Genomic DNA, 94,217 nt, shown 5'->3' with positions numbered 1-94,217 from the left:
CATGGACATGACGGGGTTGTGCATCATGCACTGGCTTTTAACACACTGTTGAGTTCTCAAGAAACGGACGCGTACTCCCCAACCTGCGAGAGGCGTTCATTTCGTTGTGTCCTAAGCTTATCCAGCTTGTCAGCTTCGCGTCAAATCGGAGACTTGCTGGAAGCTGCGCAAACCGTCTAAGATTGTGCACCCTGTCTCCAGGGCAACCCTCATAACTTACCGTGCCATCCTGGGCTTGTCGAATCAACCGATTTTCCGGTGATCTGAGCGCACCCGAGACGACTCGTGCCAGCGAGCGCATGGAAGCGCCTGGCCGAGTGGCTCGTTTCTCAAGGGGTTCGCCCTGGGGGCCCGTCCGCCTGATCGGCGTCCGGCTCACTCCCGGGGCGAAGAGAAGATTAGGTCGCCGTTCGCCCCACGTCAAATCGGCGTTCACGCCCGCTCTCTAGGTGTCCACGGGACCTCCAGCAAGGCCGGTTCTGATCTGCGCAAACGCCGAGCAGATCGGAGACACGAAGCGTCCAAGCCGCGGCAACTAGCGACATGGCGGGACATATCCCCAGTTTCCTGGAGGGAGATGGCGGGACATGACGAGGCTCGGAACCCATTGCCGATATGCGGATGAGCAAGATGAGCAAGATGAGCTTTGGGGCGGGGCGGGCAACCCTGAGTCCGGTGCACCGTCCGGACCGACAGCGGTCCGGACCGACAGCGGACCGGATAGAGGGCGGGCCGAGCAAAGCTCGCACCGGACAGAACGCGGACCAGATAGAGGGCGAGCTGAGCAGAGGGCGAGCCGGACCGACCACGAAGCGGGCAGAAGGCAGAGAGCGCGGACCGGGAGAGCGGGCGGGGCCTAACGGAGGTGATGTCCCACCCAGGGGTGGATCAACGATCTCGCCGTGCGTTTCCTACGCGGAGCCACAGGGCTGAGCGGGTGAGAAACGACGCCGCTCTGCGGGACGTCATCCGAACGGCTCGCGGGACAGGCCTCGTGCATGGCTGGGGTGAACAAGTAGACACCCATCAGCGTCAGGTCGCTCTTGCGTGCTGCGATTTCTCCTCCACGAACGGATCCAGGACCGGACGGACCCAGGACCGGACGGACCCAGGACCGGACGGACCCAGGACCGGACGGACCCAGGACCAGAGGGATGGCGACCGGACGGCGGCCGGACGGATCGCGACTGGACGGACCGGACGGACCGGACGGATCGGACGGATGGCGAGCCGAACAGGAGCGCGGACCGAACAGGTGAACGTGGTACCGCGGGGATGACATCCCACTAAGTGATGATCCACGATCTCGTTACATGGCTTCTACCAGGGATGATCGGGGTCGAGCGGCCGAGAATCCACACCGCGGGACGTCATCACTGCGGAACGCCCGGTGTAGGCGCCGAGGGCAAACCTTCACAGTTGCGAGGATGCCCGGTCGATCGCCGTTCCGCAGCGTCGGAGGAGGGAGCGCAGGGTGTCACGCTCCTCTGCGGTGAGTTCGTCCGCTATCGCCTGCTCTATCCGCACCGCCCGCTCGTCCGCCTCCTCCAGCGCAAGGCGGCCGGCGTCCGTGAGTCGGGTCTCCAGGACATTGCCATGCCATGGGTGCGGCGTACGTTCGACCAGGCCACGTGCCTCGAGGTTTTTCAGCACCACGGTCATCGCCTGCGGGGTCACCAAGCAGGCTCGGGCGAGAGCGGCGGCCGAGATGCCGGGGTTGGCCGCTAATACGTAGAGCGTCGCGTACTGCGGCACTGTCAGCCCCGCGGGCCTGACCGCGACCTGCTTGGCGGCGATCAGTTCCTGCTCGGCTCGCTTGATGTCGAGGCCGAGGCGCTCCTCCGCGGGCATGCCCATGACACGAGATGCTACAAGAAATCTAGCATTGACGACTATCAAAGCTTTGATAATGTGCAGAGCCGTACACACGAATGAGGAGGCGTCACGTGATTCCTGAGAGCCATCTGGACCTGTTGACCAGGCCGCTGTTCGCGCATCTGGCCACCATCGCGCCAGACGGGAAGCCACATGTGAACCCGGTCTGGACAGTGTGGGACGGCGAGTTCCTGCGCTTCACGACTACCACGGACCGCCAGAAATACCGAAATGTCGCGGCAAATGGGAACCTGGCGGTCTCCATCAACGACCCCGACAAGCCGTATCGGTACCTGGAGATCCGGGCCGTGGTGGACCGGATCGACCCCGACCTGTCGGGCGACTTCTTCGACGTGCTCGCCACCCGCTACGGCCTGCAGTACGACCGGCCGGTGGGCGACGCGGAGCGGCGGGTGGTCATCGTCGCCCGGCCGACACGTACGACCAGCCAGTGACGACACGTACGACCAACCAGTGACGACAACACGTACGACCAACCAGTGAAACGATCAGCGACCAGCCCGTGAAGACCGGGGGCGGCCACCATGGCCCGAGCCGCCGCCGCCCGAGCGGGCCTGGAAGCGCGAGACCGCTGCGGGGAGACAAGACCGCCGCGAGTGAGTGGCGAGAGCTGCGGGGGTGCAAGACGGCTGCGGATGGGCGAGAACCGCGAGTGGGCGAGATGGCCGAGGGTGGGCGAGATGGCCGAAGCTGGGCGAAACCTGCGAGTGGGCGAGACCGCTGCGGGTGAGCGGCGCTGGTCAGGCTCGCCCACGACCGCCCAGGGTGGGTGACGGCTTGGCCAAGGCCCACGCGAGCGGCAAGCCCGGCGTCCCGCAGGCCGGCGCCGCGGCTGTTACTACGCGAACGACGCCGCTCGAACGAATCAAGTGATGTCCCCCCAGCGGTGGATCAACGATCTTGTTGTTCGTTTCCTACGTGGACGCACAGGGCTGACCGGGTGAGAAACTACACCGCTCTGCGGGACGTCACGCTCAGCGCCGACGGATCGAGACCCACCCGAAGACCCCGGTGGACGGTCAAGACCCACCGGAAAGCGTGAGCGCGCGTACCTGCGCCGGCGAGACGAACAGTTCCGCCGCCATCCCCGCCTCCCGAGCCGCGACCACATTGACCTCGTTGTCGTCGAAGAACAGCGCCTCCCCCGGCTCCACTCCCAACCGCTGCGCGCAGATCTCGTACGCGCGCCGGTCCGGCTTCGCCACCCCGATCCGGCACGAGTACGTCAGCGACGCGAACCGGCCCAGCCAGTCACCGTGCCGCGCCTCCCACAGCGGCACCAGGTCCGGAACGATGTTCGACAGCAGCCCGAGCGTCCGTCCCTGATCGGCCAGTTCGTGCACCACTGCGACCATCTCGTCGTCCACGTGGCACCAGCTCTCCAGGTCGGCCGCCATCAGCGCGTCCACGTCGGCGAACCGCGTGCCCAGCCGTCCGGCGACCGCCGCCCAGTAGGCCACGGCGTCCTGACCGGCGTCATAGTCGGGCCGGCACCCCCAGTACGCCTCCCAGAAGCTCTCCCCCGGCACTCCGGCGAGGTCGACGAGGCCCTGTTTGGCGTCAGCGGTCTGAACGCGGGCGATAACTCCGTAAAGGTCAAACACGATCACTTCAGGCATAAATCTGAGCCTATGCGCGTATTCTGCCCCGGTGACCACCGCCTCCACCCTCGCCCCTCCAGCCCGGCCAGTCATACGTTCGCGCAGGTCAAGCCCGTGGTGGGTGGCCGGAATCGCCGGAGTCGTGGCGTTCAGCGGCTCGGGATCCGCCTCTCTCAACGGTGACGAGCTGGCCACGATCAGCGCCGCGTCCCGGTCGCTGCCGGGGTTGTGGGAGCTGGCGAGGCACATCGACGGTCATTTCCTGCCGTACTACCTGTTCATGCAGCTCTGGGCGAAGGCCGGGACCGCGGAGCTGTGGCTGCGGCTGCCATCGGCGCTGGCCATCGGGGTCGCCGCGTGGTTCCTGGTGGACCTGGGGCGGCGGGTGCACAGTACGTGGGCGGGGGTGACGGCCGGCCTGCTGTTCGCGGCGCTGCCGTCGGTGTCGTACTACGGCGCCTTCGCCCGCTCGTACGCACCCGCGGCCGCCGCGGTGGTCTTCTCGTTCTGGGCCGTTCACCGCGCCACGCGAGCCCAGGAGCAGGCCGAGCGCGCGCCCTGGGTGGTCTATGCGGCGGCGGTGGCGTTGGTGTGCTGCACACACCTGTTCGCGGTGCTCGTGCTGCCCGCTCAATTGGTCGCCGCCGTAGCGCTGCTCCCCCGCCGCACCGTGCTCCTGAGGTGGGCGCCCGCGGTCGCCGTCGGCTGCCTGCCCGCGCTCGTTCTCGGTCTGGTCGGGTACGGCGAGCGGCATGCGATCAGCTGGATCCCACAGCGCGGGCCGGAGGTACTGCTGAAGTTCCCGAAGATGGCGGCGGGGAGCACCGAGGTGGGGGTGGTGCTGTTCGTGGTGGCGCTGGCCGGTGTGGTGCTGCTGCGCAACAGGGCGTGGGCGGGGACGCTGTTGGGCTGGCTGGTGCTGCCGCCCGTCCTGCTGCTGGCCGTGTCGCATCTGGTGACGCCGGTCTATGTGGATCGGTACCTGTTCGTCGCCGCGCCCGCTCTGGCGTTGCTGGCGGGGATCGCGGTGGCGAGTGTTCCGCGGGGAGGGGTGGTGGCCTGCTGCGGGCTGGTGGTGGTCGCCGTGGCGGTGGGCGTACCGCAGCAGGTGGAGGTACGGGAGGCCAACGGGCGCTTCGAGGACTTTCCGTGGGCCGTGCGGAAGGTGGAGGCGCGGCCGGGGGACGCGGTCGTGTTCGGGCAGAGCTCGGTGCGTGCGGGGTTCGACTACTACCGTAACGGGTCGATGCCGGACGACGTGCTGCGATTGGGGGCCGCTCCGGAGGCGGAGGGGTTCGGCTTTCCTGAGCGCGATGACGTCGCCGCCGCGCTGGCCGATCGAGAGCGGGTCTGGGTCGTGTGGCGCGGGGTCAAGTCCGCCGGGCAGAAGCTGCCGCGGGTTAAGGCCGTACTGGAGGCGGGTTACGAGCAGACCGGGGCCTGGCACTCGGCGGAGACGCCCGGCCTCACCGTGGCCGTGTTCGCCCACAAATAGGCCAGCAAATAGGCCCACAGATAGACCGGGCCCTTCCCACACAACCTGGGAAGGGCCCGCACAACTCACGCGAAAAGCGAAAGGCGAAAAGCGAAAGGCGCGGTCAGCCGACCTCGACGCCGCCGACCGCCTTCTTGCCGCGCCGGAGCACCATGAACCGCCCGTGGAGCAGGTCCGAAGCCTCAGGCACGTACGACTCGTCGGTGATCTTGACGTTGTTGAGGTACGCGCCGCCCTCCTTCACCGCCCGCCTGGCCGCCGACTTCGACTCCACCAGCCCGCTGTCCGCCAGCAGGTCCACGAACGGCGCCCCGAGAGCCGGAACCGTCGCCTTCGGCACCTCGGCCAGCGCCGCGGCCAGCGTCGAGCCCGGCAGCTCCTCGAGCGACCCCTGACCGAACAGCGCCTTGGACGCCGCCACGACCGCCGCCAGTTCGTCGGCGCCGTGGACGAGCGTGGTCAGGTCCTCGGCCAGCGTCCGCTGCGCCTCGCGGGCGAACGGGCGGTCGGCCACCGCCTTCTCCAGCGCCTCGATCTCCTCGCGCTCGCGGAAGGTGAACACCTTCAGGAAGCGCACCACGTCGCGGTCGTCGGCGTTGAGGAAGTACTGGTAGAAGGCGTAGGGCGAGGTCAGCGCGCCGTCGAGCCAGACCGACCCGCCCGCGGTCTTGCCGAACTTGGTGCCGTCGGCCTTGGTGATCAGCTTGCCGGTCAGGGCGTGCACGTGGCCGCCCTCGACGCGCCTGACCAGGTCGACGCCGGCCGTGATGTTGCCCCACTGGTCGCTGCCGCCGACCTGGAGCGTGCAGCCGTTGCGCCGGTAGAGCTCCAGGTAGTCGTTGGCCTGCAGGATCTGGTAGCTGAACTCGGTGTAGCTGAGGCCCTCACCGCCGAGCCGGGCCGCCACCGACTCGCGGGCGAGCATCCGGTTGACGGGGAAGTGCTTGCCGATGTCGCGCAGGAAGCCGATGGCCGACATCTCGGCGGTCCAGTCCAGGTTGCTGACCAGCGCGGCCGAGGTGGGGCTGTCGTCGAAGGTCAGGAACTTCTCCACCTGCACCCGAATCCGGGAGACCCATTCCTCCACGACCTCGGTGGTGTTGAGTACGCGTTCGGTGCTGCGGCCGCTGGGGTCGCCGATCAGGCCGGTGGCGCCGCCGACCAGGCCGATCGGCTTGTGGCCCGCCCGCTGGAACCGGGTCAGGATCAGCAGCGTGGCCAGGTTGCCCATGTGCAGGGACGGCGCGGTCGGGTCGAAGCCCGCATAGACCGTGATCGGACCTTTCGACAGCGCCGCGCGCAGGGCGTCGATGTCGGTGGTCTGCGCGAGGACGTCGCGCCATTCGAGCTCATCGAGAATGTCGGTCACGGTGCTGGCTTTCCAGGAGACGTCGAGTGGTTACAGAGTGCCCGATCGCGCCGGATGACCGCCACTTGGATAATCTCGGTCGCCATGTGGAAGGTCCGTCGCGAGCTGGCCGTTTTCAAGATCCTAGGGGCTGTGGCGTGTGCCGGTCTCGCCCTGTTCTGGTATGTCCAGGGTGATGTACGCGGGGTGGTGCTGGCGGTGCCGGCCGCCCTGCTGGTGGGGGCCATGGGGCTGCGTGACGTCCTGGTCCCGGTACGGCTGGCGGCCGACGAGAGCGGCGTCACCGTGGTGCACGGCTTCGCCGGGCGGCGGCACGTCCCGTGGGAGGCGATCGAGAACATCCAGGTGGACGTACGCAGGAGGTACGGCCTGCGCAGCGAGATGCTGGAGATCGACACCGGCGACCAGCTGCACATCTTCAGCGCTCACGAGCTGGGTGCCTCCCCGACCGAGGTGGCCGCGGTGTTGCGGCGGCGCGGCGTGTGAGGCCGGAAGGGTGAGACGGTCGGGTCACCGTCGATCCAGAACCGCCACGGGGTGTCCTTGGCGGTCGAGATCCCGGTGCGCGGCCCCGACCTGATCCTGTCCGCCTCTGCGGGCCGCCCGCCGAGCATGGCCACGGTCCCCTTGGGCAGCCCGGTGAGCCACGCCGCGTGTTCGGGCTCATCGCCGCGAGAAGCGTCATGGAAGTGCGGCAGCACAGCCGGTGAGCCCTCCCATACGGCGTCGAGCCCATTGTGCTCGCGCGCCAGCCCGAGGGCGACCGCCAACCGGGCGGGGCCGCGAGCGAGGTCCCGGTCCGCGATCGGCTTGCGCCCGGAGACGGGCGGTCCGTCGCCGTCTCCTGAGCGGCGCGAGCGGGCCAGGTCGGCCCGCGCCACCACCTCACCGGCCCGCAGCAGCACCGCCGACCCGTGGTCCTCGGGCAGGCACACCAGGTTCGCGCAGAAGTGCATGCCGTAGGTGAAGTACACGTACAGATGCCCAGGTGGCCCGAACATGACCGCGTTCCTGGCGGTCCGTCCCCGGTAGGTGTGGGCCGCCGGATCCTCGCCGGGGCCGCCGTACGCCTCGACCTCGGTGAGCCGGACCGCGACCGGGCCGTGCACGAGCACGCGCCCGAGCAGGTCGGGCGCGACCTCGTGCGACGGCCGGTCGAAGAAGCTGCGAGGCAGGGGTGCCGAATCCAGGGTCCCGGAGTCCATGCCGGAGGCTAGGCCCCCGCGGCCCACGCCGCCTGGGCGTCGACCGTCTCGCGCAGCGCGGCGAGCTGGTCGCGGACCCGGTCGGGCGCCGTGCCGCCGTGGGCCTTGCGGGCGGCGAGGGCGCCGGGGACGTTGAGCACGTCGCGGACGTCGGGGGTGAGGTGCGGCGAGACCTTGCCCAGCTCGTCGTCGGTCAGGTCGCCCAGGTCCTTGTCGTTGACCTGGCACCACACCACCAGGTGGCCGACCGCCTCGTGCGCGTCGCGGAACGGCACGCCGCGGCGTACGAGCAGCTCGGCGAGGTCGGTGGCCAGCGCGAAGCCGTCGGGAGCCGACGCCTCCAGGCGCGCGGTGTTGACCCGCATGGTGGCGATCAGGCCGGCCATCGCGGGCAGGACGAGCAGCAGCGTGTCGACCGAGTCGAACACCGGCTCCTTGTCCTCCTGCAGGTCGCGGTTGTAGGTGAGCGGCAGGCCCTTGAGGGTCGTGAGCATCGCCATGAGGTTGCCGATGAGCCGCCCGGACTTGCCGCGGGCCAGCTCGGCGACGTCGGGGTTCTTCTTCTGCGGCATGATCGACGAGCCGGTGGAGTAGGCGTCGTCCATCTCGATCCAGCGGAACTCCTGCGAGGCCCAGAGCACGATCTCCTCGCCGAGCCGCGACAGGTGCACGCCGATCAGGGCCGCGGTGAACAGGAACTCCGCCGCGAAGTCACGGTCGGACACCGCGTCCATGGAGTTGAGCGAGGCGAAGGAGAAGCCCAGCTCTACGGCCACGGCTTCCGGGTCCAGCGGCAGCGACGAGCCGGCCAGCGCGCCGGCGCCGAGCGGCGAGACGGCCGCGCGGCGGTCCCAGTCGGTGACCCGGTCGATGTCGCGGGCGAAGGCGTGCACGTGCGCGAGCAGCTGGTGTCCGAAGGAGACCGGCTGCGCGTGCTGCAGGTGGGTCATGCCGGGCGCGGCCGTGTCGGCGTGCTGCTCGGCCTGGGCCATCAGCGCCGTCTCCAGCTCGACCAGCCGGGAGACGATCGTGCGGGCGTGGTCACGCAGATAGAGGCGCAGATCGGTGGCGATCTGGTCGTTGCGGCTGCGGCCGGCGCGCAGCTTGCCGCCGAGCGAGCCGAGCCGCTCCAGCAGGCCGCGTTCGAGCGCGGTGTGCACGTCCTCGTCGGCGACCGTCGGCCGGAACTCGCCCGCCTTGCAGGCTCGCTCCAGGTCATCGATCGCGCCGATCATGCGTTCGAGCTCGTCGTCGCTCAGCAACCCCGCCTTGTGCAGCACCCGGGCGTGCGCCCTGGACGCCGCCAGGTCGTACGGCACCAGCCGCCAGTCGAAGTGCACGCTCACCGACAGCCGGGTCAGCGCGTCGGCGGGACCCCCTTCGAATCGCCCGCCCCACAGCCGCATCGGCTTGCCATCACTCAACGTCATCTCCTTCTCGTCCCCCGCGACCATAGTGCACATCATCCTTTCTTCGCGTCGCGCGCGGCGGCGATCTTGGAGGGCAGACTGAACAGCTGGACGAAGCCCTTGGCCAGCGACTGGTCGAAAGTGTCGCCGGTGTCGTAGGTGGCCAGCGAGAAGTCGTACAGCGACTGCTCGGAGCGGCGGCCGCTGACGGTGGCCTTGCCGCCGTGCAGAGTCATCCGGATGTCGCCGGTGACGTGCTTCTGGGCCTCGGCGATGAGCGCGTCGAGGGCGTCCTTGAGCGGCGAGAACCACAGGCCGTCGTAGACGAGCTCGCTCCAGCGCTGGTCGACGCCGCGCTTGAAGCGGGCCAGGTCCCGTTCGACGGTGACGTTCTCCAGCTCCATGTGCGCGGTGATCAGTGCGATCGCGCCGGGCGCCTCGTACACCTCGCGCGACTTGATGCCGACGAGCCGGTCCTCGACCATGTCGATCCGGCCGACGCCCTGCGCGCCCGCGCGGGTGTTCAGCTCGTCGATCACCTGGTACGGCGTGAGCGGACGCCCGTCGAGCTTGACCGGGACGCCCTGCTCGAAGGTGATGACCACCTCGTCGGCGTCGCGGGGGACGGCCGGGTCGGCGGTGTAGGCGTAGACGTCCTCGGTGGGGCCGTTCCAGATGTCCTCGAGGAAGCCGGTCTCGACGGCCCTGCCCCACAGGTTCTGGTCGATGGAGAACGGGTTCTTCTTGGAGGTCTCGATCGGCAGGCCCCGCTGCTCGGCGTACTCGATCGCCTTGTCGCGGGTCCAGGCGAAGTCGCGGGCCGGGGCGACAACCTGCAGGTCGGGGGCGAGCGCGGCCAGGCCGGCCTCGAACCGTACCTGGTCGTTGCCCTTGCCGGTGCAGCCGTGGGAGACGATCGTGCCGCCGAACTGCTTGGCCGCGCTCACCAGGTGCTTGACGATGAGCGGGCGCGACAGCGACGACAGGAGCGGATAGCGGTCCATGTAGAGGGCGTTGGCCTGCAGCGCGGGCACGCAGAAGTCGGCCGCGAACTCCTCCTTGGCGTCCACGACGACGGATTCGACCGCGCCGCAGTCCATGGCCCGCTTCTGGATCACCTCCATGTCCTCGCCGCCTTGTCCGAGGTCCACGGCGACGGCGATCACCTCGGCGTCCATCTTCTCGGCCAGGAACGGGATCGCGACGGAGGTGTCCAGACCTCCGGAGAAGGCGAGTACCACTCTCTGAGTCATCGGTACCTCCAAAATCTTGGTAAAACGGGCTATGTACGCCGGGCGGCGACCCTCAGCAAGGCCTCTGCCACGACGCTCCCGCCCTGGGGATCGCGGCTGATCACGAGGATCGTGTCGTCGCCCGCCACCGTGCCGAGGATGGACTCCCAGTCGGCGTGGTCGATGGCCGAGGCCATGAACTGGGCGGCGCCCGGCGGAGTCCTGACGATGACCAGGTTGGCCGACGCCTCGGCGGAGACCAGCAGTTCCTCGGCGATCCGGTGCAGCCGGGCGGCCGGGGACTCGCCGGTGCCCAGCCTGGCCACCCGGATGCGGCCGCCGCCCTCACCGGGCAGCGCGTAGACCAGCGAGCCGTCCTCGGCGCGCAGCTTGAGCGCGCCGAGTTCGTCCAGATCGCGCGAGAGCGTGGCCTGGGTGACCTCCACGCCGCTCTCGGCCAGCAGCTTGGCCAGCTCGGGCTGGGAGCGGACGGCCTGCCGCTGCAGCAGGTCGGTGATCTTCGCCTGCCGCGCGACCTTGGTCATCGGAATGGTCATGCTGGGCTCACCAGCCAGTGGAGCAGCGCCTTCTGGGCGTGCAGGCGGTTCTCGGCCTGGTCCCACACGGCGCTGCGCGGGCCGTCGATCACTTCGGAGGTGATCTCGTAGCCGCGGTAGGCGGGCAGGCAGTGCAGCACGATCGCGTCGTGCGCGGCGTGCTCCATGAGCTCGGAGTTGACCTGGTACGGCATGAGCGCGCGCACCCGCTCGTCCTTGCCGTCCTGGCCCATCGACACCCAGGTGTCGGTGGCGACGACGTGCGAGCCCTGGATCGCGGCGGCCGGATCGGTCAGCGAGATCACCGAGCCGCCGGTCGTCGCGGCGATGGCGGCGGCCTGGTCGAGGATGACGGCGTCCGGCTGGTAGCCGACGGGGGCGCCGATCCGTACGTGCATCCCGGCCGTGGCGCCGCCCAGCAGGTAGGAGTGGGCCATGTTGTTGGCGCCGTCGCCCAGGTAGGTCAGGGTCAGCCCGGCCGTCCTGCCGAACCGTTCGCGGACGGTCAGCAGGTCGGCGAGGATCTGGCAGGGGTGGAACTCGTCGGTCAGCGCGTTGACCACCGGCACGGCGGTGCCCGCGGCCATGCCGTCGAGACCCGCCTGGGCGCCGGTGCGCCAGACGATCGCGGCGACCTGCCGTTCGAGCACCCTGGCGGTGTCCTCGATCGGCTCGCCCCGGCCCATCTGGGAGCTGCCGCCGTCGATGACCAGCGGGAGCCCGCCCAGCTCGCCGATACCGACGGCGAAGGAGACGCGGGTCCTGGTCGAGGGCTTGTCGAACAGGACGGCGACGGTCTGCGGCCCTTCGAAGGGGCGGTATCCGTAGCGGTCCTTCTTCATCGCGGCGGCCAGGTCGAGAACGTCGGCCTGCTCGGCGGGCGACAGGTCATCGTCCCTCAGGAAATGCCGGACACGCGCCGCGGCCGCGCCCTGCTCGATCGGCCCCGAGCCCGCACGCGCCGTCATTTCGCCGCCTCGGCGAGGATCCCGGGGAACGCGGCGACGAGCGCGTCGACCTGCTCGGCCGTCACGACCAGCGGCGGCGCGATCCGTACGGCGTCCGGCTGCAGCGCGTTGACCAGGAAGCCCGCCTCCGCCGCCGCCTGCTGCACCTTGCCGGAGACCGGCTCGGCCAGCACGGCGGCCAGCCACAGCCCGCGTCCGCGCACGCCTTTCAGCAGCGGATGAGCGACCGCTTCGAGCCCGGCCCGCAGCCGGGCTCCGGTCGTCCGCACGTGGTCGAGGTCGAGGTTGTCGAGCACGGCCAGCGCCGCGGCGCACGAGACCGGGTTGCCGCCGAAGGTGGAGCCGTGGTCGCCCTTGTCGAACAGCCGGCCCGAGTCGCCGAAGCCGACACACGCCCCGATGGGCAGGCCGCCGCCCAGGCCCTTGGCCAGGGTCAGGATGTCGGGGGTGACGCCGTCGGCCTGGTGGGCGAACCAGTGCCCGGTGCGGCCGATCGCGGACTGGATCTCGTCGGCGACCAGCAGCGCGCCGGTCGAGTCGCAGATCTCACGGGCCGCCGCGAAGTAGCCGTCGGGCGGCGGGACCACGCCTGCCTCGCCCTGAGTGGGCTCCAGGAACACCGCGATGCAGTCGCCCGTCACGGCCTCCTTGAGGGCGGTGGCGTCGCCGTACGGGACGAACTGGACCTCTACCGGGAACGGGCCGAACTGGTCGCGGATCGACTTCTTGCCCGTCAGCGAGAGGGCGCCGATCGTGCGGCCGTGGAAACCGTTCTCGGCGGCGACGAAGTAGGTGCGGCCGTCGCGCCTGCCGTACTTGAGCGCGAGCTTGTAGGCGGCCTCGTTGGCCTCGGTGCCGGAGTTGGCGAAGAAGACGCGGCCGGGGGCGTTCAGCAGGCCGAGGAGCCGCTCGGCGAGCAGCACCTCCGGCTCGTGCAGGTAGAGGTTGCTGGTGTGCGCGAGCGTCGCGACCTGCTTGGAGACCGCCTCGACCAGGGCCGGGTGGGCGTGGCCGAGCGAGCTGACGGCGATGCCGCCGACGAAGTCGAGGTATTCCCTGCCGTCGACGTCCCACACGCGGGTGCCCTCGCCTCGTGCCAGGGCGATCGGCGGGACGCCGTAGTTGGGCATGAAGGCTTGTTCGAACCTGTCGCGAAGGTTCATCAGGGCATCACCATGGTTCCGATTCCTTGGTCGGTGAAGATCTCCAGCAGCAGCGAGTGGGAGACCCGGCCGTCGAGAATGTGCGCTTGGGGGACGCCGCCCTGGACCGCCGTCAGGCAGGCCTCCATCTTCGGCTTCATGCCGCTGGACAGTGAGGGCAGCATGGCCTCCAGCTCGGCGCCGTCGAGCTTGTCGATCACGTCGGTGTCGTCGGGCCAGCCGGCGTACAGGCCCTCGACGTCGGTCAGGACGATGAGCTTCTGCGCCTGGAGGGAGACGGCCAGCGCGGCGGCGGCGGTGTCGGCGTTGACGTTGTAGATCTCGCCGTCCTCGCCGCGGGCGACGCTGGAGACGACGGGGACGCGGCCGTTGTCGATCATGGCCTGGACGGCGCCCGGGTCGACCTTGACGATCTCGCCCACCTGGCCGATGTCGACGTGCTCGCCGTCGACGAGCGCGTGCTTGCGCTCGGCGGTGAACAGGTGGGCGTCCTCGCCCGACATGCCGACCGCGAGCGGGCCGTGCCTGTTGATCAGGCCGACGACGTCGCGGTTGACCTGGCCGACCAGGACCATCCTGACCACCTGCATGGCCTCGGGCGTGGTGACCCGCAGCCCGGCCGTGAACGTCGACTCGATGCCGAGCCGGTCGAGGTGCTTGCTGATCTGCGGGCCGCCGCCGTGCACCACGACCGGCCGCAGACCGGCGTAGTGCAGGAAGCCGATGTCCTCGGCGAAGCCCTCCATGAGCGATTCCTCGATCATCGCGTTGCCGCCGTACTTGATGACGACGGTCGCGCCGTGGAAGCGGGCCAGCCAGGGCAGGGCCTCGATGAGGGTGTCCGCCTTGGTGTGGGCGGTGATGGTCCTCATGAGGAGTACGCCGAGTTCTCGTGGACGTAGTCCGCGGTCAGGTCGGTGGTGTGGACGGTGGCCGAGTGGGTGCCGGCCGACAGGTCGATGGTGATCGTCACGTCGCGCGGGCGCATGTCCACCTTGTTCCGATCGTCGCCGACGGCGCCGCCGCGGCAGATCCAGATGCCGTTGATGGCCACGTTCAGCCGGTCGGGCTCGAAGACGGCGTCGGTGGTGCCGACGGCGGCCAGCACGCGGCCCCAGTTGGGGTCCTCGCCGTGGATGGCGCACTTGAGCAGGTTCGAGCGGGAGACGGTGCGGCCGACCTTGACCGCGTCGTCCTCCGACGCCGCGCCGACCACCTCGATGGCGATGGCCTTGGACGCGCCTTCGGCGTCGACCAGCAGCTGCCTGGCCAGGTCGGCGCAGACCTCGGTGACCTTCTGCCCGAACTCCGCCAGGTCCGGCTTGACCCCGGCGGCACCGCTGGCCAGCAGCAGGACGGTGTCGTTGGTGGACATGCAGCCGTCGGCGTCGAGGCGGTCGAAGGTCTTGGAGGTGGCCTCGCGGAGCACGGCGTCGAGCTCTTCCGCGGTCAGGTCGGCGTCGGTGGTGATCACGCAGAGCATGGTGGCCAGGGCCGGGGCGAGCATGCCCGCGCCCTTGGCCATGCCCCCCACCATGTAGCCGTCGGCGCGCTTGAAGGAGATCTTGGAGACGGTGTCGGTGGTGCGGATGGCGTCGGCCGCGGCCAGCCCGCCGTCGCGCGACAGCTGAGCGGCGGCGCGCTCCACCCCGGCCAGCAGCGCGTCCATGGGCAGCCGCTCACCGATCAGGCCGGTGGAGCAGACCGCGATCTCGCCCGCCGAGTCCTGGAGCACCTCGGCCGCCTTCTCGGCGGTGGCGTGCGTGTCCTGGAAGCCCTCGGGGCCGGTGCAGGCGTTGGCGCCGCCCGAGTTGAGGACGACCGCACGGACCCGGCCGCCGCGCAGGACCTGCTGCGACCACAGGACCGGGGCCGCCTTGACGCGGTTGGCGGTGAAGACACCGGCCGCGGCGTGGTTGGGTCCGTCGTTGATGACCAGGGCCAGGTCACGGGCGTCGCCGGACTTGATGCCCGCGGCGACGCCCGCGGCTCTGAAACCGAGGGGAGCGGTCACGCTCATGCGTTCTCCTCTGCCGGCCGCTGGACTGCTGTGTCGGTTGGTACGCTGCGCTCTCTCACGGAGCAACTCCTGTCAGGGGGAGGCCGAGCTCTTCCGGCAGGCCGAGTGCGAGGTTGACGCTCTGGATCGCGCCTCCGGCCGTGCCCTTGGTGAGGTTGTCGATGGCGATGACGGCGACCACGCGGCCCGCGCGCTCGTCGAGCGTCACCTGCAGGGCGGCGGTGTTGGCGCCGTAGGTCATCGCGGTGGCGGGCCAGGTGCCCTCGGGCAGCAGGTTGACGAACGGCTCCTTGGCCAGCGCGTTCTCGTACGCCTCGCGCACAGCGGCCTTGGTCAGCCCGGGCGCGGCGGGGGCGGAGCAGGTGGCCAGGATGCCGCGGCTCATCGGGGCCAGTGTGGGGGTGAATGACACCCGGACCGGCGTGCCCGCGACGGCGCCGAGCGCCTGCTCCATCTCCGGCGTGTGCCGGTGGACGCCGCCCACGCCGTAGGCGCTGACCGAGCCCATGACCTCGCTGCCGAGCAGGCTGGGCTTGAGCGACCTGCCCGCGCCGCTGGTGCCGCTGGCCGCGACGACGACCACGTCGGGCTCGGCCAGGCCGGCGGCGAAGGCGGGCAGCAGGGCGAGGATGACGGAGGTCGGGTAGCAGCCGGGCACCGCGATGCGCTTGGCGCTCTTGAGCACCTCGCGCTGGCCGGGCAGCTCGGGCAGGCCGTAGGGCCAGGTGCCGGCGTGCTCGCCGCCGTAGAACTCCTGCCAGGCGGCCGGGTCGGCGAGCCGGTGGTCGGCGCCGCAGTCGACGACGACCGTGCTCTCGGGGAGCTGGGCGGCGACGGCGGCGGAGTGGCCGTGCGGCAGGGCCAGGAAGACCACGTCGTGCCCGGCCAGCGTTTCCGGGGTGGTGTCCTCGATGATCCGGTCGGCCAGTTGCGGGAGGTGTGGCTGGTGGGCACCGAGCGCGCTGCCCGCGCTGGCGGCCGCGGTGAGCGTGCCGATCTCGAGCTCCGGATGCCCGAGCAGCAGGCGCAGAAGCTCACCGCCCGCGTAGCCGCTGGCTCCCGCGATCGCCGCTCTCATTCCCAACCCCCTGCATAATCATGCACCTAAACTCATGTCCTTACTATGACGATGATGCACTCCAGGGCATGAACACGCAAGCTGGGCGCGCCATTGCGCTCACATAGCGAGACGGTTAACCCCCCGTTTCAGCCGGATTTCGCGCTCTAGCGCGACGTACCTACCGGTCGGTACTGTGATTTATCCGATAGCGCCGTCCACCGCGGGAGTACTTCGCATGACTCTTTCTCATGCCCAGGTCCAAGCCCAGCTCACCGGTCCTGGCCAGCTTTTCGAGATGGAGGAGATCGGCGATACGGGGGTGCGGACCTGGAAACACGCTCCGGCCCACTTCCGCGCTCTGCTGGAGATGAGCAGATACCACGGCGAGAAGGAGTTCCTCGTCTACGAGGACGAGCACATCACCTTCGAGGAGCACTTCAGGCGGGCGGCGACGCTGGCCAACCGCCTGGTGACCGACTACGGCGTGGCCAAGGGCGACCGGGTGGTCGTGGCCATGCGCAACTATCCGGAGTGGGCGGTGGCCTTCTCCGCCGCTCTCGCCGCCGGGGCCATCGCCGTGCCGCTCAACGCCTGGTGGACCGAGTCGGAGCTGGCGTACGGCGTACGTGACTGCGACGCCAAGGTGCTGATCGTGGACGGTGAGCGGGCCGTCCGGCTCGCCGGCACGGGCGTGCCGATGATCTTGGCCAGAGGCGAGGTGCCCGAGGGCGCGCGCTCGTTCGCCGAGGTGCTGGGCGAGGTCAGCGGGGATGTGACGCTGCCGGACGTCCAGCTCTCCCCCGAGGATCCGGCCACGATCTTCTACACCTCCGGTACGACCGGGCAGCCCAAGGGGGCGCTGGGCAGCCACCGCAACCTGGGCCAGTCGCCGATGACCCTCGCCTACGGGCTGATCCGGGGGGTCGCGCTGGCGGGCAAGGACGTCGCCGCGGCGACGGGCACGCGCCGGGTGACGCTGCTGACCGTGCCGCTGTTCCACGTCACCGGCTGCTTCTCCGCGCTGACCACCACCATGTTCGCGGGCGGCGGGCTGGTCCTGATGTACAAGTGGGACCCCGGGCAGGCGCTGCGGCTCATCGAGCGGGAGCGGATCACCGCGATGATCGGCGTGCCGACCAACGCGTGGCAGCTGATGTCGCATCCCGACTTCGTCAAGTACGACCTGTCGTCGCTGACCACCCTCGGCTACGGCGGGGCACCGGCTCCGCCGAAGCTGCTGGAGCGCATCGGCGAGAACCTGCCCGACCGCGCCGCCTCCAACGGCTACGGCATGACGGAGACGACCGGCCTGGCCATCGGCAACGCCGGCCCCGACTACCTGGCCAGGCCCGACAGCATCGGCCTGCCCACGGCCGTGGTCGACGTCCGGGTGTCCGGCCCGCTGGGCGAGGAGCTGCCGCCCGGCGAGGTGGGCGAGCTGTGCGTACGCGGCGCGAACGTCATCATGGGCTACTGGAACAAGCCGGAGGCGACGGCGCAGACCTTCGTCGACGGCTGGCTGCACACCGGTGACCTGGCCAGGATCGACGAGGACGGCTTCGTCTACATCGTGGACCGGGCCAAGGACATGGTCATCAGGGCCGGCGAGAACGTCTACTGCGCCGAGGTGGAGGCGGCCCTGTTCGAGCACCCGGCGGTGGACGACGCCGCGGTGATCGGCGTCCCGCACGACGAGCTGGGCGAGGAGGTGGGCGCGGTGATCCGGCTCAAGCCGGGCACCTCGACCACCGCCGAGGAGCTCCAGTCCTTCCTGGCGGAACGCATCGCCAAGTTCAAGATCCCCGCGCACATCTGGTTCAGGGACGCGGAGCTGCCGCGCAACCCGGGCGGCAAGATCCTCAAGACCCACCTGCGCCGCGAGGTGCTGGGCGCCTAGAAGGCGCGAGGTGCGGGGCGGCTAGGGGCCGTGAAGTGCTGGGCGGCTAGAGATCGTTTCCCGCGTAGGACAGGTTGAAGCTCTTGTTGACCAGCGGGAAGTCGGGCACGATCGCCCCGCCCAGCGCGACCGGCAGGGCGGGCCAGTTGAAGAACGACGGATCGGCGATCTTCACTCTGGCCAGCCGGCCGTCCGCGCCCAGCTCGACGCGGTGGACGATCGTGCCCCGCCAGCCCTCGACGATGCCCACGCCCGAGCCGCGCCGGCCGTCCGGCAGGCTCCAGTCACCCGAGGTGTGCGCCAGCCTCTCGATCAGCCCGATCGAGGCGGCGATCTCGTCGGCCCTGACCTGGAAGCGGGCCAGCACGTCTCCCCCGGCCCGCACCGCCACCGGGAACGACCCCAGGTCGATGAACGGATGGTCGCGGCGGGCGTCGACGTCCAGCCCGCTGGCCCTGGCCACGTAGCCGAGCGTGCCCAGGTCCGCGGCGGCCCGCTCGGTGAGCACGGCGGTGCCGGTGAAGCGGTCCGACACCACGCCGTGGCCGAGCGCGAGCCCGACGATCTCGGCCACCTCGGCGCCGAGCGCCGCGAGCCTGGCGGTGTCGGGCAGGGCCAGCGGTTCGGCGCCGCCGAGCCGGATCGCGCCGCGCAGCAGGCGGTGGCCGGTGACCTCGGCGTTGACGCGCAGCAGCTGCTCGCGGACGGTGCCGCAATGGGCCTGCAGCACGCTGTGGGCGACGTCGTTGCAGAGCGCGCCCAGGTCGGTGACGTGGTTGTAGAGGCGTTCGAGCTCCAGCAGCACGGCTCTGGCGCGCTGCGAGTCGGGGTCGACGGCCGTGCCGGTGGCCTCCTCGACGGCCAGGCAGTAGGCCAGGGCGTGGCCGACCGAGGTGTCGCCGCTGACCCGCTCGGCCAGGGCCAGCCCGTCTTCCGGCCGGCGGCCCTCGAAGAGCTGCTCAAGCCCCTTGTGCACGAACCACAGGCGGGCCTTCAGCTTGAGTATCGTCTCGCCGACCACCGAGAAGCGGAAGTGGCCCGGCTCGATGCAGCCCGCGTGCACGGGGCCGACCGGGATCTCGTAGACGCCGTCGCCCTCCACGTCGCCGAACGGGTACGGGCCCTCGGGGTCGCCGAACGACGGGGGCGGGCCCGCGTCGGGGAGCATCGGGTACCAGCCTCTGGGCCAGTGGTGGTGGCGGACCAGGCGGCTGGGCAGCGGGTGGTCTTCGGGGGTGATGCCGTACAGGTCGCGGATCTCCCGCTCGAAGCGCCCGGCCGGGAAGGAGAGGGTGGCCAGGCTGGGTACGGCGGGTTCGGTCAGGCGTACGTGGAGCTCGGCCCGCCTCGCCGGACGGGCGGCGGTGAACAGGTAGACCAGCCGGAAGCCGTCGTCCTCGGCGTGCGCGGCCACGAGCGCGACGCGGTGTCCCAGAGCCAGCAGCTCGGCGGCGCACCCGGCGAGCTCGCCTGGCCCGATCTCGGCGACCAGCGGGAGCGTGGCCGTCATCGTGCACCTCCCATGGCGCTCAGCGGCGGTCCGGCGGTCGCGATGGTCACGGCGGACTCCAGGAGCGGCCGGAGCGGCCCCAGCGTCACTCCGAGCACCGCGCACGCCACCAGCCCGACGACCAGCGCCACACCCGCGCCACGCGACCGCCCGCCAGACCCCTCCTCCAAGCCCGGTGGCGCGGTGCCGAGCAGCATGCGGCCCGCCACCCTGCCCACCCCGGCGACGATCACCAGCATGAGCACCAGCGCGGGCGCCACCGCCCAGCCGAGCCCGGCCGCGAACCCCGCCCGCACGATCCCCAGCTCACTGGCGAACAGGCTGAACGGCGGCAACCCCAGCAGCGCCAGCAGCCCGAGCCCGAAGGCCGCGGCCAGCCCTGGCGCCCGCCCGCCGAGCCCGCGCACCGCGTCGACGCTGCTGCTCCCGGCCGCCTGCTGGATCCGTCCCGAGCCGATGAACAGCACCGACTTGCCCAGCCCGTGCCCGAGGATGTGCAGCAACACCGCGCCCAGCGCCAGCCCGTTGCCGATGGCCGCGCCGAGCGCCATCAGCCCCATGTGCTCGATGCTCGAATAGGCCAGCATCCGCTTGAAGTCGCGCTGCCCGATCAGCAGCGCCGCCGCCACGGCCAGCGACGCCAGCGCCACCACGATCAGCAGCATCCGGCAGAACCCCGCCCCGAGCGCCACGTCGGAGACCACCTTGACCCGCAGGATCGCGTAGAACGCCACCGACAGCAGCACCCCGGACATCAGCGCCGACACCGGCGCGGGCGCCTGGCTGTGGGCGTCTGGCAGCCAGGCGTGCAGCGGCGCGAGCCCGGCCTTGGCGCCGAAGCCGAGTACGAGCAGCACCACCGCGATCCGCGTCACCCCCGGGTCCAGCCGCCCGGCGTGCCCGGCGAGCGAGACCCAGTCGAGCCCTTCGCGCGAGGACAACCCGGCGTGTACGGCCGCGTAGTGCACCATCACCAGGCCGAGCAGCGCGAGCGCGATGCCGACCGAGCAGATCACCACGTACTTCCAGGCCGCCTCGGTGGCCTTCCTGGTGCGGCGCTGCCCGACCAGGAACGCGGTCAGGATCGTGGTCGCCTCGACCGCCACCCAGAGCATCCCGAGGCTCGCGGCCAGCACGGCCGTCGCCATCGCCGCGACGAAGCACTGGGTGAAGATCCCGTAGCTACGGGCGGCCCGCGGCTCCGTATGGCCGGCGGCCGCCTCGGCCCGCAGGTAGCCGGGGCTGGCCAGCATCGCCAGCAGCGCCACGACGCCGATCACGATCAGCATGTACGCGCTGAGCGCGTCCACCCGCAGCAACCCCCACAGCCCGCTCCCCTCACCGGCCCGCGCGAGCAGGACGGCGGCGCCGAGCAGCCCGCCCGCGGACAGGGCGCCGAGCCACTCCGTCACGCGATTCCAGCCGAACACGGCATACAGACAGGCGGCCGCGAGCGGCAGCGCCACCGGGACGATCACCATCAGTCGTGCAGCTCCCGTAGCTCGTCGAGGTCGGTGCCGCCGAACGCGGCCCGCATCCGGGTGGTCAGAACCTGCAGCGCCAGTACGGCCAGCAGCACGTCGAGGGAGACGCCCAGCTCCACCACCAGCGGCACCCCGGTGGTGGTGAGGAACGCGGCGGCGGTGATGGCGTTGTCCATCAACAGGAACCCGACCACCTGCGACAGCGCCCGCCTCCTGGTGACGAGGACGAAGAAGCCCACCAGCAGCACGGTCAGCGCGATCGGCACGGCCTGGGTGGCGGGCGTGGGCGCCAGGCGTACGAGGGGCTGGGAGACCGCGTACGCGAGCATCGTCAGGACGGCCGTGACCAGCAGCGACGCGGCGACGCTGACGTGCGGCCGGGCCTCGCGCCCCTCCTCGCCGGCCGCCAGCGCGCGCCGCATGAGGTAGGGCAGGAGCACCGCGCGCAGCAGCCCCACCCCGAGCCCGAGCACGGTCAGCTCGACGTCGGCCTCGTGCAGCCCCCTGACCGCGATCAGGGCGCCCAGCGCCACCCCCTGCAGCCCGAACAGCCAGATGATCGCGGCCAGGTCGCGCCGCCACAGGACCAGCACCCCCGTCAGCAGGAAGGCGCCGCAGGCCAGGTCGAGCGCCTGCACGTACACGGGATCAGTCATCTCACTCACGCCAGGAAGAAGGAGGCGGCGACCGCCAGCAGGGCCATCAGGAACGAGCCGGCCAGCAGCTCGGGGATGCGGAACAGGCGCAGCTTGGCCATGAACACCTCACCGGCCGCCAGCGTGCCGCCCAACAGCGCCACCTTCAGGGCGAACGCCACCACGGCGACCAGCAGCATGATCGGCCCGGCGCCCGCGGTGGCGATGCCGACCGGCGCGAACAGCGCGGCGAACAGCCCGAGCATGACCGTGAGCCGCATTGCCGAGGCCCACTCGATGAGCGCCAAGTCGGGGCCGGCGTACTCCAGGATCATCGCCTCGTGGATCATCGTCAGCTCCAGGTGGGTCGACGGGTTGTCCACCGGGATCCGGCCCGACTCGGCGATCGTGACCACCGCGAGCGCGACGGCGGCCAGCAGGCTCACCGGGGAGATGACCGACAGCGGGCTGCTCGCGGTCTCGGTGACGATCGCGCCGAGGTCGGTGGTGCCCACGCGGATCGACAGCGCGAAGACGGCCAGCAGGATCGTCGGCTCGACCAGGGCGAGCACGGTCATCTCCCGGCTGGCGCCCATCCCGCCGAACGCGGTGCCCGTGTCGAGCCCGCCCAGCGCCAGCGCCACCGAGCCGAGCGCGAGCAGCGCGGCGACCGCGAACAGGTCGGCGACGCCGTCGAGCGGCGAGGCGGCGGTGACCAGCGGCACCGCCGCCGCGACCACCAGCGTGGTTCCGGCCAGCAGCGGCGGCGCCGCCCTGAACAGGTAGCCGGTGCCGTGCGGGGCGATGGGCTCCTTGCGGGCCAGCTTGCGCAGGTCGCGCCACGGCTGCCGCACCCCGGCGCCCGCGCGCCCCTCCAGGCGGGCCCTGACCTGGCGCATCAGACCGGCCAGCAGCGGCGCTCCGGCGGCCACCACGAGTACTTGCAGCACCATGGCGATCACGAGATCACCGCCAGCACGATCAGCACGCCGGTCAGCGCGTAGAAGCCGTAGGACAGGTAGCGGTGGACGCTGCCGTCGGCCAGCCGCCGCGCCCGCGCGCCGAGCCTGACGGCGGCGGCCAGTACCGGCTCGTACAGCCGCCGTTCGACCCGGTCGGGCACCCTGGCCCGGAACCGTACCCGCTGGACCAGGTAGGCCGACTCTTTGACGGCCGTCACATCAATGGCGCTCTCCGGTTGCAGGGCGTCGACGAAGACTCGTTGCAGCGGTTCGGCGAAGGAGGTGGCGGTGTACTCCATGCGGGCCGAGACCGGTCCCGCGCCGCAGTCCCACAGACGGGCCGGCCGGCGTGGGCGCCGGGCGGCCACCGCGCGGACCAGCGACAGCACCGCCGTCACGGCCCCGGCCAGCGCCAGCGCGATGAGGACCGGCGAGATCGAGCCGGTGATCGCGCTCAGCCGGAGCGTCACCTCCCCGGTGACCGGCCGGCTCGCGGGGATCACCCCCGTGACGGCCTCGGTGAGCGCGGGCAGGACCAGCGCGGGGTCGAGGGCGAGCAGCAGGCAGGCCGCCGCCGCCAGCGCCGTCCCGCAGATCGCCGTACGCGGGCTCTCCACCGCCCGTTCGGCGCCCGGGCTGCGCGGCCGGGCCAGGAACCCGACGCCGAACGCCTTCACGAACGTGGCCACCGCCAGCCCCGCCGTCAGCGCGATGGCGCCCACGGCCAGCGGCATCGTGACCGCGCCCGCCACCCCCGAGGCGGGCAGCGCGTGGATGAGGCTCTGCAGCAGCAGCCATTCGCTGACGAAGCCGTTGCCGGGCGGCAGCGCCGACGCGCACAGGGCGCCGACGGCGAACAGGGCCGTGGTGTACGGCATGCGGGTGCGCAGGCCGCCGAGCGCGTCGAGATCCCTGGTGCCCGTGGCCCGATGGACCGAGCCGGCCGCCTGGAACAGCAGCGTCTTGAACGCGGCGTGGTTGACGACGTGCAGCAGGGCCGCGGTGAGGGCGAGGGCGGCCAGCGGGCCGGCGCCGTCGGCCGCGAAAAAGCCGGCCGCGCCGACGCCGATGAGCACCAGGCCCATGTTCTCGGTGGAGGAGTAGCCGAGCAGCCGCTTCAGGTCGGTGGCCATGGCCGCGTGGAGCACTCCGTACAGCGCCGAGAGGGCGCCGAGCGCCAGGACGATCCACCACCACCAGACGGGGCCGCCGCGCAGCAGGTCGAGGCCGACCCTGACCACGCCGTAGACGCCCATGTTGACCATGGCGCCGCTCATCAGCGGCGACACGTGACCGGGCGCGGCCGGGTAGGCCCTGGGCAGCCACACGTGCAGCGGCACGATCCCGGCCTTGGCCGCGAACCCGGCCAGGGTGGTCAGGAAGATCACGTCCTTGGCGACGGGCGACAGCTCGGCGGCGCGCAGCTGGTCGAAGCCGTCGCCCGTGGCTCCGGCCGCCAGGTAGCAGAGGCCGCACATGATCGTCACCAGGCCGAGGTGGGTCATGACGGCGTACCAGAGCGCGGCCTTCCTGACCGACGGCCGGTCGCGGTGCTCGGCCGCCACGAGCAGGAGCGAGGTCATCGCCATCAGCTCCCAGCCGAACAGGAACGTGCTCACGCTGTCAGCCGCCGGCACCAGCAGCAGCGCGGCCACGAACAGCGGCATGACCGCCCGCGTCGGTCTGGCCGCGCCGGAGCCGATGCCGTGGATCGCCGCGCACACCGTAACCGCGCCCGTGATGGCGGTGAACAGGCCGCCGAGCGGGTCGAGCGCCAGGCGCAGGCCGCTCAGAGGCAGCAGGTCGGGCAGCCAGGCCGACCAGCCGTGGCCGAGCGTCGCCCGCACCCCCGCCACGGCCGCCACCACGCCGGCCAGCGCGGTGATCGCTTCCGCCGCGACGGTGATCGCGCGTGGGCGCGGCAGGGCGAGGAGGGCGGCGGCCAGGCAGAGGCCCAGGGCGCACGCGTAGAGGATCATCGCCCGGTCATCCCGCGCAGCGCCTCGATGATCGCCTCGGGCGGCGGCGGGCACCCGGTCACCTCGATGTCGACCGGGACCACGTCACCCACCGCCCCCACGACGCCGTACGCGCCCGCGAACACCCCGCAGTCACGCGCGCAGTCGCCCAGCGCGATCACCATGCGCGGCTCCGGCACGGCCTCGTAGGTGCGGCGCAGCGCCATCTCCATGTTGCGCGTGACCGGCCCGGTGACCAGCAGCGCGTCGGCGTGCCGCGGTGAGGCGACCAGGCGGGCGCCATAGCGCTCCGCGTCGTAGACCGGCCCGAACACCGAGGCGATCTCCACCTCGCAGCCGTTGCACGAGCCCGCGTCCACGTGGCGGATCTGCACCGATCCCGACAGCTCGGACGTTTCGCGATCTTTCCCGCGTTCCAGCGGTGGCTCGGCCATCCGCCCCGTCTTCCGGATTTTTCCCCACAGACCCACTGCGACCCCCCATCGCCCCGACCTGGGAGAACACCGTCCCGCGCCGGGCTGACCACTATGCCGCGCACGCGGGCGGCTCGGAGTGCGCACCGCTAAAGATCTCCCTCGGGACAGTCTTTTGAGAGCCGCGGCCCAGGTGGAGCCGGAGATAAGCGCGCGCATTACCTCTGGCGTAATCGCGGCGCCCGCACCCCCGCTGACATGGTTCTCATGTCCGAACGAACCGCTCGAAGGGAGCGCCGAAATGACCGCCCTCACTCTGACCGACCGGGCCAGGTTCCTGCGCCTGGCGCTGGCCTCCGACGCCGTCGTCACCGGTGTCAACGGGCTCGTCTACCTCGCCGCCGCCGGCCCCGCGAGCGACCTGCTCGGCCCGGACGCGGGCCTGCTCAGGGCGATCGGCGTCTTCCTTCTCGCGTACGGCGCCGCGGTCGGCCTGCTGGCGAGCCGCCACGTGATCAGCCCGGCGGCGACCAAGGCCGTGATCGCGCTCAACGCCGTCTGGACCGTGGGCAGCGTGGCCGCCGTGGTCACCGGGATGACGGAGTTCACCACGCCCGGCGCGGTGTGGGCGATCGGCCAGGCTCTCGTGGTCGGCGTCTTCGCCGAGCTGCAGATCATGGGCCTCCGCCGGCTCCGCTGACCCCCTCCTCCTCTCAATAACACCCGAAAGGTAGAAAGATCATGAGCAACGAACTGGTCGACCGCTACATCGCCGCCTGGAACGAGACCGACGCCGACGCCCGCGCCAAGGCCGTGGCCGAGGTCTGGACCGAGGACGCGACCTACACCGATCCGCTGGCCGAGGTCTCGGGGCACGCCGGGCTCGCCGCGCTGATCGAGGGCGCGCAGGGCATGTTCCCGGGCTTCGTGTTCAGCCCCGGTGAGGTGTACGACGCCCACCACGACATCGCCCGGTTCACCTGGCACCTGGGCCCGGCGGGTGAGGAGCCGGTGGTGGTCGGGTTCGACGTGGTGCAGTTGGCCGCGGACGGCCGGATCGCCAGGGTCCTGGGCTTCCTGGACAAGGTGCCCGCCGCCTGAAGACTGCTTCACCAGGCGACATCGCTTCGCCGGGCCCCTGGAGACTCTCCGGGGGCCCGGCCTTGTGCCGGAGCTTGCCCGTGCCATGGGCCACGGCATGAACCGCTTGCCCATGCCATGGGCCATGGCATAAACCGTTTGCCCATGCCGAGGGCCGCGACGCAGAATCAGATCTCGTGGCCGATCAACTGAAACGCCTGCTCCGCGGGCTGGCACCCGACCTGGGCCCGCTGCGCGACTCGCGTGACTATCGGCTGCTCATGGCATCCGGTGTCATCACGATGTTCGGCACGTTCATCACCATGGTCGCGGTGCCGTACCAGATGAAGGAGCTCACCGGCTCCTACGTGGCGGTCGGTCTGGTGAGCCTGGCCGAGTTCGTGCCGATGGTGGTGTGCGGGCTGTGGGGCGGCGCCATCGCCGACGCGCTCGACCGGCGCACGGTCATCCTGCTCAGCGAGCTGGGGCTGATGGTGACCTCGGGGCTGCTCATGGTCAACTCGCTGCTCCCCCACCCGCAGGTCTGGGTGCTCTATGTGGTCGGCGCCCTGGCGATGGGCGTGGGCTGCCTGCAGCGGCCCAGTCTGGAGGCGCTGATCCCGCAGGTGGTCAGGCACGACCAGCTCGCCGCGGCCGCGGTGCTGGCCAACCTGCGCTGGAACCTCGGCGCGATCGTCGCCCCGGCGCTCGGTGGGCTGCTGGTGTCGGCGTTCGGCACGGCCGTCGCCTACGGCCTCGACACGGTGAGCTTCGTCCTTTCCCTGATACTGCTGTGGCGGATCAAGGCCGTGCCGCCCGCCGAGGACGCCGCGCCCGCGTCGCTGAGTTCGCTGGTGGAGGGTGTGCGCTACGCGGCCGGGCGGAAAGACCTGGTCGGCACCTACCTGGTCGACATCGCCGCCATGCTGTTCGCGATGTCGACGGCGCTGTTCCCGTTCCTGGCCGATCAGCTCGGCGCGCCTCAGGCGCTCGGGCTGCTCTATTCGGCGGGTGCGGTGGGCTCCCTCGTGGCCTCGCTCACCGGCGGCTGGACGGCGCGCGTCCACCGCCAGGGCATGGGCGTGATCATCGCCGCGACGCTCTGGGGTGCCGCGATGGCACTGGCGGCGGTGATCCCGAACGTCTGGGCGATCTTCCTCTGCCTCGCGCTGGCGGGGGCGGCCGACATGATCAGCGGCATCTTCCGCATGACGATGTGGAACCAGACGATCCCCAACGAGCTGCGGGGCAGATTGGCCGGCATCGAGCTGCTGTCGTACGCCAGTGGACCGATGCTCGGCAACGCCCGGGCCGGGCTGATGGCGCAGTGGGGCGGCGCCCGGTTCTCCCTGGGCGCGGGCGGCGTGCTGTGCGTCGCGGCGGTGGCCGGGCTGGCGGCGGTGCTGCCGAAGTTCCGCGGGTACGACTCACGCACCGACGAGCACGCGCTGACCGAGAAGGCCCGCCGAGAGAGCCGCCTCACCGCCTAGGCGCGGCTGCCCGCCTGGAGCCACGGCTGTGGCCGGCCCGCCGCACCGCCTGGAGCCGCTGTCTGCGGCCGGCCCGCTCCACCGCCTTGAGGCACGCTGTGGTCAGCCCGGCTCGCGCCAGCCGTCGTGGTCTTCCACGAGGGCGTCGACCTCCGGCAGGCCGCCCTCGTCGAGCCCTTCCAGAACGACCAGCCACTGCGCGTCCTCGGCGTCGTCCTCTCCGGCGAGCGTCTCCCGCACCACCTGGGGTGTCCCCAGCGCGGGGAACCGCTCGCCCAGCGCCTCCGCCACCTCCTCGGCGTCGTCACGCTCGGCGAACACCAGCAGATGCCTCATCTCCGGCCTTTCATGCGTGCGGCCCGATACGCCGGGCTCCTGCGCGAGGTCGCGTACACCGGACTCATGCGCGAGTCTGTTTGGGGGACTCATGCGTGAGGTCCGGTACGGCGGACCGTACCGGACCTCGTGGCGACTGGACGGTCAGGCGCTGCGGAGCTGGGCGCCGACGCGGTCGGCGGCCATGGCCACGGCGGCGTCACGAGCCGCCGTCGTCTCCTCCACCGTCAGCGTCCGGTCGGCCGCGCGGAAGCGCAGGGTGTAGGCGAGCGACTTGTTGCCCTCCCCCACCTGCTCCCCCGCGTAGACGTCGAACAGCCGGATCGACTCCAGCAGCTCGCCCGCCCCGTCACGCAGCGCCGCCTCCACGTCGGCGACCGGCGTGAAGTCGGGCACGATCAGCGCCACGTCCTGGGTCGCGACCGGGTAGGACGAGACGGCCGGCGCGTCGACCGGGCCCGGCATGGCCGAGTCCAGCTTGGACAGTTCCAGCTCCATCGCCGAGGTGCGCGGCGGCAGTCCGTAGGCCTCGGCGACGCGCGGGTGCAGCTCGCCGGCGTGGCCGACGAGCGTGTCGCCGACGTAGAGGGCGGCGCACCTGCCGGGGTGCCACGGTTCGTGCTGGTCGGCGATGACCGACAGCTCGACTCCCGCCTCGGCCGCCACCAGCCGGGCCGCTTGTACGGCGTCTGCCCAGCACTCCTGGCGGCCCTGGCCCCACCAGCCGGACCGCTCGAACTCGCCGGCCAGCACGACCGCGACCCGGTGCGGCTGGTCGGGCAGAGCCGTGGCGATCGAGGCCAGCTCGTCGTCGCTGGGCCGGCGCTCGACACCCAGCACCGGCGCGGTGTCCGGCGCTCCCTCGCGCGGCCGGTAGACCAGCCCCGACTCGAACAGGGCCACGTCGGAGAAGCCCCGCCCGGCGTTGCGTACCAGGGTCTTGAGCAGCCCCGGCAGCAGCGTCGTGCGCAGCAGCGGCTCGTCCTCGGCCAGCGGGTTGGCCAGCCGCAGAGCGCGGCGGCGCGCGTCGTCGGCGGGCAGTTGCAGCGCGTCGAAGTCGCCCTCGCTGATGAACGGGTAGGCGAGCACCTCGACGTAACCGGCGGCGGCCAGGGTCCGGCCGACCCGCCTGCGCAGCCGCTGCCCCTCGGTCAGCCCGGCGCCGGCCGGAGCCTTGGGCAGCACGGAGGGCAGCCGCTCGTAGCCTTCGAGGCGGATGACCTCTTCGGCCAGGTCGTTGGGGTCGGTGAGGTCCGGCCGCCAGGACGGCGGGGTGACCGTGAGCATGTCGTCGCCGGTGACGGCCAGCTTGGCCGCCAGCTCGCCGCCGGTCACGACCCCGGTCGGGTCGACGCCGCCCCTGCGCACGGCCGGGTCGTCGCCATCGGTCACGACGCAGCCGACCTGCTCCAGGCGGCGTACGACGGTCTCCTTGGAGTAGGGCACGCCGGCCACGTCGCCCGGGTGGCTCGCCGGAATGGCGATGCGCGCCGGCTCGACGTCGACCTCGGCGTGCGTCAGACCCGGCCGTACGGTGGCGCCGCCCAGCTCGGCCAGCAGGCTCACCGCCCGCCACGAGGCCACCAGCGGCAGCTCACGGTCGACGCCGCGCTCGAACCGCTTGGACGCCTCGGACACGAGGTTGTGCCTGCGCGACTCCCGGGAGATGCCGGTCGCCGAGAAGTGCGCGGCCTCGATGACGATGTCGGTCGACTCGCCGGAGATCTCGGTCTCCAGTCCGCCCATCGTGCCCGCCATCGAGATCGGGCCCGACTGGTCGGTGATCAGGATGTCGTCGGGGTCGAGCTCGCGGGTGACGTGGTCGAGTGTTTCGAGCCGCTCGCCCTGCCCGGCCCGGCGTACGACGATCTCGCCGGTGAGCTTGGCCCGGTCGAAGGCGTGCAGCGGCTGGCCGAGCTCCAGCATCAGGTAGTTGGTGATGTCGACGGCCAGCGACACCGGCCGCATGCCGGCCCGCGTCAGGCGTACGCGCATCCAGAGCGGGCTCTGGGCGGCCGGGTCGAAGCCGGTGACCTCGCGCAGCACGAACCTGTCGCAGGCGGTCGGGTCACCGATCGAGGCGGGCCACGCCTGCTCGTCGGCGGCGGGCAGCTCGACGTCGGCGGGGTCGTGGAAGGCCACGTCGAAGGCGGTCGCGGCCTCGCGCGCCACGCCTCTGACCGACAGCGCGTAACCGATGTCGGGGGTGATCTCCAGCTCGATCACGTCGTCGCGGAGCCCGAGCAGCTCGACCACGTCGGCGCCGATCGGGGTGCCGGCGGGCAGGACCATGATGCCGCCGTGGTCGTCGCCGAGACCGAGCTCGCGCTCGGAGCAGATCATGCCCTCGGACAGCCGCCCGTAGGTCTTGCGCGCGCCGACCTCGAAGCCGCCGGGCAGCACGCCGCCCGGCAGCACGACCGGCACGCGGTCACCGACGGCGAAGTTGGTGGCGCCGCAGACGATCTCGCGCGGCATCGCCTCGCCGACCTCGACCTTGCAGTGCCTGATCGGCTTCTTGAAACCGGTCAGCTCCTCGATCTCGAGCACCTCGCCGACCACGACGTTCTTCACGTCGTGGCCGTGGGAGGTGATCGACTCGAGCTTGAGCCCGGCCGCGGTGAGCTTGTCGGCCACCTCTTGTGCGGTGACCGCCGGGAGATCGGCGTGCTCCCGCAGCCAGGAGAGCGGGACCTTCATCAGATCTCCAATCCGAACGGAAGCGTGAAGCGCACGTCTCCCTCGACCATGTCGCGCATGTCCTCAGCGTTGTGGCGGAACATCAGCGTGCGTTCGATGCCCATGCCGAACGCGAAACCCGAGTATCTCGACGGGTCGACGCCGCAGGCGATCAGCACGCGCGGGTTGACCATGCCGCAGCCGCCCCACTCGATCCAGCCCTCGGACTTGCAGGTGCGGCACGGCGGGTTGCCGGGGATCGCCGAGGCGCCGCGGCAGACGAAGCACTTGAGGTCCATCTCGGCCGACGGCTCGGTGAACGGGAAGTAGTTGGGCCGGAACCTGGTGGTGATGCCCTCGCCGAACATGACCTCGGCGAACCGGTCGAGCGTGCCCTTGAGGTGGGCCATCGTCAGCCCCTCGTCGATCGCCAGGCCCTCGACCTGGTGGAAGACGGGGGTGTGGGTGGCGTCGAGCTCGTCGGTGCGGAACACCTTGCCCGGCGAGATGACGTAGCACGGCGCGCCCCGCTGCAGCAGCGCGCGGATCTGCACCGGGGAGGTCTGGGTGCGCAGCACCATGCCCGACTCGGTGGACTCCACGAAGAACGTGTCGTGGTCGGAGCGGGCCGGGTGGTCCTTGGCGATGTTGAGGGCGTCGAAGTTGAACCACTCACCTTCGAGCTCGGGGCCCTCGGCCACCTCGTAGCCCATCGCGACGAAGGTGTCGGCGATGCGCTCCTGCATGGTGGTCAGCGGGTGGCGGGCGCCGCGCGGCTGCCGGTCCCACGGCAGGGTGACGTCGACGGCCTCCTCGACGAGCACCCGGGCGTCGCGCTCGGCCTCCAGCTCGGCCTGCCGGGCGGCGAGCGCCTCGTTGATCGCCTTGCGGGCGCCGCCGACGCGCTTGCCGGCCTCGGCGCGGGCCGCGGGCGGCAGAGCGCCGATCTCGCGGTTGGCCAGCGCGATGGGCGAGCGGTCGCCCGCGTGGGCCAGCCGCGCCTGCTTGAGTGCGTCGAGGTCGCCGGCCGTCTTGATCGCCGCCAGGGCGTCGGCCTCCATGCGGGACACCTCGTCGGCATGCAACGGTGTCACCTCGACGGGGTCGTAGTCAGACAAGAGTGAGCTCCGTATCCAGGGCTTGAGCGTGACAGAGTCTAGTGGGATCCGCCCACCGGGCCCGACTCCCGCCGCTTCCCGTAATCGGGCCGCGCGGACCGCACCTGGCTAACTACACCGTGGCGAAGTCGGGTGTGCCGGTGGGCACGGTAAATCGGAACTCCGCCCCACCCTCGGGCGCGCGCTGCACGGTGATCGTGCCACCATGCGCCTCGACCAGGCCCTTCACGATGAACAGGCCGAGCCCGGTGCCGCCGCGCCGGCGGCTGTTGCCGCGCCAGAACTGCCGGAAGACGCGCGGAGCCAGCTCGGGCGCGATGCCCTCGCCCTCGTCGCGCACCGACACGGCAACTCCCCATCCGACGGACTCGATGTCTATGGTGACGGTGCCGCGTCCGTGGCGCACCGCGTTTTCCATCAGGTTACCGAGGATCTGGTCGACCTTGTCCTGGTCCAACCACATTTCGGGCAGGTGGTCGCCGACGACGAGGCGGAAGCGGTCCTCGGCCTCCCCCGCCGCGACGCGGCCCGCGATGATGCGCCGCGCTCTGGCCGGCACGTCGACGACCTGGCGGTGCAACTCCAGCCGGCCCGACTCGATGCGGGAGACGTCGAGCAGCTCCGTGATCAGCCTGGTCACGCGGTCGGCGTCGTTGTTGACGGTCTCGAGCATGACGCGCTTCTGCTCGTCGGTGAAGCGGGTCCACTTGGCCAGCAGGGTCGCGGTGAAGCCCTTGACGCTGGTCAGCGGCGAGCGCAGCTCGTGGGCGACCGTGGAGACCAGGTCGGCGCGGCTGCGCTCCAGCCGGGCGCGGGCGCCGCCGTCACGCAGGGTGATCGTCACCCGGTCGACGTCGCCGCACCTCTCGGGCTCGCGGGACAGCCGGGCCGCGACGTAGAGCTCCTGCCCGCCGGGCAGGTGGATGGGGCGCTCGGGCACCCTGCTGCGGGTGCGCAGGCCGCCCTCGGGGTCGAGGGCCTTCCACCACTCGCGGCCGTCGTGGTCGCGGAAGGGGAAGACCTCGTTCATGTCCCTGCCGACCGCCCGCTCGACGGTGACGCCGGTGAGCCGCGCGGCGGCCCGGTTGACGGCCAGCACGCAACCGAATCTGTCGGTCACGATGAGGCCGTCTGGAAGATCGTCAATGGCTATCGTGCACGCGGAGGCGACCACTCGACCATCGGTGTCTGCGCCGTGCACGAACTCGCCTCCTCCGCCTACAAGGCCGACAATAGCGGGTTTCCAGCCGCCTAGGGCACTCGCTGAGCCCTGGCGGAGGAGTAAAGGCATACCGCGGCCGCGGTGGCCAGGTTGAGGCTTTCGGCCTGTCCGTAGATGGGCACTCTGACCACATCGTCGGCTTCGGCGAGAACCTCCTCGGGCAGACCCCATGCCTCATTTCCGAAGATCCACGCGGTGGGGCCCGACAGGTCGACGTCGTCGAGCGTGTGCTTGCCCGCGCCGTCGGCCGCCAGCACGCGAAGTCCGCGCTCTCTGAGTTGACGCACGGCCCCTGCTACCGGAGTACCGATGGTGACGGGCAGGTGGAACAAGCTGCCCGCGCTGGCACGTACACACTTGCCGTTGTACGGGTCGACGGAGGCGTCGGTGAGGATCACGGAGTCGGCGCCCGCGGCGTCGGCGGCGCGCATGACGGTGCCCGCGTTGCCGGGGTCGCGCACGTGCGCCAGGACCGCGACCAGGCGCGGGTCGCCGGACAGGGCCTCGTCGAGCGGCACGTGCACCAGCCGGCAGACGGCCAGCAGCCCCTGCGGGGTGACGGTCTGGGAGAGCTCGGCCATGACCTCGCCGCTGGCCCGGTGGATCGGGATGCCCTTGAGCGTCGCGTCGGTGATCAGCTCGGGGTGGCGGAGCTCGGCTTCGGCGGTGGCGAACAGCTCCAGCGTCACCCCTTCGAGCTTGAGCGCCTCGCGTACGGCCTGGGGCCCCTCGGCCAGGAACTTGCGGTCCTGCTCCCTGAAGGCGCGCTTGGCGAGCCGTCTGGCGGCCTTAACGCGCGGCGACTTCACGTTGGTCAGCTCGGATCCGGCCATGCTCTCCCCTGATGATCTGTACGGCCGGTCGCACCGGCCGCGTGCCCGGTCGTGGCGCCCGCGCGTACAGCGGTCGTGCCCGTACACACAGCAGTCGTGCCCACGCGCGCAGCGGTCGTGGCCCCTGTGCACACAGCAAAGGGCCCACCATCAGGTGGGCCCTCGGCTAGAGCCTCGCCGGGCTCCTTTGTCAAGCGCCTCAGCTCGCGGCCGGGGCGTTCACGTTCGCCGGCAGCGCCTTCTTGGCGGCCTCGACGAGCGTGGCGAAGGTCTGGCTGTCGTTGACCGCGAGGTCAGCGAGGATCTTACGGTCGACCTCGATGTTGGCCAGCCGCAGACCCTGGATCAGACGGTTGTACGTCATGCCGTTCTGGCGGGCAGCGGCGTTGATCCGCTGGATCCACAGACGACGGAACGCACCCTTACGGTCCTTGCGGTCCCGATAGGCGTACGTCATCGAGTGGAGCATCTGCTCCTTGGCCTTGCGGTACAGACGTGACCGCTGGCCACGGTAACCGGAAGCCCGCTCGAGGACGACCTTGCGCTTCTTCTTGGCGTTGAGCGCCCGCTTCACGCGTGCCATGTTCTATCTCCCCGGGGGTCGCGCTACTTGGCGAGCAGCTTCTTGATTTTCTTGGAGTCAGCGTCGGACAGGACGACTTCGTTCTTGAGACGGCGCGTCAGCGTGGACGACTTCCACTCGTTGTAGTGCGCGCGATTGGCCCGGCGGCGCACGACCTTGCCGGTGCCGGTGAGCCGGAACCGCTTCTTCGCACCGCTGTGCGTCTTCATCTTCGGCATTCGCCGTCTCTCCTCAATTCGTCCGTGCCGGTGGCCGGGCCGGTGCTGGCCGACCCGGTCGCGGCGTCTTCGTCTGGCGGGGTGGCTGTCGGGGTGTGCTGTTAAGGCTAACCCCAACCGCGGGTCACGCTTCCTGTATGGGAGCTTCCTGCTCGGAAGTCTCCAGCTCGGAAGGCTCCTCGCCGCCACGCTGTGCCTTGGCTGCGGCCTTTTCGGCCTTTGCCTCGGCCTTCTTCTTGTGCGGACCGATCACCATGATCATGTTACGACCGTCCTGCTTGGCGTGGGACTCGACGAATCCCAACTCCTGGACGTCGTCCGCGAGCCGCTGCAGCAGCCGGAAGCCGAGCTCCGGCCGGGACTGCTCGCGACCACGGAACATGATCGTGACTTTGACCTTGTCTCCCGCCTTGAGGAACCGCACCACGTGACCCTTCTTGGTCTCGTAGTCGTGCGGGTCGATCTTCGGCCGGAGCTTGATCTCCTTGATGATCGTGTGCGCCTGATTCTTGCGCGCCTCGCGCGCCTTCATCGCGGACTCGTACTTGAATTTGCCGTAGTCCATGAGCTTGCACACGGGCGGTCGAGCCGTGGCCGCGACCTCGACGAGGTCGAGGTCGGCCTCCTGAGCGAGCTTGAGGGCATCGTGAATGGAGACGATGCCTACCTGCTCGCCGTTCGGGCCCACGAGGCGAACCTCGGGAACTCGGATACGCTCGTTGATGCGGGGCTCAGTGCTGATGGGGCCTCCTAGGTTTGCGTTCCCGTACGTGCTCGGTGCCGAGGAACTCCGCGCAAACGCGAAAAGCCCCGCACGTCGCGCATGCGGGGCCACTGAGCTCTTTGGCATCGTGGCCGTAAGCTCCCCGGAGTAAGTCCGGCGTGATCCTGGACCCGGCCGCCTCTCGGCGACTCAGGTGGGAGGGAGACCTCCGCTTGCGCGTCCAGCAAGGCATGCCGGACCGATCAGTGAGCTACGCTACCACAACAACGAGACTTCTTCGAATCATCCCCGCTGGCCAGGGGTCTGAGCGGTCAATTCTGTCCAGAAAATTAGCCAGAAGGAGGGCATGTGACCGATCTCGAAGAGAGCAAGTGGCAGCCGTAGGACGCTCGGGGCCCGACCTGAGCGCGCTCGACCTCACCCGCGACAAGAGCGGCATGATGCGGGATGTCGACCTCGAGGGCATCAAGTGAGCTACGTTCTCGACACTGCCTGGTTGATCCTGGCTGCTCGGTTGATCAACCCGTACGACTGGCCGACCGTCTGAGGATCTCCGCCTCGCCGGCCGCGCGCATGGCCTCCACCGGCACATCCGTCCGGCCCGTCATCAGCTCCACCTGCCGTACCGCCTGGTGCAGCAGCATCCCGAACCCGCCGACGACGGTGCCGCCCCCAGCCTGGACGGCCGCCGCCGCGCTGGTCGGCCAGGGCGAGTAGACCACGTCGAAGAGCGCCGGAACCCGCGCCAGCCGCGCCGCGAAGGCGTCGGCCGCCCCGCTCGGCAGCGTGGACACCACCAGATCCACCCGCGTCGAGACATCGAGCTTGTCGAACGTCTCGATCGCCAGCGCCATCCCGAGCCGCTCGGCCACCCCGGCCGTGTCCCCCGCCCTGGCGGGATCGCGTACCAGCAGGGTCGCGGAGTGCAGCCCCAGGTTGCGCAGCGCGGCCAGCGTCGAAGCGGCGGTGGCGCCACCGCCCAGCACGGTCGCCGACCTCGGCGCCGGCACCCCCGCCTCTGCCAGCGCCCGCTCGATGCCGTAGACGTCGGTGTTGTCCCCATGGCTCGCGCCGTCGCGGAACACCACGGTATTGGCTCCGCCCACCTCGACGGCCAGGTCGGAGACGGTGTCGAGCAGCGGCAGCACGGCCCGCTTGAGCGGCATGGTCAGCGACAGCCCCGCCCAGGCCCCCTCGTCCCCCGGCACCTCTCCGCGGCGCGGCCTGAGCTCCCGCAACAGCCCGGGCAGCCGGGCCTCGTCACACTCGCGGACCTCGTAGCTCCACCCGTCGAGCCCCATCGCCTGATAGGCCGCCCGATGCAGGTAGGGCGACAGCGAATGCGCGATCGGCGACCCCAGCACCCCTGCCCGCACGCGGTTCTCCTCTCCATGCCTTACTGCCTGCTGTTTTTCGTGGCTTGTCTTCTGTGCAGCCGCTTTTCTACGGCATGCCCGTCCGTACGGCGTGCCCGCTTTGGTGCGGCATGTCGCACGAAAGCGGTATGCGACCCGTGCCGTTTGCCGCCTGTACGGCCGCCTTCGTACGGCATCCCTGTCTGCGGTACGGCATGCCCGGCCGACCCCAGTCGCCGTACAGGGCTCAGGGCCTCCAGGGAGACGGCCGCTGAGCCCGCACATGGCCGGGCGCCGTTACGAGACGGTGAGACCGGTGGCGTGGCCGGCTTCCGCCGTTTACCCGGCGGCGTCAGCCACCGTTTCGGCGGTATTCGTTGAGCAATACCTGGAATTCCGCGTCCGTGACGGCGAACTTGGTGATGTGGCTCTTGGGGTCGGTGGCGACGAAGTAGAGCCAGGGACCCTTGGCCGGGTTGAGAGCCGCCTCGATCGCCGCGTCGCCCGGGTTGGAGATGGGGCCGGGCGGGAGACCCAAGTATTTGTAGGTGTTGTACTTGGAGGTGCTCTGCAGCTGCGCGTGCGTCGCGGACGTGCCCTTCTTGTTCGTCGCGTACATCACCGTGCTGTCCATCTTCAGCTGCATCTCCGGCTCATGGTCGAGCCGGTTGTAGATGACGCGGGCGATCTTCGGCATGTCCTCGTGCCGGCCGGCCTCGGCCTGGATGATGCTGGCGATCGTGATGATCTCGGCGGGCGTGCGCCGCAGGGCCTTGGCACCGCCCACGAGGTCGGCCTTCTCCGCCGCCTGGTTGAACCGTTCGACCATCTGCGACAGCATGTCGGCCGGCGTGGCCTTCGGCTGGAACTCGTACGTGGCGGGGAAGGCGTAGCCCTCCAGCCTGCCCTTCGCGTAGGACGGCAACTCCATCTCGCTGGTGTCCTTGGCGGCGGCGGCGAAGTCCTTCAGCGGCTTGCCGGTCTTGTCGGCGAGCCGGGCGAGGACGTCGGAAAGGCGCAGCCCCTCCTCGAACGGGATCCTGACGATCAGCTTGTTGGCCGAGCCGAGCATCGTCACCGCGTTGGCGGCGGACATCCCCTTGCGCAGGGTGTATTGGCCCGGCTGGAGCGCGCCGCTCTTGTTGGCGTTGGCGATCGCGTTGGTGAACGCCCTGGCGCTGGCGACGACCCCCTGCCGCTCCAGCTCCACCGCCACGTCGGAGGCGGTCTGGCCGTCCTTGATCTCGATGGTCACGTCGCCCTTGCCCTGGCCGGTGAAGTCGTCGGGCACCAGAGCGCCGCTGATCCACTGATAGCCGAAGTAGCCGCCGCCGCCGAGGATGCCCGCCAGGACGATGAAGGCCAGCAGCGGTGCGATGAAGCCGCCTCGGTTACGGCGCCTGCGACGTCTGCGGCTGCCGCCTTTGCCGTTAGCTCGGCCGCGGCGCCGGGAGGAGCCTTCGTCGTCCTCGGCGCCGAGCAGGAAATCCATGTCGAGATCGTTCATAGGTGCGCAGGCCAATCTCCCGGTACGTACGGCCCGGCGTCAAGTGGCACTGCCGAACCGTTGGGGGTCACCGAGCGGGGGGTTCGCCAGCCGTGCACCCACGACCGGCGAATATCACTCTGGGTAGCCATGCTAGAGGACAAGGAGAGCGCGCGGGCCCCCTCCCGGGGGCTCCGCTCGGGGATTTCGAAGATCCCTCGCGGGAAGTGGGGGGTCCCGGCAAGCATCATTTCGTCCCGAGGTTTCGGTGCAACTCTTCCCGGTATCTCACGAACTCGCTCTCTTTGTCGGTGAATTTGGTGATTCTATGCGCCGGATCCGTCGTCACAAACCAGCGCCAATCACCGCTCGCCGGATGCAAGGCCGCTATCAGCGCCTTCTCTCCGGGATTGGCGATGGGCCCCGGCGGCAGTCCGGTGTGCCGGTAGGTGTTGTACGGCGATTGGACCTTGGTGTCGCTCTCGGTGACCTTCAGGGTCCGCTTGCCCAGGGCGTACAGGACGGTGCTGTCGATCTGGAGCCGCATGTCGCGCTTGAGCCTGTTGTAGATCACTCTGGCGATCTTGGGATAGTCCTCGTCCCTGCCGCCCTCGGCCTGGATCATGCTGGCCACCGTGACGGCCTCCAGCGGGCTCAGATGCACGTACGGGGCCTTCTTCACCAGCTCCACCTGCTTCGCCGCCGCGCCGAACCGCTCCACCATCGCGGTCAGGAGGTCGACGGCCTTGTCCCCGGGCTCGACCTCGTACGTGGCCGGGAACAGGAACCCTTCGAGCCCCTTGGCGTATTTGGGCAGCCCGACGAGAGCCGTGTCAACCGCCCGCAACTCCTTGAGAGCCAGCCCGGACTGCGCGGCCAGCCGGACGAGCGTCTCGGACGCCCGCATGCCCTCGGGCACGGTGACCCGCCTGACCATCCTGGAGGTGGGCGCGAGCAGCAGGTCGAGCGCGGCGCCCGCGGCCATGCCCTTGCGCAGCCGATAGTGCCCCGGCCGCAGGTGTCCCGCCACGGCACGGTCCTCGGCCACGTTCACGAACGACCGCGCGCTGGCCACCACCCCGGCCTCGGCCAGCACCGCGCCGACGTCGCCCGCGTTGGCACCGGGCGGGATCCGCACGGTCACGAGCCCGCCGCCGGTGCCCTCGAAGTCGTCGGGGGTCAGGTACGGCTTGAGCGCCACATATACGCCGACGCCGAGCGCGGCGATCGACGCCGACACCACCACGCCGAGCAGCGCCACCGTACGCACGGCCGACCGCTTCTCGCGCCGCCGAACCCCACGAACGTCCCCGCCGCCCTCGGTCCCGGCTCTGCCCCCGGTCCCGGTCCCGGCTCTGCCCCCGGTCCCGGTCCCGGCTCCGGCCTCAGACGCGCCACTGCCACCGCCCCGGGCCGCCCCGGCTGCCAGGCCACCGACGCCCGGTGATTCGCCCGGATCGGTGCCAGCGACGCCACCATCGGAGGCCTGGCCGTCAGAAGACGCGCCGCTGTGGGACGTGCCACCACCAGAAGGCCGCCCGCCGTAGGAAGGCGCGCCATCGTCGGATAGAGCGCCACCGTCGGAAAGCCCACCGCCGTCCGACAAAACGCCACTAAAAGGCGCGCCACCGTCGGATGGAGCACCACCGGGAAGCCTCCCACCGTCGGACAAGCCGCCGTCGAACGGCGCACCACCCTCCGACGACGCACCACCAGGAAGCCGCCCGCCCTCCGACAGCGCGCCATCAGAGCGCGCGCCACCATCAGACGGAGCACCACCGGGAAGCCGCCCGCCGTCCGCCGGGGCGGTCGCGCCCAGGTCGTCCGCGCGACACTCTCGTCCGTCCGCTGCGTACTCCCCCGTCACCGGCACGTCCAGAGCCTCTGACGCGTCCGGCCCCAAGGGACCGTTGGAGTCCGAGGACACGCCGGTTCCCGAGGACATATCGGCGTCTGAGGGTGTCGCGGAGCCCGAAAGCGCTTCGGCATCCGAGGGCACATCGGCGTCCGAAGACGGTGCTGTGTCCGAGGACGGGAAGAAGGGTTCCGGGACGAACGGGATCAGGTCGTCATCCTCGTCCGGAGGTGGCCCGCTCATGCGGCCGCCCCCGCCCGTTCCCCGCCGCCCCCGGTGAGACGCCCGGTCATGAGGCGGGTCCGCCGTCCACCCCGGAGGGCGGATCGACGGGCCTGCCGGGTGGTCTGTCCGTGGCTCTCTCGACGTCGAGCGCGTCCTGCAGCAGCACGACCGCCGCCGCCTGGTCCACGACCGCGCGCTGCTTCTTGGCCCGCACGCCGCTGGCCCGTAGTCCCTGCTGCGCCGCGACCGTGGTCAGCCGTTCGTCGAAGAGGCGGACGGGCGTGGGCGCCAGTCGCCGGGCCAGCGCTGTGGCGAATTCGCGGGCCAGCGCGGCGGCCTGCCCTTCGCGGCCCGACAGCGAGGTGGGCAGCCCGACCACGACCTCGATCGCCGAATGTTCGTCGGCGATCGCTGCGATGCGGTCGAGGTCGCCCTGGCCTCGCCTGACGGTCTCCACCGGAGTGGCCAGCAGGCCCGAGGGGTCACTGCGGGCCACTCCGATGCGTACGGACCCGACGTCCACGCCGATACGTGAACCGAACCGCATGTCAGCCGAGCTGCTCCGCGATGGCCTGCTCGACCAGTCGCAGCGCGTCGCCGACCGCCTCCGGTCGTGTGCCGCCGCCTTGCGCGACATCGTCCTTGCCGCCACCGCCACCCCCAAGCGCCTTGGCGGCGACGCCGACCAGTCGCCCGGCCTTGAGCTGACGCTCACGTCCCGCCTCGTTGACCGCGGCAACGACCACGGGCCGGTCGGAGGGGACACCCGCGATCACGATGACCGCCGGTCGGTCGGCCGGGAATCTGCCACGCACATCAAGCGCGAGCTTACGCAGGTCATCGGCTCCGGTGCCGTCAGGCGCGCGGTGCGTCACCACGAAGACTCCGCCCAGGTCACGAGCCTGCGCCGCCAGCTCGCCCGCCACTTGGAGCACCTGCGCGGACCGGAGCCGCTCCAGCTCCTTCTCGGCGGTGCGCAGGCGGGTGACGATGCCCTCGACGCGCTCGGGCAGCTCCTCGCGGCGCGCCTTGAGCTGCTCGGTGAGCTGGGCGACCAGCACGCTCTCGCGCGCCAGGAAGCGGAAGGCGTCGATGCCGACGAGCGCCTCGACACGGCGCACACCGGCGCCGACCGACTGCTCGCCGAGCACCTTGACCAGGCCGAGCTGGCCGGAGCTGTGCACGTGGGTACCGCCGCAGAGCTCGCGCGAGTAGTCGCCGATCTCCACGACGCGGACCTCGTCGCCGTACTTCTCGCCGAACATCGCCAGCGCGCCCATCGCCCTGGCCTCCGTCTGGGAGGTGTAGAAGGCGTTGACCTTGAGGTCGTTGACGAGGACCGCGTTGACCTCGTCCTCGACGTCGCGCAGCACGCTCGGCGGCACCGCGCCCGCCGCGGTGAAGTCGAAGCGGAAGCGGCCGGGCGAGTTTTCCGAGCCGGCCTGCGCCGCCGTCTCACCCAGCGCGTTCTTGAAGCCGCGGTGGACGAGGTGGGTGGCGCTGTGGCTGCGCGAGATCGCGCGGCGCCGCTCGATGTCGATCTCCGCCTGGGCCTCGTCGCCGACCTTGAGCTCGCCCTTGCGGATCCGGCCGCGGTGCACGACGAGGCCCGCGAGCGGCGTCTGCACGTCGCGAATCTCCACCTCGGCGCCGCCGGTGCGGATCACGCCCTGGTCGGCGAGCTGGCCGCCGCCCTCGGCGTAGAAGGGGGTGCGGGAGAGCACGATCTCCACGTCGGTGCCCGCGCCCGCCGCGGGGACCGCGCCGCCGTCGACCAGGATGCCGACGATGCTCGTGTCGGCCTCGGTCTGGTCGTAGCCGAGGAACTCGACCCGGCCCGCCTTCTCCAGCAGCTGCCCGAAGACGGAGATGTCGGCGTTGCCGGTCTTCTTCGCCGCCGCGTCGGCCTTGGCGCGGTCGCGCTGCTCCTTCATCAGGCGGCGGAAGCCCTCTTCGTCGACCTGGAGCCCGTGCTCGGACGCCATTTCGAGCGTGAGGTCGATCGGGAAGCCGTAGGTGTCGTGCAACTGGAACGCCTGCTCGCCGGAGAGCATCGAGCCGGACTTGCGCTTGGTCTCCTCCACCGTGACGTCGAACATGGCGGTGCCGGTGCGCAGCGTGCCGAGGAAGGACGCCTCCTCGGCGTCGATGACCCCGTGGATCTGCGGCGCGTCCGCCTTCAGCTGCGGATATTGCTCGCCCATGACCTCGATCGCGACCTCGGTCAGCGCGTGCATGTAGCGCTCGTCGCCGGAGCCGAGCAGGCGCAGGTTGCGGACCGAGCGGCGCAGGATGCGGCGCAGCACGTAGCCGCGGCCCTCGTTGCCGGGCATGACGCCGTCGGCGACCAGCATGGTGCCGGTGCGGACGTGGTCGGCGATCACTCGCAGGCTGACGTCGGAGCGGTGGTCACGGCCGTAGCGGGTCTTGGTGAGCTCGGCGGCCTTGTCGAGGATCTTGTAGGTGGTGTCGATCTCGTAGATGTTGTCGACGCCCTGCAGGATCGCCGCCATGCGCTCCAGGCCCATGCCGGTGTCGATGTTCTTGGCGGGCAGCTCGCCGACGATGTCGAAGTCGACCTTGCTGCGGACCTCGCCGAGCTGGTCCTGCATGAAGACGAGGTTCCAGACTTCGAGGTAGCGGTTCTCGTCGGCGATGGGGCCGCCCTCGCGGCCGTATTCGGCGCCGCGGTCGTAGTAGATCTCCGAGCACGGTCCGCCGGGGCCCGGCACGCCCATGTGCCAGTAGTTGTCTTCGAGGCCGCGGCGCTGGATGCGCTCGAGGGGCAGCCCGACCTTGTTGTGCCAGATGTCGAGCGCCTCGTCGTCGTCGAGGTAGACGGTCGCCCACAGGCGGTCGGGGGGGAAGCCGAAGCCGCCCTCGGACTCCGGCTTGGTCAGCAGCTCCCAGGCGAACGGGATCACTTCGGCCTTGAAGTAGTCGCCGATGGAGAAGTTGCCCAGCATCTGGAAGAACGTCGCGTGCCGGGTGGTCTTGCCGACCTCGTCGATGTCGGGGGTGCGCACGCATTTCTGCGCGGTGGCCAGCCGGTCCGCCGGAGGCTTGCGCTGCCCCAGGAAGTACGGCTTGAAGGGCACCATACCCGCGTTGACCAGGAGAAGCGTCGGGTCCTCAGCGATCAGGCTGGCCGAGGGCACTACCTTGTGCCCACGCTCCTCGAAGAAGCGTAGGAAGCGGCGCGCGATCTCTGCCGACTCCATGGTGGCCATCCTTTGCGTTAGTCGTTGCTTTCAGGGTTGTCGAGCCCGAAACGGGCCCGCAACTCGATTTCGCGCTCCGCGGCCTCGCCGAGCGCGTCAGAAGTAAAGTCTCTCACCCGTCCGAGCATGCTCGCGGCGCCGCCGACGGTCCTGCGGGCCACGTGGTTGGGGTGGAGCGCCTGCAGCCTGCGCATCACCCAGAGGGTCAGCAGCGCGCCGAGCGACAGGTAGAACAGCCGTCTGATCATCGCCCTCGGCCCGCCTTGCGCGGCCTGCGGACCTCGATGGCCCTGCGTACACCGTAGCCGATGGAGGAGACCTTGATCAGCGGTCCGGTGAAGACGGTCTGGGTGACGGCGCTGAGCTTGGCGGCGTGGGAGCTCACCTGCTTGACGTCCTTGGCGATGGCCTCGACGGCCACCAGCTGCCGGTTGGTCTCGTTGACCGTCAGGCTCATGTCGTCGAGCAGCGGCGCCATGCGGGCGCTCAGGTCGGCCACCGCCCTGCTGGTCGCGGTGATCAGCCGGGTGAGCTTGACCAGCACCATGACGAGCACGCAGACCAAGACGATCCAGCCCGTGGCGGCGATCAGCCCGGCGACCTCTCCAGCGGTAAGCATCCGCTCATCTCCCTCGTACGCTGGGCCGGAACGGCAAGAACCCTATCGCGTTCGACGGCCCAGATTACTGGTGACGCCCGGCTCCATCAGGCCGCCACGTCGGCGGCCCCCGTTTCCCCGCTCGAACGGACCGGCCCGCGAGCGACACCGACCCCGAGGCCGACCAGCCGAACCCCGGCCCGTGCCGGACGGCCAGAAGTTCGTCTAGAGCCCGCCAGAAACCCGTCGACGGCCCGCCCCGGAGCCCGCCAAGCGACCGTCAAGAGCCCCGCAGGAAGTCACGTATCCGAGCCCACCGCTCGGCCAGCACGCCCTCCCCGCCGTGCTTGGTGGGCTCGTAGTAGCGCTTGCCGCGCACCTGCTCGGGCGCGTAGTCCTGGCGGACCAGCCCGTGGTCGAAGTCGTGCGGGTATTTGTAGCCGTCGCCGTGGCCCAGCTTGGCGGCGCCCGGATAGTGGGCGTCGCGCAGGTGGCCGGGCACCTGGCCGATCAGGCCGCGGCGTACGTCGCCGATCGCCGCTCCGATGGCCTTCACGACGGCGTTGGACTTGGGCGCCAGCGCGCAGTGGAGGACCGCGTGGGCCAGGTTGATCTGGCCCTCCGGCAGGCCGATGAGCTGCACGGCCTGGGCGGCGGCGACTGCGGTCTGCAGGCAGGTCGGGTCGGCCAGGCCGACGTCCTCCGAGGCGAAGATGACGATGCGGCGGGCGATGAAGCGCGGGTCCTCGCCCGCCTCGATCATGCGGGCCAGGTAGTGGAGCGCGGCGTCGGCGTCGGAGCCGCGCATCGACTTGATGAAGGCGCTGATGACGTCGTAGTGCTGGTCGCCCTGCCGGTCGTAGCGTACGGCCGCCTTGTCGACGGCCTTCTCCACGACCTCGACCGTGATGTCGTCGGACAGCAGCGCGGCGGCTTCGAGGTAGGTCAGGGAACGGCGGGCGTCGCCGCCGGCCAGGCGTACGAGATGGTCGACGGCCTCGGGGGCGACGGTGGCGCGGCCGCCGAGGCCGCGTTCGTCGGCCACCGCCCGCTCCAGGACCGCGCGGATGTCGTCGTCGGTCAGGGACTCGAGCGTGAGCAGCAACGAGCGCGACAGCAGGGGGGAGATGACCGAGAAGAAGGGGTTTTCGGTGGTGGCGCCGATGAAGGTGACCCAGCGGTTCTCGACGGCGGGCAGCAGGGCGTCCTGCTGGGCCTTGTTGAAGCGGTGGACCTCGTCGACGAAGAGCACGGTCTGCCGGCCGCTCATGCCCAGCTCGCGCTTGGCGACGTCGATGGCGGCGCGTACGTCCTTGACCCCGGCCGAGACGGCGGAGACCTCGACGAAGCGCCGCTTGGTGACGTTGGAGACGACGTAGGCGAGCGTCGTCTTGCCGGTGCCGGGCGGCCCCCACAGGAAGAGCGACATCGGCGCCTCGCTCTCGACGAGCCTGCGCAGCGGGGTGCCCGCGCCGAGCAGGTGACGCTGGCCGATCACCTCGTCGAGCGTGCGCGGCCGCATCCGGACCGCGAGGGGCTGGGGTGTGGCCTCCTCAGCCGCCGAATCGAACAGACTCTCCACAACGCGAGTTTACGGGGTGGACCGCGTCCAGCGGTCCACCATCAGGCAAGCGGGCTTCGGTCCACCACCAGGCACACGGGCTTCGGTCCAAGGAGCGGGCCAGGCATCACAGACAACCCTTTCACCACCAGGAAGCGGGCTACGCACCCCAGACGGCTCTCGCGCCCGAGTCACCGGCCCGGAAGACGAAGTAGCCGACCACCACGGCCAGCAGCACCGTCACGCCGGACAGCACGAGAGTGACCGGGCGGCCGAACCTGTCGCCGAGCGAGCCGCGACTCGGGCTCGTGGCGTAGACGAGCAGCAACGCGGCGACTCCGAGGCCGGCCGTCGACAGGAGCAATGGGTTGGCGAAGCTCTCATGGGTCTCGATCCGCTGGCCCAGGGTGCCGTCGACCGAGGCGAAGCGGGACGCCTTGAGGCTCTCGCCGCTCTCCTTGGCCGCGAAGACGGCCACAGGCGCCCCCAGGGAGAGCAGTACCACCGCCCAGGCCAGCAGCGGCCGCCAGCGGTGCAGGACCGTGTACGCCACAGAGGCGGCCGCGAGGAGCGGGGTCAGCACCACGGCGAAGTGGATGATCAGCGGATGGGCGGGCAAGCCGAAGATCTCGTCGAACATGTCTGCACTCCTAGTTCTCATTTCAACTACGAATGGCGACACGATATGGTTCGCGGTCCATCCCGTCACTACGAGTGGTTTCCTCCTCTTACGTCCGGCACATCGCAGGGCCGGTAGCATTCCCGGAGTTGTTTGGTCATGTACTGGCAAAAGTGGAGGACATACCGGTGAGCGGCGAGGACGACCGCCAGAGCCAGTTGGCTCGGGAACACAAGGAGCGGCAGGAGCAGCGCGCGGCGGCGGACAGCGCCAAGGGGAAGCGGAACGTCTTCATCGGCGCGGGCTTGGCCGTGGTCGTGGTGGCGGGCGGCATCTTCGCCGCGACCACGCTGGTCAACAAGGATGACGCGGGCAAGAAGGTCTCGGCCGAGAGCACACCGTCGGCCTCCACGCCGCCCAGCGCCGCACCCTCGCCGACGCCGTCGCTGTCCTCGATACCGAAGAAGACCGGCAAGATATCCTGCACCTACAAGCGGGACACCTCGGACGTACCGATGAAGTACGTGGGCCTGCCGGGCAGCCACCCGAACATGAAGCTGAAGACGATGACCGTCTTCACCAACCACGGCAAGATCGTCATCGACGTCGACCCGGCCGCCACCCCCTGCTCGGTCAACTCGATGGACTTCCTGGCCAAGAAGAACTTCTACAACAACACCAAGTGCCACCGCCTGGTGACGCCGGAGACGGCGGGGCTGTTCCTGCTGCAGTGCGGCGACCCCAAGGCCAAGGCCGACGGCAAGAACCCGACGGACGGCCAGGGCACGGCGGGCTACGTCTACCAGGACGAGGCCGTCGGCGCGATTCCGTACACCCGCGGCGTGGTGTTCCTCACCCAGCCGCAGGACGCGGCCGGGCAGAACAGCAGCCAGTTCGCCATCTCACTGTCGGACGAGAACTCGCAGATCGAGGGCCAGTACTCGGTGCTCGGCATGGTCCGCTCGGGCCTGGAGATCATCGAGAAGGTCGCCAAGGACGGCGTCATCGTCAACGACCAGGACATCGTCGGCGACGGCGGCTCGACCGCCCCGAAGAACCCGATCATCATCGAGAAGGTCACGCTCCGCTAGCCGGACACGAAAAGGGCGCCCCGCCTCTCCTGAACCGGAGAGGCGGGGCGCCCTCTTTCGTCGTCGGTCAGCCTTCGTTCTTGGGCTTGGCGTCGACGCCCGCCTCCTTGCGCTGGTCCACCGTGATGGGCGTGGGCGCGCCGGTGAGCGGGTCGAAGCCCGAGGCGGTCTTCGGAAAGGCGATCACGTCGCGGATCGACTCACCGCCGGACAGCAGCATGCAGATGCGGTCCCAGCCGTAGGCGATGCCTCCGTGCGGGGGCGGGCCGTACTTGAACGCCTCCAGCAGGAAGCCGAACTTGTTCTCGGCCTCCTCCTTGGAGATGCCCAGCACGTCGAAGACCCGCTGCTGCATCTCCGCCCGGTGGATACGGATGGAGCCGCCGCCGATCTCCATGCCGTTGCAGACCATGTCGTAGGCGTAGGCCAGGGCCTCGCCGGGGTGGTCCTGGAAGTTGTCCGCCCATTCGGGCTTGGGGCCGGTGAACGGGTGGTGCACGGCCGTCCAGCCGCCCTCGCCGTCCTCCTCGAACATGGGCGCGTCGACGACCCACAGGAACGACCACAGCGACTCGTCGATGAGGCCACAGCGGCGGCCGATCTCCAGCCGGGCCGCGCCGAGCAGGTCGCGCGCCGCGTTGCGCGCGCCGGCCGCGAAGAAGACCGCGTCGCCCGGCTGGGCGCCAACCTTCGCCGCGAGTCCGGAAATTTCCTCTTCTGAGAGGTTCTTCGCCACCGGGCCGCCGAGCGTGCCGTCCTCCTGGACGAGCACGTACGCCAGGCCCTTGGCGCCGCGCGAGCGCGCCCAGTCCTGCCAGCCGTCGAGCTCCTTGCGGGTCTGCGAGCCGCCGCCCGGCATGACGACCGCGCCCACGTAGTCGGCCTGGAACACGCGGAAGGAGGTGCCGGCGAAGTAGTCGGTCATCTCGACGAGCTCCTGGCCGAAGCGCAGGTCGGGCTTGTCGGAGCCGTAGCGGGCCATCGCGTCGGCGTAGGTCATGCGGGGCAGCGGCGTCGGGATCTCGTAGCCGACCGTCTCCCGCCACACGCGGCCGATGAGCTTCTCGCCGACCGCGATGACGTCTTCCTGGTCGACGAACGACATCTCGACATCGATCTGGGTGAACTCCGGCTGCCGGTCGGCCCGCAGGTCCTCGTCGCGGTAGCACTTGGCGAGTTGGTAGTAGCGCTCGAGCCCGCCCACCTGGAGCAGCTGCTTGAACAGCTGCGGCGACTGCGGCAGCGCGTACCAGTTGCCCGGCTGGAGCCGGACCGGCACCAGGAAGTCGCGCGCGCCCTCAGGCGTGGACCTGGTCAGCGTCGGCGTCTCGACGTAGACGAAGCCGAGCTCGTGCATGACCTCGTTGGCCAGGTAGGTGGCCTTCGAGCGAACCCGCAGGGCATTGGCCACCTGCGGGCGGCGAATGTCGAGATAGCGGTATTTTAGGCGGGCCTCCTCGGAGACGCCCGCGCTGCCCTCGATCGGGAAGGGCAGCGGCGCGGACTCGCTGAGCACCTCGACCCGCTCGGCGACGACCTCGATCGCGCCGGTGGGCAGCTCGGGGTTCTCGTTGCCCTCCGGCCTGACCCGGACCTGGCCGACCACCTGCACGCAGTATTCGGCGCGCAGGTCGTGGGCGTGGTCCTCCTCGCGGAAGACCACCTGCGCCGAGCCGGAGGCATCGCGCAGGTCGATGAAGACCACACCGCCGTGATCACGGCGCCTGGCCACCCATCCTGCCAGCGTCACCTGCTGCCCGGCGTGCTCCTCTCGGAGCGACCCGGCGGTATGCGTGCGCATCACTGCACTTTCCCCTTCAAGACATCGACGACCTGGGCCAGCGGCACCTCGGTCTGCTCAGCGGTGGTCAGGTCCTTCAGTTGTACGGCCTGCGCGGCCAGGTCACGCTCGCCCAGGATCAGCGCGAACCGGGCACCCGAGCGATCGGCGCCCTTCATCGCGCCCTTGAGCCCCTTGCCGCCGTAAGCAAGGTCGGCGCTGACGCCCGCCTGGCGCAGCTCGGTCACGAGCAGGAACATCCGGCGGCGGGCTTCGTCACCCAGCGGGACACCGTACACCTGGACGCGTCCCGGTGCGCTCTCGCCGATCAACCCCTCGGCCTCCATGGCGAGGAACGTGCGATCGACGCCCAGCGCCCAGCCGACGCTGGGCAGGGGCGGCCCGCCGAGCATCTCGCTCAGCCCGTCGTAGCGTCCGCCGCCGCCGACCGCGGACTGCGAGCCGAGCCCGTCGTGCACGAACTCGAACGTGGTGCGCGTGTAGTAGTCGAGCCCGCGCACCAGCCGCGGATCGTCCTCGTAGGCCACGCCGGCGGCGCTCAGCAGCCCGCGGACCTCCTCGTGGTAGGACTTGCAGGCGGCGCACAGGTGGTCGACGACCAGGGGCGCGCCGGTCAGCTGCGCCTGCACCTCGGGCCGCTTGTCGTCGAGCACCCGCAACGGATTGATCTCGATCCGGGCCCTGGTGTCCGCGTCGAGGTCGAGCCCGCGCAGGAACTCCTGCAGCGCGGCCCGGTAGGCCGGCCGGCAGGTCTTGTCACCCAGCGAGTTGATCAGCAGCCGGACGCCCGTCAGGCCGAGCGCGGCGAAGCCCTGGGCGCCCAGCACGATGATCTCGGCGTCGAGCGCGGGATCCTCGGAGCCGAGCGCCTCGGCGCCGACCTGCCAGAAGTGCCGGTAGCGGCCCTTCTGGGAGCGTTCGTAGCGGAACTGACTGCCGGAGTACCACAGCTTGACCGGGAGCTGGCCGTTGTGCAGGCCGTGCTGCAGGACGGCGCGTACGACCGACGCCGTGCCCTCGGGCCGCAGCGTCAGGGAGCGGCCCCCTTTGTCGGGAAAGGTGTACATCTCCTTGGACACGATGTCGGTCGACTCACCCACGCCCCTGGCGAACAGCTGGGTGTCCTCGAACACCGGCGTCTCGATGTAGCCGTAGCCGGCCAGCCGCGCGGGCGCGACGAGTGCCTCGCGCACGGCGAGGACCTGCTCGGAGCGGGGCGGCAGCCAGTCGAAGGTGCCCTTTGGCGCTTGGAAACTCATGAGATCCCTGTTAGATGCCTCGTGTGGGACCGGCGTGCGGCGCGGCTTCCTTCAGATATGGATTGGTGGCGCGCTCGTGGCCGATCGTGGTCTGTGGTCCGTGGCCCGGCAGGACGACCGTATCGTCAGGCAGCGGCAGGCACTTGCCGGCCAGGCTGCGCAGGATCGTCGGGTAGTCGCCGCCCGGCAGGTCGGTGCGGCCGATGGAGCCGGCGAACAGCAGGTCACCCGAGAACAGGATGTCGTCATCGGGCAGCCGGAAGCTCACCGACCCCCTGGTATGGCCGGGGGTGTGGTCGACCACGAGCTCCAGCCCGGCCAGCGGCAGCACGGCGCCGTCGGACAGCTCCCGCACGTCGTCGGGCTCGCTCAGCGTGATGCCACCGAACATCGCCGAGCTCGACGGCGACCAGCCCGCGGCCGGATCGCTCAGCAGGTGGCGATCGTCGGGATGGATCCAGGCGGGCACGTCGCGCGCGCCGCAGACCGGGGCCACCGACCAGACGTGGTCGAGGTGTCCGTGGGTGAGCAGCACCGCCACCGGCTTGAGCCGGTGTTCTCTCAGCAGTTCCTCGACCCCGTCGACCGCGTCCTGACCTGGATCGACGATCACGCACTCCTCGCCCGCTGCGGGCGCGACGACGTAACAATTGGTCTGGAAGGCCCCTGCGGGGAAGCCTGCGATGAGCATCTGCCTCAGCTGATCTCGTCAAAAAGCCAATGGGAATGTAACCGAAGGGTACCGGTGCGGGTCGCCGGGCTGCGAATCATTACCCGTTGGCCGATACGATTCGCCCACCTCAGTTGATTGACTATGGGAGGCAAAGCGGTGGCCACGGGGAAGGACCGGCAGAAACAGCTGGCACGCGAGCACCACGAGCGGCAGCTGGCACGCCGTCTCGAACGCGAGCAGCGCGCCAAGCGCACGGCGATCATCGGCTCCACGGTAGGCGTGGTCGTCGTGGTGGGGGGCATCGTGGCGGCGGTCGCGTTGCTGGGCGGCGGCGATGACTCGAAGACCGACGCCGCCGCGACGGCGCAGCCTTCGACCTCCGCCCAGGACACGGCGGCGCCCACGGCCTCGGCTTCGGCCGCCGCCGGGCCCAAGCCGTTCGACGCCAAGACCGGCACCTGCGACTACGTCGCCGAAAAGGGCGGCGGCGTGGTCAAGGACGTCGGGCTGCCGCCGAAGAAGGTGAAACTCAAGCCGGCGACCAAGACGATGACGCTCAACACCAACCTGGGCGACATCGAGGTGCAGCTCGACAACGCCAAGGCGCCGTGCACGGTCAACTCGCTGGCCTACCTGGCGGAGAAGAAGTTCTACGACGGCAGCAAGTGCCACCGGCTCGGCAGCGCCCAGTTCCCGATGCTGCAGTGCGGAGACCCGCAGGCCAAGGCCGACGGCAAGGGCGAGTCGGACGGCGCGGGCGGCCCCGGCTACGTCATGGCCGAGGAGAACCTCAAGGGCGCCACCTACAAGCGCGGCGTGATGGCGATGGCCAAGACGCAGGCGCCGGGCAGCACCGGAAGCCAGTTCTTCCTGGTCTTCGGCGACCTCGGACTCACCCCGGATTACACACCGGTGGGTACCATCACCAAGGGTCTGGACATCCTAGACAAGGTGAACAAAGCAGGTGTCATCACTCCCATGCAGGATGGTACGGGCGCACCTAAGGAAACCGTCGAAATCAAAAGCGTGACATTCTCTGGCAAGAGCTGACGTAATACAAACTAGGGACAGTAGTCCCGAAGGGTCTGATGGATAGTGCGGGAGGACACGGTGAGCACCGACCCGTGGGGCCGGGTAGACGACGACGGCACCGTCTACGTGCGTACGGCTGAGGGAGAGCGAGCCGTCGGGTCCTGGCAGGCCGGTGAACCGGACGAGGCGCTGGCCTACTTCCATCGCAAGTACGACGAGCTGGCCGGCCAGGTCACGCTGCTGGAGCAGCGGCTGAAAGGCACCGACCTGGCCCCGGCGCAGGCCGAGGCCAGCATCGTCAAGCTCCGCGAAGCGGTCGCCGACGCGCACGCCATCGGCGACCTCGCCGCGCTGACGGCCCGTCTCGACGGCCTGACGGAGGCGGTCGCGCAGCGGCGCGAGGAGGTCAAGGCCGCGCGCGAGCACGCGCGCGCCGAGGCCAGGACGGTCAAGGAACGCATCGTCGACGAGGCCGAGCGCATCGCCGACGAGACCACCCACTGGAAGTCGGGCGGTGAGCGGCTGCGCCAGCTGGTCGAGGAGTGGAAGGCGGCCGACCGCATCGACCGCGTCACCGAGGCGGCGCTGTGGAAGCGGCTGTCGGCCGCCCGCACCGCCTTCGCCAAGCGGCGCAAGCAGTACTTCGCGGGGCTCGACGAGCAGCGTGAGGGCGTACGCGCGGAGAAGGAGCGCATCGTCGCCGAGGCGGAGGCGATCGCCGACTCGACCGACTGGGGCACGACGGCGGCCGTCTACCGCGACCTGATGCAGCGCTGGAAGAGCGCGGGCCGGGCGTCGCGGGAGGCCGAGGACGAGCTGTGGGCGCGCTTCAAGGGCGCCCAGGACCTGTTCTTCCAGGCCCGCTCGGCGGTGTTCGCCGAGCGCGACGCGTCCCTGGCGGCCAACGCCGAGCTCAAGGAGGTGCTGCTGACGGAGGCCGAGAAGATCCTTCCGGTCACCGACGTCCGCACGGCCAGGGCGGCGCTGCGCCACATCCTGGAGCGCTGGGAGGCGGCCGGTCCGGTGCCGCGCGAGCAGCGCGACCGCCTCGAAGGCGGCCTGCGCAAGGTGGACGACGCCGTGCGCAAGGCCGAGGACGCCGAGTGGAAGCGGTCCAACCCCGAGGCCAGGGCCCGCGCCCAGAGCACGGTCGACCAGCTGCGCACCTCGATCGAGCAGCTGGAGAAGCGTCTGGCCAAGGCTCAGGCGGCCGGACGCGCCAAGGACGTGAAGGAGGCCGAGGAGGCCATCACGGCCCGCCGCTCGTGGCTGGAGGAGGCCGAGCGGACGCTGGCCGAGTTCAGCTGAGGTTCGCGAAGATCCACTGAGGGCCGATCCACTGAGGTTCGCGCCATTCCGCAGGCGAAGGGGGTCGCCTGCGTACCCGGCGCCCGGCATGTCCTGCGTTGGGGCTGTCCGGCGTCGGGGATGCCCCGTGTTCGGGGTGCCCGGCCGGCTCGGGGAGTTCTAAGGTGTTGGGCATGGAACCTGTGCCCGCCGCGCGCGCCCTGGTCGCCGAGCTGTTCCCGGACGCGCTCTACGCCTTCCTGGGCGGCAGCGCGCTGACCGGCCACCGCACGAGCCGGTCCGATCTCGACGTGGTCGTGGTGCTGGACGGCCTGGCCGTGCCCTACCGCGAGTCGCTGCGGTGGCATGACTGGCCGGTCGACCTGCTGGTGCACACCGAGCTGAGCCTGACCGGCTGGGCCGACCGCGATCTGGCCGCCCGCTGGCCGACCCTGCCGCGCCTGTGCGCCGAGGGCGTGGTGCTCACCGACCGGGCGGGCCGCGCCGCCGAGGTCCAGGCGGTCATGCGCGAACGCCTCTCCGCCGGTCCCGGCCCCGCCGCGCCCCGGATGCTGGACCGGGCCCGCTACGTCCTGTCGGACCTGCTCGACGACCTGGCGGGCGCGACGGACCCGGGCGAGCTGGCGTTCATCCGCTGGCAGGTCGTCGAGGAGTCGGCCCGGCTGGCGCTGACGTCCGCGGGCCGCTGGCACGGCTCGGGCAAATGGCTGCTGCGCGAGCTGCGCGCGTACGACGCCGCGCTCGCCGACGAACTGCTGTCCGCCCACGACGATCCGGTACGCCTGGCCGCCACGGCAGGAAGCGTGCTGGAGCGGGCCGGAGGGCGCCTGTGGGAGGGCTACCGGGCCGATGGGGACCCGTTCCACCAGCGGCTGCGCCACATCGCCTCAGGCGATCTGACGTCCGAGACCGCCCAGAGCTCCGGCATGCACCGCCTGGCCGCCGTCAGCGGGCGTACGGCCGGGTCCGGCAAGCTGTGGATGGGCCAGACCCACGTCGCCCCGTCGACGCGCTCGGCCGATCACCACCACGGGGAGTCGGAGACGGCCATCTACGTGGTCAGCGGCACACCGTCGTTCGTGTTCCTCGACCCCCAGGACGCACGCGAGACGCGGCTGGAGACGAAACCCGGTGACTATATCTTCGTCCCGCCCTATGTCCCGCACCGCGAAGAAAATCCCGATCCGGAGCAGGAGGCCGTGGTCGTCATCGCCCGCAGCACGCAGGACGCGATCGTGGTCAACCTGCCCGATCTGTCCACCCACCTGAGCCGCCGGCCCGGCACCTGATCTCCCGGTCCGGCTACGTGCTCGCGCCGCTGACCCGGTAGACGTCGAAAACGCCCTGGATGTTGCGGACGGCCTTCAGCACATGACCGAGATGCTTGGGATCGCCCATCTCGAAGGTGAACTTGCTGACCGCCACCCGGTCCCGCGACGTGGTCACCGAGGCGCTGAGGATGTTGACGTGCTGGTCGGACAGGGTCCGGGTGACATCGGACAGCAGGCGGGGCCGATCGAGGGCCTCGACCTGGATGGCCACCAGGAAGACCGAGTCGTCGCCCGGCGACCAGCTCACCTCCACCAGGCGGTCGGGCTGCGACTTGAGCTGCATGATGTTGGTGCAGTCGGCGCGGTGCACGGACACGCCGTGCCCCCGGGTGACGAAGCCGACGATCTCGTCGCCGGGCACCGGGGTGCAGCACTTCGACAGGCGTACCCAGACATCGGAGTCGCCCGCGACGACCACGCCCGCGCCGCCGCCCCGGGGACGGCCGCGCAGGCGCGTCGGGAGCGAGGTCTCGGCGATGTCCTCCTCGGCGCTGTCGACGCCGCCGATGGAGGCCACGAGCTTCTGCACGACCGTCTGCGCGGCGACGTGCCCCTCCCCCACGGCCGCGTAGAGCGCGGACACGTCGGGATAGCGCAGGTCGCGGGCCAGGGCCAGCAGCGACTCGCCGGACATCAGGCGTTGCAGCGGCAGCCCCTGCTTGCGCATGGCCCGGCCGATGGCCTCCTTGCCCGCCTCGATCGCGGTCTCGCGGCGCTCCTTGGAGAACCACTGGCGGATCTTGTTGCGGGCGCGGCCGGACTTGACGAACTTGAGCCAGTCGCGTGACGGACCGGCGTCGGGCGACTTCGAGGTGAAGATCTCGACCGTGTCGCCGTTGCCCAGCCGCGATTCCAGCGGCACCAGGCGGCCGTTCACGCGGGCGCCGATGCAGCGGTGACCGACCTCGGTGTGGACCGCGTAGGCGAAGTCGACCGGGGTCGCCCCCTCCGGCAGCGCCACCACCTGGCCGCGCGGGGTGAAGACGTAGACCTCGGAGACCGACAGGTCGAAGCGGAGCGACTCCAGGAACTCGCCCGGGTCGGAGGTCTCCTTCTGCCAGTCGAGGAGCTGGCGCAGCCAGGCCATGTCGCTGCCCGGCTTGACCTTGCCGGCGGGGCCCGGGGCGCCGACCTCCTCTTTGTACTTCCAGTGGGCGGCCACGCCGTATTCGGCCCTGTGGTGCATGGCGTGCGTGCGGATCTGCAGCTCGACGGGCTTGCCCTCGGGACCGATCACCGTGGTGTGCAGCGATTGGTACATGTTGAACTTGGGCATCGCGATGTAGTCCTTGAACCGGCCGGGGACCGGGTTCCAGCGCGCGTGGATCGTCCCGAGGGCCGCGTAGCAGTCGCGCACGCTGTCGACGAGGACTCTGATGCCCACCAGGTCGTAGATGTCGTCGAAGGCCACGTCCCTGGCGATCATCTTCTGGTAGACCGAGTAGTAGTGCTTGGGCCGGCCCTTGACCAGCGCGCGGATCTTGGCGTCGCGCAGGTCGCCGGAGACCTTCTCGATGACCTCCTGCAGGAACAGGTCCCTGCGCGGGGCCCGCTCCGACACCATGCGCGCGATCTCGTCGTAGCGCTTGGGGTAGAGCATGGCGAAGGCGAGGTCCTCGAGCTCCCACTTGATGGTGTTCATGCCCAGGCGGTGGGCCAGCGGGGCGAAGATCTCCAGGGTCTCGCGGGACTTCTGGTGGCGCTTGTGCTCGGGCAGGTAGCGCATCGTGCGCATGTTGTGCAGCCGGTCGGCCAGCTTGATGATCAGCACCCGGATGTCGCGCGACATCGCCACGACCATCTTGCGCACCGTCTCGGCCTGCGCGGCGTCGCCGAACTTGACCTTGTCGAGCTTGGTGACCCCGTCGACCAGCGAGGCGATCGTCTCGCCGAAGTCGCCGCGCAGCTCGTCGAGGCCGTAGGCGGTGTCCTCAACAGTGTCGTGCAGCAGGGCCGCGCAGAGCGTCTCGTCGTCGGTACCCAGCTCGGCCAGGATGGTGGCCACGGCCAGCGGGTGGGTGATGTACGGGTCGCCGCTCTTCCGCTTCTGGTCGCGGTGGTGGTAGGCGGCGACGTCGTAGGCGTGCTCGATCAGGCGCAGGTCGGCCTTGGGGTGGGTGGCGCGAACCGTCCTGAACAGCGGCTCCAGCACCGGATTCATGGCCCCACCCCCAAATCGCCGTCGACGCACCGCCGGGACACCGGGCGCCGTCTCGGCACTCCCAGCGTCGGTTACGTCGGGCACGACCACATCACGGGGCACACAGACTCCTTACTATCGAGTCCAGGCCCCCCAGTGTATCCAGGTGACAAACCTGGCCTCTCTCGGGGCGGGCTCAGACGATCACAAGGGAGCGCAAATCCACTCCCGCGAGACGCTCGCGTCCCTTGAGAAAGGCCAGCTCCATCAGTACGGCGACGCCGACGACCTCGGCACCGGCCCTGCGCACCAGTTGTACGGTGGCCTCCGCCGTGCCGCCGGTGGCGAGCACGTCATCGACGATGAGCACCCGGTCGCCTTCGGCGAAGGCGTCGCGGTGCACCTCGATGGTCGCGGATCCGTACTCGAGATCGTAGGACTCCTCCAGGGTTTCGGAGGGGAGTTTGCCCTTTTTTCTGATGGGCACGAATCCAGCCCCCGCCCGGTAGGCCACCGGAGCGGCCAGAATGAAGCCCCGCGCCTCGATCCCGACGATCTTGTCCACGTCGAACGCGCCGGCCAGTTCGTCGACCACGGCCGTGAACGCCACCGGGTCGGCCAGTAGCGGGGTGATGTCCTTGAACATGACTCCCGCCTGGGGGTAGTCGGGAACGTCCCTGATCCGGTCGCAGATCAACGAGCTCAGGTCGCTCATGACGGCACTCCTTCGGTTGACCGCCTGGCGGTCCTCTCCCACGACTGACGGCCTCCATGATGGCCCATCCGGCGGACCACCGGCGCCTGCCGGGGGGTGGTAAGTGGCATTCACCCGGTTATGTCCGGCCCTGTGAGGGCCCTCAGGGCTTCTACAAGCCGACGCCCCCGCCCATCTGGGCGGAGGCGTCGTTCACGCGTGTGCGGGCCCGTGTGGGCCGAGCCGGGCTAGCCCTTGGCCGTCGCCGCGCTCTTGGCGCCCTTGCCACCCTTGGTGCCGGTGGAGGCGAGCCGCCTGGCGATGGCCTGGTATTTCGGCTCCCGCTCCTTCAGCGTCACCAGCAGCGGCGTGGCCACGCACAGCGAGGAGTAGGTGCCGACGATCATGCCGACGAACAGGGCCAGCGACAGGTCCTTCAGCGTGCCCGCGCCGAGCAGCGTGGTGCCGATGAACAGGATCGCCGCCACCGGCAGGATCGCGACCAGCGAGGTGTTCAGTGATCGGATCAGCGTGTGGTTGAGGGCGTTGTTGGCCGCCATCGAGTAGGTCTGCTTCGACGTGGTGCCCAGCTTGGCCGTGACTTCCTTGATCATGTCGAACACCACGACCGCGTCGTAGAGCGAATAACCAAGGATGGTCAGGAAGCCGAGCAGCGTCGCGGGCGTGACCTCGAAGCCCGACCAGGCGTAGACGCCCGCCGTGATGACGAGGTCGTGGATGAGCGCGACGATGGCGGCCAGCGCCATCTTCGGCTCGAACGCCATGGACAGGTAGAGAATGATCGCCAGCATGAAGACGCCCAGGCCGATCCACGCCTTCTTGGAGACCTCACCGCCCCAGGACGCGCCGATCGACTGGATGTCGACGTCCTTGACCGGGACGCTGAAGTCCTTCGCGATGCCGTTCTGGACCTTGGTCACCGCCGCCGTGTCAAGGGTCTCAGTGGTGACCCGCCAGCGGTCGCCGGCCGTCTGCACGATCGGCTGGTGCACGCCCTCGTCGAGGAAGGAGGAGCGGACCTGCTGGATGGTGGCGGTCTGCGCCTTGAAGGAGAAGACCGACCCGCCCTTGAACTCCACGCCCAGGTTGAGCCCGTTGATGAGCAGCCCGGCGAGGGAGACGATCAGCAGGAAGCCGGAAAGGCTGTACCAGAGCTTCCAGCGGCCGACGAAGTCAACGTCGATCTCGCCGCGGTAGAGGCGACGCCCCAGTCCCATCTCAGGCCTCCTGCGGGGTGGTCGTACGGCCGGTGGTGCCAAGGTCCTGGCTCATACGCTCGGAGTCGAGGCCGGACAGCGGGTGACCCTTGGCGAAGAACTTGAGCTTGGCCAGCACCGCGATGAGCGGCTTGGTGAACAGGAACACGACCACGATGTCGATCAGCGTGGTCAGGCCCATCGCGAACGCGAACCCGGCCACACCGCCCACGGCCAGCAGATAGAGCACGATCGCGGCGATGAACATGACGGCGTCGGCGATCAGGATCGTGCGCCGCGCACGCACCCAGGCCACCTCGACGGCCGCGCGCAGCGTCCGCCGCCCTTCCTTCATCTCATCTCGGATGCGTTCGAAGTAGACGATGAAGGAGTCGGCGGTGATGCCGATCGAGACCACCAGGCCGATGATGTGCGGCAGCGACAGCCGGAACCCGGCGTTGTGGCCGAGCACGACCACCGCCGTGTACGTGATGATCGTGGCGACCGCGAGGCTGAGGACGGCGACGATGCCCAGGCCGCGGTAGTAGAACAGCGAGTAGAGCACCACGAGGGCGAGGCCGAAGGCGCCGGAGATCAGGCCGCCCATGAGCTGGTCCTGGCCGAGCGTCGAGGACACGGTGTCGATCGAGCTGGGGTTGAACTTCAGCGGCAGCGCGCCGTACTTGAGCTGGTCGGCCAGGTCGGTGGCGGTCTTCTGGGTGAAGCCGCCGGTGATCTCGGCGCGGCCGCCCGGGATCGGGCCGATGATGTTGGGCGCGGTGATCACGACGCCGTCGAGCACGACGGCGACCTTGTTGCGCGGCTCCTTCGAGTTGTACGCGGTCGAGGTGAGCTTGCTCCACTCACTCGCGCCGCTGCTCTTGAAGTCGAGCTGGACGAGCCACTGCGTGCTGCCCTGCTGGACGCCGGCGCTGGCCGAGGAGATGTCGGTGCCGACGACCTTGGCCACGTCGAGGACGTACTTGAGGCTGCCGTCGGACTCACACGCGGCGAACTGCTTGGCCGGGTCGTCCTGGACGCCCTTGCCGCGGTTCTTCGGGTCGCTGCAGTCGAGCTTGTTGAACTGCGCGAGCACGGCCGGGTCGATGCCCTGGGTGTCGATCCCCGCGGTGGGGTCCTGGGTGGGCGGCTGGCCGCTCGACGTCGGGGTGGGCGCCGGGGTGGCCTTGGCGTCCTTCTGGCCCTTCTTGGTGTCCTGAGCCTTCGGCGTCTCCTGGGCCTTGGGCGCCTCGGTCGCCGGAGCGCCGGCCGAGGGGGTGGCCGTCGGCGCGACGAGCGCCGAGGACAGGGCCTTGCCCGTGGGCGACGTGCTGGGCTTGGGGGCCCCAGCAGACGAGGACGGCTTGGCCGACGGCTTGGAGGTTGCCGTGCTGGACGGGGCGGCGGACGGCGAGGTGCCCGGCTTGGGGGCCTCGGTGGCGAGCTCCTGCGGAGTCTGCGTGGCCGCCATGGCGAGCACCTGGCGGAAGCGGAGCTCCGCCGTGGTGCCGACCAGCTTGATGACCTCCTCCTGACCCGCGCCCGGAACGGAGATGATGATGTTGTCGCCTGACTTGGCGACCTCCGCGTCGGACAGGCCGGTGCCGTTGACCCGGTCGCGGATGATGTTCACCGCGCGGTCCAGGATCTCCTCAGGCGGGGCGGCGCCGTTCAGGGTCACGGGAGACAGAGTCACCGTCGTGCCGCCGGCGAGGTCGAGTGCCAGCTTGGGCGTGAACGCCTTCTGCAGGAACATCGTCCCACCAAGGGCGATGATGAGCGCCAGCAGCACCAGGAGCGTTCGCCCCGGTCGGCTGTGGCGGCTGGTCGGTCGGGCCACTGGTCGTCAGTCTTTCAGATAGGGGTTTGAGGCAGAGCCTAGTCAGGACTGCTTGGTGCTGGAGTCCTTGCCGCCGTTGCGCTCCACGGTCGTCTCGGTCTCCTCACGGGGAGTGTTGTCCTTGTCGTCGTCGCCCTTGACTACCTCGTGGCCGGCCGTGTCGTCCGCGACGGGCTCGTCGGCGAGAGGCTCGTCGGCCGGAGCGTCTCCGGGAGTGACGACACGCCCGATGGCGGCCTTCACCCATCGGGTCTCGATCCCGGGGGCGACCTCGAGAATCACGTCCTCATTGTCCACCGCCACCACCGTTCCGAACAGGCCGGTGGTGGTCATGACACGGGCACCCGGAGCCAATGAGTTCTGCATGGCGGTCGCTTCTTGCTGGCGCTTGCGCTGGGGACGGATCAGCAAGAAGTAGAACACCACCACCAGAAGGATCAGCGGCAGGATGCTTCCGAGTTGTCCCATGTTCATAAGGGGCGACCTTCCATTGTCGTACAAGAAGTTGACACCGGCCTCGCGCCGGAAATTCCGTGCGTAGCCTCGGGGCCGCGCCGCTCAGCCCGTCAGCCTACACAGCCAGCCAAGCCACGGAGTGTAGGCGCTTGTTGCGAAACGCGGCAACGAAGCAGCGTTTCGGCGCGCGGGGAAGTTCCCATATTGAAACGGTTGCAACCGTTCTGTGATCAGTCGAAAAGTGTCGCTCCGAATGCGTCGGGTGGCGGTGTCATCCCGAGGTGGTGCCACGCCGCGGCGGTGGCGACCCGGCCGCGCGGGGTCCTGGCCAGCAGTCCTTGGCGTACGAGGAAGGGTTCGGCCACCACTTCGACCGTCTCCGGCTCCTCGCCGACGGCCACCGCGAGCGTCGACAGGCCGACGGGGCCGCCGCCGAACTTGCGCAGCAGCACCCCGAGCACCGCGCGGTCGAGCCGGTCGAGCCCTTCGGGGTCGACTTCGTACAGGTTGAGCGCCGCGGAGGCGATGTCGCGGTCGATGACGCCTTCCGTGCGCACGTCGGCGAAGTCACGGACCCGGCGCAGCAGGCGGTTGGCGATGCGGGGCGTGCCGCGCGAGCGCCTGGCGATCTCGTGCGCCCCCTCGCCCGGCAGCGTCACCTCGAGCAGCCTGGCCGAGCGGTAGAGGACCCGCTCCAGCTCCTCGACCTCGTAGAAGTCCATGTGCGCGGTGAAGCCGAACCGGTCGCGCAGCGGCGCGGGCAGCAGACCGGCCCTGGTGGTGGCGCCGACCAGGGTGAACGGCGCGATGTCGAGCGGGATCGCGGTGGCCCCGGGGCCCTTGCCGACGATGATGTCGACCCGGAAGTCCTCCATCGCGAGGTAGAGCATCTCCTCCGCGGGGCGGGCCATTCGGTGGATCTCGTCGATGAACAGCACCTCGCCCTCGGCCAGCGTCGACAGGATGGCCGCGAGATCACCGGCCCGCTCCAGGGCCGGCCCTGAGGTGATGCGGAGCGGAGCGCTCAACTCGGCTGCGATGATCATAGCCAGTGTCGTCTTGCCCAGACCCGGCGAACCACTCATCAGCACATGATCCGGCGGCCGATTGCGCCGCATGGCGCTCTCCAGCACCAGCGACAGCTGCTCCCGCACCCGCGCCTGGCCGATGAACTCGCTCAGCCGCTTGGGCCGCAGCGCCGCCTCGATCTGCAGCTCGTCACCCTCGGCGTCGGGCGAGACGAGATCACGTTCAAGGCTCACGCCTGGACCTCCCCGCTCATCGCGCGCTGCTCAGCGTTCGCAGGGCGGCCTTGAGCAGGACGGCGATCTGCGGGTCGTCGCCCGCCTCCGGCTCGACCGCGGCGATGGCCTCGTCGGCGTCCTTGGCGGAGTAGCCCAGCCCGACCAAGCCCGAGTGGACCTGGTCCCGCCAGGCGGCCGCCCGCCGGTCGCCGTTGAGGGCCGCGTCGAGCGCCTCGTCGGGCGTGCCGAGCCGGTCCTTGAGCTCCAGCACGATGCGCTGGGCGCCCTTGGGGCCGATGCCCGGCACCTTGGTGAGCGCCTTGAGGTCGGCGGAGGCCACGGCGACGCGCAGCGCGTTGGGCGTGTGGACGGCGAGCATGGCCAGCGCCACCTTGGGGCCGACGCCGCTGGCCGTCTGGAGCAGCTCGAAGACGGTGCGCTCGTCGGCGGTGGTGAAGCCGTAGAGGGTGAGCGACTCCTCCCGCACCACCAGCGACGTGGCCAGCCGCGCCTCCTCGCCCACTCTGAGCGCGGCGAGGGTGGCGGGTGTGCAGTGGGTGAGGATGCCGACCCCGCCGACCTCGATCACCGCGCCGTAGGGGGTGATCGCCGTCACCTGCCCGGCCACGGACGCGATCACAGCGCCACGTCCTTCCCTGTCGTACGGCCCTCTGCCATACGGCTCAGGGACGTGCGGTCCTCTGTCGTGCGGCTCTGGGCCGTGCGGCCCTGTGTCGTACGGGGGGCCCGGGCTGTGCGGCTCTGGGCTCTGACCACGGCCTCGGCCAGCTTGTGCTGGGCGCCGCCGCGCCACACGTGGCAGATGGCCAGGGCGAGCGCGTCGGCGGCGTCGGCGGGCTTGGGCATCTCGCTGAGCCGCAGGAGGCGGGTCACCATGGCGCCGATCTGCTTCTTGTCGGCGGTGCCGCTGCCGGTGATGGCGGCCTTGACCTCGGACGGGGTGTGGAGCGCGACCGGCAGACCGCGCCTGGCCGCGCACAGGACCGCGATGCCCGCCGCCTGGGCGGTGCCCATGACCGTGCGGACGTTGTGCTGGCTGAACACCCGCTCGACCGCCACCGCGTCGGGACGCACGTCGTCGAGCCACTGCTCGATGCCGGCCTCGATGCCGACCAGCCGGGTGCCCAGCTCCTCGTCGGCGCCGGTGCGCACCACGCCGACGGCCACCAAGGACAGCGGCGCGCCCGGCCGCCCCTCGACCGCGCCAAGGCCGCACCGGGTCAGCCCCGGATCGACGCCCATCACCCGCACCGGCCTGCCTCCCCGCGCCGCCGAACATCTGTTCGGCACGAGACTCTACCCCGGCTGACGTGCCCGCGCATCGGGAAACGCCCGCGAGCATGGGCCATCCGCCGGGAACACCCGCGACCGTGCGCCGGCCCTCCGGAACGCCCGCGACCGTAGGACCGCCGGAGAGCGGACGTGGCTGGGGCGGTCAGAAGTAGTCCAGCATGTACGGCTTGGCGGCGAAGACGGTGTCCAGCAGCTCGTCGTAGCGTTCGTGCCCGGACATGAGGCCGCCGCGCCGCAGCGTGGCCGCCGGGATCCCCGCGTACAGGGCGGACAGGCCGTTGATCGACAGCACCGCCCCGGACTCCCCCGAGTCCCCGAGCGGCGTGGCGGCCCCGGCGCCGCCGGAGAACTCCAGCCGCCAGCGCCCCGTGTTGCCCGCCCGCAGCCGGTCGGTCACCTCGACGACCGCCTCGCCCGCGACGGCGGCCGGGTATCCCCTGCGCTCCACGGCCGCCGCCACGTCGAGGACGCGGAACATCCACCGCACCTGCTTGATGTGCTCCGTGGACCGCTCACGCAGCAGCCACAGCACCGGGTCGTCGGGCGCGACGTTGGCGGTGACGTGCTCGGCCATCGACGACGCGCTGCCCACCAGCGACCACAGCGCCCTGGCGGTCTCCTCGGACTCGGCGACGAGGTTGTCGACCTCGATGTCCGGGCCGGCCCAGCGGTAGACGACGTAGCCGTCCGGCGCCAGATAGAGGAAGTCGTCCTCCCGGCCGAGCCACAGCGCCCAGGTGCGCTCGTCCCATGAGACCGGGCCGGAGGCGCGAGCGGCGCCGTGTGCCCGCCGCAGCACCGAGACCACCTCGGCCGCGTCGCCGGGACCCATCCTGCGCAGCTCGACCCGGCCGCTCGGCGGGATCGTCCGCAGCGCCTCGGCCGGGAGCGTGACGCGGTGCTGCGCCCCCGCGTGCTCGTAGCCGGCCGAGCGGTAGAGCGGCGTGGTGGCCGGATAGAGCGCGGACACGGCGTCGCCGAACGCCACGGCCCGCTCCACGGTGGCCTGCATGAGCCGGCCGCCGACGCCCTTGCCGCGATCCTCCGGGCTGACGGTGACGGCCGCGACCCCGGCCAAGGGCTGCGGCTTGCCGTGCCACCACTGGGTGAACGGGCGCAGCCGCGAGGTCGCGACCAGCCTGGGCCCGTCGAACATGCCCAGGTAGCGGCCCTCGGCCAGCGCGGGCAGCGCCGCCTGGCGCCAGCGCTCCCGCTCGGCGGCCGGAACCAGGCCGAAGGAGCGCTGGCGGAGGTCGAGAACGGCGTCAAGGTCGTCGGAGGTCACATCACGGATGTCCACGGTCCCACAATTTACGCAGGTGAGGCGTCCGCCCGCGAACGGCCCACGGTGATGGCGAGCCGGTCGAGGTAGAGCAGCTGCGCGGCGACGATCCCGATCAGGGCGACCGCGACCACGGCCAGCGGCGTGGCCAGGCCGACGTCGGGCGGGGCCGAAGTGTAGCCGCTGGTCCGGGTGAGCAGCTCGACCGGCGCGGTGGCCAGGCCGGGGTCCTGGGCGACCAGCAGGGGCCACAGGAGTTCCTGGCCGTTCACGAGCGTGACGGCCAGGACGAGGATGCCGGCCATGGGGAGTGAGGGCAGGACCACGCCGCTCAGGAAGTCCTTGCCGGCACGCGCGGCCAGCCCCTTGCACAGCAGCGTCAGGATCAGCAGGGCGGGCACGCTGACCAGCACCGGCTGGACGAGGGCGATGAAGGAGTCGATCAGGCTCATGCCGCGGATGGTGCGCCAGTCGGCCAGGCTCAGCGGGCCCATCCCGACGAACAGCCAGGGGGCGAACACCAGCAGCAGCCACTCGCTCCTGCGGCCCAGCGGCCGCAGCCCGCCGATGCCGAGGGCCCCGAGGTAGGCGACGCCCACCGACACCAGCGCGCCGATCAGGGCGGGCGCCCAGGTGTTGAGAACCGTGCGCCACCCGGACGGGGCCGCGGATCCCGGCTGGACGGGCGCCAGCAGCGCCGACAGCCACGGCCAGGTCAAGGCGAGCCCGACGGCGGCGACGACCACCAGCGCCACCACGCCGACGATCACCTTGGCCCCGGAGCCGGCGCGTACGACGGCCTGATCCGGGGTCGCCCCGCGGGGTTCGACCGTGATGCGCATGCCGCTCGCCGCCGCCACGCAGACCGCGCCGATCCCCAGGACGCCCAGGACCAGCCCCATGACGGTCGCCACCGCGGCGCCCAGCCCGACCCTGCCCACCATGAAGCTGTAGGTGTACTGGACGAGGCTCAGCGTCTGCGTGGACCCGTTGGGGCCGCCGTGCGTCATGGTCAGCCCGATCGCGAACGTCTGCAGCCCGGCGGCGACCATCGCCAGGGCGACGAGCCCGCCCACGGCCAGCATGGCCGGTGAGACCGTGCCGCCGCGCAGCGCGGGCAGGAACGCCATCGTCGCCAGCGCGCAGACCACGCCGAAGGTGGCGGCGGCCAGGATGAGCTGGAGCGTTCCCGGAGCCGTGGCGGGGTCGCGCAGGCCCTCGGCCATCGTGGCCAGGCCGGACGCCTCGGGCATCAGCCCGCGCATCCAGGAGACCGCTACGGCCACCGGCGAGAACGCCACTATGGCGAGGGACAGCACGATCCGCCCGGCGCGCCTCGGCCAGGCGCCCGACCAGTCGAGCGCCAGCGCGAGCAGCGGTCCCACCACCACGGCCACCAGCAGCGGGATGACCGTTATGGACAGCGTGAAGACCAGTGCCTTCCAGAACGCCCCTTGACCCAGCACCTGGCCGTAGTTGGCCAGTCCCACGAAGACGCTCGGGCCGGTGAGCCCGGCCGACTGGAGGCTGAGCAGGATCGTCTGGACGGTGGGCAGGAGCAAGGTGATCAACGTGCCCAGCAGGGCCGGCAGCAGGAGCAGCCAGCCGAGGGCCGGAGACGCGAAAGCGGGCGAGATGTCGGTAGAGGTACGGGGGGAGGTCACGACGCCCGACCTTACAGCGGACTCAGATCAGGCGTGCGCCATCACGCTTCCAGCTTCTCCATGACCTCGTCGGAGACGTCGAAGTTGGCGAAGACGTTCTGCACGTCGTCGCTGTCCTCGAGCGCGTCGATGAGGCGGAACACCTTCTTGGCGCCGTCCTCGTCGAGCGGCACGCTCATCGTGGGCAGGAAGCTCGACTCGGCGGAGTCGTAGTCGATGCCCGCCTCCTGGAGCGCCTTGCGCACCGGGACCAGGTCGCCGGCCTCGGAGACGACCTCGAAGGAGTCGCCCAGGTCGTTGACCTCCTCGGCGCCCACCTCCAGCACCGCCGTCAGCACGTCGTCCTCGTCGAGCCCCTGCTTGGGCACGAGCACGACGCCCTTGCGGTTGAACATGTAGGACACCGAGCCGGGGTCGGCCAGCGAGCCGCCGTTGCGGGTGAGCGCGACGCGCACCTCGGAGGCCGCGCGGTTGCGGTTGTCGGTGAGGCACTCGATGAGCACCGCGACGCCGCCGGGGGCGTAGCCCTCGTACATGATGGTCTGCCAGTCGGCGCCGCCCGCCTCCAGGCCACCGCCGCGCTTACGGGCCCGTTCGATGTTGTCGTTGGGCACCGAGTTCTTCTTGGCCTTGAAGATGGCGTCGAAGAGCGTCGGGTTGGCGTCCGGATCGGGGCCGCCGGTCCTGGCCGCCACCTCGATGTTCTTGATGAGCTTCGCGAACAGCTTGCCGCGCTTGGCGTCGAGCGCGGCCTTCTTGTGCTTCGTCGTCGCCCATTTGGAGTGGCCGGACATTACCTAGAGCTCCCTCAGCATGTCTACGAAGTATCGGTGCACGCGCGTGTCACCCGTCAGCTCAGGGTGGAACGAGGTCGCGAGCAGCGGTCCTTGGCGGACCGCGACGATCCTATCCCCAGGCTCGGCGATGCCCAGCACTTCGACGTCCGTGCCGACCGATTCGACCCATGGGGCGCGGATGAAGATGGCGTGCACCCGCTCGCCGGCGAAGTCCAGATCGGACTCGAAGGAGTCGATCTGGCGGCCGAAGGCGTTGCGCCTGACGACCATGTCGATGCCGCCGATGGTCTGCTGTCCCTCGGCGCCGTCCTCGATCCGGTCGGCCAGCATGATCATGCCGGCGCAGGAGCCGTAGGCGGGCATGCCGTCCTTGATCCGCATCCGCAGGGGTTCGAGCAGGTCGAAGGTGTCGGCGAGCTTCCACATCGTGGTCGATTCGCCGCCGGGGATGACCAGGCCGTCGACCGTGTCCAGCTCGGCGGGCCGGCGTACGGCGATGGCCGACGCGCCGGCCTCCTGGAGCATGCGCACATGCTCGCGCACACTCCCTTGGAGAGCGAGTACACCGATCGTGGGCACGGTGATCCTTCCGTCCGGCTTACGGGTTTCGGACAATTCAACACCAGGACGGCCTGGGATCTTCCTAGGGGTGGGCGATCACGCCGCCGCGGCGGCCTCCTGGGCCACGACGTCCACGCGGGACAGGGCGCTCAGGTGGTGGCGGCGGGCGTACAGGATGGCCATGCCGATCAGGCAGCACAGGGCGCCGAGCGCGTACGGGACCGGGGCGCCGAGTTCCTCGCCCAGCTTGGTGGCGATGAAGGGGGCCAGCGCGCCGCCCATCCAGCGGACGAAGTTGTAACCGGCGGAGGCGACGGGCCGGGGCGCGTCGGAGACCTCCATGGCCGACTCGGTGAAGACGGTGTTGTTCAGGCCGATCGGGATGCCGGACAGGATCGTGCAGACGATGATCCCGGCGTGCCCCGACACGGCGATGCCGACCTGGAGGACGGCCAGCACGGCCAGCGCCAGGTGCAGGACGTTCACCGAGCCGATCCGGCGCTGCAGCGGCGGCGCGCCGAACACCGAGGCCAGCGCCACGCACACGCCCCAGCCGAAGAACACCGCGCCGATGCCGTAGGCGGTCATGTGCAGGATGAACGGGGTGAAGGCGAGGATCGTGAAGAAGGCGAAGTTGTAGAACAGCGCGGTGAAGGCCGTGGTGGACAGGCCCCCATGCGTCAGGGCCCGCAGGGGCGCGCTCAGCTTGGTCCTGACGGCGGGTTTGGGCGTCGCCTCCAGCAGCGTGGCGATCAGCACGAAACCGGCGGCCATCAGCGTGGCGGTGCCGAAGAAGGGGGCTCGCCAGTTCCAGTCGCCGAGCAGGGCGCCGGCCAGCGGACCGGCCGAGATGCCCAGGCCGAGCGCGGCCTCGTACAGGATGATGGCCGCGGCGCCGCCGCCGCTGGCCGCGCCGACGATGACGGCGAGCGCGGTGGCCACGAACAGCGCGTTGCCCAGGCCCCAGCCGGCGCGGAAGCCGACGAGTTCGGCGACGCTGCTGGAGGTGCCCGCGAGCGCGGCGAAGACGATGACCAGCGAGAGCCCGGCCAGCAGGGTGCGCTTGCCGCCGATGCGGCTGGAGACCCAGCCGGTCAGCAGCATGGCGACGGCGGTCACCAGGAAGTAGCTGGTGAACAGCAGCGACACCTGGCTGGGCGTGGCCTTCAGACCTTGGGCGATGGACGGCAGGATGGGGTCGACGAGACCGATGCCCATGAAGGCGACCACCGCGGCGAAGGCGGTGGCCCAGACGGACATCGGCTGACGAAGGATTCCGCCACCGGACTGCATAGTGCTCCTCTCATGTGCGGCCGAGCTTCGCCAACGTGGGCAAGGCGACCGCCAGGGCGGCTCGCTCGTCATCGCTGAGCGCCGCCAGTTCCCGGCTGAGGTGGGCGATCCTGGCCTGGCGTACGGCCCGCAGCCGGACGCGGCCCTCGTCGGTGAGCTCGACCGTCCTGACGCGGGCGTCGGCCGGGTCGGTGCCTCTGGCCACCAGCCCCGCCTCTTCCAGGCGGTTGATCTGCACGGACATGGTGGGCAGTTGTACGGCGTGCTCCTCGGCCAGCTCGGTCATCCGGCGGGGGCCGGGCTCCAGGGAGCCGAGGACGGCGTACTGCTGGCTGGTGACCGGCTGGCCCGCCACCGTGCGCCTGAGCAGCAGCACCAGGTGGCGGAGCACCGCGGAGACCTGTTCGGCCAGCTCGGTGGGATCGTCCCTCATGATACTTAGCCTAACTAACTTAGCCTGGCTAATATTCCAGGCGCGAAAAAGGCGGCGCCCTGTCGGACGCCGCCTCGCCGGGATTTACGGGCGTTCGGTCTCCAGGCGGACGGTCTCGTCCACCGTGACGCGCCGCGCGAGCACGGACGGGTCGAGCGGGCGCAGGTAGGTCTGCTGCACGCCGGGGACGCGGTCCTCGACCACGAACGTCGCCCTCGTGTACGCCTCCGCGCCGGGCTCCCGCAGGTGGGGCACCACCTTGAAGTCCGCGGTGAGCGCGTCGCGCTCGATCTTCGTCAGCACGTAGCCGCGCTGGTTGTTGTAGAACTTCAGGTGCGGGTTGATGGCCAGGAACGGGTGCGTGGCCGGGTCGGAGTCGGCGCCGTCGCCGCCGGTGGAGATCGAGCTGGCCACCAGTTCGGAGCCCACGCTCGGGCCGGTCGGGTCGTCGTAGTTCAGCTTCAGGTCGCTGGCCCAGTGCGCGTGCACGTCACCGGTCAGCACGACGGGGTTGCGGACCTTGGCGTCGACCCAGCCCTGCGTGATCCGCTGGCGGGAGGCGACGTACCCGTCCCAGGCGTCCATACTGGTCACCTTGGCCGGGCCGGCGTTGTTGTCGCGCTGGGCGAAGAACACCTGCTGGCCGATGATGTCCCACTGCGCCCGCGACTTGTGGAAGCCGTCGACCAGCCACTCCTCCTGCGCCGCGCCGGTGATCGACCTCGCCGGGTCCACCGCGGCCGGGCAGTCCTTGTAGCCGTCGCCGCAGCCCTGGTCGTCGCGGTACTGGCGGGTGTCGAGCATGTGGAAGCTGGCCATCCGCCCCCAGCGCACGCGCCGGTAGAGCTGCATGTCGATGCCGCGCGGGATGGAGGTGCGGCGCAGCGGCATGTTCTCGTAGTAGGCCCGGAAGGCGGCCTCTCGGCGCTGCAGGAAGGTCGGCTGGTCCTCGGCGTGCTCCGGGACCTCGTCGGCCCAGTTGTTGTCCACCTCGTGGTCGTCGAAGACGACGAGCCAGGGGGCGGCGGCGTGGGCGGCCTGAAGGTCGGGGTCGGCCTTGTACTGGGCGTGGCGTTGGCGGTAGTTGGCCAGCGTGACGGTCTCGGGGCCCTCGTGGTTCCGTACGTTGCCGCCGGGGATGTTGTAGGTGTTCTTGGTGTATTCGTACTGGTAGTCGCCCAGGTGCAGGATGAGGTCCGGGTGCTCCTCGGCCAGCCTCCGGTAGGAGGTGAAGTAGCCGTGCTCGTACTGGGCGCAGGAGACGAAGGCCATCGACAGGGCGCCGCCGTACGACAGCGGGTGCGGGGCGGTCCTGGCCCGGCCGACGGGCGAGATGTAGGGGCCGACGCGGAAGCGGTACCAGTACTCACGGTCGGAGCCGAGACTGTCGACCTCGATGTGCACGCTGTGGCCCCATTCGGGGGCGGCCACGGTGACGCCGCTGCGGACCACGCGGCGGCAGCGCTCGTCGGAGTAGATCTGCCACAGCACCGGGAACGGCCGCTGCGGCATGCCGCCGAAACCGTCCTCGGCCAGCGGCTGCTGGGCCAGCCGGGTCCACAGCACGAAGCCCTCGTGGTCGGGGTCGCCGCTCGCGACGCCGAGCGTGAACGGGTCGGTGGTCAGGCCCCGCGAGGCCAGGCTCTGGGCGGTCTCGGCGGCGGGGTCCGGGGTGGGGTCGGCGTGGGCGGCGGTGGCCGGGAGAGCCGCGGCGGCACCCGCGGTTAACCCGGCCACGAGGAAGTGCCGGCGGTTGAGCTTGGACACGGGGCGCTCCTGGGACGATCAATGGGGAGGGGGGCGTCCCGTAGCCTGACTCAGAATCGTGACGCCCGGGTGAACACCACCTAACACGAAAAAGGCGACATCCTTCGCGGATATCGCCCTCTTCGGAAATTTCCGTCGTCGTGGCGGTGTGCCCGGCGTACTAGATCATTTCATCCCGAGTCATGCGTGACCTGCGGCGACACGCCGCACAGCGGCCGATGTCACCAACCGCGCTCGGCGAGGCGGTGCGGCTGGGGGATGTCGTCGACGTTGATGCCGACCATCGCCTCGCCCAGCCCGCGCGAGACCTTGGCGATCACGTCGGGGTCGTCGTAGAACGTGGTGGCCTTGACGATGGCGGCGGCGCGCTTGGCCGGGTCGCCGGACTTGAAGATGCCGGAGCCGACGAACACGCCCTCGGCGCCGAGCTGCATCATCATCGCCGCGTCGGCCGGGGTGGCGATGCCGCCCGCGGTGAACAGCACGACGGGCAGCTTGCCGGTGCGGGCCACCTCGGCGACCAGCTCGTACGGCGCCTGCAGCTCCTTGGCCGCGACGTAGAGCTCGTCCTCGGGCAGCGAGCTGAGCCGCTTGAGCTCGCCGCGGATCGTCCGCATGTGGGTGACCGCGTTGGAGACGTCGCCGGTGCCGGCCTCACCCTTGGAGCGGATCATGGCCGCGCCCTCGGTGATGCGGCGCAGAGCCTCCCCCAGGTTCGTCGCGCCGCACACGAAGGGCACGGTGAACTGCCACTTGTCGATGTGGTTGGCGTAGTCGGCCGGGGTCAGCACCTCGGACTCGTCGACGTAGTCGACGCCCAGGGCCTGCAGCACGCGGGCCTCGGTGAAGTGGCCGATGCGGGCCTTGGCCATGACCGGGATCGACACGGCGGCGATGATGCCGTCGATCATGTCGGGATCGCTCATCCGGGACACGCCGCCCTGCGCGCGGATGTCGGCGGGCACGCGCTCCAGGGCCATCACGGCGACGGCGCCGGCGTCTTCGGCGATCTTCGCCTGCTCGGGGGTGACGACGTCCATGATGACGCCGCCCTTGAGCATCTCGGCCATGCCACGCTTGACGCGCGCGGTGCCGGTGACGGGGGTGTTTTCGGGCGTGCTGGACACGACGGTCTTCCTCACAAAAGCGAACGGTAAGTTATCAAACCCATGGTAGGTCCTGAGGGCCTCTCTCCTGACACGCCACCATGTCAGGATTTATCAGCCCTCTTGTACATCTAGGTGCGCATTTCAGGGGATGACAGGCTTGCGGCTGGCGAGTGCGACCCAGACCTGGCCGGGCGCGAAGTTCATCGGCTCGCCACTCTCCGTGGTGAAGGTCGTGCCGCTCTCCTCCGACTTCCGCTCCCACTTGGCCTTGTACGCCTTGCCGTCGCGCAGCACCACCGCCGAGCCCCTGCCGACGCTGTGCACCAGGGGCGTGTAGCTCTGGTTCTTGTCGTGGAACTGGGAGCGCTCGGTCTTGGTGTACTGGACGACGATCGTGGGCGCGCCGAGCTGGCCGCCCTCCGCCGCCATGTCCTTCTTGCCGTCCTGCCAGATCATCCACTTCTTGTCCGACTCGGACCAGCCGAAGGTGAAGCGCGCGCCGGGCCACTTGACGCTGTAGGTCTTCTTGTCCACGCCGCCGTCGGCCGGGGCGTCGCCGAAGGTGAAGCCGATGTCCTTGGCCTTGTCGGCACCCGGCGCCCGCGACAGCAGCTTCTTGGTGGTGGCGAACAGGTTGTAGGGGGCGACGCGGCCCGGCTGGCGGAAGAAGGCGCCGGGGTTGCGGGTGTCGCCGACGTCGTACAGCGACGCCTTGGCCATGAACGGCAGCATCAGCGACTGCACGCCCGAGTAGGCGAAGGCGGGCTTGCCGAACTGCGGCACGATGTGCAGGTCGGAGATGCGGGCACTACGTACGGGCCCCACCTTGGCCGGCAGCTTGGAGGAGAAGACCGCCATCAGACGGGTCAGACCGGCCTCGACCTGCTCGATGTAGACGATGTCCGCGCTCTTGAGCCCGAGCTGGGGCTTGCCGGCGGCGGTGTTCTCGATCTTCACGGCGAGCACCGGCTTGGCGGCGCCCTCCATCGGCAGCCCGGTGAACGGGTGGGTCTTGCCGGGCTCGGCCGCGGGCTCCTCGGTCGGGGACGCCGTGGTCGCCTGCGGGGCCTTGCCCGCCGCGGGCTCGTTCGACGAGCAGGCCGCGACCGGCAGCAGAACCGCCGCTCCGGCCAGCGTCACGGTAATCATCCGAGGTAGCCGCACCTGTGTACTCCTCCGCATGGGCCAAGAAACGGAAGAAGCCTACCGGCGCTCTCCAAATCGGGTCATTCAGTTGCCATAGTCGCCGGTGGATTGTCATCTATTTCGAAGAATTGGGGGTATTCGGTATGTCCGGCCAGGCGAAGGACTCTGGCGAGCCAGCGCCGCTGGGCCGTACGTGTGACACCCACGGCGCTGTTGTAGAAACGGCGCGAATAGACGACCTTGGCCACGGCCGCGCCGAGCTCTTCGAGCAGCGCCTGGCCGCCGGGCGACTCCGACAGCTTCTCGGTGAAGCGCTCTTGCTCGACCACGGCGCGCAGCGCGCCCGACAGGTCGCTCTCGGCGTGCTCGCGATCGTCCGGCCCGGCCATCCTGGCCTCGTGCGCCGCCGCGGCCAGCACCAGCGAGGTCGCCGGATCGAGCAGCCGGGAGCCGGCCAGCTCCAGCACCACGGCCCGGCGCCGCATGAGCGCGGCGTCGAGCGCCTCGCGGGCCAGCTCCAGCCGGATGTGCAACCGGTCGAGGCGACCGGCCCGCCAGGAGATGTAGACGGCCGTGAGCACCACGACGATGCCCGCGATCAGCACGATCATGGTCGAGGTCACAGCTCATCCCCCACGTCGCTGACCGAGGTCACAGGTCTTCCTCCACGCCGCTGACCGTGGTCACAGGTCTTCCTCCACGCCGCCCGCGCCGCTGGCCGTCACCGTCTCGTAGACCCGGACCACGTCACGGGCGACCGTCGACCAGTCGTACTTGCCGACCGCTACCAGCGCCTCCTCGGCCAGCTTCGCGCGGCGGTCAGGGGCGTCGAGCAGCGCCGCCGCCTCGCGGGCCAGCGAGGCCGGGTCGCCGTTGGCGAACAGCGCGCCCGCCTGACCCTCGCCCAGCACCTTGCGGAAGGCCGGGATGTCGCTGGCCAGCACGGTCGCGCCGGAGGCCATGGCCTCGGCCAGCACGATGCCGAAGCTCTCGCCCCGGGTGTTGGGCGCGCAGAACACATCGACCGAGTGGTAGGCGCGGATCTTGTCGGCCTCGCTGACCATGCCGAGCACGGTGACCCGGTCGTGCAGCTCCTTGGGCACCCGGTCGTAGACGTCCTTGGCGTCACCCGGCCCGGCGATCAGGAGCTTGAGCTCCGGACGTTCGGCCGCCAGCGGCTTGAAGGCGTCCAGCAGGATCGGCAGGCCCTTGCGCTCCTCGTCCATCCGGCCGAGGAAGCCGAGCGTGGCGCCGTCGGGCCCCCAGCCGTCGAGCGGTTCGGCGTGGGCGTAGCGGCTGACGGTCACCCCGTTGGGGATCAGCACGGTGTCGCCGCCGAACTGCTCGACCAGGCTCTTTCGGGCCGCGTCGGAGACCGCGATGCGCCCGCTGAGCTTCTCCAGCGCGCTGCGCAGCAGCGGCTCGGCCACCGCGATGGCCCGCGAGCGCGTCCAGGAGGCGTGGAAGGTGGCCACGATCGGGCCCTTGGCCGCCCAGCAGGCCAGCACGCCCAGGCTCGGCACCAGCGGCTCGTGGATGTGCAGCACGTCGAAGTGGCCGTCGCGCACCCAGCGCCGCACCCGGGCCGCCGAGATGAAGCCGAACGACATCCTGGCCACGGACCCGTTGTAGGGCACCGGGATGGCCCGGCCCGCGCCCGTCACGTAAGGAGGCAGCTCCTCGTCGTCGGCGGCCGGCGCGATGACCGAGACCTCGTGATCCTGTGCGATGAGCGCCTGGGCCAGGTCGTCGATGTGCTGTTTGACCCCGCCGGGCATGTCCCACGAATAGGGACAGACGATGCCCACCTTCATCTCGCCAGGTCCTCCAGCCAGAGCCGCTGCAGCATGTGCCAGTCCTCCGGGTGCTCGGCGATGCCCTTCTCGAAGACGTCCGTCAGCCGCTGCGCCACGATGGCGACCTTCTCCTGCCTGGTGCCCTCCTCGGGCACGGGGATCTCCTCGTGGATGTCGATCCCCCAGTCGTCGCCGTGGAAGTAGACGGTGGCGGGCAGCAGCGCCGCGCCCGTCTGGACGGCCAGCAGCGGCGGGCCCGCGGGCACCTTGGTGGCCGAGCCGAAGAAGCGCACCTCGATGCCGCTCTTGGTCAGGTCGCGCTCGGCGGGCAGGCAGACGACGCCGCCCCGGCGTACACGCGTGGCCAATGTCCCGAAGTTGTGACCGTCACCACCCGTGAGCGGCAGCACTTCCATGCCCAGCCCTTCGCGGAAGGCGACATAGCGGCGGAACAGCGACTCGGGCTTGAGCCGCTCCGCGACGGTCGCGAACGGGTGACCCACCCCCACCAGCCACGCGCCGGCCTGGTCCCAGTTGCCCATGTGCGGCAGCGCCAGCACCACCCCGCGCCCGGCGGCCACCGTGTCGTGGATGTGCTCGGCGCCGGTCACGTGCGTGCGGCGGACGATCTCCTCGCGGCGCATCGACGGCAGCCGGAACACCTCGTGGAAGTAGCGGAAGTAGGAGCGCATGCCGGCCCGGCTCAGCTCGCGCAGCTCAACGCTGCCGGGATCGAGCCCCGTCACCCTGGCCAGGTTGGACTCCAGGCGGCGCACGGACCTGCCACGCTTGCGCCACACCCGGTCGGCCAGCAGCCGGAACGCCCCCGCGGTCGCGCGCTGGGGCAGCAGCGGGACGAGCTTCCAGCCGGCCGCGAACCCCGCGGCGACGACCCGATCGGTGACCGAGATCTTCTGGCTCATCGCTCCCTCGTCTGCCGCGTCTGTGAGTGGACGTGGACCACCCGCTGCACCACCGTGACCGCGCTGGCCAGTGCCAGCAGCCACATCCCCGCGGGCAGGACGTACGGTACGCCGAGCCCGGCGAAGAAGGTGGCCACCAGCGCGACGACCAGCCGCTCCGGCCGCTCGGCCAGCCCCACGTCACAGGTGAGCCCGAGGCCCTCCGCCCTGGCCTTGGCGTAGGACACCAGCGTCCCGGCGACCAGGCCGGCCAGCGTCACCGCGGCCATCAGCGCGTCGTCCTTCGAGATGAAGTAAAGAATCAGCCCGGAAAATATGGCCGCGTCGGCCACCCTGTCGAGGGTGGAGTCGAGGAAGGCCCCCCAGGTGCTGCCGCCCTTGCCGCCGAGCCGGGCCACCAGGCCGTCGAGCAGGTCGAACAGCACGAACACCGTGATCAGCAGGGCGCCCCAGGACAGCTGGCCCAGCGGGAAGAAGAGCAGGGCGCAGACGACGGTGCCGATCGTGCCGATCGCCGTGACGACGTTCGGTCCGATCCCGCGGGCGGCCAGAGCCCTGCCCAGCGGGGTGAGTATCCGGGTCATGGCCGGGCGCAGGAGTTTCAGCATCGCGGTCTGATCGTAGGCCATTTACGAGCCGACGACTTTCTTTGCCCCACCCCCCTTGTGATATCCGCCACAGGGGTATTTGGTGAACACACCGCGTCCATGCGGTTTCTGTCCCCTCGCTCGGGCGCGGCGTTGGCACGTCAACCGACGACGCGGGAGGCGAATGTGGCAGAAAAGAACCCTGGTCATGCCATGGGAGCCGCGGGCAGGGCACCAGCGGCCGACAGGGCGGATGCGATACGCAATGTCGTGCTGGTCGGCCATTCAGGGGCGGGTAAGACGACCCTCGTGGAGCAGCTGCTGGCCGCGACGGGCACCGTTCAGCGGGCCGGCCGGGTGGAGGACGGCAACACGGTCAGCGACTTCGACGAGGTGGAGGTACGTCAGCAGCGCTCGGTGAACCTGTCACTGGCGCCGCTGGTGCACAACAGCATCAAGATCAATCTTCTGGACACCCCCGGTTACGCCGACTTCGTGGGCGACCTGCGCGCCGGACTGCGCGCGGCCGACGCCGCCCTGTTCGTCGTGTCGGCCTCGGAGGGCATCGACGGGCTGACCCAGATGCTGTGGGAGGAGTGCAGCCAGGTCGGCATGCCCAGAGCCGTCGTGATCACCAAGATCGACCACCAGCGGGCCGACTTCGACGAGGTCCTCGCCACCTGCCAGGACGTCTTCGGCGACGGCGTGGCCCCCCTCTACCTGCCGGTGATCACCAACGGGCACGTGAACGGCCTGATCGGCCTGCTGTCGCAGAAGTTCTACAACTACGCCACGGGCACGCGCACCGAGAAGGACCCGGGCGCCGAGTACGAGTCGCAGATCGAGGAGCACCGCGGCGTCCTGATCGAGGGCATCATCCAGGAGAGCGAAGACGAGTCGCTCATGGAGCGCTACCTGGAGGGCGAGCCGATCGACACCAAGGTCCTCATCGAGGACCTCGAGAAGGCCGTCGCCCGGGGCAGCTTCTTCCCCGTGCTGTGCAGCGGCATCGGCGTGGGCGCCCAAGAGGTGCTCGAACTCATGACGCAGGGCTTCCCCTCCCCGCTCGAACACCCGATGCCGGAGATCACCTCCCTCGACGGCAAGCCCGTCCAGGGCATCACCTGCGACCCCGACGGCCCGCTGGTCGCCGAGGTCGTCAAGACCACCAGCGACCCGTACGTGGGCCGCATCAGCCTGGTACGCGTCTTCTCCGGCTCGCTGCGCCCCGACATGACCGTGCACGTGTCAGGGCACGGCCTGGCCGAGCGCGGGCACGAGGATCACGATGTGGACGAGCGCATCGGGACCCTCACCTGCCCGCTGGGCAAGCAGCAGCGCGGCGCGCCGAAGGGGGTGGCGGGCGACATCATCGCGGTGGCCAAGCTCTCCCGGGCCGAGACCGGCGACACGCTGTCGGAGGTGGACAGGCCCCTGCTCATGACGGCGTGGGAGACTCCCGAGCCGCTGCTCCCGGTCGCCATCCAGGCCAAGTCCAAGGCCGACGAGGACAAGCTGTCGCAGGCGCTGGGCCGCCTGGTGGCCGAGGACCCGACGCTCCGGCTGGAGAACAACGCCGAGACCCGGCAGCTCGTGCTCTGGTGCATGGGCGAGGCCCACACCGACGTGCTCCTCGACCGGCTGTCCAAACGGCACGGCGTCGAGGTCGAGCGCATCGACCTGCGGGTGCCGCTGCGCGAGACGTTCGGCGGCAAGTGCCAGGCGATGGGCCGCAACGTCAAGCAGACGGGTGGCCACGGCCAGTTCGCGATCTGCCATCTGGAAGTGGAGCCCCTGCCGTCCGGCGGCGGGTTCGAGTTCGTGGACAAGATCGTCGGCGGTGTGGTGCCCCGGCAGTTCATCCCGTCGGTCGAGAAGGGCGTACGCGCGCAGATGGAGCGGGGCGTCGTCGCCGGCTACCCGATGGTGGACGTGCGCGTCACGCTGTACGACGGCAAGGCGCACTCGGTCGACTCCTCCGACATGGCCTTCCAGATCGCCGGGCAGCTGGCGCTCAAGGAGGCCGCGTCCAAGGTGCCGACGCTGCTGCTGGAGCCGGTCGACGAGCTGTCGGTGCTGGTGGCCGACGACTACGTGGGCTCGGTGATGTCGGACCTGTCGTCGCGGCGCGGCCGAGTGCTCGGCACCGAGCCGGTGGGCACCGGACGCACCCTGGTCAAGGCCGAGGTGCCCGAGCTGGAGATCACCCGCTACGCCATCGACCTGCGGTCCATGTCGCATGGCACCGGGACCTTCCAGCGGGCGTTCCTGCGCTACGAGCCGCTGCCGACGCACGTGGCGGAGAAGGTCGCCGTCACGGACTGACGTACGGGACCGAAGCCGGGAGGGGCGCCGTCCCTCCCGGCACATCCATTACTCTGGCCACTCGAACATCACGAAACGATTTCTTTTTTCCGGCCTGCGCACGTCGGAGCCAATGCCAGACTGGAACATCATGCGAACCGGACGCCCTCTCATCGCCGCTGCCGCCCTCGCCACCGTCACCGTCGGCGCCGCCTACCTCTTCGGACCGGGAGCCAAGCAGACGCCCGCGGTGACCGCCTCCACCTCCGCGAAGAAGACGGCGGCCGAAACGCGGGACGGGGCCGCCTGCACCGCCGACGTCCGCTATCCCAAGCGCCAGCTGCGCGGCATCTGGATCGCCACGGTCAAGAACATCGACTGGCCCTCGCGCACCGGCCTGTCCGTCGCCAAGCAGCAGGCCGACTACCTCAAGATTCTGGACGCGGCGGTCAAACGCCGCTTCAACGCGGTGTTCGTACAGGTGCGGCCGGCCTCCGACGCGCTCTACAAGTCCTCGATCGAGCCGTGGACGCAGTATCTGACCGGCACCGCCGGAAAGGACCCGGGCTGGGACCCGCTGCCGTTCCTCATCGCCGAGGCGCACAAGCGTGGCTTGGAGTTCCACGCCTGGTTCAACCCCTATCGCGCCTCCTACGACGGCGACGTGGCCGAACTGCCCGCCAACCACCCGGCCCGCCAGCACCCGGGCTGGACCGTCAAGTACGACGGGCGTCTCTACTACAACCCCGGTCTGCCGGCGGTCCGCGAGCATGTCACCAAGGTCGTCACCGACGTGACGCGGCGCTACGACATCGACGGGGTGCACTTCGACGACTACTTCTACCCGTATCCGGGCGAGGGCGGCACGTTCAACGACGCGGCCGCCTTTACAAAGTATGGCAAGGGCAAGAACCTCGCCGACTGGCGGCGGGACAACGTCGACAAGCTGATCGCCCAGGTCGACGAGGCCGTGCACGCGACCAAAAAGTACGTCAAGTTCGGCGTCAGCCCGTTCGGCATCTGGCGCAACAAGGCGGAGGATCCCACGGGCTCCAAGACCTCCGGCATGTCGGCCTATGACTCGATTTATGCGGATGCGCGGCACTGGATCAAGGCGGGCACAGTCGACTACGTGATGCCGCAGCTCTACTGGTCGCGCGGCTTCAAGGCGGCCGATTACCGGGCCCTGGCGCCCTGGTGGGCCAACGAGGTCAAGGGCACCGACGTCGACCTCTACATCGGCCAGGCCCTCTACCGGGTGGGCACCAGGGACGACAAGGCGTGGACCAAGCCGGGCGAGCTGTCCGCCCACCTGACGCTCAACCGCGAATACCGGCAGATCGGCGGCGACGTCTACTTCAGCGCCGCACAGCTGCTCAGCAACCCGCTGGGCGCCGTCGACCGCCTGGCCAAGGAGCACTACAGCCGCCCGGCGCTGCTGCCGCTCATCAAGGACCGCGGTGGCGAGGCTCCGGCCAAACCCGCGGCGGTCAAGGCGGCCGGCCAGGTCATCTCGTGGAACGCGAGCCAGGGCGCCCGCTCGTACGCGGTCTACGAGGTCCCGAAGTCGGGCCAGGACTGCCAGTCCGTGGACGCCCGCAACCTGGTGGCCGTGGTCACCACACCCACCTTCACGGCCGGCGCGCCGGGCACCTACCTGGTGACCTCCCTCGACCGCCTGCAGAACGAGAGCAAGCCCGCCAAGGTGACGGTCGCCCCGGCTTGAGAGGCTGGAGCTGTGAACGGTCTCGCCACCCACGGCGAGGTGAGACGATGCTGCGGACGGTAGCCGTAGATCGTAGGGGGACATTCCCGTGAGGCGCGTGCTGGTCGTGATGGCGGTTCTCCTGTTCGTCGGGGGGTTCGCCCAGGCGGGGCAGGCCGAGGACGGTGGTGGGCGGGTCGCGCTCATCGGTGTGCCGGGGCTCCACTGGAACGACATCACCCCGAACGACACGCCCAATCTGTGGCGGCTCGCGGGTGCCAGTGCGATCGGATCGCTGTCCGTACGGACTGTGGGCAGCCTGACCTGCCCCTACGACGGGTGGCTCACCGTGTCGGCGGGCACCAGATCGGCCTCCGGCTACAGCTGCGGCGCGCCGCCGGCGCCGGAGGCGAGCGGCCAGGGCGCCGTCATCCCCGACTACCGCTACCTCATCGACGTGGCGGGCCAGCGCAACGCGGGCACGCTCGGCGAGGCGCTGAAGGCCGCGGGCCAGTGCTCGGTCGCGGTCGGCCCCGGCGCCGCGCTGGCGCTGGCCGACCGGAGCGGCGCGGTGTCCCGCTACCTCGCCTCCCCCGATCAGGTCACGGCCGCCGACCTGACGCAGTGCCGGATGGTCGCGGCCGAGGTCGACGACCTCATCCGCCCCTACCTGGCCTCCGGCAAGCTGCCCCGCGTGCCCGACCAGCTCGGCGCCCCCGAGCGCCGGGCCGCGCTGCGGCAGGCCGACGCGAAGGCGGGCGCGCTGCTGTCGGCCCTGCCCGCCGACGCCACCGTCATCCTGGCCGGCCTGTCCGACCACGGCTCCGTACCGCACCTGCGGGTGGCGATGCTGCGCCAGCCCGGCGCGCAGGGCCGCCTGCTCGGCGCCGCCTCCACGCACCGCGACGACATCTCGATCCTGCCCGACCTGACCGCCACCGCGCTGACCACGGTCGGCGTGCCGGTGCCCGGCACGGTCGTGGGCGTGCCGCTCCAGGTGAGCGCGCAGAGCGCGACGATCGACCGGCTGCGCCGCGCCGACGCCACCGCGCAGACGATCCGCTCGGTCAAGGGCATCTACTTCACGGTCGTCGCCGTGCTGCAGGTCCTGTTCTACCTGATCGCGTTCCTGCTGCTGCGCCGCCGCAAGGGCCTGCCCTGGGTACGCCTGGCCGCGGTCGCCCTGGCCTCGCTGCCCGTCTCCAGCTACCTGGTCAACCTGCTGCCGTGGTCCACCCTCCCGGGCCTGATCGGCGGCGCGCTCGGCTGGACGGCGGCCATCACCCTCCTCGCCTGCGCGGGGCCGTGGCGGCGCAACCCGCTCGGCCCGCTCACGGTCGTGGCGGGCATCACCGCGCTCACGCTCGCCGGCGACCTGCTGACCGGCACGACCCTGCAGCTCAACAGCATCATGGGCTACAGCGCCGAGGTGGGCGCCCGCTACTACGGCCTGGGCAACATCCCGTTCGCGCTGCTGGCCACCGGCACCCTGCTGGCGACCACGACCATCGCCCACCACTTCCCCGGCAAGGTGGGCGTGGCGGCGGTGGCGGTGCTGGGGGCGTTCGCGATGGTGCTCGGCGGCTCGGGCATGGGCAGCGACTTCGGCGGCGTGATCGCGTTCGTCCCGGGCATCGCGGTGACCGCACTGCTCATAGCGGGCAAGCGGGTGTCGATCGTGAAGCTGGGCGCGTTCTGCGTGGCGGGGGCGGTGATCGTGATGACGTTCGCGGTCATCAACTACCTGCAGCCGCCCGACAAGCAGACCCACCTGGGCCGCTTCGTCGGACAGGTGCTCAGCGGCGAGGCCCTCGAGGTCATCCTGCGCAAGCTCAGCGCCATGCTCGCCACGCTGCTCAGCCCCAACCTGATGCCGATCGTGATCGCCGCCACCGCGTTCCTCGTCTACGCGATCCTGCGGCCCGAGCAGGCCTCCGCCGGAGTGGTGCCCGCCGCCTTCACCTACTCCCCCGCGCTGCGCGCCGGGCTGATCGGCACGCTCGTGAGCGGCGTCCTCGGGATGCTGGTCAACGACTCCGGCGCGGCCGTACTGTCGATGGCCCTGGCCCTGGCCATCCCGCTGCTGCTGTCGGCGGGCATCTCCGCGCTGCCGCGGCCGTCAGTCCCAAGCGTCGGCGAGCAGCTCGCGCGTGTCACGAAGTAGCTGCGGCAACACCTTGGTCTGCGCGACGACCGGCATGAAGTTGGTGTCGCCGCCCCACCTCGGCACCACATGCTGGTGCAGGTGGGCGGCGATGCCCGCCCCCGCCACCTGACCGAGGTTCATGCCGACGTTGAACCCCTGGGCCCCGCTCGCCTTGCGCAGCGCGCGCACCGCCCGCTGCGTGAACTCCGCCAGCTCCACCAGCTCGGCGCCATCAAGCAGGTCATAGTCGGGTACGTGCCGATAGGGCACGATCATGAGGTGGCCGGAGTTGTAGGGGTAGAGGTTGAGCACCGCGTACACGACCTCCCCCCTGGCCACGATCAGCCCCTCCTCGTCGCTCATCTTGGGGATGGCGTCGAACGGACACCCGTCGTCGGCGCCCGTCCCCGTCGGCTTGCCCTCGCCCTTGATGTAGGCCATCCGATGCGGGGTCCACAGCCGCTGGAAGTTGTCTGGTGCCCCGGCCCCTGCCTGATCGTGCATATCTAGCAGCATAGGGCCCCAGGTCTTGGGACAAACGGCACAGGCTTCCGGGACAATCCTCAAGACCGCCCAGAGGAGGCCGCGATGACCGACGCATTAGGCGACGACACCACCAACCCGGGCACCACGGGGACGAACAGCACGGGATACGAACCCCCTGCCTACCTCGCCATGGGATATGGCGATACCGGCGCCGGCACCGGCGCCGGCACCACAGAACGAGGCCCCGAACCATACGGTGGCGGCCCGCTCCGCTCCATCGGCCCCAACTCCAGCGTCGACGCGGACTCCGGTTCCGGCTGGAGTACCGGCGTGGGCTCCGGCTCGGATTCCGGCTTGGGGTCCACCTCCGGCTCAGGTTCCGGCTTGGATTCCGGCTCCAGCCTGGGCTCCCACTCCAGCTCCATCTCGGATTCCAGTTCCCGCTCCGGTTCCGGCTCTGGCTTGGGCCCCAGCCCCAGCCCCAGCCCCAGCCCCAGCCCCAGCCCCAGCCCCAGCCCCAGCTTGGACTCCGGCGACGTTGGAGTCCGCTCCATCGGCTCCATCTCTGGTGACGCCGGAGTCCGTGGCACCGGTGCCGACTCCAGCGTCGTCAGCGCCCGGAGCATCGGCAGTGACAGTGGCAGTGGCAGTGGCGGATCTCGCAGAAGCGGCGCCGACTCCAGCCGCGTCGGACTCCGCGGCATCGCCCCCGCCAACCCAGAGCCCAGCCCGGACAGCCCTGGTTTCCCTGACCCTGGTTTCCCTGACCTTGGCGTCTCCGAACTTGGCCCCTCCGGACCAGGCACCGCCGAACTTCGCCACACCAGCCCTGGACCTGCCAGCCCTGGACCCGCAGGGCTCGGACCCAGCAGCCCTGGACACACAGGGCTCGGACCCGCCAGCCCTGGACCCACGGGGCTTGGATCTACCGGGCTCGGATCCGCCGCGACTCCCGCTGCCGGATCCGGCACCGCGCCGTACGGAGAGGCGGCCGCGACGGCGTTCTCTGGGGACCGGCCGACGGCCACCGCGGCCGTGGTGAAGGGGCAGATCAAGGTCGCCGACGAGGTGGTAGAGAAGGTGGCCTATCTCGCGACAATGGAGGTGTCAGGCGTCGCGGACATGGGCGGCGACCTGGCCCGGGCCTTCGAGTCGGTCCGCGACCGCATCGGCATCGGCTCCCAGCGCGGCAACCAGGGCGTGAGCGCACAGATCCAGGACCGCCAGGTGGCGGTGAGCCTGACGATCGTGGTCGAGTACGGCCATGTGGTGATGGAGGTCGCCGCCGCCGTCAAGACCAATGTGGCCCGCAGCGTCAGCCGCATGCTCGGCCTGCGCGTCACCGAGGTGAACGTCACGGTCGACGACGTCCGCCTCCCCGGCGAGCCCAGACCCACCGAAGAGCCCTCGGGATCAGACCCCTTCTGACCAAGATCCCAACCAGCCCACCGCCCCTGGACACGACTCCAGTGCACCCCCCAAGCAGGGCACCCGAACACCGGACCGGTGGAGAGCACCTGAGCACCGGCCCGGTGCAGAACAACGGTCCGGAGCGACGCAGCGGGCCGGCGCGACGCAGGGTAATGGTCCGGTGGCACGTACCGCCCGGATGCGGGTCAGGCCACCGCGTCGGCTAGGCGGTCGATCTGGTCCGGGTCGGAGGCCCAGCAGTAGAGCATCACCTCGTCAGCGCCAATGCCGGTGAACGCCGTGACCACGTCCCGGATCGCGGCGGACGTGGTGAGCAGCCCGGCCAGCATGTGCTCGGGCCGCCCGGTGAAGGCGTAGTAATCGCCCATCTCCTTTCTGGCCTCCGCCAGCACCGTCTCCGGACCGAGGGCGACGTTGACCTGGGCCACCAGGCGGGGACGGCCCTCGCGACCGGCAAGCTCCCATCGCCGCTCCACGTCGCGGAAGGCCATGTCCATCCACTGGGGCCCGAGCCCGGCACCCAGGAAGCCATCACCCCATCGGGCGACCCGCTCGAACACCGCCGGGACGAAGCCACCGAACAACACCTCGGGGCCACCCGGCCGAACAGGCGCGGGCCCGATCGGACCCACGCCATCGCCCTCAGGCCGAACAGGCACAGGACTCACCAAACTCACGCCATCGCCACTACCGACCCCAAACGGCTTGCCGGACCAGGCGCGTCGCAGGGAGGCGAGCTGTTGGTCGAGGCGACGTCCCCGGCGGTGGACGTCGACACCGGCTGCCAGGTAGTCGTCCTCGCGTCCTGCCGTACCGATGCCGAGTGTGAACCGGCCGCCCGAGAGGCGGTCCAGCGTGGCGGCCTGCTTGGCCAGGATCGCGGTGTTGTGCAGGGGCGCGATCAGCACCTCGGTCTGGAGGCGAACACGCGAGGTGGCACCGGCCAGGACGGCGAGGGTGACCAGTGGCTCGGGGTTGTCGTAGACGAGCCGGTCGAGCAGTCCGAGTGCGCTGAAAGGGCCGGCGTCGGCGCGGCGGGCCCAGGTCAGCAGCTGGGCGGGGTCATTGATGGGGAGGCCGAGACCTACGTTCATCGGGAGAACACTCCTTCGAAAGGGCATGCGAACAGATCGCACCGCCCCTCCGGGGTCCTCACACGCGATGTGCGGGCCTTGCTTCCACTCTGCGGCGTATCTCTGGGAAGCGTGATCTTCAGAGTACGGGCAGACTACCGCATTCTCACCGCCCCACAAGTTCTGACAGACCTCATCGACTCCCCCAGAGCACTCCAGACCCCACAGCGCCAGGCCGCAGTACGCAAGAAGGGGTACGGCGAACTCCCGCCGTACCCCTTCTTAGACGCTGGAAAGTCAGACCTGGATGCGACGCTCCACAGCGTCGACGATCTCGGCGATCGCCTCCTCCACGGGCACGCCGTTCTTCTGCTCGCCACTGCGGTAGCGGAACGAGACCGCCCCGTTGGCGATGTCGTCGTCACCGGCCAGCAGCATGAACGGGACCTTCGACTTCTGGGCGTTGCGGATCTTCTTCTGCATCCGGTCGTCGGCCGTGTCGACCTCGATCCTGATGCCGCGCTCGCGCAGCTTCTTGGCCACGTCCTGCAGGTAGGGGATGTGCGCGTCGGCGATCGGGATGCCGGCGACCTGCACGGGGGCCAGCCACGGAGGGAAGGCGCCCGCGTAGTGCTCGACCATCACGCCGAAGAAGCGCTCGATCGACCCGAAGAGCGCCCGGTGGATCATGACGGGCTGCTTGCGGGTGCCGTCGGCCGCCTGGTATTCGAGCTCGAACAGCTCGGGCAGGTTGAAGTCGAGCTGGATCGTCGACATCTGCCAGGTGCGGCCGATGGCGTCACGTACCTGCACGGAGATCTTCGGTCCGTAGAAGGCCGCGCCGCCCGGGTCGAGCACCAGGTCCAGGTGCTCGGACTCGGCGACCTCGCGCAGCGTCTCGGTCGCCTCCTCCCACGCGTCGTCGGAGCCGACGAACTTCTCCGGGTCCTTGGTGGACAGCTCCAGGTAGAAGTCGTCGAGGCCGTAGTCGCGCAGCAGATCGAGGACGAAGCGCAGCAGCGAGGCCAGCTCGTCGCGCATCTCCTCGCGGGTGCAGTAGATGTGGGCGTCGTCCTGCGTCAGGCCGCGCACCCGGGTCAGGCCGTGGACGACGCCTGACTTCTCGTAGCGGTAGACGGTGCCGAACTCGAACAGCCGCAGCGGCAGCTCGCGGTAGGACCGCCCCCGCGCACGGAAGATCAGGTTGTGCATCGGGCAGTTCATCGGCTTGAGGTAATAGCGCGCGCCCTCGAGCTCCATGGGCGGGAACATCCCGTCGCGATACCAGTCGAGGTGACCCGAGACCTGGTACAGCTTCTCCTTGGTGATGTGCGGCGTGTTGACGAACTCGTAGCCCGCCTCCTCGTGCTTGCGCCGCGAATAGTCCTCCATCACCCGGCGGATCACGCCGCCCTTGGGGTGGAAGACCGCCAGCCCGGAGCCCAGCTCGTCGGGGAAGGAGAACAGGTCGAGCTCGGCGCCCAGCTTGCGGTGGTCGCGCTTCTCGGCCTCCTCCAGCATCTTGAGGTAGTCGTCCTGCTTGTCGCGCGACTCCCACGCGGTGCCGTAGATGCGCTGGAGCTGCGGGTTCTTCTCGCTGCCCCGCCAGTAGGCGCCGCCGGAGCGCATGAGCTTGAAGGCCGGGATGGACCTGGTGGACGGCACGTGCGGGCCGCGACAGAGGTCCTTCCAGCACAGCTCGCCGGTCTTCGGGTCGAGGTTGTCGTAGATGGTCAGCTGACCCGTGCCGACCTCGACGCTCTCCTCCTCGAGCGAGCCGCCCTTGAGCCCGATGAGCTCGAGTTTGTACGGCTCCCCGGCCAGCTCCTCGCGGGCCTCGTCGTCGGAGACGGCCCGGCGGGAGAACAGCTGCCCCTGCTTGACGATCTCGCGCATGCGCTTCTCGACGCGCTTGAGATCATCGGGGTGGAACGCCTGCTCGACGTCGAAGTCGTAGTAGAAGCCGTTTTCGACGGGCGGCCCGATGCCCAGCTTGGCCCCGGGGAACAGCTCCTGCACCGCCTGCGCCATGACGTGGGCGGTGGAGTGGCGGACGATGGCCCGGCCCTCGTCGCTGGAGACCTCGATGGGCTCGACGACGTCGCCATCCGCGACCTGGTGGGCCAGGTCGCGGGCCTCGCCGTTGACCCTGGCCGCGATGACGGTGCGGCCGTCGGCCTCCAGCGCGTCACCGGCCGTCGTGCCGGCCGCGACCACACGCTCGGCTCCGGCGAGGGTGATGCGTAGCTCGGCTGACACGGTGACTCCCTTGGATAGCAGTGTTGGTGGTAAGCACCGATGCTATCGCGGGTGAAACCCCAGCCTTGTCAGGTCTTCCCGGCTCCCGCGGAAGACGTTGCGATCCAGCGGGCTGTTGGCGTATTGGTGAATCGTCCACTCGCCCCAGGGACCGGGCACCAGCGGCTCGCCGCAGGGTTTCTCCGGGTTGGCGATCCACAGCGGATACTCACCGAGCCCCGCGCAGTGACCTCCGCGGGCGAACCACGGGAAGGTGTAGACGAACGGGCGCACGCCGCCGTGCCGCTCGACGTAGCGGCACCAGCGGCGGGCATATTGGGCGACCTGCTCGGGCCGGATCCCGTCGTTGCTCTCCAGGTCGAGCGCGACCAGGTCACCGCGGCGAAAGCCGCCCGCCGCCCCCACCGCGTTCAGGAAGTGGCGGGCCTGCTCATCGGGGTCGCCCTTCGGGCGGGCGTAGTGGTAGGCGCCGCAGACGATCCAGCTCTCCCGCATGCCCTGCCAGTTGCGGGCGAAGTACGCGTCGGTGTAGTCGCCGCCCTCGGTGGCCTTGGCGAAGGCGAACGCTACCCCGGCTCCCGCGTGGCCGGTCCAGTCGACGGAACCTTGCCAGTTGGACACGTCTATGCCATGCAGCAAGCGCTTCACCTTGCGGGAGTTTATTCGGATGCCTCCCGGTCACCCCACCGACGCGCCGGTCAGGGCTGATCAGAGCCGGTCAGAGAAGTGTCTTGAGGAATGCCCTGGTGCGTTCCCGATGGGCGAACTCGGAGGCCACGAACTCCGTCACCCCGGCCTTGGCCAGCCCGTCGAGCTGGGCGCGCACGGTGTCCTCGTCGCCGACGATCGCCACGTCACCGGGGTCGGCCGCGCCCTCCCGGTCGAGCATGGCCCGGTAGGAGGGCAGCTGGCCGTAGATGGCGAAGATCTCGTTGGCGCGGGCTCTGGTGGCCTCGACGTCGTCGGTGACGCTGATCGGCAGCGAGCAGACCACGCGCGGCGCGGGCCGCCCGGCTTCGCTCGCGGCGGCGGTGATGGTGGGCGCGACGTGCTCGGCGACCGTCTTGGGGCCGGTCATCCAGAGCACGGTGCCGTCGGCGACGGTGCCGGCCAGCTTGAGCATGCGCGGGCCCAGGGCCGCGATCAGCACCCGCAGCCCCGCTCCCGGCGTGGTGAGCCGGGCGTGGGCTTTGAGGGTCTCGCCGTCGTAGTCGACCTGCTCGCCGCGCGTGGCCGGCATCAGGATCTCCAGGTATTCCTTCATGTGCCTGCCCGGCCGCTCGAAGCTGTAGCCGAACATGTTCTCGATGACCATCTGGTGCGACAGGCCGATGCCGAGCGACAGCCGCCCGCGTACCGCCGCGTTGACCGTCATGGCCTGCTGGGCGAGCGCGAGGGGGTGACGCGGGAAGGTCGGCACCACGGCGGTGCCGAGCTCGATGCCGGGCACCTGGCTGCCCGCCACGGCCAGCGTGGTGAGGGCGTCGAGGCCGAAGATGTGCGAGAGCCAGGCGGAGGCGAAGCCCTCGTCGGCGGCCTTGGCGAGCTTGTCGCGGAGCCCGCCCAGCGGGTCCGGATCCTGAGATTCGTTCAGGAGCAGTCCGATACGCATGGCAACAGAACTCCATTCTAGTGACTGACGCGAGTCTAGCCGACCCTCTCTGAGCGGCCACTCGTAAAGTGGCCTCATGACCCACGAACGCGCCGGACAGCCCGCCCAACCCGCCGACCTGGTCGACGTGGCCAAGCTGGTCACCGCCTACTACGCCCTCCACCCCAATCCCGACGAGGTGGCGCAACGGGTGGCGTTCGGCACCTCCGGGCATCGTGGCTCGTCGCTGAACACCGCGTTCAACGAGGATCACATCCTCGCCACCAGCCAGGCGATCTGCGAGTACCGCCACGCCCAGGGCACGGACGGGCCGCTGTTCCTCGGCGTCGACAGCCACGCGCTCTCGGAGCCCGCGCGGGTGTCGGCGCTGGAGGTGTTCGCGGCCAACGGGGTACGGGTCCTCATCGACAGCCGCGACGGCTACACGCCGACGCCCGCCGTCTCGCACGCGATCCTCACCTACAACCGCGGCCGCTCCACTGGACTGGCGGACGGGGTGGTGATCACGCCGTCGCACAACCCGCCGCCCGACGGCGGCTTCAAGTACAACCCGCCGCACGGCGGCCCGGCCGACACCGACGCCACGACCTGGATCCAGGACCGGGCCAACCGCCTGCTGGCCGGGGGCATGAAGAACATCCTCCGCGTTCCGTACACGAAGGCCCTGCGGGCGGACACGACCGGGCGCTACGACTTCGTCGGCGCCTACGTCGGCGACCTGCCCTCGGTCCTCGACCTCGACGCGATCAGGTCGGCGGGGGTACGCATCGGCGCGGACCCCCTCGGCGGGGCCAGCGTCGCCTACTGGGGGGAGATCGCCGAGCGGCATCGGCTGGACCTGACCGTGGTCAACCCGCTGGTGGATCCGACCTGGCGGTTCATGACGCTCGACTGGGACGGCAAGATCCGGATGGACTGCTCGTCGCCGTACGCCATGGCCTCGCTCATCGCCAGCAGCGGCGAGTACCAGATCTCCACCGGCAACGACGCCGACGCCGACCGGCACGGCATCGTCACGCCCGACGGCGGGCTGATGAACCCCAACCACTACCTGGCCGTGGCCATCTCCTACCTCTACGCGCACCGCGACGGCTGGCCCGCGGGCGCCGGGGTGGGCAAGACGATGGTCAGCAGCAGCGTCATCGACCGCGTGGCGGAGTCGCTCGGGCGGCGGCTCTACGAGGTGCCTGTGGGCTTCAAGTGGTTCGTGCCGGGGCTGCTGGACGGCTCGCTCGGGTTCGGCGGCGAGGAGAGCGCCGGGGCCTCGTTCCTGCGCCGCGACGGGTCGGTGTGGACGACGGACAAGGACGGCGTGATCATGGCGCTGCTGGCGTCGGAGATCCTCGCGGTCACGGGGCGCTCGCCGAGCGAGCACTACAAGGAGCTCACCTCCCGGTACGGCGAGCCGGCGTACGCCCGGGTGGACGCGCCCGCGACGCGGGAGGAGAAGGCGGTGCTCGGCAAGCTGTCGGCCGACCAGGTCACGGCGACGTCGCTGGCCGGCGAGCCCATCACCTCGGTGCTGACGGCGGCGCCCGGCAACGGGGCGGCGCTGGGCGGGGTGAAGGTGTCGACCGAGAGCGCCTGGTTCGCGGCCCGGCCGTCGGGGACCGAGGACGTGTACAAGATCTACGCCGAGTCCTTCCAGGGACCCGAGCACCTGGCCGAGGTCCAGAAGGAGGCCCGCTCCCTGGTCTCGGCCACCCTGGGCTGAGGCCCCGACCGCCGCACGCCCGGCCTCCAACAGAGACCGGGCGTGCGGCGGGCAGGCAGGACGGGTGGCCAGGGCTGAGGCCGGGCCGGGGCTGGGGTCAGGCGGGGCTGGGGTCAGGTCAGTTCGCGGCCGGGCCGGCTGTCCACGCGGGTGCGGCCCAGGTCGGCGCGGCGGCCCGCCTCGACGCCGGCGCGGTAGCCGGTGCCGCTGGTGCGCGGCACGCTGAGCCGGATGCGCGGGTAGTGCGCGGCCACCACCCGCTCCACCTCCGCCCGCCGGTCGGCCAGCACGAGCGCGGTGCTCGCGGCGGGGGCCCGCTCCTCGGCCCGCGTCTCGGCCTCGCGCAGCAGCCGGTACACCTCGTCGGTGAACCCGAGCAGCCACGATCGCCGGTAGGCGCGGATCGCGGTGTCGGGCGGCCGTACCCGGGCCAGTCCCGTGGCCATCTGCAGCAGCAGCGAGGTGGCCAGTACGTCGGCGCGTTCGAGGTCGGCGGCGAAGCCGAAGACGTGCACCCGCTGCCCGCCGTCGCCGCGCCCGATGAGCAGCGGCCGGCAGCGCAGGGCCTGCGCGACCAGGCTGACGAGCCGCGCCTTCTCCCGGGCCCACGGGTTGGGCAGGGTGACGATCCGGTCGCCCGGCGCCTGGCGGGTGTCGGCGGGGTCGAGGGAGTCGATGCCGTACTTGGCCATGAGCGACGCCGCCGCCGCCATGAACGTGGCCCGCTCATGCTCGTTGTCGGTACGTTCGGCCTTGGCCAGGAGCTTTCTGACCCGTTCGAGCGTGCGCTCCCTCAACCGGCCCCCCGGGCTCAGGACTTGGTGGTCAGCATCCGCCCGTCGTCGGCGATGGCCGGGAAGGCGCCGGTGTCCACGATGCCGTGCTGCTGGTACAGAGCCTCGATGAGCGCGTGCGCCTCGGGCTCCAGCTTCCACAGGGCACGATACTGGCGGGCGGCGGGCAGTGAGAGGCCGATCTCCTGCGCGATGTCGATCGTGCGCGGCACGATGCCCTTGGCGATCTGCCTGTCCCAGTAGTCGCGGGCGGAGCGCATCAGCGCGGCCCGCTGGGCGGTGTCGACGACCTGCGGCGTGGTGTCGAACACCTGGACGTCCTCGTCGTCGTCCTGGACGAGCTCGACCAGCGCGGGCGGCAGGGCGGGGCGGGCCGGCACGGGGTGGTGGTCGGCCTCCGGCTCCCAGGGCACGCGCGGGTCGGCGTCGATGAGGGCGGAGGTGTTGTACAGGGCGGCGATCTGGGCGAGCAGCGCCTCCTGGCGGCCCTGGTCGACGGCCAGCCCGGTGTGCTCGACGGCCTGGTCCATGGCCTTGTCGAGCTTGGCCAGCGCGCCGCGCATCTTGCGCTCGGACGCGCCGCCCTCGCGCAGCGACTTGGCCCGCTTGGCGGCCAGCGCGACGCGGGTGAGCCTGCGGTGCGCGTCGACCTCGCTCGCGGTGCGGTCGCTCACTTCGGCCAGGCCCACCCTGACCAGCAGCCGTTCGGGGGTGAGGCGCCAGTTGATACGGCCGGTGCCCCTGATGCGGTGCCGCTCGATGGCCATGCCGCGCTCCCACAGCCAGGCGGCGACCAGCGGCGCGGCGAGGCGGAAGACGGCCTCGGGCAGGCTGCGCGCGTCCATGCTGGACAGTACGGCGGTCAGGCAGGTCAGCGCCCACACGGCGATGCCGTCGATCCCGGCGGAGAAGTTCTCGCGCATGTTGCGGCGCGCCCGTACGGCCGAGGTGATGATCGCGACCTCGATGAACGCGAACAGCAGCAGCCGCAGCGGCCCGTCGAGGCCGAGCACGTCACCGGAGAAGCGCCACATGCCCTGGGCGGAGACACCGGTGGCGATGGAGGCGGCCACGACGGTCAGGACGTCCTCGATGGGACGTGGGGCGATATAGCGCGAGACGACCCAGGCGAGGGCCCGCCAGGCGACCCTGAGTATCAGGTAGGCGAGCACCAGCCCGGCCAGGCCCAGCAGCGCTATGACCGCGGTGGCGAACGGCTTGTCGGCGACGAAGGCAGCTATTTCCTCGAATGTGGTGGGCATCAGTCACTATCCGTGAGGCTCAAACTCCGCTTATAGCGAGATCATCGCAGAATGTGGCGTACCTGTACGCCAAACGGCCTCTGCCGCCCCGCTTTGCCCACGTTTACCACAATCCTCCCCCGGCACAGGAGACCTCGCGTTCATGGAGGTCGTGACGCAGAATGGAGCCGGTCGGCCTAGGAGGCTTCGTGAGCAAGCGATCGCGCAGACGCCGTGCTCTCCCCAGTGGGGCTCCGAGCTGGCTACCCGGGTTCGGTCCGGGTGAGCCGCACGGCCCCGACGACGAGGATTTTCCGTTCGACGAACCTGGCGGAGGAGAAGGCGGGGTGCGCGAGCCACGCCGGCCCAAACCGGCGCCGCCGTCGCTGATGGCGGAGGCCCTGCTGCCCGAGCCTCCGGTGCGGGCGCGCGACCGGTCGATCCCATCCCCCGACGAGGTCACGAGCATGCCGGCGCTCGGCTGAGCCTGGCCGGATCGCGTCCTGCGGATGGGACCATCTATGTAGGGATTTATCCCAACAAAGTGTGATGTATCCCAGCAGGACGGATTTCGATGTCAGACTCAGAGTTCCCGCTCGTCCAGTTCATGCGCGAGGGCTTCGACCCGGTGGCCGA

General features: G+C 70.3%; 85 protein-coding genes (1 of these 85 only partly in view). 18 read left to right on the top strand and 67 right to left on the bottom strand.

Annotated features, from left to right (window positions below; all coding sequences use genetic code 11):
* Positions 1 to 1,413: 1,413 nt before the first annotated feature.
* Entirely contained in the window at positions 1,414 to 1,857 is a 444-nt protein-coding gene (locus ACGFJ2_RS06310) for a MarR family transcriptional regulator (RefSeq protein WP_357955476.1), read from the bottom strand.
* An 89-nt stretch (positions 1,858 to 1,946) separates the two neighbouring features.
* Between ACGFJ2_RS06310 and ACGFJ2_RS06305 the strand changes: the two genes are divergently transcribed.
* A complete protein-coding gene (locus ACGFJ2_RS06305; RefSeq protein WP_393465240.1) occupies positions 1,947 to 2,330 on the top strand; it encodes a PPOX class F420-dependent oxidoreductase in 384 nt (127 codons plus the stop codon).
* 585 nt (positions 2,331 to 2,915) lie between these two features.
* On the opposite strand, the gene ACGFJ2_RS06300 is transcribed toward ACGFJ2_RS06305, so the two are convergent.
* Positions 2,916 to 3,515, bottom strand: coding sequence for an HAD family phosphatase (locus ACGFJ2_RS06300; protein ID WP_358187085.1), 600 nt, complete (start codon positions 3,513 to 3,515; stop codon positions 2,916 to 2,918).
* 31 nt (positions 3,516 to 3,546) lie between these two features.
* Here ACGFJ2_RS06300 and ACGFJ2_RS06295 point away from each other — a divergent pair, with 31 nt between their 5' ends.
* Complete coding sequence (locus tag ACGFJ2_RS06295; RefSeq protein ID WP_393465237.1) at positions 3,547 to 4,992, top strand: glycosyltransferase family 39 protein; 1,446 nt, start codon at positions 3,547 to 3,549, stop codon at positions 4,990 to 4,992.
* A 103-nt stretch (positions 4,993 to 5,095) separates the two neighbouring features.
* Here the strand turns inward: ACGFJ2_RS06295 and tyrS are convergent, their stop codons facing one another.
* Complete coding sequence (gene tyrS, locus ACGFJ2_RS06290; protein ID WP_358187090.1) at positions 5,096 to 6,361, bottom strand: tyrosine--tRNA ligase; 1,266 nt, start codon at positions 6,359 to 6,361, stop codon at positions 5,096 to 5,098.
* An 84-nt stretch (positions 6,362 to 6,445) separates the two neighbouring features.
* On the opposite strand from tyrS, the gene ACGFJ2_RS06285 reads away from it, so the two are divergent.
* Positions 6,446 to 6,847: a PH domain-containing protein gene (locus ACGFJ2_RS06285; RefSeq protein WP_393465233.1), complete on the top strand. Its 402-nt coding sequence runs from the start codon at positions 6,446 to 6,448 to the stop codon at positions 6,845 to 6,847.
* Here ACGFJ2_RS06285 and ACGFJ2_RS06280 read toward each other — a convergent pair.
* The 9 genes from ACGFJ2_RS06280 to argC are packed head-to-tail and all read right to left on the bottom strand — an operon-like array spanning position 6,787 to position 15,999.
* Entirely contained in the window at positions 6,787 to 7,566 is a 780-nt protein-coding gene (locus ACGFJ2_RS06280) for a DNA-3-methyladenine glycosylase (protein ID WP_393465230.1), read from the bottom strand. The two genes, ACGFJ2_RS06285 and ACGFJ2_RS06280, sit on opposite strands and share 61 nt — an antisense overlap.
* 8 nt (positions 7,567 to 7,574) lie before the next feature.
* The gene (gene argH, locus ACGFJ2_RS06275) at positions 7,575 to 8,996 is read right to left on the bottom strand and encodes an argininosuccinate lyase (protein ID WP_393465321.1); all 1,422 of its coding nucleotides are present in this window, start codon (positions 8,994 to 8,996) and stop codon (positions 7,575 to 7,577) included.
* Positions 8,997 to 9,028: 32 nt separating this feature from the next.
* A complete protein-coding gene (locus ACGFJ2_RS06270; RefSeq protein ID WP_357955489.1) occupies positions 9,029 to 10,228 on the bottom strand; it encodes an argininosuccinate synthase in 1,200 nt (399 codons plus the stop codon).
* Between the two features lie 29 nt (positions 10,229 to 10,257).
* Positions 10,258 to 10,764, bottom strand: coding sequence for an arginine repressor (locus tag ACGFJ2_RS06265; RefSeq protein WP_357955491.1), 507 nt, complete (start codon positions 10,762 to 10,764; stop codon positions 10,258 to 10,260).
* Entirely contained in the window at positions 10,761 to 11,732 is a 972-nt protein-coding gene (gene argF / locus ACGFJ2_RS06260; protein WP_393465226.1) for an ornithine carbamoyltransferase, read from the bottom strand. The genes ACGFJ2_RS06265 and argF overlap by 4 nt, the downstream gene beginning before the upstream one ends.
* A complete protein-coding gene (locus tag ACGFJ2_RS06255; protein ID WP_364003712.1) occupies positions 11,729 to 12,895 on the bottom strand; it encodes an acetylornithine transaminase in 1,167 nt (388 codons plus the stop codon). Before ACGFJ2_RS06255 ends, argF begins: the two co-directional genes overlap by 4 nt.
* Positions 12,895 to 13,767: an acetylglutamate kinase gene (gene argB / locus ACGFJ2_RS06250; RefSeq protein WP_393465223.1), complete on the bottom strand. Its 873-nt coding sequence runs from the start codon at positions 13,765 to 13,767 to the stop codon at positions 12,895 to 12,897. Before argB ends, ACGFJ2_RS06255 begins: the two co-directional genes overlap by 1 nt.
* Positions 13,764 to 14,915: a bifunctional glutamate N-acetyltransferase/amino-acid acetyltransferase ArgJ gene (gene argJ, locus ACGFJ2_RS06245; RefSeq protein WP_357955499.1), complete on the bottom strand. Its 1,152-nt coding sequence runs from the start codon at positions 14,913 to 14,915 to the stop codon at positions 13,764 to 13,766. The genes argB and argJ overlap by 4 nt, the downstream gene beginning before the upstream one ends.
* A 55-nt stretch (positions 14,916 to 14,970) precedes the next feature.
* Complete coding sequence (gene argC / locus ACGFJ2_RS06240) at positions 14,971 to 15,999, bottom strand: N-acetyl-gamma-glutamyl-phosphate reductase (protein ID WP_357955501.1); 1,029 nt, start codon at positions 15,997 to 15,999, stop codon at positions 14,971 to 14,973.
* A 211-nt stretch (positions 16,000 to 16,210) separates the two neighbouring features.
* On the opposite strand from argC, the gene ACGFJ2_RS06235 reads away from it, so the two are divergent.
* Complete coding sequence (locus ACGFJ2_RS06235) at positions 16,211 to 17,872, top strand: class I adenylate-forming enzyme family protein (protein WP_393465219.1); 1,662 nt, start codon at positions 16,211 to 16,213, stop codon at positions 17,870 to 17,872.
* A 46-nt stretch (positions 17,873 to 17,918) separates the two neighbouring features.
* Here ACGFJ2_RS06235 and ACGFJ2_RS06230 read toward each other — a convergent pair whose 3' ends face one another.
* The 6 genes from ACGFJ2_RS06230 to ACGFJ2_RS06205 are packed head-to-tail and all read right to left on the bottom strand — an operon-like array spanning position 17,919 to position 24,876.
* Entirely contained in the window at positions 17,919 to 19,382 is a 1,464-nt protein-coding gene (locus tag ACGFJ2_RS06230) for an NADH-quinone oxidoreductase subunit C (RefSeq protein WP_393465216.1), read from the bottom strand.
* Positions 19,379 to 20,863, bottom strand: coding sequence for a proton-conducting transporter membrane subunit (locus tag ACGFJ2_RS06225; RefSeq protein ID WP_393465213.1), 1,485 nt, complete (start codon positions 20,861 to 20,863; stop codon positions 19,379 to 19,381). The genes ACGFJ2_RS06230 and ACGFJ2_RS06225 overlap by 4 nt, the downstream gene beginning before the upstream one ends.
* Entirely contained in the window at positions 20,863 to 21,522 is a 660-nt protein-coding gene (locus ACGFJ2_RS06220) for a hypothetical protein (RefSeq protein WP_357654682.1), read from the bottom strand. The genes ACGFJ2_RS06225 and ACGFJ2_RS06220 overlap by 1 nt, the downstream gene beginning before the upstream one ends.
* 5 nt (positions 21,523 to 21,527) lie before the next feature.
* The gene (locus ACGFJ2_RS06215) at positions 21,528 to 22,454 is read right to left on the bottom strand and encodes a respiratory chain complex I subunit 1 family protein (RefSeq protein ID WP_393465209.1); all 927 of its coding nucleotides are present in this window, start codon (positions 22,452 to 22,454) and stop codon (positions 21,528 to 21,530) included.
* Positions 22,455 to 22,459: 5 nt separating this feature from the next.
* Entirely contained in the window at positions 22,460 to 24,442 is a 1,983-nt protein-coding gene (locus ACGFJ2_RS06210; RefSeq protein ID WP_393465206.1) for a proton-conducting transporter membrane subunit, read from the bottom strand.
* Entirely contained in the window at positions 24,439 to 24,876 is a 438-nt protein-coding gene (locus ACGFJ2_RS06205) for an NADH-quinone oxidoreductase subunit B family protein (protein WP_393465203.1), read from the bottom strand. The genes ACGFJ2_RS06210 and ACGFJ2_RS06205 overlap by 4 nt, the downstream gene beginning before the upstream one ends.
* Positions 24,877 to 25,156: 280 nt before the next feature.
* Here ACGFJ2_RS06205 and ACGFJ2_RS06200 point away from each other — a divergent pair, with 280 nt between their 5' ends.
* From ACGFJ2_RS06200 to ACGFJ2_RS06190, 3 genes are all read left to right on the top strand, one after another.
* Complete coding sequence (locus ACGFJ2_RS06200; RefSeq protein ID WP_358187142.1) at positions 25,157 to 25,555, top strand: hypothetical protein; 399 nt, start codon at positions 25,157 to 25,159, stop codon at positions 25,553 to 25,555.
* Positions 25,556 to 25,596: 41 nt separating this feature from the next.
* Positions 25,597 to 25,956: a nuclear transport factor 2 family protein gene (locus tag ACGFJ2_RS06195; RefSeq protein ID WP_358187146.1), complete on the top strand. Its 360-nt coding sequence runs from the start codon at positions 25,597 to 25,599 to the stop codon at positions 25,954 to 25,956.
* Between the two features lie 176 nt (positions 25,957 to 26,132).
* Positions 26,133 to 27,425, top strand: a complete 1,293-nt coding sequence (locus tag ACGFJ2_RS06190) for an MFS transporter (protein ID WP_393465199.1) — start codon at positions 26,133 to 26,135, stop codon at positions 27,423 to 27,425.
* Between the two features lie 102 nt (positions 27,426 to 27,527).
* Here the strand turns inward: ACGFJ2_RS06190 and ACGFJ2_RS06185 are convergent, their stop codons facing one another.
* The 17 genes from ACGFJ2_RS06185 to ACGFJ2_RS06105 all read right to left on the bottom strand — a co-directional run bounded on the left by ACGFJ2_RS06185 (position 27,528) and on the right by ACGFJ2_RS06105 (position 46,079).
* Positions 27,528 to 27,761, bottom strand: coding sequence for a hypothetical protein (locus tag ACGFJ2_RS06185; RefSeq protein WP_357654690.1), 234 nt, complete (start codon positions 27,759 to 27,761; stop codon positions 27,528 to 27,530).
* A 144-nt stretch (positions 27,762 to 27,905) separates the two neighbouring features.
* The gene (locus tag ACGFJ2_RS06180) at positions 27,906 to 30,461 is read right to left on the bottom strand and encodes a phenylalanine--tRNA ligase subunit beta (protein ID WP_393465194.1); all 2,556 of its coding nucleotides are present in this window, start codon (positions 30,459 to 30,461) and stop codon (positions 27,906 to 27,908) included.
* Positions 30,461 to 31,501, bottom strand: coding sequence for a phenylalanine--tRNA ligase subunit alpha (pheS, locus tag ACGFJ2_RS06175; RefSeq protein WP_357955858.1), 1,041 nt, complete (start codon positions 31,499 to 31,501; stop codon positions 30,461 to 30,463). The genes ACGFJ2_RS06180 and pheS overlap by 1 nt, the downstream gene beginning before the upstream one ends.
* A 169-nt stretch (positions 31,502 to 31,670) precedes the next feature.
* Positions 31,671 to 32,759 carry a PAS domain-containing sensor histidine kinase gene (locus tag ACGFJ2_RS06170; protein WP_357955524.1) on the bottom strand — a complete coding sequence of 363 codons (1,089 nt, stop codon included), beginning with the start codon at positions 32,757 to 32,759 and terminating at the stop codon, positions 31,671 to 31,673.
* Between the two features lie 50 nt (positions 32,760 to 32,809).
* On the bottom strand, positions 32,810 to 33,613 hold the full coding sequence (locus ACGFJ2_RS06165; protein WP_357955526.1) for an RNA methyltransferase: 804 nt from the start codon (positions 33,611 to 33,613) through the stop codon (positions 32,810 to 32,812).
* A 199-nt stretch (positions 33,614 to 33,812) separates the two neighbouring features.
* Positions 33,813 to 34,196: a 50S ribosomal protein L20 gene (rplT, locus tag ACGFJ2_RS06160; RefSeq protein WP_219538506.1), complete on the bottom strand. Its 384-nt coding sequence runs from the start codon at positions 34,194 to 34,196 to the stop codon at positions 33,813 to 33,815.
* Between the two features lie 23 nt (positions 34,197 to 34,219).
* On the bottom strand, positions 34,220 to 34,414 hold the full coding sequence (rpmI, locus tag ACGFJ2_RS06155) for a 50S ribosomal protein L35 (protein ID WP_225298242.1): 195 nt from the start codon (positions 34,412 to 34,414) through the stop codon (positions 34,220 to 34,222).
* Between the two features lie 124 nt (positions 34,415 to 34,538).
* Positions 34,539 to 35,156 carry a translation initiation factor IF-3 gene (infC, locus tag ACGFJ2_RS06150; protein WP_357955860.1) on the bottom strand — a complete coding sequence of 206 codons (618 nt, stop codon included), beginning with the start codon at positions 35,154 to 35,156 and terminating at the stop codon, positions 34,539 to 34,541.
* 500 nt (positions 35,157 to 35,656) lie between these two features.
* The gene (locus ACGFJ2_RS06145) at positions 35,657 to 36,514 is read right to left on the bottom strand and encodes a shikimate dehydrogenase (protein ID WP_393465189.1); all 858 of its coding nucleotides are present in this window, start codon (positions 36,512 to 36,514) and stop codon (positions 35,657 to 35,659) included.
* A gap of 331 nt (positions 36,515 to 36,845) precedes the next feature.
* Positions 36,846 to 38,000 (bottom strand): endolytic transglycosylase MltG, encoded by a 1,155-nt coding sequence (gene mltG, locus ACGFJ2_RS06140; RefSeq protein ID WP_357955529.1) that lies wholly within the window; start codon positions 37,998 to 38,000, stop codon positions 36,846 to 36,848.
* A 226-nt stretch (positions 38,001 to 38,226) separates the two neighbouring features.
* A complete protein-coding gene (gene mltG / locus ACGFJ2_RS06135) occupies positions 38,227 to 39,249 on the bottom strand; it encodes an endolytic transglycosylase MltG (protein WP_393465186.1) in 1,023 nt (340 codons plus the stop codon).
* Positions 39,250 to 40,123: 874 nt separating this feature from the next.
* The gene (ruvX, locus tag ACGFJ2_RS06130) at positions 40,124 to 40,606 is read right to left on the bottom strand and encodes a Holliday junction resolvase RuvX (RefSeq protein ID WP_364003654.1); all 483 of its coding nucleotides are present in this window, start codon (positions 40,604 to 40,606) and stop codon (positions 40,124 to 40,126) included.
* A 1-nt stretch (position 40,607) separates the two neighbouring features.
* Complete coding sequence (gene alaS, locus ACGFJ2_RS06125; RefSeq protein WP_357955536.1) at positions 40,608 to 43,280, bottom strand: alanine--tRNA ligase; 2,673 nt, start codon at positions 43,278 to 43,280, stop codon at positions 40,608 to 40,610.
* A gap of 17 nt (positions 43,281 to 43,297) precedes the next feature.
* On the bottom strand, positions 43,298 to 43,528 hold the full coding sequence (locus tag ACGFJ2_RS06120; protein ID WP_225298225.1) for a hypothetical protein: 231 nt from the start codon (positions 43,526 to 43,528) through the stop codon (positions 43,298 to 43,300).
* Positions 43,525 to 43,899 (bottom strand): DUF948 domain-containing protein, encoded by a 375-nt coding sequence (locus tag ACGFJ2_RS06115; RefSeq protein ID WP_357955538.1) that lies wholly within the window; start codon positions 43,897 to 43,899, stop codon positions 43,525 to 43,527. Before ACGFJ2_RS06115 ends, ACGFJ2_RS06120 begins: the two co-directional genes overlap by 4 nt.
* Positions 43,900 to 44,158: 259 nt before the next feature.
* On the bottom strand, positions 44,159 to 45,460 hold the full coding sequence (locus ACGFJ2_RS06110; RefSeq protein WP_357955540.1) for a replication-associated recombination protein A: 1,302 nt from the start codon (positions 45,458 to 45,460) through the stop codon (positions 44,159 to 44,161).
* Between the two features lie 139 nt (positions 45,461 to 45,599).
* Positions 45,600 to 46,079, bottom strand: a complete 480-nt coding sequence (locus tag ACGFJ2_RS06105; RefSeq protein ID WP_358187188.1) for a hypothetical protein — start codon at positions 46,077 to 46,079, stop codon at positions 45,600 to 45,602.
* A 152-nt stretch (positions 46,080 to 46,231) separates the two neighbouring features.
* On the opposite strand from ACGFJ2_RS06105, the gene ACGFJ2_RS06100 reads away from it, so the two are divergent.
* Entirely contained in the window at positions 46,232 to 47,149 is a 918-nt protein-coding gene (locus tag ACGFJ2_RS06100) for a peptidylprolyl isomerase (RefSeq protein ID WP_357955544.1), read from the top strand.
* A gap of 67 nt (positions 47,150 to 47,216) precedes the next feature.
* Here ACGFJ2_RS06100 and aspS read toward each other — a convergent pair whose 3' ends face one another.
* The 3 genes from aspS to ACGFJ2_RS06085 are packed head-to-tail and all read right to left on the bottom strand — an operon-like array spanning position 47,217 to position 50,900.
* On the bottom strand, positions 47,217 to 48,953 hold the full coding sequence (aspS, locus tag ACGFJ2_RS06095) for an aspartate--tRNA ligase (protein WP_358187193.1): 1,737 nt from the start codon (positions 48,951 to 48,953) through the stop codon (positions 47,217 to 47,219).
* Positions 48,950 to 50,209: a histidine--tRNA ligase gene (hisS, locus tag ACGFJ2_RS06090; protein ID WP_393465178.1), complete on the bottom strand. Its 1,260-nt coding sequence runs from the start codon at positions 50,207 to 50,209 to the stop codon at positions 48,950 to 48,952. Before hisS ends, aspS begins: the two co-directional genes overlap by 4 nt.
* Positions 50,210 to 50,219: 10 nt before the next feature.
* Complete coding sequence (locus ACGFJ2_RS06085; protein WP_357955550.1) at positions 50,220 to 50,900, bottom strand: MBL fold metallo-hydrolase; 681 nt, start codon at positions 50,898 to 50,900, stop codon at positions 50,220 to 50,222.
* 138 nt (positions 50,901 to 51,038) lie between these two features.
* Between ACGFJ2_RS06085 and ACGFJ2_RS06080 the strand changes: the two genes are divergently transcribed.
* From ACGFJ2_RS06080 to ACGFJ2_RS06070, 3 genes are all read left to right on the top strand, one after another.
* Positions 51,039 to 51,932 carry a peptidylprolyl isomerase gene (locus ACGFJ2_RS06080; RefSeq protein ID WP_357955552.1) on the top strand — a complete coding sequence of 298 codons (894 nt, stop codon included), beginning with the start codon at positions 51,039 to 51,041 and terminating at the stop codon, positions 51,930 to 51,932.
* A gap of 60 nt (positions 51,933 to 51,992) precedes the next feature.
* Complete coding sequence (locus ACGFJ2_RS06075; protein WP_357955554.1) at positions 51,993 to 53,222, top strand: DUF349 domain-containing protein; 1,230 nt, start codon at positions 51,993 to 51,995, stop codon at positions 53,220 to 53,222.
* A 173-nt stretch (positions 53,223 to 53,395) separates the two neighbouring features.
* Positions 53,396 to 54,511 (top strand): cupin domain-containing protein, encoded by a 1,116-nt coding sequence (locus tag ACGFJ2_RS06070; RefSeq protein ID WP_393465173.1) that lies wholly within the window; start codon positions 53,396 to 53,398, stop codon positions 54,509 to 54,511.
* A 13-nt stretch (positions 54,512 to 54,524) separates the two neighbouring features.
* On the opposite strand, the gene ACGFJ2_RS06065 is transcribed toward ACGFJ2_RS06070, so the two are convergent.
* The 21 genes from ACGFJ2_RS06065 to pgsA form a co-directional block, all read right to left on the bottom strand.
* A complete protein-coding gene (locus ACGFJ2_RS06065; RefSeq protein ID WP_357955558.1) occupies positions 54,525 to 56,714 on the bottom strand; it encodes a bifunctional (p)ppGpp synthetase/guanosine-3',5'-bis(diphosphate) 3'-pyrophosphohydrolase in 2,190 nt (729 codons plus the stop codon).
* 175 nt (positions 56,715 to 56,889) lie between these two features.
* Entirely contained in the window at positions 56,890 to 57,408 is a 519-nt protein-coding gene (locus tag ACGFJ2_RS06060; RefSeq protein WP_357955560.1) for an adenine phosphoribosyltransferase, read from the bottom strand.
* 227 nt (positions 57,409 to 57,635) lie between these two features.
* A complete protein-coding gene (gene secF, locus ACGFJ2_RS06055) occupies positions 57,636 to 58,625 on the bottom strand; it encodes a protein translocase subunit SecF (RefSeq protein ID WP_358187212.1) in 990 nt (329 codons plus the stop codon).
* A 1-nt stretch (position 58,626) separates the two neighbouring features.
* Positions 58,627 to 60,444 (bottom strand): protein translocase subunit SecD, encoded by a 1,818-nt coding sequence (gene secD / locus ACGFJ2_RS06050; protein WP_357955564.1) that lies wholly within the window; start codon positions 60,442 to 60,444, stop codon positions 58,627 to 58,629.
* A 42-nt stretch (positions 60,445 to 60,486) separates the two neighbouring features.
* Positions 60,487 to 60,912, bottom strand: a complete 426-nt coding sequence (yajC, locus tag ACGFJ2_RS06045; protein WP_358187222.1) for a preprotein translocase subunit YajC — start codon at positions 60,910 to 60,912, stop codon at positions 60,487 to 60,489.
* Positions 60,913 to 61,130: 218 nt separating this feature from the next.
* On the bottom strand, positions 61,131 to 62,162 hold the full coding sequence (ruvB, locus tag ACGFJ2_RS06040; protein WP_357955567.1) for a Holliday junction branch migration DNA helicase RuvB: 1,032 nt from the start codon (positions 62,160 to 62,162) through the stop codon (positions 61,131 to 61,133).
* A 16-nt stretch (positions 62,163 to 62,178) separates the two neighbouring features.
* A complete protein-coding gene (gene ruvA, locus ACGFJ2_RS06035; protein WP_393465166.1) occupies positions 62,179 to 62,784 on the bottom strand; it encodes a Holliday junction branch migration protein RuvA in 606 nt (201 codons plus the stop codon).
* Positions 62,781 to 63,416 (bottom strand): crossover junction endodeoxyribonuclease RuvC, encoded by a 636-nt coding sequence (ruvC, locus tag ACGFJ2_RS06030; protein ID WP_393465163.1) that lies wholly within the window; start codon positions 63,414 to 63,416, stop codon positions 62,781 to 62,783. Before ruvC ends, ruvA begins: the two co-directional genes overlap by 4 nt.
* A gap of 184 nt (positions 63,417 to 63,600) precedes the next feature.
* Positions 63,601 to 64,758 (bottom strand): enhanced intracellular survival protein Eis, encoded by a 1,158-nt coding sequence (gene eis / locus ACGFJ2_RS06025; RefSeq protein WP_393465160.1) that lies wholly within the window; start codon positions 64,756 to 64,758, stop codon positions 63,601 to 63,603.
* Between the two features lie 11 nt (positions 64,759 to 64,769).
* Positions 64,770 to 66,404 carry a carbohydrate ABC transporter permease gene (locus tag ACGFJ2_RS06020; RefSeq protein WP_393465157.1) on the bottom strand — a complete coding sequence of 545 codons (1,635 nt, stop codon included), beginning with the start codon at positions 66,402 to 66,404 and terminating at the stop codon, positions 64,770 to 64,772.
* 41 nt (positions 66,405 to 66,445) lie between these two features.
* The gene (locus ACGFJ2_RS06015; protein WP_357955574.1) at positions 66,446 to 67,198 is read right to left on the bottom strand and encodes a YebC/PmpR family DNA-binding transcriptional regulator; all 753 of its coding nucleotides are present in this window, start codon (positions 67,196 to 67,198) and stop codon (positions 66,446 to 66,448) included.
* 3 nt (positions 67,199 to 67,201) lie between these two features.
* Positions 67,202 to 67,780 carry a pyridoxal 5'-phosphate synthase glutaminase subunit PdxT gene (gene pdxT / locus ACGFJ2_RS06010; RefSeq protein ID WP_357955577.1) on the bottom strand — a complete coding sequence of 193 codons (579 nt, stop codon included), beginning with the start codon at positions 67,778 to 67,780 and terminating at the stop codon, positions 67,202 to 67,204.
* A 78-nt stretch (positions 67,781 to 67,858) separates the two neighbouring features.
* Positions 67,859 to 69,022, bottom strand: coding sequence for an MFS transporter (locus tag ACGFJ2_RS06005; protein WP_393465153.1), 1,164 nt, complete (start codon positions 69,020 to 69,022; stop codon positions 67,859 to 67,861).
* Between the two features lie 43 nt (positions 69,023 to 69,065).
* The gene (locus tag ACGFJ2_RS06000; protein ID WP_357955582.1) at positions 69,066 to 69,488 is read right to left on the bottom strand and encodes a MarR family transcriptional regulator; all 423 of its coding nucleotides are present in this window, start codon (positions 69,486 to 69,488) and stop codon (positions 69,066 to 69,068) included.
* A gap of 84 nt (positions 69,489 to 69,572) precedes the next feature.
* A complete protein-coding gene (locus ACGFJ2_RS05995) occupies positions 69,573 to 71,255 on the bottom strand; it encodes an alkaline phosphatase D family protein (protein WP_393465149.1) in 1,683 nt (560 codons plus the stop codon).
* Positions 71,256 to 71,476: 221 nt separating this feature from the next.
* Positions 71,477 to 72,397: a pyridoxal 5'-phosphate synthase lyase subunit PdxS gene (gene pdxS, locus ACGFJ2_RS05990; RefSeq protein WP_357654753.1), complete on the bottom strand. Its 921-nt coding sequence runs from the start codon at positions 72,395 to 72,397 to the stop codon at positions 71,477 to 71,479.
* Between the two features lie 108 nt (positions 72,398 to 72,505).
* Positions 72,506 to 73,513 (bottom strand): DUF3048 domain-containing protein, encoded by a 1,008-nt coding sequence (locus ACGFJ2_RS05985; protein ID WP_357955586.1) that lies wholly within the window; start codon positions 73,511 to 73,513, stop codon positions 72,506 to 72,508.
* Between the two features lie 77 nt (positions 73,514 to 73,590).
* Entirely contained in the window at positions 73,591 to 74,121 is a 531-nt protein-coding gene (locus ACGFJ2_RS05980) for a hypothetical protein (protein WP_393465317.1), read from the bottom strand.
* Positions 74,122 to 74,193: 72 nt separating this feature from the next.
* The gene (locus ACGFJ2_RS05975; RefSeq protein ID WP_393465145.1) at positions 74,194 to 75,324 is read right to left on the bottom strand and encodes a glycosyltransferase family 4 protein; all 1,131 of its coding nucleotides are present in this window, start codon (positions 75,322 to 75,324) and stop codon (positions 74,194 to 74,196) included.
* Entirely contained in the window at positions 75,321 to 76,229 is a 909-nt protein-coding gene (locus ACGFJ2_RS05970) for a phosphatidylinositol mannoside acyltransferase (protein ID WP_357955593.1), read from the bottom strand. The genes ACGFJ2_RS05975 and ACGFJ2_RS05970 overlap by 4 nt, the downstream gene beginning before the upstream one ends.
* Complete coding sequence (pgsA, locus tag ACGFJ2_RS05965; protein WP_393465141.1) at positions 76,226 to 76,858, bottom strand: phosphatidylinositol phosphate synthase; 633 nt, start codon at positions 76,856 to 76,858, stop codon at positions 76,226 to 76,228. The genes ACGFJ2_RS05970 and pgsA overlap by 4 nt, the downstream gene beginning before the upstream one ends.
* A 144-nt stretch (positions 76,859 to 77,002) precedes the next feature.
* On the opposite strand from pgsA, the gene ACGFJ2_RS05960 reads away from it, so the two are divergent.
* The 3 genes from ACGFJ2_RS05960 (at position 77,003) to ACGFJ2_RS05950 (ending at position 82,989) form a co-directional block, all read left to right on the top strand.
* Positions 77,003 to 79,141: an elongation factor G-like protein EF-G2 gene (locus tag ACGFJ2_RS05960; protein WP_358187258.1), complete on the top strand. Its 2,139-nt coding sequence runs from the start codon at positions 77,003 to 77,005 to the stop codon at positions 79,139 to 79,141.
* 130 nt (positions 79,142 to 79,271) lie between these two features.
* A complete protein-coding gene (locus ACGFJ2_RS05955) occupies positions 79,272 to 80,846 on the top strand; it encodes a glycoside hydrolase family 10 protein (RefSeq protein WP_393465137.1) in 1,575 nt (524 codons plus the stop codon).
* 88 nt (positions 80,847 to 80,934) lie between these two features.
* Positions 80,935 to 82,989, top strand: a complete 2,055-nt coding sequence (locus ACGFJ2_RS05950; RefSeq protein WP_357955602.1) for a hypothetical protein — start codon at positions 80,935 to 80,937, stop codon at positions 82,987 to 82,989.
* Here ACGFJ2_RS05950 and ACGFJ2_RS05945 read toward each other — a convergent pair.
* The gene (locus ACGFJ2_RS05945) at positions 82,945 to 83,475 is read right to left on the bottom strand and encodes an HIT domain-containing protein (RefSeq protein ID WP_308016238.1); all 531 of its coding nucleotides are present in this window, start codon (positions 83,473 to 83,475) and stop codon (positions 82,945 to 82,947) included. The two genes, ACGFJ2_RS05950 and ACGFJ2_RS05945, sit on opposite strands and share 45 nt — an antisense overlap.
* A 161-nt stretch (positions 83,476 to 83,636) precedes the next feature.
* Positions 83,637 to 84,011, bottom strand: coding sequence for a hypothetical protein (locus tag ACGFJ2_RS05940; RefSeq protein ID WP_393465132.1), 375 nt, complete (start codon positions 84,009 to 84,011; stop codon positions 83,637 to 83,639).
* Positions 84,012 to 84,495: 484 nt separating this feature from the next.
* On the opposite strand from ACGFJ2_RS05940, the gene ACGFJ2_RS05935 reads away from it, so the two are divergent.
* Complete coding sequence (locus ACGFJ2_RS05935) at positions 84,496 to 84,885, top strand: Asp23/Gls24 family envelope stress response protein (protein ID WP_357955607.1); 390 nt, start codon at positions 84,496 to 84,498, stop codon at positions 84,883 to 84,885.
* 188 nt (positions 84,886 to 85,073) lie between these two features.
* On the opposite strand, the gene ACGFJ2_RS05930 is transcribed toward ACGFJ2_RS05935, so the two are convergent.
* The 4 genes from ACGFJ2_RS05930 to ACGFJ2_RS05915 form a co-directional block, all read right to left on the bottom strand.
* Entirely contained in the window at positions 85,074 to 85,982 is a 909-nt protein-coding gene (locus tag ACGFJ2_RS05930; RefSeq protein ID WP_393465129.1) for an LLM class flavin-dependent oxidoreductase, read from the bottom strand.
* A gap of 276 nt (positions 85,983 to 86,258) precedes the next feature.
* Positions 86,259 to 88,220 carry a threonine--tRNA ligase gene (gene thrS / locus ACGFJ2_RS05925; protein ID WP_393465126.1) on the bottom strand — a complete coding sequence of 654 codons (1,962 nt, stop codon included), beginning with the start codon at positions 88,218 to 88,220 and terminating at the stop codon, positions 86,259 to 86,261.
* A 42-nt stretch (positions 88,221 to 88,262) separates the two neighbouring features.
* Positions 88,263 to 88,868, bottom strand: a complete 606-nt coding sequence (locus ACGFJ2_RS05920) for a glycoside hydrolase family 25 protein (protein WP_393465123.1) — start codon at positions 88,866 to 88,868, stop codon at positions 88,263 to 88,265.
* Between the two features lie 70 nt (positions 88,869 to 88,938).
* Positions 88,939 to 89,832, bottom strand: a complete 894-nt coding sequence (locus tag ACGFJ2_RS05915) for an LLM class F420-dependent oxidoreductase (RefSeq protein WP_357955613.1) — start codon at positions 89,830 to 89,832, stop codon at positions 88,939 to 88,941.
* Between the two features lie 76 nt (positions 89,833 to 89,908).
* Here ACGFJ2_RS05915 and pgm point away from each other — a divergent pair, with 76 nt between their 5' ends.
* Positions 89,909 to 91,546 (top strand): phosphoglucomutase (alpha-D-glucose-1,6-bisphosphate-dependent), encoded by a 1,638-nt coding sequence (pgm, locus tag ACGFJ2_RS05910; protein ID WP_357955615.1) that lies wholly within the window; start codon positions 89,909 to 89,911, stop codon positions 91,544 to 91,546.
* Positions 91,547 to 91,659: 113 nt separating this feature from the next.
* Here pgm and ACGFJ2_RS05905 read toward each other — a convergent pair whose 3' ends face one another.
* Positions 91,660 to 92,343 (bottom strand): DUF2786 domain-containing protein, encoded by a 684-nt coding sequence (locus ACGFJ2_RS05905; protein WP_357955617.1) that lies wholly within the window; start codon positions 92,341 to 92,343, stop codon positions 91,660 to 91,662.
* 14 nt (positions 92,344 to 92,357) lie between these two features.
* Complete coding sequence (locus ACGFJ2_RS05900; protein ID WP_357955619.1) at positions 92,358 to 93,602, bottom strand: hypothetical protein; 1,245 nt, start codon at positions 93,600 to 93,602, stop codon at positions 92,358 to 92,360.
* Between the two features lie 188 nt (positions 93,603 to 93,790).
* Between ACGFJ2_RS05900 and ACGFJ2_RS05895 the strand changes: the two genes are divergently transcribed.
* Together ACGFJ2_RS05895 and ACGFJ2_RS05890 are read left to right on the top strand one after the other, a co-directional pair.
* A complete protein-coding gene (locus ACGFJ2_RS05895; protein WP_357955621.1) occupies positions 93,791 to 94,066 on the top strand; it encodes a hypothetical protein in 276 nt (91 codons plus the stop codon).
* Between the two features lie 89 nt (positions 94,067 to 94,155).
* Positions 94,156 to 94,217, top strand: partial view of a cytochrome P450 gene (locus ACGFJ2_RS05890; RefSeq protein WP_357955624.1) — the 5' portion only. Its footprint extends 1,108 nt past the window's final position; the window shows 62 of its 1,170 coding nt (coding positions 1–62); the start codon lies at positions 94,156 to 94,158; its stop codon lies off the right edge, out of view.

The sequence above is a fragment of the Nonomuraea sp. NPDC049028 genome (assembly GCF_043197735.1).
Classification (GTDB): Bacteria; Actinomycetota; Actinomycetes; order Streptosporangiales; family Streptosporangiaceae; genus Nonomuraea.
This window is presented reverse-complemented; position numbering and strand designations above follow the sequence as displayed.

Coding starts and splice junctions, on each gene's coding strand:
- ACGFJ2_RS06310 (WP_357955476.1), bottom strand. CDS start 1,857: ATGGGCATGCCCGCGGAGGAGCGCCTCGGCCTCGACATCAAGCGAGCC.
- ACGFJ2_RS06300 (WP_358187085.1), bottom strand. CDS start 3,515: ATGCCTGAAGTGATCGTGTTTGACCTTTACGGAGTTATCGCCCGCGTT.
- ACGFJ2_RS06285 (WP_393465233.1), top strand. CDS start 6,446: ATGTGGAAGGTCCGTCGCGAGCTGGCCGTTTTCAAGATCCTAGGGGCT.
- ACGFJ2_RS06280 (WP_393465230.1), bottom strand. CDS start 7,566: ATGGACTCCGGGACCCTGGATTCGGCACCCCTGCCTCGCAGCTTCTTC.
- argH (WP_393465321.1), bottom strand. CDS start 8,996: ATGACGTTGAGTGATGGCAAGCCGATGCGGCTGTGGGGCGGGCGATTC.
- ACGFJ2_RS06270 (WP_357955489.1), bottom strand. CDS start 10,228: ATGACTCAGAGAGTGGTACTCGCCTTCTCCGGAGGTCTGGACACCTCC.
- ACGFJ2_RS06265 (WP_357955491.1), bottom strand. CDS start 10,764: ATGACCATTCCGATGACCAAGGTCGCGCGGCAGGCGAAGATCACCGAC.
- argF (WP_393465226.1), bottom strand. CDS start 11,732: ATGACGGCGCGTGCGGGCTCGGGGCCGATCGAGCAGGGCGCGGCCGCG.
- ACGFJ2_RS06255 (WP_364003712.1), bottom strand. CDS start 12,895: ATGAACCTTCGCGACAGGTTCGAACAAGCCTTCATGCCCAACTACGGC.
- argB (WP_393465223.1), bottom strand. CDS start 13,767: ATGAGGACCATCACCGCCCACACCAAGGCGGACACCCTCATCGAGGCC.
- argJ (WP_357955499.1), bottom strand. CDS start 14,915: ATGAGCGTGACCGCTCCCCTCGGTTTCAGAGCCGCGGGCGTCGCCGCG.
- ACGFJ2_RS06235 (WP_393465219.1), top strand. CDS start 16,211: ATGACTCTTTCTCATGCCCAGGTCCAAGCCCAGCTCACCGGTCCTGGC.
- ACGFJ2_RS06230 (WP_393465216.1), bottom strand. CDS start 19,382: ATGACGGCCACGCTCCCGCTGGTCGCCGAGATCGGGCCAGGCGAGCTC.
- ACGFJ2_RS06225 (WP_393465213.1), bottom strand. CDS start 20,863: ATGGTGATCGTCCCGGTGGCGCTGCCGCTCGCGGCCGCCTGTCTGTAT.
- ACGFJ2_RS06220 (WP_357654682.1), bottom strand. CDS start 21,522: ATGACTGATCCCGTGTACGTGCAGGCGCTCGACCTGGCCTGCGGCGCC.
- ACGFJ2_RS06215 (WP_393465209.1), bottom strand. CDS start 22,454: ATGGTGCTGCAAGTACTCGTGGTGGCCGCCGGAGCGCCGCTGCTGGCC.
- ACGFJ2_RS06210 (WP_393465206.1), bottom strand. CDS start 24,442: ATGATCCTCTACGCGTGCGCCCTGGGCCTCTGCCTGGCCGCCGCCCTC.
- ACGFJ2_RS06205 (WP_393465203.1), bottom strand. CDS start 24,876: ATGGCCGAGCCACCGCTGGAACGCGGGAAAGATCGCGAAACGTCCGAG.
- ACGFJ2_RS06200 (WP_358187142.1), top strand. CDS start 25,157: ATGACCGCCCTCACTCTGACCGACCGGGCCAGGTTCCTGCGCCTGGCG.
- ACGFJ2_RS06195 (WP_358187146.1), top strand. CDS start 25,597: ATGAGCAACGAACTGGTCGACCGCTACATCGCCGCCTGGAACGAGACC.
- ACGFJ2_RS06185 (WP_357654690.1), bottom strand. CDS start 27,761: ATGAGGCATCTGCTGGTGTTCGCCGAGCGTGACGACGCCGAGGAGGTG.
- ACGFJ2_RS06180 (WP_393465194.1), bottom strand. CDS start 30,461: ATGAAGGTCCCGCTCTCCTGGCTGCGGGAGCACGCCGATCTCCCGGCG.
- pheS (WP_357955858.1), bottom strand. CDS start 31,501: ATGGAGGCCGACGCCCTGGCGGCGATCAAGACGGCCGGCGACCTCGAC.
- ACGFJ2_RS06165 (WP_357955526.1), bottom strand. CDS start 33,613: ATGGCCGGATCCGAGCTGACCAACGTGAAGTCGCCGCGCGTTAAGGCC.
- rplT (WP_219538506.1), bottom strand. CDS start 34,196: ATGGCACGCGTGAAGCGGGCGCTCAACGCCAAGAAGAAGCGCAAGGTC.
- rpmI (WP_225298242.1), bottom strand. CDS start 34,414: ATGCCGAAGATGAAGACGCACAGCGGTGCGAAGAAGCGGTTCCGGCTC.
- mltG (WP_357955529.1), bottom strand. CDS start 38,000: ATGAACGATCTCGACATGGATTTCCTGCTCGGCGCCGAGGACGACGAA.
- ruvX (WP_364003654.1), bottom strand. CDS start 40,606: ATGCGGTTCGGTTCACGTATCGGCGTGGACGTCGGGTCCGTACGCATC.
- alaS (WP_357955536.1), bottom strand. CDS start 43,280: ATGGAGTCGGCAGAGATCGCGCGCCGCTTCCTACGCTTCTTCGAGGAG.
- ACGFJ2_RS06120 (WP_225298225.1), bottom strand. CDS start 43,528: ATGATCAGACGGCTGTTCTACCTGTCGCTCGGCGCGCTGCTGACCCTC.
- ACGFJ2_RS06115 (WP_357955538.1), bottom strand. CDS start 43,899: ATGCTTACCGCTGGAGAGGTCGCCGGGCTGATCGCCGCCACGGGCTGG.
- ACGFJ2_RS06105 (WP_358187188.1), bottom strand. CDS start 46,079: ATGTTCGACGAGATCTTCGGCTTGCCCGCCCATCCGCTGATCATCCAC.
- hisS (WP_393465178.1), bottom strand. CDS start 50,209: ATGAGTTTCCAAGCGCCAAAGGGCACCTTCGACTGGCTGCCGCCCCGC.
- ACGFJ2_RS06085 (WP_357955550.1), bottom strand. CDS start 50,900: ATGCTCATCGCAGGCTTCCCCGCAGGGGCCTTCCAGACCAATTGTTAC.
- ACGFJ2_RS06070 (WP_393465173.1), top strand. CDS start 53,396: ATGGAACCTGTGCCCGCCGCGCGCGCCCTGGTCGCCGAGCTGTTCCCG.
- ACGFJ2_RS06065 (WP_357955558.1), bottom strand. CDS start 56,714: ATGAATCCGGTGCTGGAGCCGCTGTTCAGGACGGTTCGCGCCACCCAC.
- ACGFJ2_RS06060 (WP_357955560.1), bottom strand. CDS start 57,408: ATGAGCGACCTGAGCTCGTTGATCTGCGACCGGATCAGGGACGTTCCC.
- secF (WP_358187212.1), bottom strand. CDS start 58,625: ATGGGACTGGGGCGTCGCCTCTACCGCGGCGAGATCGACGTTGACTTC.
- yajC (WP_358187222.1), bottom strand. CDS start 60,912: ATGGGACAACTCGGAAGCATCCTGCCGCTGATCCTTCTGGTGGTGGTG.
- ACGFJ2_RS06015 (WP_357955574.1), bottom strand. CDS start 67,198: ATGTCCGGCCACTCCAAATGGGCGACGACGAAGCACAAGAAGGCCGCG.
- ACGFJ2_RS06005 (WP_393465153.1), bottom strand. CDS start 69,022: ATGTCCGTCTGGGCCACCGCCTTCGCCGCGGTGGTCGCCTTCATGGGC.
- ACGFJ2_RS06000 (WP_357955582.1), bottom strand. CDS start 69,488: ATGAGGGACGATCCCACCGAGCTGGCCGAACAGGTCTCCGCGGTGCTC.
- ACGFJ2_RS05985 (WP_357955586.1), bottom strand. CDS start 73,513: ATGATTACCGTGACGCTGGCCGGAGCGGCGGTTCTGCTGCCGGTCGCG.
- ACGFJ2_RS05980 (WP_393465317.1), bottom strand. CDS start 74,121: ATGATCGTGCTGATCGCGGGCATCGTCGTGGTGCTCACGGCCGTCTAC.
- ACGFJ2_RS05975 (WP_393465145.1), bottom strand. CDS start 75,324: ATGAAGGTGGGCATCGTCTGTCCCTATTCGTGGGACATGCCCGGCGGG.
- ACGFJ2_RS05970 (WP_357955593.1), bottom strand. CDS start 76,229: ATGAGCCAGAAGATCTCGGTCACCGATCGGGTCGTCGCCGCGGGGTTC.
- pgsA (WP_393465141.1), bottom strand. CDS start 76,858: ATGGCCTACGATCAGACCGCGATGCTGAAACTCCTGCGCCCGGCCATG.
- ACGFJ2_RS05955 (WP_393465137.1), top strand. CDS start 79,272: ATGCGAACCGGACGCCCTCTCATCGCCGCTGCCGCCCTCGCCACCGTC.
- ACGFJ2_RS05945 (WP_308016238.1), bottom strand. CDS start 83,475: ATGCACGATCAGGCAGGGGCCGGGGCACCAGACAACTTCCAGCGGCTG.
- ACGFJ2_RS05940 (WP_393465132.1), bottom strand. CDS start 84,011: ATGGAGCGGACTCCAACGTCGCCGGAGTCCAAGCTGGGGCTGGGGCTG.
- ACGFJ2_RS05930 (WP_393465129.1), bottom strand. CDS start 85,982: ATGAACGTAGGTCTCGGCCTCCCCATCAATGACCCCGCCCAGCTGCTG.
- ACGFJ2_RS05915 (WP_357955613.1), bottom strand. CDS start 89,832: ATGCGTATCGGACTGCTCCTGAACGAATCTCAGGATCCGGACCCGCTG.
- pgm (WP_357955615.1), top strand. CDS start 89,909: ATGACCCACGAACGCGCCGGACAGCCCGCCCAACCCGCCGACCTGGTC.
- ACGFJ2_RS05900 (WP_357955619.1), bottom strand. CDS start 93,602: ATGCCCACCACATTCGAGGAAATAGCTGCCTTCGTCGCCGACAAGCCG.